At 72.5% G+C, this 101,683-nt stretch carries 99 protein-coding genes, 1 pseudogene and 1 riboswitch (1 of these 101 only partly in view); of the genes and pseudogenes, 39 read left to right on the top strand and 61 right to left on the bottom strand.

The genetic code is table 11. The annotated features are described in order from the left end of the window. The first annotated feature begins 370 nt into the window (after positions 1 to 370). The gene (locus LPA41_RS11920; RefSeq protein WP_229070173.1) at positions 371 to 1,078 is read left to right on the top strand and encodes a GNAT family N-acetyltransferase; all 708 of its coding nucleotides are present in this window, start codon (positions 371 to 373) and stop codon (positions 1,076 to 1,078) included. A 51-nt stretch (positions 1,079 to 1,129) separates the two neighbouring features. Here LPA41_RS11920 and LPA41_RS11915 read toward each other — a convergent pair whose 3' ends face one another. Next, positions 1,130 to 1,582, bottom strand: a complete 453-nt coding sequence (locus LPA41_RS11915) for a hypothetical protein (protein WP_229070172.1) — start codon at positions 1,580 to 1,582, stop codon at positions 1,130 to 1,132. A 10-nt stretch (positions 1,583 to 1,592) separates the two neighbouring features. Continuing rightward, positions 1,593 to 2,024: a MarR family winged helix-turn-helix transcriptional regulator gene (locus tag LPA41_RS11910; protein WP_229070171.1), complete on the bottom strand. Its 432-nt coding sequence runs from the start codon at positions 2,022 to 2,024 to the stop codon at positions 1,593 to 1,595. A gap of 45 nt (positions 2,025 to 2,069) precedes the next feature. Here LPA41_RS11910 and LPA41_RS11905 point away from each other — a divergent pair, with 45 nt between their 5' ends. Next, complete coding sequence (locus tag LPA41_RS11905; RefSeq protein ID WP_229070170.1) at positions 2,070 to 2,417, top strand: hypothetical protein; 348 nt, start codon at positions 2,070 to 2,072, stop codon at positions 2,415 to 2,417. Between the two features lie 95 nt (positions 2,418 to 2,512). Here the strand turns inward: LPA41_RS11905 and LPA41_RS11900 are convergent, their stop codons facing one another. Together LPA41_RS11900 and LPA41_RS11895 are read right to left on the bottom strand one after the other, a co-directional pair. Continuing rightward, positions 2,513 to 3,505 carry an AraC family transcriptional regulator gene (locus tag LPA41_RS11900; protein WP_229070169.1) on the bottom strand — a complete coding sequence of 331 codons (993 nt, stop codon included), beginning with the start codon at positions 3,503 to 3,505 and terminating at the stop codon, positions 2,513 to 2,515. A gap of 113 nt (positions 3,506 to 3,618) precedes the next feature. Further along, entirely contained in the window at positions 3,619 to 4,116 is a 498-nt protein-coding gene (locus LPA41_RS11895) for an Lrp/AsnC family transcriptional regulator (protein ID WP_229070168.1), read from the bottom strand. Positions 4,117 to 4,230: 114 nt separating this feature from the next. On the opposite strand from LPA41_RS11895, the gene LPA41_RS11890 reads away from it, so the two are divergent. Next, the gene (locus LPA41_RS11890; RefSeq protein WP_229070167.1) at positions 4,231 to 5,436 is read left to right on the top strand and encodes a PLP-dependent aspartate aminotransferase family protein; all 1,206 of its coding nucleotides are present in this window, start codon (positions 4,231 to 4,233) and stop codon (positions 5,434 to 5,436) included. Further along, positions 5,417 to 7,747 carry a transketolase C-terminal domain-containing protein gene (locus LPA41_RS11885; RefSeq protein ID WP_229070166.1) on the top strand — a complete coding sequence of 777 codons (2,331 nt, stop codon included), beginning with the start codon at positions 5,417 to 5,419 and terminating at the stop codon, positions 7,745 to 7,747. The genes LPA41_RS11890 and LPA41_RS11885 overlap by 20 nt, the downstream gene beginning before the upstream one ends. 58 nt (positions 7,748 to 7,805) lie before the next feature. On the opposite strand, the gene LPA41_RS11880 is transcribed toward LPA41_RS11885, so the two are convergent. Then, positions 7,806 to 8,849 carry an FAD-dependent oxidoreductase gene (locus LPA41_RS11880; RefSeq protein WP_308036546.1) on the bottom strand — a complete coding sequence of 348 codons (1,044 nt, stop codon included), beginning with the start codon at positions 8,847 to 8,849 and terminating at the stop codon, positions 7,806 to 7,808. 152 nt (positions 8,850 to 9,001) lie between these two features. Between LPA41_RS11880 and LPA41_RS11875 the strand changes: the two genes are divergently transcribed. Continuing rightward, the gene (locus LPA41_RS11875; RefSeq protein ID WP_229070165.1) at positions 9,002 to 9,661 is read left to right on the top strand and encodes a hypothetical protein; all 660 of its coding nucleotides are present in this window, start codon (positions 9,002 to 9,004) and stop codon (positions 9,659 to 9,661) included. Between the two features lie 10 nt (positions 9,662 to 9,671). Here the strand turns inward: LPA41_RS11875 and LPA41_RS11870 are convergent, their stop codons facing one another. Beyond that, positions 9,672 to 10,448 (bottom strand): serine aminopeptidase domain-containing protein, encoded by a 777-nt coding sequence (locus LPA41_RS11870; protein WP_229070164.1) that lies wholly within the window; start codon positions 10,446 to 10,448, stop codon positions 9,672 to 9,674. 109 nt (positions 10,449 to 10,557) lie between these two features. Between LPA41_RS11870 and LPA41_RS11865 the strand changes: the two genes are divergently transcribed. Beyond that, a complete protein-coding gene (locus tag LPA41_RS11865) occupies positions 10,558 to 10,917 on the top strand; it encodes a YciI family protein (RefSeq protein ID WP_229070163.1) in 360 nt (119 codons plus the stop codon). A gap of 172 nt (positions 10,918 to 11,089) precedes the next feature. After that, complete coding sequence (locus tag LPA41_RS11860; RefSeq protein WP_374238152.1) at positions 11,090 to 11,761, top strand: DNA alkylation repair protein; 672 nt, start codon at positions 11,090 to 11,092, stop codon at positions 11,759 to 11,761. Between the two features lie 198 nt (positions 11,762 to 11,959). Here the strand turns inward: LPA41_RS11860 and LPA41_RS11855 are convergent, their stop codons facing one another. From LPA41_RS11855 to LPA41_RS11845, 3 genes are all read right to left on the bottom strand, one after another. After that, positions 11,960 to 12,265 carry a hypothetical protein gene (locus LPA41_RS11855; RefSeq protein WP_229070161.1) on the bottom strand — a complete coding sequence of 102 codons (306 nt, stop codon included), beginning with the start codon at positions 12,263 to 12,265 and terminating at the stop codon, positions 11,960 to 11,962. A gap of 72 nt (positions 12,266 to 12,337) precedes the next feature. After that, positions 12,338 to 12,880: a DUF3618 domain-containing protein gene (locus tag LPA41_RS11850; RefSeq protein WP_229070160.1), complete on the bottom strand. Its 543-nt coding sequence runs from the start codon at positions 12,878 to 12,880 to the stop codon at positions 12,338 to 12,340. After that, complete coding sequence (locus LPA41_RS11845) at positions 12,877 to 13,305, bottom strand: phage holin family protein (protein WP_229070159.1); 429 nt, start codon at positions 13,303 to 13,305, stop codon at positions 12,877 to 12,879. The genes LPA41_RS11850 and LPA41_RS11845 overlap by 4 nt, the downstream gene beginning before the upstream one ends. Before the next feature lie 157 nt (positions 13,306 to 13,462). Between LPA41_RS11845 and LPA41_RS11840 the strand changes: the two genes are divergently transcribed. After that, positions 13,463 to 13,678 carry a hypothetical protein gene (locus tag LPA41_RS11840; RefSeq protein ID WP_229070158.1) on the top strand — a complete coding sequence of 72 codons (216 nt, stop codon included), beginning with the start codon at positions 13,463 to 13,465 and terminating at the stop codon, positions 13,676 to 13,678. Positions 13,679 to 13,688: 10 nt separating this feature from the next. Here the strand turns inward: LPA41_RS11840 and LPA41_RS11835 are convergent, their stop codons facing one another. After that, a complete protein-coding gene (locus LPA41_RS11835; protein WP_374238151.1) occupies positions 13,689 to 14,288 on the bottom strand; it encodes a cadmium resistance transporter in 600 nt (199 codons plus the stop codon). Next, the gene (locus LPA41_RS11830; protein WP_229070156.1) at positions 14,288 to 15,463 is read right to left on the bottom strand and encodes a PP2C family protein-serine/threonine phosphatase; all 1,176 of its coding nucleotides are present in this window, start codon (positions 15,461 to 15,463) and stop codon (positions 14,288 to 14,290) included. Before LPA41_RS11830 ends, LPA41_RS11835 begins: the two co-directional genes overlap by 1 nt. A 126-nt stretch (positions 15,464 to 15,589) precedes the next feature. On the opposite strand from LPA41_RS11830, the gene LPA41_RS11825 reads away from it, so the two are divergent. Further along, positions 15,590 to 16,162, top strand: a complete 573-nt coding sequence (locus tag LPA41_RS11825) for a helix-turn-helix transcriptional regulator (RefSeq protein WP_229070155.1) — start codon at positions 15,590 to 15,592, stop codon at positions 16,160 to 16,162. A 16-nt stretch (positions 16,163 to 16,178) separates the two neighbouring features. Further along, positions 16,179 to 17,552, top strand: coding sequence for an MFS transporter (locus tag LPA41_RS11820; protein ID WP_229070154.1), 1,374 nt, complete (start codon positions 16,179 to 16,181; stop codon positions 17,550 to 17,552). A 195-nt stretch (positions 17,553 to 17,747) separates the two neighbouring features. On the opposite strand, the gene LPA41_RS11815 is transcribed toward LPA41_RS11820, so the two are convergent. The 5 genes from LPA41_RS11815 to LPA41_RS11795 all read right to left on the bottom strand — a co-directional run bounded on the left by LPA41_RS11815 (position 17,748) and on the right by LPA41_RS11795 (position 22,124). After that, on the bottom strand, positions 17,748 to 18,344 hold the full coding sequence (locus LPA41_RS11815; RefSeq protein ID WP_229070153.1) for an NUDIX hydrolase: 597 nt from the start codon (positions 18,342 to 18,344) through the stop codon (positions 17,748 to 17,750). Between the two features lie 72 nt (positions 18,345 to 18,416). Then, a complete protein-coding gene (locus LPA41_RS11810) occupies positions 18,417 to 18,737 on the bottom strand; it encodes a hypothetical protein (protein WP_229070152.1) in 321 nt (106 codons plus the stop codon). Positions 18,738 to 18,766: 29 nt separating this feature from the next. Then, positions 18,767 to 19,258: a flavin reductase family protein gene (locus LPA41_RS11805; protein WP_229070151.1), complete on the bottom strand. Its 492-nt coding sequence runs from the start codon at positions 19,256 to 19,258 to the stop codon at positions 18,767 to 18,769. A gap of 1 nt (position 19,259) precedes the next feature. Continuing rightward, positions 19,260 to 20,732, bottom strand: coding sequence for a DHA2 family efflux MFS transporter permease subunit (locus LPA41_RS11800; protein WP_229070150.1), 1,473 nt, complete (start codon positions 20,730 to 20,732; stop codon positions 19,260 to 19,262). Between the two features lie 45 nt (positions 20,733 to 20,777). Further along, a complete protein-coding gene (locus LPA41_RS11795) occupies positions 20,778 to 22,124 on the bottom strand; it encodes an NtaA/DmoA family FMN-dependent monooxygenase (protein WP_229070149.1) in 1,347 nt (448 codons plus the stop codon). Positions 22,125 to 22,282: 158 nt separating this feature from the next. Here LPA41_RS11795 and LPA41_RS11790 point away from each other — a divergent pair, with 158 nt between their 5' ends. The 4 genes from LPA41_RS11790 (at position 22,283) to LPA41_RS11775 (ending at position 25,731) form a co-directional block, all read left to right on the top strand. After that, the gene (locus LPA41_RS11790) at positions 22,283 to 22,888 is read left to right on the top strand and encodes a TetR/AcrR family transcriptional regulator (RefSeq protein WP_229070148.1); all 606 of its coding nucleotides are present in this window, start codon (positions 22,283 to 22,285) and stop codon (positions 22,886 to 22,888) included. Positions 22,889 to 22,998: 110 nt separating this feature from the next. Continuing rightward, a complete protein-coding gene (locus tag LPA41_RS11785) occupies positions 22,999 to 23,715 on the top strand; it encodes an NADPH-dependent F420 reductase (RefSeq protein WP_229070147.1) in 717 nt (238 codons plus the stop codon). Positions 23,716 to 23,801: 86 nt separating this feature from the next. Next, positions 23,802 to 24,356 carry a putative immunity protein gene (locus LPA41_RS11780; protein WP_229070146.1) on the top strand — a complete coding sequence of 185 codons (555 nt, stop codon included), beginning with the start codon at positions 23,802 to 23,804 and terminating at the stop codon, positions 24,354 to 24,356. 115 nt (positions 24,357 to 24,471) lie between these two features. Then, positions 24,472 to 25,731, top strand: coding sequence for an erythromycin esterase family protein (locus LPA41_RS11775; protein WP_229070145.1), 1,260 nt, complete (start codon positions 24,472 to 24,474; stop codon positions 25,729 to 25,731). Positions 25,732 to 26,006: 275 nt separating this feature from the next. On the opposite strand, the gene LPA41_RS11770 is transcribed toward LPA41_RS11775, so the two are convergent. The 3 genes from LPA41_RS11770 to LPA41_RS11760 all read right to left on the bottom strand — a co-directional run bounded on the left by LPA41_RS11770 (position 26,007) and on the right by LPA41_RS11760 (position 28,415). Further along, on the bottom strand, positions 26,007 to 26,546 hold the full coding sequence (locus tag LPA41_RS11770) for an EAL domain-containing protein (protein WP_308036545.1): 540 nt from the start codon (positions 26,544 to 26,546) through the stop codon (positions 26,007 to 26,009). Between the two features lie 6 nt (positions 26,547 to 26,552). After that, positions 26,553 to 27,836, bottom strand: coding sequence for a serine hydrolase (locus LPA41_RS11765; protein ID WP_229070143.1), 1,284 nt, complete (start codon positions 27,834 to 27,836; stop codon positions 26,553 to 26,555). 93 nt (positions 27,837 to 27,929) lie between these two features. Then, positions 27,930 to 28,415 (bottom strand): hypothetical protein, encoded by a 486-nt coding sequence (locus LPA41_RS11760; protein ID WP_229070142.1) that lies wholly within the window; start codon positions 28,413 to 28,415, stop codon positions 27,930 to 27,932. A 167-nt stretch (positions 28,416 to 28,582) separates the two neighbouring features. Between LPA41_RS11760 and LPA41_RS11755 the strand changes: the two genes are divergently transcribed. Further along, complete coding sequence (locus tag LPA41_RS11755; protein WP_229070141.1) at positions 28,583 to 29,686, top strand: glycoside hydrolase family 19 protein; 1,104 nt, start codon at positions 28,583 to 28,585, stop codon at positions 29,684 to 29,686. A 79-nt stretch (positions 29,687 to 29,765) separates the two neighbouring features. On the opposite strand, the gene LPA41_RS11750 is transcribed toward LPA41_RS11755, so the two are convergent. Together LPA41_RS11750 and LPA41_RS11745 are read right to left on the bottom strand one after the other, a co-directional pair. Further along, complete coding sequence (locus LPA41_RS11750) at positions 29,766 to 30,230, bottom strand: hypothetical protein (RefSeq protein ID WP_229070140.1); 465 nt, start codon at positions 30,228 to 30,230, stop codon at positions 29,766 to 29,768. Then, positions 30,227 to 30,763, bottom strand: coding sequence for a nuclear transport factor 2 family protein (locus tag LPA41_RS11745; RefSeq protein ID WP_229070139.1), 537 nt, complete (start codon positions 30,761 to 30,763; stop codon positions 30,227 to 30,229). The genes LPA41_RS11750 and LPA41_RS11745 overlap by 4 nt, the downstream gene beginning before the upstream one ends. A 606-nt stretch (positions 30,764 to 31,369) precedes the next feature. Between LPA41_RS11745 and LPA41_RS11740 the strand changes: the two genes are divergently transcribed. Further along, on the top strand, positions 31,370 to 32,263 hold the full coding sequence (locus LPA41_RS11740; RefSeq protein ID WP_229070138.1) for a VOC family protein: 894 nt from the start codon (positions 31,370 to 31,372) through the stop codon (positions 32,261 to 32,263). Positions 32,264 to 32,467: 204 nt separating this feature from the next. Here the strand turns inward: LPA41_RS11740 and LPA41_RS11735 are convergent, their stop codons facing one another. The 3 genes from LPA41_RS11735 to LPA41_RS11725 all read right to left on the bottom strand — a co-directional run bounded on the left by LPA41_RS11735 (position 32,468) and on the right by LPA41_RS11725 (position 33,927). Next, positions 32,468 to 32,824 (bottom strand): nuclear transport factor 2 family protein, encoded by a 357-nt coding sequence (locus LPA41_RS11735; protein WP_229070137.1) that lies wholly within the window; start codon positions 32,822 to 32,824, stop codon positions 32,468 to 32,470. A gap of 17 nt (positions 32,825 to 32,841) precedes the next feature. After that, on the bottom strand, positions 32,842 to 33,276 hold the full coding sequence (locus tag LPA41_RS11730) for an SRPBCC domain-containing protein (protein ID WP_229070136.1): 435 nt from the start codon (positions 33,274 to 33,276) through the stop codon (positions 32,842 to 32,844). Between the two features lie 321 nt (positions 33,277 to 33,597). Then, positions 33,598 to 33,927, bottom strand: a complete 330-nt coding sequence (locus LPA41_RS11725; protein ID WP_229070135.1) for a helix-turn-helix transcriptional regulator — start codon at positions 33,925 to 33,927, stop codon at positions 33,598 to 33,600. A 314-nt stretch (positions 33,928 to 34,241) separates the two neighbouring features. Here LPA41_RS11725 and LPA41_RS11720 point away from each other — a divergent pair, with 314 nt between their 5' ends. After that, a complete protein-coding gene (locus tag LPA41_RS11720; RefSeq protein WP_229070134.1) occupies positions 34,242 to 37,289 on the top strand; it encodes a glycosyl hydrolase in 3,048 nt (1,015 codons plus the stop codon). Between the two features lie 214 nt (positions 37,290 to 37,503). Here the strand turns inward: LPA41_RS11720 and LPA41_RS11715 are convergent, their stop codons facing one another. From LPA41_RS11715 to LPA41_RS11690, 6 genes are all read right to left on the bottom strand, one after another. Then, on the bottom strand, positions 37,504 to 38,856 hold the full coding sequence (locus LPA41_RS11715; RefSeq protein WP_229070187.1) for a M1 family metallopeptidase: 1,353 nt from the start codon (positions 38,854 to 38,856) through the stop codon (positions 37,504 to 37,506). Next, entirely contained in the window at positions 38,853 to 42,746 is a 3,894-nt protein-coding gene (locus LPA41_RS11710) for a Pls/PosA family non-ribosomal peptide synthetase (protein ID WP_374238149.1), read from the bottom strand. Before LPA41_RS11710 ends, LPA41_RS11715 begins: the two co-directional genes overlap by 4 nt. Positions 42,747 to 42,875: 129 nt before the next feature. Continuing rightward, complete coding sequence (locus tag LPA41_RS11705) at positions 42,876 to 43,718, bottom strand: cytochrome c oxidase assembly protein (RefSeq protein ID WP_229070185.1); 843 nt, start codon at positions 43,716 to 43,718, stop codon at positions 42,876 to 42,878. A gap of 14 nt (positions 43,719 to 43,732) precedes the next feature. Next, entirely contained in the window at positions 43,733 to 44,212 is a 480-nt protein-coding gene (locus LPA41_RS11700) for a DUF2243 domain-containing protein (RefSeq protein WP_229070133.1), read from the bottom strand. 85 nt (positions 44,213 to 44,297) lie between these two features. Then, complete coding sequence (locus LPA41_RS11695; RefSeq protein WP_229070132.1) at positions 44,298 to 44,828, bottom strand: GNAT family N-acetyltransferase; 531 nt, start codon at positions 44,826 to 44,828, stop codon at positions 44,298 to 44,300. A 153-nt stretch (positions 44,829 to 44,981) separates the two neighbouring features. Beyond that, entirely contained in the window at positions 44,982 to 47,717 is a 2,736-nt protein-coding gene (locus LPA41_RS11690; protein ID WP_229070131.1) for a DUF6493 family protein, read from the bottom strand. 154 nt (positions 47,718 to 47,871) lie between these two features. On the opposite strand from LPA41_RS11690, the gene LPA41_RS11685 reads away from it, so the two are divergent. Further along, positions 47,872 to 48,774, top strand: coding sequence for a phosphatase PAP2 family protein (locus tag LPA41_RS11685; RefSeq protein WP_229070130.1), 903 nt, complete (start codon positions 47,872 to 47,874; stop codon positions 48,772 to 48,774). Between the two features lie 7 nt (positions 48,775 to 48,781). Here the strand turns inward: LPA41_RS11685 and LPA41_RS11680 are convergent, their stop codons facing one another. From LPA41_RS11680 to LPA41_RS11650, 7 genes are all read right to left on the bottom strand, one after another. Further along, on the bottom strand, positions 48,782 to 50,089 hold the full coding sequence (locus tag LPA41_RS11680; RefSeq protein WP_229070129.1) for a hypothetical protein: 1,308 nt from the start codon (positions 50,087 to 50,089) through the stop codon (positions 48,782 to 48,784). Between the two features lie 32 nt (positions 50,090 to 50,121). Beyond that, a complete protein-coding gene (locus tag LPA41_RS11675) occupies positions 50,122 to 51,597 on the bottom strand; it encodes a sigma-70 family RNA polymerase sigma factor (RefSeq protein WP_229070128.1) in 1,476 nt (491 codons plus the stop codon). 221 nt (positions 51,598 to 51,818) lie between these two features. Next, positions 51,819 to 53,177: an endo-1,4-beta-xylanase gene (locus LPA41_RS11670; RefSeq protein WP_229070127.1), complete on the bottom strand. Its 1,359-nt coding sequence runs from the start codon at positions 53,175 to 53,177 to the stop codon at positions 51,819 to 51,821. A gap of 172 nt (positions 53,178 to 53,349) precedes the next feature. Beyond that, positions 53,350 to 53,982 (bottom strand): response regulator transcription factor, encoded by a 633-nt coding sequence (locus tag LPA41_RS11665; protein WP_308036544.1) that lies wholly within the window; start codon positions 53,980 to 53,982, stop codon positions 53,350 to 53,352. Further along, a complete protein-coding gene (locus tag LPA41_RS42945) occupies positions 53,979 to 55,166 on the bottom strand; it encodes a sensor histidine kinase (protein WP_229070126.1) in 1,188 nt (395 codons plus the stop codon). Before LPA41_RS42945 ends, LPA41_RS11665 begins: the two co-directional genes overlap by 4 nt. Beyond that, positions 55,163 to 56,350 (bottom strand): DUF418 domain-containing protein, encoded by a 1,188-nt coding sequence (locus LPA41_RS11655; RefSeq protein WP_229070125.1) that lies wholly within the window; start codon positions 56,348 to 56,350, stop codon positions 55,163 to 55,165. The genes LPA41_RS42945 and LPA41_RS11655 overlap by 4 nt, the downstream gene beginning before the upstream one ends. Positions 56,351 to 56,497: 147 nt before the next feature. Then, positions 56,498 to 57,508, bottom strand: coding sequence for a S9 family peptidase (locus LPA41_RS11650; protein ID WP_229070124.1), 1,011 nt, complete (start codon positions 57,506 to 57,508; stop codon positions 56,498 to 56,500). A 29-nt stretch (positions 57,509 to 57,537) separates the two neighbouring features. Between LPA41_RS11650 and LPA41_RS11645 the strand changes: the two genes are divergently transcribed. Together LPA41_RS11645 and LPA41_RS11640 are read left to right on the top strand one after the other, a co-directional pair. Then, complete coding sequence (locus tag LPA41_RS11645; RefSeq protein ID WP_229070123.1) at positions 57,538 to 58,101, top strand: GNAT family N-acetyltransferase; 564 nt, start codon at positions 57,538 to 57,540, stop codon at positions 58,099 to 58,101. Positions 58,102 to 58,103: 2 nt separating this feature from the next. Next, the gene (locus LPA41_RS11640; RefSeq protein WP_229070122.1) at positions 58,104 to 58,976 is read left to right on the top strand and encodes a PaaX family transcriptional regulator; all 873 of its coding nucleotides are present in this window, start codon (positions 58,104 to 58,106) and stop codon (positions 58,974 to 58,976) included. Here LPA41_RS11640 and LPA41_RS11635 read toward each other — a convergent pair. Both LPA41_RS11635 and LPA41_RS11630 read right to left on the bottom strand, forming a co-directional pair. Then, complete coding sequence (locus LPA41_RS11635; RefSeq protein WP_229070121.1) at positions 58,925 to 59,596, bottom strand: pyridoxamine 5'-phosphate oxidase family protein; 672 nt, start codon at positions 59,594 to 59,596, stop codon at positions 58,925 to 58,927. The genes LPA41_RS11640 and LPA41_RS11635 overlap by 52 nt on opposite strands. Positions 59,597 to 59,773: 177 nt before the next feature. Further along, positions 59,774 to 60,796, bottom strand: a complete 1,023-nt coding sequence (locus LPA41_RS11630; RefSeq protein WP_229070120.1) for a DUF418 domain-containing protein — start codon at positions 60,794 to 60,796, stop codon at positions 59,774 to 59,776. Positions 60,797 to 60,933: 137 nt separating this feature from the next. Here LPA41_RS11630 and LPA41_RS11625 point away from each other — a divergent pair, with 137 nt between their 5' ends. Both LPA41_RS11625 and LPA41_RS11620 read left to right on the top strand, forming a co-directional pair. Further along, positions 60,934 to 62,163 carry a sensor histidine kinase gene (locus LPA41_RS11625; RefSeq protein ID WP_229070119.1) on the top strand — a complete coding sequence of 410 codons (1,230 nt, stop codon included), beginning with the start codon at positions 60,934 to 60,936 and terminating at the stop codon, positions 62,161 to 62,163. Then, on the top strand, positions 62,160 to 62,801 hold the full coding sequence (locus tag LPA41_RS11620) for a response regulator transcription factor (RefSeq protein WP_229070118.1): 642 nt from the start codon (positions 62,160 to 62,162) through the stop codon (positions 62,799 to 62,801). The genes LPA41_RS11625 and LPA41_RS11620 overlap by 4 nt, the downstream gene beginning before the upstream one ends. Here the strand turns inward: LPA41_RS11620 and LPA41_RS11615 are convergent. The 3 genes from LPA41_RS11615 to LPA41_RS11605 all read right to left on the bottom strand — a co-directional run bounded on the left by LPA41_RS11615 (position 62,798) and on the right by LPA41_RS11605 (position 66,155). Beyond that, positions 62,798 to 64,456: a hypothetical protein gene (locus LPA41_RS11615; protein ID WP_229070117.1), complete on the bottom strand. Its 1,659-nt coding sequence runs from the start codon at positions 64,454 to 64,456 to the stop codon at positions 62,798 to 62,800. The two genes, LPA41_RS11620 and LPA41_RS11615, sit on opposite strands and share 4 nt — an antisense overlap. A gap of 19 nt (positions 64,457 to 64,475) precedes the next feature. Further along, positions 64,476 to 65,654: an MFS transporter gene (locus LPA41_RS11610; protein ID WP_229070116.1), complete on the bottom strand. Its 1,179-nt coding sequence runs from the start codon at positions 65,652 to 65,654 to the stop codon at positions 64,476 to 64,478. Positions 65,655 to 65,732: 78 nt separating this feature from the next. Then, on the bottom strand, positions 65,733 to 66,155 hold the full coding sequence (locus LPA41_RS11605) for a VOC family protein (RefSeq protein ID WP_229070115.1): 423 nt from the start codon (positions 66,153 to 66,155) through the stop codon (positions 65,733 to 65,735). Between the two features lie 104 nt (positions 66,156 to 66,259). Here LPA41_RS11605 and LPA41_RS11600 point away from each other — a divergent pair, with 104 nt between their 5' ends. Next, positions 66,260 to 67,240, top strand: a complete 981-nt coding sequence (locus LPA41_RS11600; RefSeq protein WP_229070114.1) for a YafY family protein — start codon at positions 66,260 to 66,262, stop codon at positions 67,238 to 67,240. A 71-nt stretch (positions 67,241 to 67,311) separates the two neighbouring features. Here LPA41_RS11600 and LPA41_RS11595 read toward each other — a convergent pair whose 3' ends face one another. The 3 genes and pseudogenes from LPA41_RS11595 to LPA41_RS11585 form a co-directional block, all read right to left on the bottom strand. Further along, entirely contained in the window at positions 67,312 to 68,235 is a 924-nt protein-coding gene (locus tag LPA41_RS11595) for a hypothetical protein (RefSeq protein ID WP_229070113.1), read from the bottom strand. Positions 68,236 to 68,290: 55 nt separating this feature from the next. Further along, positions 68,291 to 68,494, bottom strand: a pseudogene (locus LPA41_RS11590) (VOC family protein); the annotation flags it as partial. 43 nt (positions 68,495 to 68,537) lie between these two features. Then, positions 68,538 to 69,860 carry a lipase family protein gene (locus LPA41_RS11585; RefSeq protein ID WP_229070111.1) on the bottom strand — a complete coding sequence of 441 codons (1,323 nt, stop codon included), beginning with the start codon at positions 69,858 to 69,860 and terminating at the stop codon, positions 68,538 to 68,540. Between the two features lie 151 nt (positions 69,861 to 70,011). Here LPA41_RS11585 and LPA41_RS11580 point away from each other — a divergent pair, with 151 nt between their 5' ends. Continuing rightward, positions 70,012 to 71,196, top strand: coding sequence for a spore photoproduct lyase family protein (locus LPA41_RS11580; protein WP_229070110.1), 1,185 nt, complete (start codon positions 70,012 to 70,014; stop codon positions 71,194 to 71,196). A 17-nt stretch (positions 71,197 to 71,213) separates the two neighbouring features. Here the strand turns inward: LPA41_RS11580 and LPA41_RS11575 are convergent, their stop codons facing one another. Then, positions 71,214 to 71,594, bottom strand: coding sequence for a VOC family protein (locus tag LPA41_RS11575; protein WP_229070109.1), 381 nt, complete (start codon positions 71,592 to 71,594; stop codon positions 71,214 to 71,216). Between the two features lie 98 nt (positions 71,595 to 71,692). Between LPA41_RS11575 and LPA41_RS11570 the strand changes: the two genes are divergently transcribed. Both LPA41_RS11570 and LPA41_RS11565 read left to right on the top strand, forming a co-directional pair. Beyond that, the gene (locus tag LPA41_RS11570) at positions 71,693 to 72,691 is read left to right on the top strand and encodes a GNAT family N-acetyltransferase (protein WP_229070108.1); all 999 of its coding nucleotides are present in this window, start codon (positions 71,693 to 71,695) and stop codon (positions 72,689 to 72,691) included. A 64-nt stretch (positions 72,692 to 72,755) separates the two neighbouring features. Then, positions 72,756 to 73,172 carry a hypothetical protein gene (locus LPA41_RS11565; protein WP_229070107.1) on the top strand — a complete coding sequence of 139 codons (417 nt, stop codon included), beginning with the start codon at positions 72,756 to 72,758 and terminating at the stop codon, positions 73,170 to 73,172. 22 nt (positions 73,173 to 73,194) lie between these two features. Here LPA41_RS11565 and LPA41_RS11560 read toward each other — a convergent pair whose 3' ends face one another. Beyond that, on the bottom strand, positions 73,195 to 74,433 hold the full coding sequence (locus LPA41_RS11560) for a zinc-binding dehydrogenase (protein ID WP_229070106.1): 1,239 nt from the start codon (positions 74,431 to 74,433) through the stop codon (positions 73,195 to 73,197). A 280-nt stretch (positions 74,434 to 74,713) separates the two neighbouring features. Between LPA41_RS11560 and LPA41_RS11555 the strand changes: the two genes are divergently transcribed. The 3 genes from LPA41_RS11555 to LPA41_RS11545 all read left to right on the top strand — a co-directional run bounded on the left by LPA41_RS11555 (position 74,714) and on the right by LPA41_RS11545 (position 77,751). After that, positions 74,714 to 75,139: an MmcQ/YjbR family DNA-binding protein gene (locus LPA41_RS11555; RefSeq protein WP_229070105.1), complete on the top strand. Its 426-nt coding sequence runs from the start codon at positions 74,714 to 74,716 to the stop codon at positions 75,137 to 75,139. A gap of 84 nt (positions 75,140 to 75,223) precedes the next feature. Beyond that, the gene (locus LPA41_RS11550; RefSeq protein ID WP_229070104.1) at positions 75,224 to 75,859 is read left to right on the top strand and encodes a TetR/AcrR family transcriptional regulator; all 636 of its coding nucleotides are present in this window, start codon (positions 75,224 to 75,226) and stop codon (positions 75,857 to 75,859) included. A gap of 98 nt (positions 75,860 to 75,957) precedes the next feature. Then, the gene (locus LPA41_RS11545; protein ID WP_229070103.1) at positions 75,958 to 77,751 is read left to right on the top strand and encodes an NAD(P)/FAD-dependent oxidoreductase; all 1,794 of its coding nucleotides are present in this window, start codon (positions 75,958 to 75,960) and stop codon (positions 77,749 to 77,751) included. Between the two features lies 1 nt (position 77,752). Here LPA41_RS11545 and LPA41_RS11540 read toward each other — a convergent pair whose 3' ends face one another. The 9 genes from LPA41_RS11540 to LPA41_RS11505 all read right to left on the bottom strand — a co-directional run bounded on the left by LPA41_RS11540 (position 77,753) and on the right by LPA41_RS11505 (position 84,309). After that, on the bottom strand, positions 77,753 to 78,226 hold the full coding sequence (locus LPA41_RS11540) for a MarR family winged helix-turn-helix transcriptional regulator (RefSeq protein ID WP_229070102.1): 474 nt from the start codon (positions 78,224 to 78,226) through the stop codon (positions 77,753 to 77,755). Between the two features lie 73 nt (positions 78,227 to 78,299). Continuing rightward, a complete protein-coding gene (locus LPA41_RS11535; RefSeq protein ID WP_229070101.1) occupies positions 78,300 to 78,479 on the bottom strand; it encodes an antitoxin in 180 nt (59 codons plus the stop codon). Positions 78,480 to 78,541: 62 nt separating this feature from the next. Next, the gene (gene add / locus LPA41_RS11530; protein ID WP_229070100.1) at positions 78,542 to 79,486 is read right to left on the bottom strand and encodes an adenosine deaminase; all 945 of its coding nucleotides are present in this window, start codon (positions 79,484 to 79,486) and stop codon (positions 78,542 to 78,544) included. Between the two features lie 10 nt (positions 79,487 to 79,496). Next, positions 79,497 to 79,868, bottom strand: coding sequence for a hypothetical protein (locus LPA41_RS41820; RefSeq protein ID WP_308036542.1), 372 nt, complete (start codon positions 79,866 to 79,868; stop codon positions 79,497 to 79,499). After that, positions 79,823 to 80,614 (bottom strand): adenosylhomocysteinase, encoded by a 792-nt coding sequence (locus LPA41_RS41815; RefSeq protein ID WP_255689529.1) that lies wholly within the window; start codon positions 80,612 to 80,614, stop codon positions 79,823 to 79,825. The genes LPA41_RS41820 and LPA41_RS41815 overlap by 46 nt, the downstream gene beginning before the upstream one ends. Before the next feature lie 174 nt (positions 80,615 to 80,788). Beyond that, complete coding sequence (locus tag LPA41_RS11520; protein WP_229070099.1) at positions 80,789 to 81,700, bottom strand: DUF1295 domain-containing protein; 912 nt, start codon at positions 81,698 to 81,700, stop codon at positions 80,789 to 80,791. Between the two features lie 57 nt (positions 81,701 to 81,757). Then, a complete protein-coding gene (locus tag LPA41_RS11515) occupies positions 81,758 to 82,516 on the bottom strand; it encodes a group II truncated hemoglobin (RefSeq protein WP_229070098.1) in 759 nt (252 codons plus the stop codon). Positions 82,517 to 82,638: 122 nt separating this feature from the next. Beyond that, positions 82,639 to 83,814 (bottom strand): pyruvate dehydrogenase (acetyl-transferring) E1 component subunit alpha, encoded by a 1,176-nt coding sequence (gene pdhA, locus LPA41_RS11510; RefSeq protein ID WP_374238148.1) that lies wholly within the window; start codon positions 83,812 to 83,814, stop codon positions 82,639 to 82,641. Between the two features lie 240 nt (positions 83,815 to 84,054). Beyond that, a complete protein-coding gene (locus tag LPA41_RS11505) occupies positions 84,055 to 84,309 on the bottom strand; it encodes a hypothetical protein (protein ID WP_229070096.1) in 255 nt (84 codons plus the stop codon). Positions 84,310 to 84,433: 124 nt separating this feature from the next. Between LPA41_RS11505 and LPA41_RS11500 the strand changes: the two genes are divergently transcribed. After that, positions 84,434 to 84,760 (top strand): hypothetical protein, encoded by a 327-nt coding sequence (locus LPA41_RS11500; protein WP_229070095.1) that lies wholly within the window; start codon positions 84,434 to 84,436, stop codon positions 84,758 to 84,760. A 283-nt stretch (positions 84,761 to 85,043) separates the two neighbouring features. Here the strand turns inward: LPA41_RS11500 and LPA41_RS11495 are convergent, their stop codons facing one another. The 3 genes from LPA41_RS11495 to LPA41_RS11485 all read right to left on the bottom strand — a co-directional run bounded on the left by LPA41_RS11495 (position 85,044) and on the right by LPA41_RS11485 (position 87,526). Continuing rightward, positions 85,044 to 86,573, bottom strand: a complete 1,530-nt coding sequence (locus LPA41_RS11495) for a PP2C family protein-serine/threonine phosphatase (protein WP_229070094.1) — start codon at positions 86,571 to 86,573, stop codon at positions 85,044 to 85,046. Between the two features lie 133 nt (positions 86,574 to 86,706). Next, positions 86,707 to 87,030, bottom strand: a complete 324-nt coding sequence (locus LPA41_RS11490) for an STAS domain-containing protein (protein ID WP_229070093.1) — start codon at positions 87,028 to 87,030, stop codon at positions 86,707 to 86,709. A 49-nt stretch (positions 87,031 to 87,079) separates the two neighbouring features. After that, positions 87,080 to 87,526, bottom strand: a complete 447-nt coding sequence (locus LPA41_RS11485) for an ATP-binding protein (RefSeq protein WP_229070092.1) — start codon at positions 87,524 to 87,526, stop codon at positions 87,080 to 87,082. 135 nt (positions 87,527 to 87,661) lie between these two features. Here LPA41_RS11485 and LPA41_RS11480 point away from each other — a divergent pair, with 135 nt between their 5' ends. Beyond that, on the top strand, positions 87,662 to 88,690 hold the full coding sequence (locus tag LPA41_RS11480) for a LacI family DNA-binding transcriptional regulator (protein ID WP_229070091.1): 1,029 nt from the start codon (positions 87,662 to 87,664) through the stop codon (positions 88,688 to 88,690). A gap of 19 nt (positions 88,691 to 88,709) precedes the next feature. Here LPA41_RS11480 and LPA41_RS11475 read toward each other — a convergent pair whose 3' ends face one another. Continuing rightward, the gene (locus LPA41_RS11475) at positions 88,710 to 90,611 is read right to left on the bottom strand and encodes an amylo-alpha-1,6-glucosidase (protein ID WP_229070090.1); all 1,902 of its coding nucleotides are present in this window, start codon (positions 90,609 to 90,611) and stop codon (positions 88,710 to 88,712) included. A 666-nt stretch (positions 90,612 to 91,277) separates the two neighbouring features. Here LPA41_RS11475 and LPA41_RS11470 point away from each other — a divergent pair. The 4 genes from LPA41_RS11470 to LPA41_RS11455 all read left to right on the top strand — a co-directional run bounded on the left by LPA41_RS11470 (position 91,278) and on the right by LPA41_RS11455 (position 96,678). Beyond that, entirely contained in the window at positions 91,278 to 92,783 is a 1,506-nt protein-coding gene (locus LPA41_RS11470) for a family 43 glycosylhydrolase (protein WP_306469497.1), read from the top strand. A gap of 210 nt (positions 92,784 to 92,993) precedes the next feature. Further along, complete coding sequence (locus tag LPA41_RS11465; protein WP_229070089.1) at positions 92,994 to 93,593, top strand: SMP-30/gluconolactonase/LRE family protein; 600 nt, start codon at positions 92,994 to 92,996, stop codon at positions 93,591 to 93,593. Between the two features lie 274 nt (positions 93,594 to 93,867). Beyond that, complete coding sequence (locus tag LPA41_RS11460; protein ID WP_229070088.1) at positions 93,868 to 95,280, top strand: family 43 glycosylhydrolase; 1,413 nt, start codon at positions 93,868 to 93,870, stop codon at positions 95,278 to 95,280. A 12-nt stretch (positions 95,281 to 95,292) separates the two neighbouring features. Next, positions 95,293 to 96,678, top strand: coding sequence for a glycoside hydrolase family 43 protein (locus tag LPA41_RS11455; RefSeq protein WP_229070087.1), 1,386 nt, complete (start codon positions 95,293 to 95,295; stop codon positions 96,676 to 96,678). 552 nt (positions 96,679 to 97,230) lie between these two features. On the opposite strand, the gene ligD is transcribed toward LPA41_RS11455, so the two are convergent. Then, complete coding sequence (gene ligD, locus LPA41_RS11450) at positions 97,231 to 98,205, bottom strand: non-homologous end-joining DNA ligase (RefSeq protein ID WP_229070086.1); 975 nt, start codon at positions 98,203 to 98,205, stop codon at positions 97,231 to 97,233. A gap of 113 nt (positions 98,206 to 98,318) precedes the next feature. Continuing rightward, positions 98,319 to 98,508, top strand: a riboswitch (cobalamin riboswitch). 28 nt (positions 98,509 to 98,536) lie between these two features. On the opposite strand from ligD, the gene LPA41_RS11445 reads away from it, so the two are divergent. The 4 genes in view from LPA41_RS11445 to LPA41_RS11430 are tightly spaced (each overlapping or abutting the next) and all read left to right on the top strand, a layout consistent with a single transcriptional unit that may run on beyond the window. Then, on the top strand, positions 98,537 to 99,589 hold the full coding sequence (locus LPA41_RS11445; RefSeq protein ID WP_229070085.1) for an ABC transporter substrate-binding protein: 1,053 nt from the start codon (positions 98,537 to 98,539) through the stop codon (positions 99,587 to 99,589). Continuing rightward, positions 99,586 to 100,578 carry an iron ABC transporter permease gene (locus tag LPA41_RS11440; RefSeq protein WP_255689576.1) on the top strand — a complete coding sequence of 331 codons (993 nt, stop codon included), beginning with the start codon at positions 99,586 to 99,588 and terminating at the stop codon, positions 100,576 to 100,578. The genes LPA41_RS11445 and LPA41_RS11440 overlap by 4 nt, the downstream gene beginning before the upstream one ends. Continuing rightward, on the top strand, positions 100,575 to 101,609 hold the full coding sequence (locus LPA41_RS11435) for an iron chelate uptake ABC transporter family permease subunit (RefSeq protein WP_229070083.1): 1,035 nt from the start codon (positions 100,575 to 100,577) through the stop codon (positions 101,607 to 101,609). Before LPA41_RS11440 ends, LPA41_RS11435 begins: the two co-directional genes overlap by 4 nt. Then, on the top strand, positions 101,606 to 101,683 hold the 5' portion of the coding sequence (locus LPA41_RS11430) for an ABC transporter ATP-binding protein (protein WP_229070082.1). It continues 732 nt past the right edge of the window; 78 of the gene's 810 nt are visible here — the first part of the coding sequence; the start codon lies at positions 101,606 to 101,608; the stop codon falls past the right edge of the window. Before LPA41_RS11435 ends, LPA41_RS11430 begins: the two co-directional genes overlap by 4 nt.

The following is a 101,683-nucleotide window of genomic DNA, read 5'->3' as shown; positions in this document are numbered from 1 at the left end:
GGGCCCAGCGCAGCAACGTCGCGCGTTCCTCGTCTGACAGCGTCAACGGTGCGACAGGGCGCCCAGTCCTTGGCATCTCACCACGCTACACCACTTATCAGGCGAATTTGTGGCGCAGGACACTAGCGCTACGAAATCGCTGTGATCAAGGGGTCAAAACCGCGATTTCGCACCGCTAGCAGATCAACATCGCCGCGCGGACCCACCGCAGCACCTGCTCGCGGCGGCCCATGACCCGCAGGCGATCGTGGTGCTGGAGCCGGACGCCCCCGATCCTTCACCAGCACAAACTGACGGAAGGGCCTCGCACTTGCTGCTCGACGACAGCACAGGGGCAGCCGCCGGATCGGCGCGCCCCCAGAATGATCCGGTGACTACTTTGACGACCGAGCGGCTGGTGCTGCGCGGGTGGCGGGACGACGACCTGGACGTGCTGGCGGCCATCAACGCGGATCCGGAGGTGATGCGGTACATCGCGGACGGCTCGGTGCGGGACCGCCGGCAGAGCGCGGAGGGCCTGCGCCGGATGACGGCGACGTGGGCGGAGCACGGGTTCGGGCTGTTCGCCGTCGAGGTCCGGGCGACCGGCACGCTCGTCGGGTGGGCGGGTTTGTCGGTGCCGGACTTCCTGCCGCAGGTCCTGCCCGCGGTGGAGATCGGCTGGCGGCTGGACCGGGCGGTGTGGGGGCAGGGCTACGCGACCGAGGCGGCCCGGGCGGCGCTGCGGTTCGGCTTCGTCGATCGCGGCCTGGACCGGATCATCAGCATCCGGCACCTCGACAACGAACGGTCGGCACGGGTGATGGCGAAGCTGGGGCTGACGCACGCGTTCGACACGACGATGCCGGGCGTCGCACAACCGGTGGCGGTGCACGAGATCACCCGCGACCGCTTCGCCGACCTGACCGGAATCGCCCACGCCCGCACAGCCGACCTGACCGGAATCGCCCACGCCCGCACAGCCGACCTGACCGGAATCGCCCACGCCCGCACAGCCGACCTGACCGGAATCGCCCACGCCCGCACAGCCGACCAGCACGACACTCACGACCGGGCAGTGGACCGGCACGACGCGTGACGGCAAGCCGGGGCATCCGGCCCCACGTCCGAGGCGGACCGGCAGGGACGATCAGGTGTCGTACTCACCGTCCCACGGCGGGTCGAAGCCCAACTCGTCCGGCAGGAACTCGGCGTGGTCGGCGTCGTAGTCGGCCGACTGGTCGACCAGTCCGAACACCTCGCCGTCCGCCTCGACCTGGAACAACCGGATCGCGATGTCGCCGAACTCGCGCCCCGGCAACTCGGCGAGCCAGGCGTCGAGACGTTTGCGGGCGCTGTCGATCGACGCCTGTTCCTGCTCGCTGGTGCCGGCGAACCAGATCTCCGAGCCGGTGTGCCCGCCGTCCCGGTCGAAGCGGTGGAGAACCGCATACCACCGCTTGTGCCGCGCCCAGTCGTCGCCGGCGCCCATCGCCAGGGTGGCCGTCACGGAGCCGAAGAACTGGCCCTGGTCGTAGGACCCGATGGTGTCGGTGCGGTAATCGGGCTCGTGCACGATGGGCACGCGTTCGGGAATCGCCATGGCCGGGACCCTAGGGCAGGGGTACGACATCCGACTGTTCCCGCACGAGCCGGTCCATCAGCGTGACCAGGGTGCGCACGTCCCGCTCCGGCCAGCCCGCCGTCAGCCGCGCCAGCACGTCGTCCTGCCAGGACCAGGCGTGGCGCAGCAGGTCCTCGCCGGCCGCCGTGAGGGTGATCGCGGCGGCCGCGCCGATCCGGCCGGCGCCGTGGCGTTCGACGAGGCCCTGCTGCCGGGCGTGCGCGACCATCCGGCTGGCGCCCGACTGGTCCATGCCCAGTTCCCGGGCCACGTCGTTGATCGAGGTGGGACGCCCGGCGGCGGCCAGGTCGTGCACGGCTTCGAGGACCATGACGTCGCGGCCCCGCTGCGGGTCGGTGCCGGTCCAGCGCCGCGACCAGAAACGTACGAATGCGAAAAGTGACCGCCCGCTCGCTGCCATCGTTGCTCCCCCTATCGTATGCGTATCGCATATGAGGAGGATGCCATGCTCGACCCGGCCATCGTCGCCTGGCACGACGCCGTCAACACCCAGGACCTGGATGCCGCCCGCGCCACCGTGACCGACCCGGTCGAGGTGGCCGGCCCGCGTGGCACGCAGGACCTGTCCGCGGACGCGTTCACCGGGTGGATCGTGCGGTCCGGAATCCGGCTGCGCCCGCTGGCCGGCCACCCGATCGACGCGACGACGACCGTGGTGGAGCAGGAGGCGACCTGGCCGGAGACGCCGGAACCGGTGACGGTGGCGACCCTCTTCCGGGTGCGCGACGGCGTGGTCAGCGCGGTGCACCGGTTCGACTCGCTGCCGGAGGCACTGCGGGCGGCCGGCCGCTGACCTACGCCGGCCAGCGGCGCGAAGGCGACCAGCGGCGCGAAGTCGGCCGGCGGCGCGAAGTCGGCCGGCGGCGCGAAACTGGGCGCGCCGCCGCGTCAGGCGTCCCGGCCCAGGGTCGCGGCCGGCGCCTCGTGGAACAGCGTCAGATATTCGGCGGCGAACCGCTTCGCACCGAAGCCCCACCGGCGGCCGACGGCGGCCACCGTGGTGCTGCCCGCCTCGGCCGCGCGTAGTTCAGCCTGGGCGGCCAGTAACCGGACCCGACGCACGTACCCCATCGGGGTCGTCCCGTGCTGCCGCCGGAACTCGGCGCTGAGGCCTCGGCTGCTCATCCCCGCGAGTTCGGCGAGCCGGGCCACCGTGTGCGCCCGCCGCGGCTCGGCGTGGACGGTGTCGACGGCGGCCGCGATGCTGCGGGGCGCGTACCGGATCGGCGGCGAACCCTCCTGCAGAGAGTCCTGGTATTGGTGGTCGGCGGCGAGCAGCAGAGCCGTCAGCACCGCCTCCTCCAACGGTTCCGCCACCATCGGCTCGTGGATCAGGCTGTCGGGGTCGGCCACCTCGGCGGCCAGGAACCGGATCAGGCCCGCGCAGCTGTTCCCGGCGGGCCCGGTCAGGTCCAGCTGGGAGGCGAACCGGATGGTGCCGCCGACCGGTACGTCGTGCGCCGTCTCCAGGTGCTCCTCCAGCGCCACCCGGTCCACTTTGACGGCGAGCAGCCGGCAGTCCGGGCTGGCGTAGTGCAACTCGGTGCGGCCGTCCGGCCGGTAGACCGCCGCCCGCCGGGTGTCACCGCTGATCGGCCGGCCGCCCTGGCTGGCGTGGAAGCGGCCGGCCTGCGGGATGTTGAGGTGGTAGGTGCCGAGGGACTCCGTGACACCGGCGACCGCGGCACCGTACCGGACGTCGGCCACCGCCAGCACCCCCAGGCGCAGGAAGGAGAACTGGGCGTCGATCTCGGCGTCGCGTTCCAGCAGCCGCATGGATCGCGGGTACAGGTGCTCGCCGCAGACGGCACGGGCTTCGTCGAGATCGCGGGTGCGGACGGCGACCACGGCGGGCGGGGTGGGGCGGAGGCTGGGTTCCATCGGCACACTCCTTCGGGGGACCGCCCTGGATGCCCGGGAACGGAGGAGTAACGCACCTGATACTGCCTTTTCTGCCGACCCGCCACCAGATACCGTCGCATCGGCCGACCGCCTCAGGACCGCGACGGCAACACCCCCGCGCCGCTGCGGACCTCGAAGACCAGGTGGGTCTCGGTCTGGCGGACCACCCGGTGCGTGGTCACGTGCTGGAGCACGAAGTCGCGCAGCGCTTCCGCGTTCTCGACGGCCACGTGCAGGTAGAAGTCGTCGGCGCCGGCGACGTGGAAGGCCTGCAGCACGCCCGGGGTGGCGGCGAGGGCGTCGTACAGCTGATTGACGTTGGCCATCGTGTGACTGCCGAGCCGCACCATGACGATCGCCTGCAGCGGATAGCCGAGCAGCGCCAGATCGAGTTGCGCCCGGGTGCCGGTGATGACGCCCGCCTCGCGCAGCGCCCGGACCCGGTAGGCGCAGGTGGACTCGGCCAGGCCGAGCCGGCCGGCGAGCGCCTTGTTCGTCACGCCGGCGTCCTCGGCCAGCGCCCCCAGCAGCCGCAGGTCGACGGAGTCCAGGGCGGCCGGAGCATGCCGCGGTGGTTGCGCATTCCGCAATGCGAACGCCTCCCGACGGCCGACGCGTCACCGGAAAATTCGAATCCGCACCGCGCCGGTGCTGATTCGGCAGCAACTCTATGCATCCGTTGGGCTTTCCGGAAGCGTACGGGCATGCACAGCGACTCGGTTGCCGTGCACGCGGGCCGTGAGGACCTCACCGCGCTCGGCGTGCACGCCCTGCCCCTGGACCTGTCGTCGACCCACCCGCTGCCGGACCTGGTCCGCGGTGGCGAGTCCTACGAGGCCATGGCCGCCGGCGGTTACCCGCTGCCGGACGGTGGCGCCGTCTACGCCCGGCTGTGGAACTCGACGGTGGCCCGGTTCGAGGCCGCCCTGGCGCAGCTGGAACACACCAGCACGGCGGTGGCGTACGGCTCCGGCATGGCGGCGATGACCGCGGCGATCCTGGCGCACACCACGATGGTCGGCCGGCGGCACGTGGTGGCGGTCCGGCCGCTCTACGGCGGCACCGACCACCTGCTCGCCACCGGCCTGCTCGGCGCCGAGGTGACGTTCTGCGCCGAGGACGAGGTCGCCGGCGCGGTCCGCGCCGACACCGGCCTGGTGATCCTGGAGACCCCGGCGAACCCGACGCTGGACCTGGTCGACATCGCGGCCGTCGTCGCGCAGGCCGGGACGGTGCCGGTGCTGGTGGACAACACCTTCGCGACGCCGGTGCTGCAGAACCCGGTTACTCTCGGGGCCACCATGGCTCTGCACAGCGCTACCAAGTACCTCGGCGGGCACGGCGACGTCGTCGCCGGCGTCATCGCCTGCGGTGAGGAGACCGCCGCCCGGCTGCGGCAGGTCCGGGCCGTCACCGGCGGGCTGCTGCACCCGTGGGGCGCCTACCTGCTGCACCGCGGCCTGACCACGCTGCCGGTGCGGGTGCGCGCCCAGCAGGCCAGCGCGGGCCGGATCGCCGCGTGGCTGACGCAGCACCCGGCCGTCGCCCGCGTCCATCACCCCGGCCTCGACGGCGACCCGCGCGGGCTGCTGCGCCGGCAGATGCGCGGCCCCGGCGCGATGGTCTCGGTCGCGCTGCGCGGCGGGTTCGCGGCCGCCGCCCGGATGACCTCGGCCACCCGGCTGTTCACCCACGCCGTCTCGCTCGGCGGCGTGGACTCGCTGATCCAGCACCCGGCCGCGCTCACCCACCGGCCGGTCGCGCCGCACGCCCGCCCGTCCGCCGACGTGGTCCGGCTGTCGATCGGCCTGGAACACGTCGACGACCTGGTCGACGACCTCGACCGGGCACTCACCGCCACCGCCCTCGCACCCACCCGGAGACCCTCCAGTGACCAGCTCGTCCCCTGATGTCGCAGTGCTGCGGGAGATCGCCCGCCGGGTGCTGTGGCTGTCGGCGTCGATCGTCGACGCCGCCAACGCCGGCCGGCCGAACGACTCCGGCGTGAAGGTCGGCGGCCACCAGGCCTCCAGCGCCTCGATGGTCGACATCATGGTCGCCCTGTGGTTCGCCGAGCTCACGGCACAGGACCGGGTGTCGGTCAAGCCGCACGCCTCGCCGGTGCTGCACGCGGTGAACTACCTGCTCGGCGACCTCGACGAGGACTATCTGCCGAGGTTGCGGGCCAAGGGCGGTCTCCAGTCGTACCCCTCCCGGTTGAAGGACCCGGACACCGTCGACTTCTCCACCGGCTCGGTCGGGATCGGGGCGACGGCCGCGGTGTGGGCCGCGATGGCCCACCGCTACCTGACCTCCCGGTTCGACGGCACGCCGGCCGGTGGCCGCTTCGTCAGCCTGCTCGGCGACGCCGAACTGGACGAGGGCGCCATCTGGGAGGCGGTGATGGACCCGGCCGTGGCGAAACTGGGCGAGCTGCTGTGGGTGGTCGACCTGAACCGGCAGTCCCTGGACCGGGTCGTGCCGGACATCCAGATCGCCAAGCTCCAGGGCATGTTCGCGGCCGCCGGCTGGCAGGTCGTCGTGCTCAAGTGGGGGCGGATCGTCTCGGAGCTGTTCGAACGGCCCGGCGGGCAGGTGCTGCGGGCCCGGCTGGAGGCGATGCCCAACGAGGAGTACCAGCGGATGCTCCGGGCCGGCGCGGCGCAGACCGCCGACCGGATCCTGGCCGGCAGCGAGGCGTTCCCCGGCGCCGCCGAACTGAAGGCGCTGCTCGCCGAGATCGACCCCGAAGAGCTGGCTGCCGCCGTACGCGACCTGGGCGGCCACGACCTGGGCCTGCTCGTCGACACGTTCCGGGGGGTCGACCCGGACCGGCCCACCGTGGTCTTCGCGTACACCGTCAAGGGTCGCGGCCTGCCCACCGAGGGGCACCCGAACAACCACTCCGCCCTGCTGTCGGCCGCCCAGATGGAGGCCCTCGCCGCCTCCTCCGGGATGGACCGGGCGGCGCCGTGGCAGCGGTTCGCGCCCGGCACCGCGGCCGGCCGGTTGTGCGCCGGCCGCGGTGCCGCGCTGCGCCGGGAACCGGTCACCCCGACGGCGCCGATCCCGGTGCCGGTGGGGCTGGGTCACCCGTACCGCAAGCCGATCAGCACCCAGGCCGCCCTCGGCCGTCTGCTCGCCGACCTGCCGCGCGACGCACCGGCAGCGGCGGCGCGGGTGGTCACCTGCTCCCCCGACGTCGCCTCCTCCACCAACCTGGGCGGCTGGATCAACAAGACCGGCGTCTGGTCGGCGCAGGACCGGCGTGACTGGTTCGCCGACGACGCCGAACGGGTGCTGCGCTGGCAGGAACACAGCGCCGGCCAGCACATCGAACTCGGTATCGCCGAGGTCAACCTGGTGTCGCTGCTCGGCGAGCTCGGCGCCACCTGGTCCCGCTGGGGCGAGCGGCTGATCCCGATCGCCACCCTGTACGACCCGTTCGTCTCGCGCGCGCTGGAGCCCTGGTCGTACGGCATCTACGCCGGCGGCCAGTCGATCCTGGTCGGCACCCCGTCCGGGGTGACCCTGGCACCGGAGGGCGGCGCCCACCAGTCGATCACCACCCCGTCGATCGGCCTGGAACAGCCCGGCTGCGTGGCCTGGGAACCGGCATTCCCGCAGGACCTGGAGTGGTGCTTCCTGCACGCCATGAGCCGGGTCGGGGTGGAGGGCGGCACGTCCGCCTACTTCCGGCTCTCCACCCGGCCGATGGACCCGCGGCTGGCCGCCGTCCCCGACGACCCGGCCCTGACCGAACGCCGGCGCCGGCAGGCGGTGGCCGGCGGCTACCGCCTCCCCGCCGCGCACTCCCCGGCCGGCGAGGACGTCACACTGGTCGGCGTCGGCGCGATCATGCCGGAGGTGATCGCGGCCGCGGAGGCGCTCACGGCACAGGGCGTCACCGCCGGCGTGGTCTGCCTGACCAGCCCCGACCTGGTGTTCCGCTCGTTCCAGCAGCGCGGCAGCCGCGACGCCGGGCTCGGCGGCGGCATCCTGGACGAACTGTTCCCGCCCGCTCAGCGGTCACCGCTGGTCACCGTCCTCGACGGGCACCCGCACACCCTGGCCTTCCTCGCCGCCGCCCGCGGCGACCGGATCCGCTGCCTCGGCGTCACCGAGTTCGGCCAGTCGTCAAGCCTGGATGACGCCTACCGCCTGCACGGCATCGACACCGCGTCGATCGTGGACGCGGCCCTGACCCTGACCGGCCGCTGAGCCACCGGCCGGCCGCCGCCTCGCACCGCGGCGGCGGCTCCGGGCATGCGGCAGCCCGTCAGTGACGGTTCGGGCCGGCGTCGGCCGGGGTGGAACCGTCGATGCAGGCCTGCGCCAGGATCTCGCCGAGCAGCGGGGCGAACTTGAACAGGTTCTCGCCGTGCACGACCAGGACCCGGCCGCGGCGCAGGAACTGGAGGCCGTCGCTGAGGTCCGGGTTGTGGGTGCAGTAGAGGCGGTCGACGGCGCGCGGCTCCACGCCGGGCAGCTCGCGGGCGACGTAGTCGGTGACCACCGCCAGGGACGCCCGCTCGGCGGCCTCGCGGCCGAGGTCCCAGGCCACGGCGGCCGGGGCCACGTCGGCGCCGACCGCCCACGTGCCGGGCGCGGCCCGGTGCTGGTAGGTGCCCGGGTCGCCAGGACCGCCCAGGGTGATCAGGCATTGCGGGGACGGCGGGGCCTGCGGGCGCAGCGGGAAACTGAACCGGACGTGGTGTTCCAGCGCCGGCGGCACGTCCACACCGACCGCGGCGGCCAGGTCAGGGGTGCCGGCGCCGGCACAGATCAGGGCCGCGTCGAAGTCGTCGGTGGCGGTGCCGGCGACCACCCGTACGCCCGTGGGGGTCTCCTCGATCGTCTCCGCGGTGACCTGCCGCACCGCGCCGGCGGCGGCCACCAGGAAAGCACGCACCCGGTCCACCCGGATCACGCCGCCGGACGGGTCGAGCAGGGCCGGCCCGGTGACGGGTCCGGGCAGCCGGAGCAGCGGCGACCCCGGTTCGACGATCTCGTGGGCGGCGCCCGCGGCGGCCATCGCGTCCGCCCAGCCGCCGGCCGCTTCGCCGCCGACCACGGTGCCGACGTCGTCGATGAGCGGCACCCCGGCGCGTTCACCCCAGCCGGCGTAGAGGCGGCGGGACCGCGCGGCCAGCTCGACCATGTCGGGGTACGCGTGGGCCAGCCGGAAGACGCGGCTGTCACCGGCCGAACGCTCGGCCATCGGTGTGTCTCGCTCGTAGCAGACGGCCTCGGTGCCGCGCCGCAACAGTTCCACCGTCGCCGACAGCCCGACGACGCCGCCCCCGATCACCGCGATCCGCACAGCCGCCGACGCTATCAGCGCCGGTCGGCGGCAGCGAGCCCGTGACTGAAGCACAGCGAGGCAGCCCGGTGGAGCGAGCGCCCGGTGGAATCCGGCGGGCGCGCGTGCGAGCATGCCTGAGGAATCGACAGCGGGGAATGGATGGAGGCGTCATGGGTGGGAGCGCGGCGGAGTTGCTGGCGGTCATCCGGGTGGAGGCGGACGTGCTCGCCGAGGCCAACCCGTTCGTGGCGGCGGTCCGCGAGGGCCGGGCACCCCTCGTCGCCGTCGCCGCCCTCGCCGCCGAGGAACGGGTGATCATCCCCAGCGACCGGCGCGCCTTCCTGCTGCTCGCGGCGCGCTCCGAGGAACCGGCGGCGGTGGCGTTCTTCACCGGGCTGGCGCAGGGTGAGAGCCTGGTGCAGCCGCTTGTGGAGCCACTGGCTGCGGCGGCCGGGATGGGGCCTGACGCGTTGGCCTCCTACGAGCCCCGGGCGGGCTGTCAGGCGTACGCCTCGCATGTCTCCTGGCTGGCCCAGAACGCCGACCCGGCGGCGGTGGCCCTGGCCCTGGTCTCGAATTTCGCCGCCTGGGGCGAATATTGCGCGGGCGTCGCGGCGGGTCTGCGGGAGCGGTACGGGTTCGACGACAGCGCCTGCGCCTTCCTGGACTTCTTCGCCACGCCGGTGACCGAGCCGCAGGAGCTCGCGGTCGCCGCCGCGCAGGCCGCGCTGGACGAGGGCCGCCCGCTCGCCGGGGCCGGTCGGCATGCCCGGCTGCTGCACGACTACGAGACGATGTTCTGGCACACCCTCGCCGCAATCCCCGCCTGACTGTTAACGCCTACTGCGCCGACGCGGTCGCGTGCGACGCTGCCCACCAGGTGAGCACCCGGTCGACCACCGGACCGGGTTTGCGGACCCATTGGATGTGGTCGTTGCTCGCCCCGTCCGGCACGTCCGCGTCCCGGTAGAGCCAGCCGCTGCGGCTGCCACCGGCGATCAGGCGGTCGCCGAACCGGTCCACCGCGGACGGCGGGGCCAGCCGGTCACCCTCCAGCGCGACCAGCAGGGTGGGCGTCGTGACCGGCCCGGGGACGGGGAAAGGGGTGCGCCCGGTGACGGCCATCCGGCCCCACTGCCGCATCAGGGTGCGCGCGCCGGGACCGCCGAAGGCCGGCTTGGGCAGGTGGCCGAGCAGGGTGGTCAGCACGGGCACGATCACCCCGCCCATCAGGATCAGGTGCGGAGCGGCGTACGGGTAGTCGCGGTGGTACGGCAGGCAGGTCCCGACCGTGACGATCCCGTCCGCCGGCGCCCCGCCGAGCTGGTTCCCGACCGCGAGCTGACCACCCAGGCTGTGACCGAGAAGGATCACTGGGCGACCGGGTGCTTCGGTCCGCGCGGCAGCGACCTCGGCGGCGATGTCGTCGATCTCGTCGCCGTAGGACCAGTCGTGCCGCCGCGACGCCCGCGGCCCACCGGGCTCGAACCCGCGACGCGGCAGGGCCCGGGCCGCCCAGCCGCGCGCCGTGAACGCCTCGGCGAGGGGCCGGTAATACCGGGAGCCGATCGCCATGGCGGGCGAGATCAGCACGAGCGGAGCGGGGTGGGGCGTCACTGCTTCGGTCCTTCAATTCCGGTGATCAACCTGCGGGGACCGTCACGGTAATCGGTCCCGCGGACGTGGCATCAACCGGGCGGAGCGTGGTCGTTGCTACGCTCCCGCCGTGGTCGTGCCGGAGGATCAGTCGCCGTTGCCGGAATTCATCATTCTCGTGTACGAGCGGCAGGTGCCGGCCAGCGCCGCAGCGGTCTCGCCGACCGTCCTCGAAGCCCATCTGCGGTTACCGCAGAAAGTCGCCGAGACCGGCGGCCGGATCGTTACGGGACACGCGGTGCGGCCCCCGTCCGCCGGGGTGTCGATCCGCGACAACGTGGTGAGCGGCGGGTCCCTCCTCGAGGGCGAGCAGATGTTCGCCGGCTATTTCGTCGTGCAGGCCTCGGACTTCGATCACGCCGTCTGGATCGGGCGCATGATCCCCGTCAGCGACGGGTGGGTCGAGGTCCGGCCGCTGATCGCGGCCTAGCCGGCCGGCGTGATCGGTTCCGGGCGGCCATCGGCGTCGCCGGCGCGTTGCTGCTGTTCACCCCGCTGCTGTTGCGGCGGGGCCACCATTTGTCACACCCGGCTCGTAGGCTGGTCGCCTCACAGGACAACCGGGGGTACAGGTGGCGGAGACGACTGTGGCCGAGACGACTGTGGCCGAGACGACCGTGGCCGAGGTGATGGCCGAGCTGGCCGCCCTGGCCGACCCGAAGATCCGCGCGGTGAACGAGAAGCACGGCGACGACCACGCCGTGAACCTCACCAAGCTGCGCGCGCTGGCGAAACGGCTGAAGACGCAGCAGGATCTGGCCCGCGAGCTGTGGCAGACCGGCGACAGCGCCGCCCGGCTGCTGGCGCTGCTGATCTGCCGCCCCAAGGCGTTCGAGCGCGCCGAGCTCGACGCGATGCTGCGCGACGCGCGGGCGCCGAAGGTGCACGACTGGCTGGTCAACTACGTGGTCAAGAAGAGCCCGCACGCCGAGGAGCTGCGGGTGTCCTGGTTCGCCGACCCCGACCCGGTGGTGGCGAGCGCCGGCTGGGCGCTCACCACCGACCGGGTCGCGCGCGAACCCGGCGGCCTCGACCTGCCGGGGCTGCTCGACATCATCGACGAACAGATGCGCGAAGCCCCGGAGCGGCTCCAGTGGGCGATGAACCACTGCCTCGCCCAGATCGGCATCGAACACGCCGGCCACCGGGCCCGGGCCATCGAAATCGGCGAACGCCTGGAGGTGCTCAAGGACTACCCCACTCCCCCCGGCTGTACGTCGCCGTTCGCCCCGATCTGGATCGGCGAGATGGTGAGCCGTCAGGAAGCGAGCTGACTCGTTCCGGTCTACCGGCTGCGGCAGCGGCCACGGACCGGCCTGGTGACAGCGTGACACGGCCCCCGCGCGCCGGCGCGGGGTGGCGCCGGCCCAGCGCGCACCAGCGCGGGCCGAGGCAGCTGCCTCGGCCCGCGCTACGACGTCCCACCCGGTCCGCAGGGGGGTCGTCCCGCCGCACGGGCCTTCCCGGGTGGGTCAGGGCAGCGGCGTGCCGGTGTAGGTCACCGGGCCGGACGGGGTCTCGGTCTCCCGGAGCGTGGACGGCTTGGTGCCGGCGACCGGCTGGTCGGCGGGCTCGACCCCGGCGGCCCGGGGCCGGGTGTCGGCCTTGTCCATGCCGGCGTTGATCAGCGCCTTCGCGGTGGACTGCGCCTGCGTGGCGGCGGGGCTGCCGGCGGCCTTGCGGGCGGCGGCCGCGATCTGCTCGTACCGTTCACGTCCCGCCCGGGTGCCCAGCACGTAGCCGGTGGCGAGTCCGGCAGCCAGGGTCAACAGTCGCATCAGAGATTCTCCCTATCGATTCGGATGGTCACGCCTGCGGCGTGCGATTCACGTCTGTCCTGGCGCACCCGGTCAGGAGCGGCGGCGGCGGGCGGCGACGATGACGCCGGCGGCCACGGCCACCGCGGCGGCGCCGATCAGGGCCGGCGGGATCGCGCGGCGCGGGTTCTCGCGGACCTCGGCCACTGTCTGCCGGCTGCGCTCCTGGGCGCCGGCCGTGACCTCCTTGGTCCGGTCCTTGGCGTCGGTGGCTGCCACCACGGCGCGTTCCTTCGCGCCGGCGGTCGCCGCGACCACCGCCTCCTTCGCCCCGGTCGTCGCCTCGGCCGCGCGCTCCTTGGCGCTGGTGGCCGCGCCCGCCGCGGCGCCCTTGGCGCCGGCGACCGCCTCCTTCGCCCGGTCCTTCGCGTCCACCGCAGCCTCTTTCGCGCGGTCCTTCGCGTCCACCACGGCATCCTTGGCGCGGTCCTTCGCGTCGGCTGCGGCGTCCTTCGCCCGGGCCTTCACGTCGGTCTTGGCGGCCAGCGCCTCGACGGTGTTGCCCAGGTCGGCGCGGGTCTGCTCGATCTCGGCGCGCAACTGCTGCGGGTCGGACGGGGTCTTCGGGTTGCTCATGAGCGGCGTCCCTCCCGGGCGGCGGTCTTGATGGTCTGCACGTCGGCCTCCACGCCGGCGATCGCGTCCTTCGGCACCGGCGGCGCGGCCGCCTGCAGCTTCGACTTGCCGATCAGGGCGGCGATCCCGGCTGCGGCGAACACGACGACCATCACGACGAGGACGGCCAGCCACAACGGCCAAGCCATGTCCAGCAGCACCACGGCGAGGGTCAGGAACAGGCCCAGGCCGTAGAGCCCGAGCACGGCCGCCCCGCCGAACAGGCCGCCGCCGACACCGGCACGCTTGCCCTTCTCGGTCAGCTCCAGCTTAGCCAGGGTCAACTCGTCCCGGACCAGCGTCGAAATCTGGGCGGCAGCCTGGCTCACCAGGTCCGCCGTCGACGCGCCGGTGGAACCGCCACCGCCTGATGCGTTTGTGGTCATCGCGTTCACCTCCTTGGTTATGCGCTGGTGTGCCCAGGGCTGCCCCGCCGAAAACGCCCCGGCCGAAGGAACGGCACACGCCCAGGCCGGCCGGGCGCCACTGGCAGGCTCCGGCAAGCCCGGCATGCCGCCCCGGGCGCCCATCGGAAACCGCCCGATGGCCGTACTCGTGCTCGGAGCCACCTATGACCCTGACCGGACCCGCCGGCGCCGCCCGCACCGGCCTGCGCGCCGCCGCTGCCTGCTCGGTTCGGACCGGGCCACGATGATGGCCGGCTGGGATCCGACGCCGCACGCCGGCGGCGCCGGCCACCACGGTTTCGTGCTGCCGGACGGGGACATCGCGACGAGCCCGCCGGCCGGGTTCGAGTGACGGCAGCGGTTCAGAGACCGGACGCGCCTCCCTCGACGAGGATCAGCAGTCCGATACCGATCAGGACGACGGGCAGCAAGACGTGTCCCCACCTGCTGAGCGCCTTCGCGATCACGGGCCGGGTGGCGAAGAACCGGCCGGCCGCGACCCAGACGGCGACCAGGATGAGGAAGACCGTCACGTAGACGGCCGTGCCCGCACCGCCGGCGGTGGCCAGGACGGGCACGTACACCCCGATGTTGTCGCCGCCGTTGGCGAAGGTCACCGCGGCGACCTCGAGGGCCCGGGGTCCGCCCGCGCCGGACTCGTCCGGATCGTCCCCGGCCTCGTGGCGGTGCCGCCACGCCTGCACGGCGGCCTTCAGGCCGAGCGCGAGGGGGAGCAGACCCAGATAGGGTACGGCCTGTTCCGGCAGGAATGTCGCACCGAAGGCGGCCGCCAGCGCGACGACCAGGATCGCGGTGAACCCGAGGTACTGGCCGGCGGCGATGTCGCGGGTGGTGTGGCGCCGACCGGCACCCCGGGCGAAGAAGAGCGCCAGGATCAGGATGTCGTCGACGTTGGTGACGGCGAACAGGCCGGTGGCCTGACCGATCGTGCCCAGGTTCATCAGTGGCGACGCCATTGGACGAGCGCGGCCGTGGCGTCGTCGCGCAGCTCGTTCTCCTCGTACGAGACGATGGCCTGGACCAGGCGGCGCATCGCCTCGGGCGCGGGGATGCCCTCGGCGAGGGCGTCGAGCACGAAACCGCCGAGCCGCTCCACGCCGAACAGGGCACCGGCGGCGTCGCGGGCCTCGGTGATGCCGTCGGTGTAGAGCACGAGGGTGTCGCCGGGCTCCAGCTGCACCTCGATGACCTGCGGCGGCCGCCTGATCATGTGGCCGAGCCCGAGGGGAAGCGCGTTGGGCGTACGCAGGAAAGGCAGTGCCCGCCCGTCGCGCAGGAAAAGCTCCGGAGGGTGACCGGCGGAGATGCGCCGGTAAGCGCCGGTCGCCATGTCCAGCTCAGCCAGCAGCGCGGTGACGAAGGCGCCCGGGTACTGCGAGCGGATCCACTTGTCGATCGAGCGGCAGGTGTCCACCAGGGAAAGACCGGAACGGCGGGCATTGCGGTACGTGTTGAGCGTGAGCGTGGCCAGCGCGCTCGCACTCATCCCGTGCCCGACGGTGTCGAAGAGCGCGACGTGCAGCACGTCGCCGTTCGCGGCGTAGTCGAAGGCGTCGCCCCCGACGTCGTAGCAGGGTTCGAGCACCGCCGTCACCATGGTTCCGTCGACGGCGAAGGTGAGCGGTGGCAGCTGGTTCCAGATGATCTCGGCGGCCAGTTGCATCGGCATCCGGCGGCGGGTGTGCTCGACCGCGTCGCCGTAGAAGCGGCGGCTCGCGATCAGCTCAGCGAGCAGGGCGGCGATGACTTCGAGGTCGTGCCGGAGGGGCGTAGCCGGGTAGTCCTTGACCCGCAGCTGCAGGACGCCGAGACGTTCCGCGCCGTGCAGCAGCGGCAGCCACAGCATCCCGCCGTCGCCGTCGTCGAGCCACTGCTGCCGGGCCGAGGTGAAGGCCCGGCCGGCGAGGGTGTCCTCCACGGTCAGTGGCACTGCCGCGCCCGGGTCGGTGCCGCGCAGCGGGTGCAGCTCGAGCTGTCCGTAATCGATCAGCAGCACGGTAGCCGTCTCGGCGTCGAGCAGCGGCGCCGCCTCGGCCAGCACCGTCGGCAGGTCCTCGGCCCGGCCGCGGTGCCGCAGATCCATCAGGCGGCGTACCGCCTCCATCGGCGCAGGCATGGACCCACCTTCCAGTTGCCAGGCATGGTATCCGCTCGGCGTCCCCGATAAACGGCCACTGTAGACCTCCCTCCATCGCACAAGGGTTCTTGTGCAACGACTGTTGTGCATGGCACGGTGGGAACCATGACAGCTGATGAGGTCCGCCAGGTCACCGACTCCCGGGTGCTCGCCGCACTCGCCCACCCACTGCGGCGGCGCCTCATGGACGTCCTCAAGGTGCACGGGCCGGCCACCGCGAGTTCGCTCGCGAGCGTGACCGATCAGGCCATCGGCAACGTCAGCCACCACCTGCGGGTGCTCGGCGAGTGCGGCCTCATCGAACAGGCCCCCGAACTGGCTCGCGACCGGCGGGAACGATGGTGGCGGCTGGTCTCGCGCGGGCTGCGCTGGTCGCCCGCCGACTTCCGGCACGACCCGGCCGCCGCCGCGATCGCCGACGCCGCCGACTCGCTCAACCTGGACCACCACACCTCTCAGGTACGGGCCTGGTTCGCGGCCGGTGACGACGAGAAGGAGTCCTGGCAGGACGCCGAGTTCTCCACGGACAAATGGCTGCACCTGACCCCGGACGAGCTCCGCGAGGTCGGTGCGGAGATCAGCGAGCTGCTCGAACGATGGCGCCGCAGGCCGCCGGCCGGTGACGGGGAACGACGGCCGGTGTTCGTGTTCGCCTACGGCGTGCCGGGAAAGCCGTGACCGCCCCGGGAAAGCCGTGACCGCCCCGGCCACCGAGGCCGGCCAGGACGGCCGGGGCGGCCGCCGGACCGGGCTGCTGCGGCACCGCGACTTCCGGCTGTTCTGGCTGGGCCAGACGACCAGCCAGTTCGGCAGTGCGATCACCACGGTCGCCCTGCCACTTGTCGCGGTCGGCGTGCTGAACGCCTCCACCCTGCACGTCGCGCTGCTCCACGCCGCCGCATGGCTGCCGTGGCTGCTGCTCGGCCTGCCGGCGGGTGTCTGGGTCGACCGGCTGCCACGCCGGCCACTGATGATCGCCTGCAACGTGACGGCACTGGTCCTGTTCGTCAGCGTGCCGGTCGCCGCCGGCGCGGGCGCGCTCACCCTCGGGCACCTGCTCACCGTGGCGCTGCTGGCCGGCGCGACGGCGGTCTTCTTCGACACCGCGTACCAGGTCTACCTGCCGTCCCTGCTGCGCCCCGACGAGCTGCCCGAGGGAAACGCCAAGCTGCACGGCAGCGAGGCGGCCGCGCAGGTCGCCGGGCCCGGCGTGGGCGGGCTCCTCGCCCAGCTGTTCGGCGCCGTGTCCGGGCTGTTCGCCGACGCGGTCACCTTCCTGATCTCGGCGGTGTGCCTGATCGCCGTGCGGCACCGGGAACCGGCCGTGGCCCGGCAATACCCGGCCTCGGGCGCGACCGGCTCAGGCGCCACCGGCTCGGGCCCGACCGGCTCGGCTTCCGGCGCACCGGGCTCGGGCTCGGGCGCGGCGGGCTCGCGGCGGGCGTTGCGCGCCGAGATCGGTGACGGGCTGCGGTTCCTGGCCGGTGACCCGTACCTGCGCTCGCTGGCCGCCTTCGGAGCCGCCGCCAATCTCGCCCTGACCGGGTACCAATCCCTGCTGATCGTCTTCCTGGTCCGGGAGAACGGTGTCGCCGCCGGCGCGGTCGGTGGCATCGTCGCCTTGATGAGCTGCGGCGGCCTGCTCGGCGCGTTCCTTGCCACACCCGTCGCCCGGCGCTTCGGCACCGCCCGAGGCCTGCTGCTGTGCCAGCTGTGCGCGGCGCCGTTCGCGCTGCTCATCCCGCTCGCCGCACCCGGGCCCCGGCTGGCGCTCGTGGTGCTGGCCGGGGTGGCGGTCGGCACCGGCGTGGTCGCCGCGAACATCATCAAGGACAGCTTCCGGCAGACCTACACGCCCCGGCCCCTGCTCGGGCGGGTGATCGCCGGCATGCAGCTGGTCAACTACGGCGCGATCCCGCTGGGTGCGCTGCTCGCCGGGCTGCTGGGGACGGCCCTGGGGCTGCGGCCCACCCTCTGGATCATGACGGGCGGGCTGGTGCTGTCCACCGGCATCCTGCTGACCGGCCCGATCAGCCGCCACCGGGACCTGCCGGCACATCCGGCCTGACCCCCTACCGGCGCGGCCCGGCCTCCCCTACCGGCGCGGCCCGGCCGACCGCTCACCCACCGGCCACGGCCCGGCCGGCCGCTCACCCGTCGTCGCCCGCGCGGCGGTGTTGATCTGCTGGCGCTACGAAATCGCGGTTTCGACCCCATGATCACAGCGATTTCGCATCGCTAGCAGATCAACATCTGGGGCGGGTCACGACGGCGTGCTGTCGCGGTGGCCGGCGTCCGGCTCGGGGAGGGCGGTGCCGGGCGCGCTGCGGATGCTCGGCGACGCCAGGTGGTAGAGGGTGAGTGCGGCAAGTGACGGGGCGTCCACCATGGCGCCGGAGCGGATCATGGCGGTGATCTCGGCGTCGGTGAAGGCGCGGTGGATCATGTCCTGTTCGGTCGGCTCGCGGTCCGGTTCGCCCTCGGCGAGGCCGGTGGCCAGGTAGACGTCGAAACCCTGGGTGGAGTACCCGTACGCCTCATAGAGGTGACCGAGATGGGTCAGGTCCGCCGCTCGCAGCCCGGTCTCCTCGGCGAGTTCCCGCCGGGCCAGCTCGGTCTGCTCGCCGGCGGCTCCCGCGCCCCAGCTGCCCTGCGGGAACTCCCAGGCGCGCCGGCCCACCGGGTAACGGAACTGCTCGACCAGCCAGAACCCCTTCTCCCAGCGCGGCAGCACCAGCGCGAAGTCGGGTTTCTCCACGACACCGTAGATGCCGTCGCTGCCGTCCGGCCGCCTGATCTCGTCCTCCCGGACGGTCATCCACGGGTTGCTGTACACGACGCGAGTGCTGAGCTGTTCCACGCCGGAGATCCTAGGAGCCCGCACCGTACGGCCGGACGGCGCACACCGGCCACCCAGCCGCCGGAGGGCAGCTCAGGCCACGTCGTAGGTGAGCTGCACCATGCCGTTGCCGAACCGGCGTTCCCGCCGCAGCGACAGCGACGTGCGCCACCCGCCGGGCAGCACCCTGGTCCCGCCGCCCACGACGACCGGGCAGAGCAGCAGCTCGACCACGTCGACGACACCGAGCCGCAGGGACATCTTGCGTCCATAGAGATAGGTGCTCACCCCGGCCGCGTCGGCGTTGAGCGCGGCGATGACCTCCTCGTCGGGCACCGCCCAGGAGAAGTCGCCCTGGGCGTCGGTGTGGTAGCCGTCCACCGACGACGCGACGGAGTAGATGACGCGACCCATGCACGCACCGTACCGAAAGTGATCGCTGATCAGAGTCCCGTGAGCCGGTGCAGGCCGTTGCCGTGGAAGACCAGCGGCGCGGCGTCGGCGGAGCGGTGCAGGGCGTGGACGCGCAGCAGGGTGAGCACGTGGTCCCCGGCGTCGACCTCGGTCTCGACGGTGACCCGGAAGGCCGCGGCGGGCCGGTCGGCGAAGACGGCCCCGTGGTCCGTGGCGTTCCAGGTGACCCCGTCGAACCGCACACCGGCGGGCCGGGAGAGGGCCGCCAGGTCGGCGCGGTGGTGTTCGCCGAGCACGCTGATCCCCCACTGTGGAGCGCGGCGCAGGGCCGGCCACGTCGTCGAGCTGCGCGCGAAGCTCAGCGCGGCCAGCGGCGGATCGAGCGAGACGGAGGTGAAGGAGTTCGCCAGCATGCCGGTCGGACGTCCGTCGACGAGCGCGGCGACCAGGGTGACGCCGGTGGCGAAGCCCGCGAACGCGTACCGCAGCTCGTCCGGGGGCAGTGGTGCGAAGCCGGTCATGTCACTCCTCGGCGGCGGCCGGGGTCCGGCCGACGAACAGGGTGCCGAGGACGGCGGCGAAGGCGATGACCCCGGCGGTGGTGAAGGCGGCCCGGCCGGCGGCGATCGACTGGGCTGTGGTGAGTGCGCCGGCGGCGGCCGCGTCCGCCCCGATCGTGTACGCGGAGACGAGCACCGCCCCACCCGCGGCACCGGCCAGCTGCTGGACGGTGCCGAAGGCGGCACTGCCGTGCGGCTGCAGTTCCGCGCGCAGCGACGCCAGCGCGGCAGTGGTCATCGGCCCCCACATCAGGGCCTGCGCGCCCGACATGACCAGGTAGATCGCCAGGACGGTCCACACGCCGGTGCCCTCGTCCATCCGGGTGAGCAACCAGAAGGTGGCCGTCCAGATGATCGCGCCGGGGATCGCCAGGGGCCGTGGCCCGAAACGGTCGTAGACCCGGCCGCCGAGGGCGGAGACGAGCGCGATGATCGCGCCGCTGGGCACCAGGAACAGTCCGAGCTCGAAGGTGCTCAGACCGGTCACGTCCGTCAGGATCAGGGGCAGCACGATCAGGACGCCGAAGCCGTTGAGCGCGATGACCAGCATCACCAGCAGCGGCGCCGTGAACGCCCGGTTGCCGAGGATGCGCATGTCGAGGAAGGCGCCGGGGCCGCGTCGCAGCACGATCTGGCGGCGGACGAAGGCCGCGACGCCGGCCACGCCGATCGTGATCGGGATCCAGAGCGGGATCGGCGCGTGCCCGGACACCGCCTCCCCGATGGAGGCCAGCCCGTAGACGAGTCCGCCGAACCCGATCGCGGACAGCAGCAGGGAGAGCACGTCGAGGGTCACCGGCTCCGGGGTGGTGATGTTGCGCAGCTTCACCGCTCCGAGTGCCAGCGCGGCACCGGCGACGGGCAGCATCAGGAGGAACAGCCACCGCCAGCTCAGACCGGACAGCACCAGCCCGGACAGCGCGGGACCGACCGCGGGGGCCACCGCCGGCACCGCCGTGGCCAGGGCCATCAACCGGCCACGGCGGGCGGCCGGGGCCAGGCGCATGGTGGTGGTCATCAGCAGGGGTACGAAGACGGCGGTCCCGGCAGCCTGGATGATGCGGCCGGTCAGCAGCACGCCGATGCCCGGCGCGACCGCGGCGATCACCGTGCCGAGGGTGAAGAGCGAGAGCGCGCCGAGGAAGATGGTGCGCAGGTGGTAGCGGCGCATCACGAACCCGGTGGCCGGGATCAGCACCGCCAGGGTCAGCAGGTACCCGGTGGTGACCCACTGCCCGGTGCCCGGGGTGATGCCGAAGTCGATGATCAGGGTGGGCAGTGCCACCCCCAGCATCATCTCGTTGAGCAGGACGACGAATGCCGAGAGCATCAGCAGTCCGATGATCAGGCCGTCGCCCGGTGCGAGCCGGTCGCCGGGCCGGGCCTCGACGGCCGGGGGCGCGGCGTCCGGCGTGGTGGTGTCCGCAGATGTCATGAGGGCTTCCTGTTGGTGGTTCCGGTCGTGGGCGCAGCGGGACGATCAGCCGGCGGCGGTTGCCGTCGCGGCCAGGCGGGGGTCGAGGCCGTACTGGGCGGGCGCACCGAGGTGGTCGCGCAGGGTGGCGCCCTCGTAGTCGGGGTGGAACACGCCGCGTTCCTGGAGCAGCGGGATCACCTGGTCGACGAAGGCGTCGATGCCGTCGTGGTAGACGTCGATCGCCAGCGAGAACCCGTCGCAGGCGCCGGCCTCGAACCACTGCTGCATGTGGTCGGCGACGTCGGCGGCGGTGCCGGGCACGACCGGGTGGTAGTCGATGACCCCGTGGGCCAGCACGTCCCGCAGCGACCAGCCCGTACGGGCGACCTCCAGCGCGCGGGCCGAGCGCGGGTCGCCCGGGTTGGCGCGGGCCTCGGCGAGTTGCCGGGTGGTCAGCGGCTCGTCGAGCTTGCCGGGGTCCAGGCGCAGACCGATCATCATGCCGAGGTACGCCGCGCGCTGCTCCAGGTCGATCGCCTCGTCGAGCCGGCGGCGCCGGTCCAGCGCCGCCCGCCGGCTGGGCGCGACGCTGGGCATGAAGCCGGCGAACAGCTTGATCTCGTCGGGGTCGCGGCCGACGCGTTCGGCGGCCTGCCGCAGCGCCGTGCGGTACGCCCGGCCCTCCTCGATGGTGAACGGGTTGGCGTAGACGCCGCTGGCGTACCGGGCCGCCAGCTCCAGGCCGTGTGCCCCGCCGCCGGCCTGGAACACGACCGGCTGGCCCTGTTCCGACGGCGGGATGGGCAGGGGGCCGCGGGAGGCCACGTACCGGCCCTGCAGATTGACCGCCTGGATCTTGCTCATGTCGGCGAACCGGTTGCCGGCGACGTCACGGACCCACGCGTCGCTTCCCCAGCTGCCCCACAGCGCCTGGACCACCTGGACGACCTCGTGGGCCCGCTCGTACTTCTCCGCGCGGGGCGGCACCGGGCTGCCGAAGTTCGCGGCGGCGGCGGGTGTCGAGGTGGTGACCGCGTTCCAGCCGGCCCGGCCGTGACTCATCACGTCCAGGGCCTTGAACTGCCGCGCGATCGTGTAGGGCTCGTTGAACGTGGTCGAGCCGGTCGCGACCAGGCCGATCCGTTCAGTGCCGCGCGCCATCGAGGTGAGCACCACCAGGGGATCGATGGCGTGCTGCGGGGTCTCCCTTTCCAGGTCGACGGTGAGCGCGGGGGTGTCGGCCAGGAAGACGAGCTGGATCTTGCCACGTTCGGCTGCCTGCGCGTACCGCACGATGGCGTCCATGTCGGTGTAGCTCGACGGGTCCACACCCGGCATCCGCCAGGCGCCGGGTTGCGCCCCGTAGCCGTTGGCGATCTGGATGGCCAGGAGCATCTGCGGTGTGGTCACGGCATGTCCTTCGACTGAGGTACGGGTCCGGGGCGGTTCCGCGGCCACGAGGCGGGCGGGCGGAACTCGTCGTCCCGGACAATGAGGAGGTAGTCTCCGTTTTGCTCACACCAACATACGGAGAAGGTCTCCGCTTTTTCCAGGAAAGGACGTGCGGAGTGACCGGGAGCACAGGGACGAACGAGCGGCGGACGCGCACCGACAAGCAGCGCAACCGGACGCACATCCTGCACATCGCCGAGCAGTACTTCGCCGAGCACGGCGTCACCGGCTCGATGGACGCCATCGCCAAACTCGCCGGCATCGGGGCGGGCACCCTCTACCGGCACTTCCCCAACCGGGAGGCACTGCTGGCCGCGCTGCTGCAGGCCCGCGCGGACGCGCTCGTGGCCCGGCGCGACGCCATCCGGGAGCAGGAGCGGGACACCACCACCGCGCTCGACCTCTGGCTCGACGCGCTCGGCGAGTGGGCCACCGCCTTCGACGGCCTGCCCGAGCCACTGCGGGCAGCGATCACCGAGGAGAGCTCACCGCTCGCCCTGACGTGCCACGGCTTCATCACCACCACCGACGAGTTCCTGCACGCGGCCCAGCGGGACGGCGGCGCGCGGCCGGGGGTACGAGGCCGGGAGCTGTTCCTGGCAGTGCTGGCGACGAGCTGGGTCAGCAGCGCCGCGATGGCCGACGAGTCCTCGCCCCGGGCGCTGTCCGCCCTGATGCGCACCGGCTGGGCGACGCCGGCGGCACCCGGGCAGCCGGCGTAGGGCCTGGCTCACAGCCCGTTCCCCTGGCGAAGCGGAGACGCGCTCCGTATCGTTTCGAGTGAAGCGGAGACTGTCTCCGCACGTTTTCCGACGCGGAAGCAGGAACAGCCATGGGCACCCTCGGCATCATCGGCAGCGGAAACATCGGCGCGGCCGTCGCACGCCTCGCGGCAGCGGCGGGCATCCCGGTCGTGGTGGCGAACTCCCGCGGACCGGAAAGCCTCGCCGGCCTCGTCGCCGAATTGGGCCCGCAGGCCACCGCGGGCACCGTCGAACAGGCCGCCCACGCCGGCGATCTCGTCCTGCTGTCCGTGCCGCTGACCGCGCACACGGCCATCCCGGCCGGTCTGCTCGACGACCGGATCGTGCTGGACACCAGCAACTACTACCCGTACCGCGACGGCCGGATCGCCGAACTGGACGCCGACAAGGTCACGACCAGCGAGCTCGTCCACCGCCACTTCGCGGGAGCCCGGCTGGTGAAGGCGTTCAACAACATCCTGGCCCACCACATCCCCCAGCTGGCCCGCCCCGCCGGCGCACCCGACCGCACCGCGCTGCCCATCGCCGGGGACGACGCCGACGCGAAGACCGCCGCGGCGGCCCTGATCCACCGGCTCGGCTACGACACGGTCGACGCCGGCACGCTGGCGCAGAGCTGGCGCTTCGAGCCGGAGGCGGCGGCGTACACCCGCCTCTACCTGGCCGACCAGGACACCCCCGGCGGCCGGATGATGCAGGCCCCCGCCGCTCCCGTCCCGGCCGCCGAGCTCAAGGCCGCCCTCGACCGGGCCGAGCGCGTGGATGTCGCCGGCCGCGCCTTCTGAACCTCGCCTGTTGAGGGTCACGCGCCGCTGACCTGCGGCTGCGCCGCCGAAGTCTCCACCGGCGTTTCAGCGATAGCGTCGACGGGGTGGCCGACGACAACGCACCCATCGACCTGAGCACGGCTGACCTGCGCGCCGTGGCCGGCTACGCGGCCGACTGCGCCGAGCCCGCCTTGAAGATCTTCGAGAGGGTACGGGCTGACGACCGGCGCCCGAACGACGCGGTGCGGGCGGCGCGCGCGTTCGCCGCCGGCGCACCCCGGACCAAGGTGATCCGGGACTGCGCGTGGGCGGCGCAGCGCGCGTACCAGGAAACCCGCGACGCCGGTCAGGCCGCGGCGAGCGAGGCCGCCCGGGCCGCCGTCGCGGCGGCGAGCGCGGCGTTCCTGCATCCGCTGGCCAAGTCCACCCAGGTGTTGCACATCCTGGGGGCGGCAGCCCACACGGCCGCGGCGTTCGAACTCGACGCGGGCGGCGACCGCGCGGCAGGTGCCGCCTGGATCGTGCGGGCGCGCGACCTCGCCGGCCCGGTGCTGGTGGACGTGCTGAAGCGGTACCCGGAGCCGCCGGGCGGGCGCGGTCGCGCCGGCGAACTGCTCCGCGACCTCGACGCGGCCCTGCGGCGACCGGACGCAGGCTGATCAGCGGTTCGCGTACCGCAGCAGACGATGCGGGGGCGTTTGAGGGTTTCGCCTCGCCCACCTGCGCTGATGGCGCCCAGGTTTGCATCGCCGTTTCAACGATACGGTCAACAGGATGACTCCTGAGATCCTGGACATCACCCGTCCCGCCGACGCCGACCCGGTCCTGCGGCTGTTCCCGGAGCCGCCACGCCTGCTCACGCTCGGTGAACCCGCCCACGGCGAGGACTCGCTGCTCGCGGTGCGCAACACGCTGTTCCGGCAGTTGGTCGAGCGGGCCGGTTACCGGACGATCGCGCTGGAGAGTGACTGCCTGCGCGGGCTGATCGTAGACGACTACGTCACGTCGGGTGCCGGGACGCTCGACGACGTCATGGCGCGCGGGTTCAGCCACGGGTTCGGTGCGTCGCCGGCCAACCGGGACCTGGTGCGCTGGATGCGCGCACACAACCAGAACCGGCCGGCCGCCGAGCGGGTCCGGTTCGCCGGGTTCGACGGTCCACTGGAGACGATGAGCGCGGCGAGCCCGCGGCAGGCCCTGACGGCGCTGCACGACTACCTCGCCGGGCGGATCGACGCCGGCCTGCTGCCCTGTTCCGCGGAAATCCTGGACGGACTGCTCGGCGACGACGAACGGTGGACCGACCCGGAGGCGATGAGAAATCCGGGTCGGTCGGTCGGCCGTACGCCGGAAGCTCTGCGCCTTCGCCTGATCACCGACGACCTCGTCGCTCTGCTCGCCTCGCAGCGACCGGGCCTGACCGGCAACGCCTCGCCGGCGGAGACCTCTGACCCGGCGGAGAACGCCGAGCTGACCGGCAGCGCCGAACTGGCGCGGCTGCACGGGCGCACCGCCGCCGGGCTGCTGCGCTACCACCACTGGATGGCCGACACGTCGCCGTCGCGGCTGGCCGGGGTGCTGGGCACCCGGGCCGCGATGATGGCGGCGAACCTGCTGGCGCTCACCGGACGCGGGCTCGTCCTGGCGCACGCGAACAACGCCCATCTGCAACGGCGGCGCAGTTCGATGCGACTGGGTGGCGACCCGGTGCCGTGGTGGAGTGCCGGCGCGATCGTGGCGGCCCGGCCGGGCGTGACCTACGGGTTCCTCGCCGGCGCCGTGGGCACGCTGCACCATCGCGGCGTGCCGGAGCCGGAACCGGGGACCATCGAGAGCCTGCTGTACGGGCTGCCGGACGACACCTGCGTCGTACCCGCCCGGTCGCTGCCCGCCGCCGATCTCACCACCCGGGTGTCGCCGTGGTTCGGGTACACCCCGCTGGACCCGGCCGAGTTGTCCGGCATCGACGCGGTCGTGTTCGTCAAGGACGCCGCCGAGGGACCGCAGTGGTGGCCGCCGGTGTCCCGGCCCTGACCCTTCTCGGTGTCTCGGCCCGCGCGGGCCGAATAGACCACGCCGGACCGGGAATGCGGCACCTCCCGACGGGAGGCGGACCTGGGATGCGAGCACCGATGGAACACCGGGAGGTGTTGGCGACCTCGAGCCGGCTGTGCGCGAACGCCCGCCGGCTGCGGCGGCGGGCCGCACGGGCGTGTGCGTCCGCGCGGCAGCTGGTGGCGGCACGGCAGGCCCTGGCGAAACGGCGCACCGGATCGGCGGGCGGCGGACCCGGCACCGGCTGCGGCGGGTCAGGGCAGGTCGGCGGGCCGGGCGAGGTGAAAACCCTGGCCGTACGCGACACCGATCTCGGCCAGGCAGGCGAGTTCGGCGCCGGTCTCGATGCCCTCGGCCGCCAGCCGGGCGTCGACCTGGCGGGCGAAGTCCTCGATGGAACGCGCCAGGGCCGCCTTCACCGGGTCGGTGCCGATGGCGCGGACCAGGCCGATGTCGAGTTTGATGATGCCCGGCCGCAGACGCAGGATGTGCCGGAAGCTGGCGTAACCCGCGCCGGCGTCGTCGACGCTGAGCCGGATGCCGGCCCGGCGCAGCGGCCGCAGGACCTCGGTCGGCCGCGCGTAGTCCTCGACCTGGGTGTGTTCGGTGATCTCCACCGCGAGCCGGTCGGTCGCGTGTGACCGGAACGCTCGACCTCGGCCAGGTCCGCGTCGCCCGGCTGCCAGGGCGGCGTCCCGGTGCCCCGGTCCGAGGTCACTACTGACATCGTCGCTCTCCCCACTCGAACCGCCGGGACGAGCACTTGGCTCGTCCCGGCGGTGGTAGAGGTGCACTGCCGGCTACGACGACGCGGAGCTGAGGTTTTTCGCCGGGGCGGTGGCGGCGGTGCCGCGCAGGGCCTCGGTCACGGCGGCCGGGACCGGCTTGCCGAGCATCTCGCAGACCGTCACGTCCTCGGCGGCGACGGCGACCTGGTAGTAGCGGTTCGCCCCCGCGCTGAGCTCGGTGTCGCTGGGCTCCAGGTTGGTGTCGCTGACCGCGGTCCGCCGGCCGTCCCCGGTCGTCAGGGCGGTGCTGTGGTGCCCGAGGGTGTCACCGCCGTGGCCCCACACCGTGCCGCAGGGCGAGTCCTTGCGGAACAGGCCCAGCCCGTAGCCACCTTTGATCCCGAACTCCGCCGGCACCTCCACGGTGGTCCGCATCTCGGTGAGCTGTTGCCGGGAGAACAGCTTCGCGCTCAGGACGGCGGAGAAGAACCGGGACAGGTCACTCTGCGTGGAGATGACGGCTCCGGCGGCGCCCGCCCAGCCACCCAGCGGCCGGTCCGAGACGTCGGTGTAGGTCAAGGGCTGCTGACCGAAGTTGGTCGCGTACCCGTGTGCGTAGCCGGGGCCCGTGTTCGTCGCCCGCGGGTCGGCGTAGTAGGTGCGCGACAGTCCGAGCGGACGGGCGATGCGTTCCCGTACGAGTGTCGCCATGCCCTTGCCGGTCAGCTTCTCCAGGATCATCCCGGCCAGGATGTAGTTGGTGTTCGAGTAGTTCCAGCCCTGGCCGGGGGCGAAGTCCGGGTCGTGCCGGAACGCCACGTCGAGCAGTTCCTGATTGGTGTGAACGTGCTGCGGGTCCTTCTCCATCGCGGTGAAGAAGTCCGGGTCACTGGTGTAGCTGAACAGCCCGCTGGTGTGGTTCAGCAGCATCCGCACGGTGATGGCCCGGCCGTTCGGCACGACACCGGACAGGTACGCCGACACGGGTGCGTCGAGCCGGATCCGGCCCGCGTCCACCAGTTGCAGGACCAGCACCGCCGTCATCGTCTTCGTGTTGCTGCCGATCTCGAACTGCTCGCGCCCGGTGTAGCGGCGGCCGGTGGCGGTGTCCGCGTACCCGGCGACGGTCGTGCTCACCCGATGTCCGTTGTCGATCCGCGCGATGTATCCCGGTGCACCGCTCTGCATCACGTGCCGGGCGACCTCACGCATGGTGACGTCGTGCGGGGTGGCGTGGTGCGGGGTGGTCGTGGCGTAGGCGGCACCGGGCACGGCCACGGCCGCCGCCGTGGCCAGCGCGACGGCTGCCATCCCGAGCGAGCGGGTCTTGTCCTTGGCGTCAGCTTTCGTCGTCATGCATCGATCATGTCCAGGATTTCCGGCGCGGTCGCTGACGCTGCCTACCCGATCCACCGGCGGACCGCCCTACCCGCGATGGTGGTGCTGCCCCTACCGCTCCTGCTCCGGGCCGTCGTCGCCGGGCCGTGCGGAGTTCGCCTGGCGCAGGCTTTCCAGGCGGGACTGCGCGCGCTCGACGGCCTCGCGGGACCGTTTCAGGAACGCGTCGCTGCGCTCCAGCCGCGACACCTCGCGGGCGAAGGCCTCGGTGATCCGGGCGGCCGGGTCCGGCCGCTCCGGGGAGCCCGCGAGCGCCCGTTCGTCGAGGCTGCGCTCCCGGGCCAGGGCGTGTTGCTCGCGGCTGTCGGCGATCGCCTCGCGTTCGTCGGCCAGGTGCTCGCGTTCCTCGGCGGCGACCTCGCGGGCGGCCAGGAGTCGTTCCCGTTCGTCGAGCGCGTGCGTGCGGGCGGCCAACTCGGCCTCCACGCTCACCAGCCGCCGCTCCCGGGCCTCCAACAGCCGTTCGCGCACGTCGAGTTCCCGCTCACGCTCGTGGAGGTGGCGGTCGCGAGCATTCCAGCGATCATCGGGAAACACCCTTCGAGGATAGGCAACCGCCAGCGGGCGCGCTTGATCGCGTGACCCCGCTTATCCCTGAAGTTTCTTTACAGATATCTTGACTCCGGCCATCGGCATCTAGTTGAGTCGATGTACCTCTGATCCCCCTCGCACCAGTACGTCCCCCGACGTACGGAAGGTGAATCATGCCCAGAAAACGGCTCCTCTCGATCCTGGCCGCAGTGAGCGTCGCCGTGGCCGGTGCCGCCGCGGCGATCCTGCCCATGACCGCCTCGAACGCCGCCGAGGCCTGCGTCGCCGCGTACAACAACTCGGCTGTCTACACGGGCAACCAGCGCGCGTCGTACAACGGCCGCAACTGGACCGCCAAGTGGTGGACCCAGGGTGAGGCGCCCAGCACCGCCGGCACCGGCGTCTGGGCCGACAACGGCGCCTGCGGTGGCGGCACCACGAACCCGCCGCCGGCCGGCGGCACCACCTGCGACCACCCGAACTGGGTGGCCGGGAAGTTCTACGCGGCCGGCTCGATCGTGCGCTACACCAACGGGCAGTACTACCGGGCGACGAACGAGAACCCGGGCTACGACCCGGTCGTCAGCACCTGGTACTGGTCGCCGCACACCTGCACCGGCGGCGGTGGCACCACCACTCCCCCGCCCGGCAACACGACCGGCTTCCCGGTCAGTGAGGCCCAGTTCAACCAGATGTTCCCGAACCGGATCGGCTTCTACTCGTACAGCGGCCTGATCGACGCGATCAAGAAGTTCCCGGCGTTCACCAGCACCGGCAGCGACACGGTCCGCAAGCAGGAGGCCGCGGCCTTCCTCGCGAACATCAACCACGAGTCCGGCGGTCTGGTCTACGTCGAGGAGATCAACCAGGCGAACTGGCCGCTCTACTGCGACCGCAACCAGCCGTACGGCTGCCCGGCCGGCCAGAGCGCCTACCACGGCCGCGGGCCGATCCAGCTGAGCTGGAACTTCAACTACAAGGCGGCCGGCGACGCGCTCGGCATCGACCTGCTGAACAACCCGGACCGGGTCAAGAACGAGGCGTCGGTCGCCTACCAGACCGCCGTCTGGTACTGGATGACCCAGCGCGGCCCGGGCACGATGACCCCGCACGACGCCATGGTCAACAGCCGCGGCTTCGGCGAGACGATCCGCAGCATCAACGGCTCGCTCGAGTGCAACGGCGGCAACCCCGCCCAGGTGCAGAGCCGGATCAACGCCTACAACCGGTTCGCCGGCATCCTGGGTGTCAGCCCTGGCGGCAACCTGTCCTGCTGACAGTCTGAAACGATGGGGGTACGGCCGTCGGCCGTACCCCCATCGTCCTTTGCCGGCCATCGTCCTTTGCCGGCCGTTGTCATCCGCCGGCCAGTTCCCGCGCGATGTGTTCCAGGCCGTTTCTGATCAGCCGCCCGTACTCGTCGTCGCCGAGCGCGCCCATCCCCGCCTCCGCCAGCCGCAGATGCTCGCGTGCCCGGTCCAGGTCGCCCAGCTTGCGGTAGCAATCGCATAGGTTCAGGTGCAGCGACGGGAAAAGGGCACGCACCGGCATCGCCGTCCCGGCCGCCGCCAGCCGCTCGTCCGTGAGCGACCCGGCGGCCGTCAACGCCCGCAGATCCCAGACCAGCTCCTCGCGCGGGTCGTCCTGCACGTCGGCCATCGCGTGCGCGAGGACGCTGACGTGCAGCGGATCGCCCTGATCGCCGCCGATCTCGTCCCAGATCTCCGCGAAGAGCAGGCGGGCCGGTTCCCGCTCACCCCGGCGGTGGTGCAGGTCGACACCCTCAGCGATACGCGTGAGGATCGGGTCGGCGGCCGTCATCGGTCGCCCGGCGGCGGGCCCGGCTGGCCGGCTTCCCGGGGGCGTGGTGCGGCTCGCGGCATCATGGTGCGGTCGCCGCTGTCTGCCATGGCGTGCAACATGCCGCCGGCGACCGGGATGAGCCGGGCGAGAGCCGGTTGCCCGTTGCGTCGGGCCAGCTCCGGACCGAGCCGGGTCATCAGCCGGGTCAACGCCGGCAGCGGCCGGATGTAGAGCGTGATCTCGGTGATCAGGCCGTCCGCGTCCAGCCGCAGCCGCTGCGCCTCATGGAGCGGGGTGCCGCCGACGCGGGCCCGATAGAACAACGCAACCGTACGCCCCTCGGCGACCTGATCCGTGTAAGTGATCTCGTCGATCGCGGCCAGCGCCACCTCCAGCAGGTCGCGCACCTGCTCCCGGCCCCGGAAGGCGAACTGCTCGGTGATCGGCGAGAACAGCACCACGTCCGCACTGAGCGCCGCCACCGCACCGGCCGCGTCCCGCGCCTCCCCGGCGGCACGCCACCTGTCCACCGCCGGCAACAGCTCCTCCACGGGCACTCCTCACCATGATCGGCCGCACCGTCACCCCGGCGGCCACCCACCGGGAGCGCCAAGTGTATCGACGATCGTGCCGCCCCGAAGGCCGCCGACATCCACACCCCTCGACCGCCACACCCCCTCGACCGCCACACCCCCTCGACCGCCACACCCCCTCGACCGCCACACCCCCTCGACCGCCACACCCCCTCGACCACCGCACCCCCTCGACATCCACACTCCGTCTACCGCCGCACGCGCGGCGCGCCACCCGCCGATCGCGCCCGCTGATCACCCGTCTCGCCCTTTCCGGCTACGCCGGCGCCGTACGCGTCGTCCGTGTCGGATGTTGATCTGCTAGCGCTACGAAATCGCGGTGATCATGGGGTCATCACCGCGATTTCGCATCGCTTGCAGATCAACAACGCCGCGCCAGGCTCCGCACGGCGACTCACCTACCGGTACAAAACGGCAGAAAAACCCCACGCTCACTGCTCGACGGAACCACCGGGACGCGCCCTGAGACCCCGGATCCGAGCTGGATGACCGAACGGTCTGCCGACGGCGCCGTTCGGTCATTTCCATGTGCGACGTCACCCCTGCGGCGCCTAGGAAGAACGCATGTCCAACGAGGTGACCATCCCGCTCCTCCCCTGCGCGTCCATCGACGACATCATCGCCTTCTACGAGGTGCTCGGTTTCCGGACCACCTATCAGCAGCGCAAACCGAACCCGTCCGCAGCACTGCAGCGTGAGGATCTCAACCTGCACTTCTTCGAGATGCCGGAGTTCCGGCCGGAGCAGTCCTACGGTTCCTGTCTGGTGCTGACCACCGACATCAAGGGCCTGCACGAGGCGTTCGCGGCGGGAATGCGTAGCGCGTACGGCAAGGTGCTGGTCGCCGGGATCCCGCGCATGACGCGCCCGCGCGCCCGCAAGAACTACGACGGTCTGGGCGGTTTCACCGTCGTCGACCCGGGTGGCAACTGGATCCGAGTCGTGCAGAACCCGGCCGCCGGACCCACTGCCGAGCCAGATGGTGAGCCGGTCGCCCAGCCGTCCGCCGAACCAGTCGCCCAGCCGCCCGCCGAACCAGTCGCCCAGCCGCCCGCCGAACCAGTCGCCCAGCCGCCCGCCGAACCGGTCGCCCGGCCGCATGACGGACCCGCTGCCGAGCCGGCCGGTGAGCCGGTTGACGGGCGGCTGGCCAAGGCCATGGGCAATGCGGTAGTGCAGGCGGACTCGCGCGGCGACCTGTCGCAAGCTGTCCGGATCCTCGACAGCGCGCTGCGCCGCCCGGACGCCGCCGACGACCCGGTGGAACTGGTGGAGGCGCTCGTCTACCGGGCCGAGCTGGCGCTGGGACTGCACGACCCGGTGACGGCGGCGGCCATGTTGGACCGGGCCGGGCAGGTGGCACTCACCGAGGATCAGCGCCGGCGCGCGGCGGCCGCACTGGATAACGCGGCCGATCTGGCGGCGGCGCAGGAGTCGGAGTCCAGCCAGGATCGATGATCCCGGGCGGCGCGAACCAGCCGCGCCGGCTTCACCGGCCGGCGGAACCACTCGCGCCGGCGACATCAGCCACCCGAGCCGCCGGGCCGCTCGCGGTGGATGATCAGGAGAGCCGGCCGCTCAGGAGAGCCGGCCACTCAGGGCTGCCGGACCGCTCGCGGCGGGCAATCAACAAAGCCGAACCGGACCAGTGGCGGCGGGCAGTCAGCGCAGCGGGACCACGTAGGAGTCGACGCGGGCGATGAGTCCGGCGCGGAACGTGAAGATGTCGCTGAAGACGAACCGGAACGGGCCGTGCTCGACCGTCGCGCCGCGCCCCTCGCCGGTGGTGACGACGACCGGGCCGTCCTCGAAGACGCGTTGGACGTCGAGTTCGGGATGCCCGGTGAACGCCGGGTTCTCGATCTCGCCGTCGAACTCGTCCCGGCCGCGAGTGGTCCGGTGGCCGTGGATGATCCAGGCGACATCGTCGGTAAGGGTCGCCAGAATGCGGGCGTGATCGCCGGTTCGGAAGCCTTCGAAGTACTCCGCGACCAGGTCGCGCTGATCAATTTTTGCCATGGTGGCGTTCCATCCGATCATTCGAGGTGTACGGCCAGAGCGTCCAGAATCGACGCCAGCCCATCTGCGGCCTGCCGCGTGCGAAGCTCGACCGGCAGCCGACACTGATGGATCATGACGTCGGCGCCCCCACCGGCCGCCGCCCCGATGGTCACGGTGGTGCGGATCCCGGTGGCCGGTTCGTCGAAGACCAACTCGTGCGGTTCCGCGATGCTGACGTAGACGAACCGCAGCCGCCGCGTCACCCCACTCGCCGCCCGCGTGTCGAGCGCGAACTCCCCGCCCGGCCGCAACTCCACCACGACCGACCCGGCCGGGACTGTCGCGTGCGAACCGCCCCAGAACGCGGCGATCCCTGCCGGCGACACGAACGCGGCCCAGACCCGGCCCGGCCCGGTAGCCACATGCCGCCTGGCGATCAGCACATCGCCGTGCATTTCAGCCCCGCTCACCGCGCCACCGCCCATCAGCAAGAACCCACCCGGCCCGGCTCACCGCGCCGCCCGGCCCATTGGCAAGAGTGTCGTGAAGCGGTTGGGACGACCGTGGGTGACAGCCGAGTGGGGCGGCTGTCGCTGAGGGCTGTCGTGAAGCGGTTGGGACGACCATGGGTGACAGCCGAGTGGGGCAGCTGTCGCTGAGGGCTGTCGTGAAGCGGTTGGGACGACCATGGGTGACAGCCGAGTGGGGCGGCTGTCGCTGAGGGCTGCCGTGAAGCGGTTGGGACGACCATGGGTGACAGCTGGATTTGGGTAGTACCCGCCCGGCCCGGCTCATGGCGCCGCCGGTCCGTCGGCCAAGTGCTGCTCGAGGGCGTCGAGCCGGTCGTCCCAGGTCCGGCGTTGCTCATCGATCCAGCCGGCCAGCAGGCCGAGCCGGTCGGTGCGCAGCCGGCACGGCCGCCGGGTGCCGTCGCGGCGCTGCTCGACCAGGCCGCACCGGCGCAGCACCCCGACGTGATGCGAGATCGCCTGCTGGGTGAGGTCGAACGGCGCCGCCAGCTCCCCCACCGTGGCGTCACCACGGGCGAGGCGGCTCACCAGCGCGCGGCGAACGGGGTCGCCGAGGGCCGCGAACGCAGCGTCGAGATCAGTAGCGGACACCTCGTCAACATATCACAAACAGGTACTTGTACAAGCAAGTCTTTGCCAACTGTCACTACGCAGAGAAGCGGCAGACCACGCGGGGTGGAGGGGTGCACGGGGCGAAAGGGGTGCGCGGGGCGGAAGGGAACGGAGGACGGAAGGGCGCGCGGAGCCAAGGCAGACACGACGGCGTCACGGAGGGGCCGCGCGGAACCGGCGGTGACACATTGTCAATCAGTTGGAAACATTGACCGTCCTGCCTGGCTACGGCTACCGTCTCGAACGAGAGAGCGCTCTCACAATCCCCGAAAGATCCCCCGGAGGCGTTGTCCATGGATGCACCGACACCTGTCCCCCGCCGGCGCACCCGGCTGGCCGGCCTGGCCGCCGCCACCGCGGTCGCGGTCGGCTCGGGCATTCTCGCCGTCGCGTTCGCCGGCAGTGCCAGCGCTGCCCCGGTCGGCGCCGGCAGCTACACCGAGACCCTTCCGGCCGGCGCCAAACTGCCGTCGGGCTGCGGGTCGGTGTCGACGAACCCCCGTGAGAACGTCACCGCCAACGCGCCCAAGGGTGCCGTGCCGACGAACGACTGGTGGTCGTCGCTGCTGTTCAAGAAGGGCGACGAATGCAACTTCTCGCAGCCGCTGTACGCGCATCCGGTCGCGTACAAGCCGGTGGCGAGCGGTCTCGGCCTCTCCTACGAGCAGACGCCCGCGATCAGCGGCAGCCCCACCGGCCTGGGTGAGTACCACTTCCCGTACGCCCAGAAGGTGGTTGCCGGTGTCGCCGGCCTGAACGCGCCCAAGGCGCTCGTCGACAACTGGACCGACTGGACCGTCACGCCCTCGTGGAGCGACGGCGCCCGCACCCTGAAGGCCACCATCGGGCACGGTCTGCCGCTCAGCTACTACCAGGTGACCGGCGGCGACGCGCTGCTCACGGTGACCGGCCCGCCGACCGTCTGGTCGAACACCGGCAACCGGGTCGGCTTCTCGATCGCCGGCCAGGACTACGTGGCGTGGGCGCCGGCCGGTGCGACGTGGAGTGCGAGCGGCACCACGTTCCGGTCGAACCTGGCGGGCAAGGGTTACTTCACCGTCGCCGTGCTGCCGACCACGTCGGCCACCAGCACCGCCGACAAGATGGCGCTCGCCGACTCGTGGAACCAGTACGCCCACAACCACGTCACCGGCACCCGGGTCTCGTACTCGTATCAGCAGGCCACCGGCACGGTCAGCACCACGTACGGCTTCACCACCACGGCCCGCGAGGGCACCGGCACGGGTACGGTCATCGGCCTCTACCCGCACCAGTGGCGCTACCTGACCGGCTCCACCCCGTCGCCGCAGACCTACATCTCGCCGCGCGGCCGGATGCGGATCGTGACCGGGACGCAGTTCCAGACGACGATGAAGTACACCGGCGTGCTGCCGGAGATCCCGGCGGTCGCGGACAGCAGCGGCGGCGACCTCACCACGATCACCAACTACCTCAACGCCGAACTGAACAACCCGGCCGACTTCCGCGGTGACGACACGTACTGGACGGGCAAGGGCCTCGGCCGGGCCGCCCGGATCGCGGAGATCGCCGACCAGCTGAACCTGACCGCGGTCCGGGACCGGGCGCTGAGCGTCATCAAGACCCGGATCACCGACTGGTTCACCGCGTCCGCCGGCAAGACGGCGCGGGTCTTCTACTACGACAAGAACTGGGGAACCCTGATCGGCTACCCGGCGTCGTACGCGTCCGACGAGGACCTCAACGACCACCACTTCCACTACGGCTACTACGTGGCGGCGGCCGCGACGCTCGCCAAGTTCGACCCGAACTGGGCGTCGACCGGCCAGTACGGCGGCATGGTGGACCTGCTGATCCGGGACGCCAACAACTACGACCGCAACGACACCCGGTTCCCGTACCTGCGCGACTTCGACATCTACGCCGGCCACGACTGGGCGTCCGGGCACGGCGCGTTCGGCGCGGGCAACAACCAGGAGTCGTCGTCGGAGGGGCAGAACTTCTCCAACGCGCTCATCCAGTGGGGTCAGGCCACCGGCAACACCACCGTCCGCGACGCCGGCATCTGGCTGCACACCACGCAGTCCGCGGCGATCAACGAGTACTGGTTCGACGTCACCGGCGAGAACTTCCCGTCGCAGTGGGGCCACAACTACGCCGCCATCGTGTGGGGTTCCGGTGGCGCGTACGCCACCTGGTTCTCCGGCGAGCACGCGCTGATCGTCGGCATCAACATGCTGCCGATGACGGGCGGCCAGCTCTACCTGGGCGATTACCCGGAGTCGGTGCGGAACACGTACGCCGAACTGGTCCGCAACAACGGCGGCGAACCACAGCAGTGGCGCGACATGCACTGGCAGTTCCTGGCCCTCGGCGACCCGGACGCGGCGCTGGCGAAGTTCCGCGCCAGTGGCGGCAACTACACCGCCGAGGAGGGTGAGAGCAAGGCGCACACCTTCCACTGGATCCGCAACCTCGCGGCCCTGGGCCTGGTCGACAGGACGGTCACGGCGAACCACCCGCTGGCCAAGGTGTTCACCAAGAACGGCGTCCGGACGTACGTCGCCTCGAACATCACCAACAGCACCCTGACCGTGGCGTTCTCCGACGGCCGGACGATGAGCGTGGCCCCCGGCAAGACGGCCACCGTCGGCGGTCTGACCTGGAGCGGCGGCAACGCGAACGGTGGCGGGGTCGTCAGTCCGCCGCCCACCACCACACCGCCGCCGTCGACCTGCACGACCGGGCCGCTGCTGTCGCAGGGCCGGACCGCCACGGCGTCGTCGGTGGAGGCCGGCTACCCGGCGAACCTCGCCGTCGACGGCAACGCCACCACCCGCTGGTCGAGTGCCTTCGCCGACCCGCAGTGGCTGCAGGTCGACCTCGGTTCCAACCAGGCCCTGACCCGGGCGGAACTGGTCTGGGAGGCGGCGTTCGGGCAGGCGTACACGATCCAGACCTCGGCGAACGGCACCACCTGGACCACCGCCGCGACGGTGACCGGTGGCGACGGCGGCACCGACACGGTGACGCTGTCCGGCAACGCCCGCTACGTCCGGATGAACGGCACGACGCGGGGCACGGCCTACGGTTACTCGCTCTTCGAGTTCAAGGTGTACGGCGCCTGCGGCACCACCACGTCGCCGCCGGCCACGACCGCACCGCCGACCACCACGGCACCGCCGACCGCCACGCCGTCGGCCACCACACCGCCGGCCGGGAGCACGTGGGCGGCGGGCACGAGCTACGCGGCCGGGGCGATCGTCACCTACGACGGCAAGCGGTACCAGTGCCGCCAGGCGCACACGTCGCTCGCCGGGTGGGAGCCGCCGAACGTCCTGTCGCTGTGGTTGCCGCTCTGATCAACGCGCAACGTTGTTGATCTGCTGGCGATACGAAATCGCTGTGATCATGGGGCTATGACCGCGATTTTGCATCGCTAGCAGATCAACATCTCGCCCGCCTGGGACGGCGCGGCCGGCGCCACCCGGGGCAGAATCCGCAGGCGGCCATGCTGCTGGGTCAGCATGACCTGGCGTACGCCGTCGCCCTGATCGACTGCCAGATGGCGCGCCGCTACCCCGGCGAACCGATCCGGGGCAGCGGGGGCAAGGTCGGGTGGTCGAGCCAGGCGTCGAACAGGTCGTCCAGAGGGCGCGCGGAGAAGCGGGCGGCGTGCTCGCGGAACTGGGCGGTCGTCACGGTGGCGTGCCGGTGCTCGGCCACCCAGGAGCGCAGCAGCGCGAAGAACGCCGCCTCGCCGATCCGGGCGCGCAGGGCGTGCAGGGTCAGCGCGCCGCGCTTGTAGACCACCGGGTCGAACATCGCGTCCACGCCCGGGTCGGCGACGGTGATGCGGGCCGGATGGGCCGCGACCCAGGCGTGCCACCGGGCGGCGTGGGCGTCCGCGGGCGCGTCGCCGGAGACGGCGGACCAGAGCCATTCGGCGTACGTGGCGAAGCCCTCGTTGAGCCAGATGTGACTCCAGTCGGCGACCGTGAGGCTGTTGCCGAACCACTGGTGGGCGAGTTCGTGCACGGCCAGCCGTTCGTGGGTGCGCCGCCCGTCGACGTGATTGCGCCCGAAGACGGCCATCCCCTGCGCCTCGATCGGGTCGTCCAGGTCGTCGTCCGCGACGACCACGACATACTCCCGGAACGGGTACGGGCCCAGCATCCGCTCCAGAGCGATCATGATGTCGCCGTGCCGCCCGAAGTCGTGCCGGAACGTGGTGCGCAGCCGGGGCGGCACCGCGGCCCGCTGGACGACCCGGCCGGTGGCCAGCGGGATCAGGTCGTACCGTCCGACCTGGACACTCATCAGGTAGGGCGAGGTCGGTTCGGTCCGCTCGTACACCCAGGTGGTGACGCCGGCACCCCGGCGCCGGCCGACGAGGTCGCCGGTGACCACCGCCGTGTACTGGGCGGCGGCCGTCAGCGACACCAGGAAGGTGGCCTTGTCGTCGGGGCGGTCGTTGCACGGGAACCAGGACGGCGCGCCGTTGGGCTGGCTCGCCACCAGGGCGCCGTCGGTCAGCTCGTCCCAGCCGATGTCACCCCAACGGCCGGGGATCGGCATCGGCTTGCCGCCGTACCGGATCTCGACGGTGAAGATGGCGCCGTACCCGATCGGTCTCTCCGGCCTGATCCGCAGCTTGTGCGGCCGGTGGTCGAACTTCGCGGGCCGGCCGTCGACCCGGACGTCCTGCACCCGGAACCGGCCGAGGTCGAGGGTGAACCGGGACAGCGGCTGCACCGCCCGCGCCGTGATCACCGCCTTGCCGGCGAGCCGGTTGGATGCCACCCGGTAGTCGAGCTCCAGGTCGTAGTGCACGACCCGGTACCCGCCGTTGCCGTGCGCGGGCAGGTACGGGTCGGCCGAGCGCTCGGCGCCGGGTGTGGCGCCGAGCGGCGAGGCGGCCGGGGTCACGGCCGCCGTGCAGCCGTCGCCGGCCAGGTCGCGATCGGGTTGCCCAGCCACCGGCTGTCGGCGGGCACGGCGTCACCGCGGGTGACGAGCGAACCGGGTCCGACCGTGGTGCGCGCGCCGATGCTCGCGCCGGGCAGCACAATCCCGTGCGGGCCGAGTGTGGCGCCCGCGCCCAGAGTCACCTCATCCATGGCCATGATCCGATCATGGAAGAGGTGGGTCTGCACCACGCACCCCCGGTTGACCGTCGCACCGGGGCCGAGCCGCACCAGGTCGTACTCGGGCAGCCAGTACGTCTCCAGCCAGACGCCGCGGCCGATCCGCGCGCCGAGCGTGCGCAGCCACAGGGTCAGCGCCGGCGTGCCGGTGACGAACCGGAACAGCCACGGCACGGCGAACGCCTCGACGAACGTGTCGGCGAGCTCGTTGCGCCACACGAACGACGTCCAGAGGGCGTGCTCGGTGGCCCGGAACCGGCCGACCAGCAGCCACTTCGCTGCGGTCGCGGTCAGCGCGGCGACGACCGCCGCAGTGAGCAGGACCGGCCCGGCGGCCAGCGCCGCCACCACGTCGCCGGCGCTCTCCCGGATGGACGCCAGCGCGGCCAGGACCAGGACGACGAGCGCGGCGGCGCACATCACCGGGATGATCCGGCACAGTTCGATCGCGGCTCGGGCCAGCTTCAGCCGGAGCGGCGGGTCGTAGGTGCGGCCGGCGTCGGCCGCCTCGACCGTGCGGCGCAGCGGCATCGGCGGCGCGCCCAGCCACGACGAGCCCTTCTTGGCCTTGTGCGGTGCCGACGACAGCACCCCGACGAGGCCGCGTTTCGGCACCGACCGGCCGGGGGCCGCCATCCCGGAGTTGCCGAGGAACGCCTGCTTGCCGATCCGGGCCGGGGCGACCCGCAACCAGCCGTGGCTGAGCTCGTACGTGGCGACCATCGTGTCGTCGGCCAGGAAGGCGCCGTCGTCCACGGTCGTCATGGCCGGCAGCGCCAGCACCGTGGACGCCTCCACGTTGCGGCCCACCCGGGCGCCGAGCAGCCGCAGCCACACCGGCGTGAACAGGCTGGCGTACATCGGGAACAGCGCGACCCGGGCCATCCCCATCAGCCGCTCGGTCGTCCACACCTGCCAGGCCACCCGGCCCTGCACCGGGTGGAAGCCGGCGCGCAGCCCGACACTGAGCAGCCGGACCGCGACCAGCACGAACAGCGCGTAGCCGAGCAGGTAGGTGACGGCGGCGAGCGGTGCGGCAAGCAGCGCGGCGCCGACGTCCGGGCCACCGGCGACGGCCCGGCCGAGCAGGGCCAGCGCCGGCAGCGCGGCCAGCACCGGGACCAGGCCGAGCAGCTGGGCGGTCAGGCTGTAGGCCGCCACCCAGAACTGCCGGCCCAGCCGGGAGCGCTCCGGGCGCTGCGCCGGCCAGCCCTCGGCGTCCTTGGCGGCGACCGGGACGGCCGGGGACCCGGCCCAGCGGCGGCCCGCCGGCACCGCACCGGTCACGGTGGACCCGGCGGCGATCTTCGCGTTCTTGCCGACGCGCGCGCCCGGCATCAGCGTGCTGCGGGAACCGACCCGGGCGCCGGCGCCGACCCGGACCATGCCGATCCGGACGACGTCACCGTCGACCCAGTAGCCGGACAGGTCGACCTCCGGCTCGATCGCCGCGCCGCGGCCCAGTTTGAGCAGGCCGGTGACCGGCGGCGCGGAGTGCAGGTCGACGTCGCGGCCGATGCGCGCGCCGAGCGCCTTCGCGTACGTGATCATCCAGCCGGCGCCGGCGACACCGTTCGCGCCGGTCAGGTCGGCGAGCCGTTCGGCAGCCCACAGCCGCACGTGCACGCCGCCGCCGCGCGGGTACTCGCCGGGGCGGACCCCGCGCAGCAGCAGCCGGGCCCCGGCGGCCGCCACGGCGATCCGGCCGGCCGGGCTGAACAGCGCCGCCCAGCCCGCGGCGATCCACCACCAGGAGACGTGCGGCGCCCAGCCGGCCAGGTTGCTCAGCGCGGCGAGCACCACGAACCAGCGCAACCCGACGAGCACCAGCATCGGCAGCATCAGCAGGGTCTGCAGCAGCCCGGCCCGGCGCGGCGTGGGCCGGACGTCGCGGCGGACCGTCGCCTCCGCGCCCAGCGCCTCGACCACCGCGACCATCTGCGACAGCCGCGGGTTCTGGTAGACGTCCGCCACCGACACCCGCGGGTACGTCCGCCGGATCCAGCCGACCAGCTGCGCCGCGTTCAGGCTGCTGCCGCCGCTGCTGAAGAAGTCGGCGTCCCGGTCGGCGGGCCGCACCCCGAGGATCTCCTCCCAGCCGCCGGCGAGCCACTCCTCGGCCGCGGAGAGCTCGGCCCCGGTGCCGGCGGTGGCCAGCGGCCAGGGCAGGGCCGCCCGGTCCACCTTGCCCGAGGTCCGGGTCGGCAGCGCGTCCACCACGGCCAGCAGCGGGACGAGCGCGGCCGGCAGCTGCTCGCGGATCCGCGCCGTCGCGGCCGGCAGGTCGAATTCGGCGTCGTGCGGCACCAGGTAGCCGACCAGTAGCTGGTTGCCCGCGGCCGTCCGCTTCACCGCGGCGGCGGCGCCGGCGACACCGGGCAGCGCCTGCAGCGCGGCGTCCACCTCGCCCAGCTCGATCCGGCGGCCGCCGAGTTTCACCTGCTCGTCGCCGCGGCCGAGGAACAGCAGACCCTCGGGTTCGGCGCGGACGATGTCACCGCTGCGGTACGCCCGCCGCCAGTCCAGCGACGGCAGCGGCGCGAACTTCTCGGCGTCCTTGCCGGCGTCGAGGTACCGGGCCAGGCCCACTCCCCCGATGACCAGTTCACCGGTCCCGCCCATCGCGACCGGCTCGCCGGCCGGGTCGACGACGGCCAGCTCCCAGCCGGCCAGTGGCAGCCCGATCCGCACCGGGCCCTCGCCGGTCAGCCGGGCCGCGCAGGCGACGACCGTCGCCTCGGTCGGCCCGTACGTGTTCCACACCTCACGACCCTCGACCGCGAGCCGTTCCGCCAGCTCCGGCGGGCACGCCTCCCCGCCGAAGATCAGCAGCCGGACGTCCTCGAGCGCCTCCACCGGCCAGAGCGCGGCAAGTGTCGGCACCGTGGAGACGACCGTGATGCGCTGCTCGGCCAGCCACGGGCCCAGGTCGACGCCGCTGCGCACCAGCGAGCGCGCGGCCGGCACCAGGCAGGCGCCGTGCCGCCAGGCCAGCCACATCTCCTCGCAGGACGCGTCGAAGGCCACCGACAGGCCGGCGAGGACGCGGTCGTCCGGCCCGAGGGCCTCGGTGCCGTCGTCGACCAGGAAGAGCTGTGCCTCGGCGTCCACGAACGCGGCGGCGGCGCCGTGCGACACCGCCACCCCCTTCGGGGTGCCGGTGGAGCCGGACGTGAAGATGATCCAGGCGTCGTCGGCCGGTCCGGGCCGTCCGGGGCTGCCCTGCGGGGTACGGCGTGCCGCCACGCGCAGGCCGTCACCGAGCACGGCACAGACCCCGGCCTCGTCGAAGACCAGCTCGGCCCGCTCGTCGGGGTCGTCCGCGTCCACCGGCACATAGGCGGCGCCGGCCGCCAGCACGCCCAGGATCGCCAGGTAGAGCTCCGCCGACCCGGACGAGATGCGTACGCCCACCCGGTCGCCGACGCCGACGCCGTGCCCGCTCAGCGTCACCCGCAGCGACTCGACCCGCTCGGCCAGCTCGCGGTAGGTCAGCACGGTGCCGCCGGCGTCCAGGGCGCGCGCCGCCGGATGCTCCCGCACGGTGGCGTCGAGGACGTCGAGAAGGGTGCGGCGCACCGGCGCGGACCGGGACCGGAACACGGCCGGCGCCTCCGGGGGAAGGGTGTCCTCGGCGAGCTCGATCAGTCGCAGGTCAGTGGTCACGGTCACCGGGCGCACTCCATCTCCACCCCGGGTTCCGACTCCGGCCAGGGCAGCGTTCAAAACTACGGGTACGCGCGGGTGAAACGCGGCTCAACGAGGATTATCGTGTCCACCGACACATCCGTGGTCGCCGCGTCAGCCCAGGTCAGGCGTGCCCGTCCGGATCTCCTCGGGCAGCCGCCACGGCGCCCGCGGCGGCCGGGTGCTGGGGATGCGCGGCCCGGCGGCCCGCTCCCGCCGCCGGGGGTCGGTCGCCTGGTACCACTGCCGGCAGAAGATGACGATCAGGACGAGGTCGACCAGGTCACCGCCGTAGTACATCAGTTCCGCGCCGGTCCGGCCCGCCCCGTCCGGCACGCCCGCCGGCGGATACCCGTACAGGTGCTTGGCGAGGATCGCGTGTGCGGCCAGGAAGGCGACAAGCGCGGCCGCCCTGATCCACCGGTTCGGCCGGTGCGGCGCGGGGTCGACGCCGATCACGGCTGCGGTGAAGACGTAGCCGGCGGCGAGGATGTGGGCGTGCACTGCCACATGCACCCACGGGTGCTCGCCCATCGCCCGGTAGAGATCCGTGGTGTAGAGCAGCCACAGTCCGCCGCCGTTGAGCACGGCCGCAGCGACCGGATGCGTGACCACCCGGACCGGACCGCTGCCGAGCAGCCGGGACAGGGCCCGGGCGGACCCGGTCGGCAACGCCCGCAGCGCCAGGGTGACCGGCGCGGCGAGCACCAGCAGCATCGGCGCCGCCATGCCGAGCAGCAGGTGCCCGGCCATGTGCGCGGTGAAGTCGTGGTGCGCGGCGGCGGCCAGCGGGCCGACCAGGGCGGCGCCCGCCGCGACCAGCCCGGCCAGCCAGCACGCGGTGCGTTCGGGCGGCCACCAGCCGCCGCGGCGGCGCACCGCGCCGGCGCCGGCCAGGTAGGCGACGGCCGCCACCAGCAGTGCCGCGGTGAACAGCGGGACGCTGCCCTGATGCATGGTCGCCACCGGTGTCAGGCGGGCCGCCGCCGGGCCCGGAGCAGCAGCACCGCACCGGCGACGACGAGCAGGGCGGCGATGATGTTCCAGGTCCAGTCGTACGGTGCGATGTCGACGTCGTACCGGATCTGGTGCAGGCGCAGGACCTTGTGCTGCAGCGTGCCGTCGTAGAGCTGGAAGCCGCCGGCACCGATCAGCAGGCCGCCCCACCAGTGAAGGCGGTGGTAGGCGGCGCGGCGGCGCAGGTCGGCGAGCAGGAACAGCGACGCGACGGTGCTGAACCAGCTGAACGCGTGGAACAGGCCGTCGGAGACCAGGCCGGCCGCGGGCGTCGACTTGTCGTAGAAGTGGTGCCAGTGCAGCAGCTGGTGAAAGATCGCCTCGTCGACGAAGGCGGCGACACCGAGACCGAGCAGCACCCCGGACAGCACGTTGCGGCCGGTGGCCGTGGCCGGACGGGCCTCCGGAAGGCTCGTGGGGGTGGCAGCGGACATCGAAGAAACCTCCTGGAGCACGGGTTGGCGGGCATGCCCGATTCACCGCCGCCGAAACCCGGCTACGCCGCCGCGTGCGGCCGCCTCACGTCAGCTCGCCCGCCAGCAGGCCCATCACGAACTTGTCGCCCCAGCGGCCGTCGCGGCGGAAGGTGTGCCGCAGCCGGCCCTCCTCGACGAAACCCACCTTGCGGTAGAGGTGCACGGCCGGCGCGTTCTCCGTGGCGACCGTCAGCTGGATGCGGTGCAGCCGCATCTTGTCGAACCCGAACCGGCAGGCCGTCCGGACCGCGTCCGTGCCGTGCCCCTTGCCCCAGTACTCCTTCTCGCCCAAATAGATGTCCAGGTCGGCGCAGCCCGTCTCCGGCTCGGCGCCGTGCAGCCGGACCAGGCCGATCAGGGTGCCGTCGGCGATCACCTCGACCCCGAGGAGCACGTCACCGAAGTCGTTGCGCGGCCGCTCCTCGGCCAGCCACCGGTGCACCCGGGCCGGTGACTGCGGATAGCCCTCGCCCATCCAGCGCATCACGTCCGGATCGTGGTTCCACCGCCACAACGCCTCCGCGTCCGGCGTCCCCATGGCCCGCAGCTCGACCGTCTCGCCCCGCGCGTTCATGACCACAGTGTGCCGTCGCACCCACGGGCGGCCTCCGGCGGGCCCGGCCGGTTCTGCGCCTTTGCGTCACACGGGCGACTGCGGACCATCCACTTGGTACGGTGCGGAAGTCCCCAGCCATCGGCAAAGGGCATCAATGAGATCGGTTGGCTCTCAGGCGGTGAGCACTGATCGCAGGCGGCGGGCCTCCTTCGTCAGCCGGCCGCTGCCCGGTTTCGCCGCCGCCTCGGTCAGCCCGGGGATGTCGTCGCGGGCGCCCACCTCACCCGCGACCCGGGTGGCGAGCTCCAGCAGGTCCGGCAGACCGCGGGTGCCGTGCGGCAGCAGGGCCGGCAAGGCGGTGACCAGCAGATCCCACAGCTGGGCGCCGGCGCCACCCCGGTGGATCTCGGTCAGGGCGGGCACCACCCGGGTCAGCTTCACCGTGCCGTCGGCACACAGGGAGCCGACTTCCGCACCGACACGGGCACCCAGCGACAACCCGGCAAGATCTCGGCCGCCGGCCTCCGAGCCGGCCACGTCATCCCGGCTGCCCGGGGGCGATCCGGCCAGGGCCGGGTCGGCGGCCAGCAGCAGGAAGGCGTCGACCGCGGCGAGGCGGTCGGTGTCGTGCCGGGCGCCCAGCACGTAGGCCAGGGCCAGAGTCATGGCCGGTCCGATGGGGCCGGAACACTCGGCGAGCAGCGGCAGCGCCTCGGAGCCGCCGCGCTCGTCCACGTCGGCGAGCGAGGCCAAGACCGGCAGCACCCAGGCGGCCGTCACCTCCCGGTGCTGCGGCAGCACCGCGACGGTGATGTCGGCCGGTGCGGAGAAGTCGTCGGGGTAGTAGACCGGTGCGTCGCTGCGGGACAGGTTGACGAGCAGGTCCTCCACCAGGGTGCCCTCGCCGCCGCCCCGGGCCTGGTCGAGGTTGACGACGACGCGCCGGAGCAGGCGCGGCCACCCACCGTACGCCTGCCTTCCGCTCCTGCCGATCTGCTCGAACCGGGTGCTCACCGGGTCGGGCAGCCCACCGTCCGTCAGCCAGGCGGCGAACTGCCGGCCGGCCGGCGACGTCAGCTCCGCGGCCCGGGTCACCACGTCGGTGCCGGTGTGGCGCGGGACGCGCAGCAGGGCCTGCTCCAGGTCGATCGGCCACGGGTGCCATCCCTCGCGTTCGGCGCGGGCCAGCCGGTCCAGCAGGACCTCGGCGTCCAGGGTGCCGTTGACCCGGGTCGGTGTCGCCAGCAACGCGATGACCGGTCGTGCCGCGAACCGGTCGCCCACCTCGCGGATGCGCAGGTCGAGGACCTTGCCGGGACCGCCACGCAAGGATTTCCGCTTGCCGCTGCCGAAGAGCCAGGTGTCGCGCAGCGTCTCCGGCAGCGACTGCTCGCCGGCACCGGCGGGCTTGGTGGTGGCCCGGATCGCCGCGCGCATCGCGTTGCCCAGCAGGGTCGACCGTAGCCACCGGCCGTGCGAGCCGGCCTCGGGCCGCAACTCGTTGTGCCGGTCCAGGACCGGCCGCAGGGTGCCGGCGACCGGCACCCCGGCGGCGGGCAGGGCCACCAGGGCGGCGAGCACCCGCTCCCAGCCGACGGCCGTCTCCTCGTGCAGCAGCGCGACGATCTCGGCGGCCAGCTCGGTGGCGTCGGTGATCGGCGGCGGCATCGCGGCGGAGGGTGCCGGCGGGGCGAGCGTCGCCACGGCGGGCGCGCCGGGCACCGGCGCGTCAGGCGCCGGCACGGCCACGCCGAACAGCCCGGCGGCGCGGGCCGGCAGGTCGCCGGAGAGCGTGGCGGCGACGTCGGCCAGCCGCGCGGCGGTGTCGTCGTCGAGCCGGGCACGGTGCCGCTCGATCAGGGTGAGCGCCCGCTCCTGCACGTCGAGCGTGGGGTGCCCGAACGCCACCGCCACCGTCTCCAGGACCTCACCGGCCCGGTCCGGCTGGCGGCGGACCACCCGGTCGAGCCAGGACAGCTGCGCCTTGACCAGGATCTTCTCGCTGCGCAGCAGGGTGGCGGCGCTGACGTCGAGAAGCGTCTCCAGCTCCAGCCGGCCGGCGTCGTCGACGCTGCGCAGGGCGCGCTGGGCGATCCCCGCGAGGGCGGACGGTGCCTCGGCCAGCAACCGGGCGTAGTCGCCGGCGTGCTCGGCCATCTCGTCGGCGGTCGGCGCGAGAACGTCGTGCAGCTGCGTGAACGGCCGCAGCATGGCCGGCCGGTCGCCGCGGATCAGCCGGTCGAGGGTGGCGGCGTAGATCTGCGCGCGGTCGAAGCGGCCCTCGGCGACGAGTTGCCCGACCAGCGCGGGAAAGCCGTCGAGCAGCCCACCGCCCAGGCCGCCGACCTCGAACACCGCAGGGAACAGCACGTCAAGGAACGGGCTGGACCGCACGGCGTCGGCGAGCGGCCGGCGGCGGCCCTCGCGGAACTGCAGGTGGCTGAGCCAGCCCCGGACGAAGCTCTCCGACCTCGGTGCCAGGTGGGGCGTCCCCTCGAGCATCGCGGCGACGAACCGCCACGGGTCGGACCAGCTGTCCCGGGCAGGCAGCCGGCCGGCGAGCCGCACGCCCAGGTCGGGCAGCCACGAAATCCCCCGCGCCTCGACGATCCTGCGCACGCAGGGCAGCGGCACCTCGTCCCACGCGTCGCGCATGCCACGCCGGGTGAGCACGGCCGCCGCCCGCGCGGCCGACGGCATGCAGGCGAGCGCGGCCAGGGCGTAACCGGCGTCCCGCTGCGAGCCGCCCGACCACCAGTCCTCGGAGCGGGTGCGCTTGACGGCCGCCTCCAGCTCGGCGGCGAGCGCCTGCCGCTCATCGTCGCCCAGGGCGATGAGATGCCCGGTGAGCTGCCCATATGCCGGCTTGCGGGCCAGCTCGTCCAGGGTGGTCCAGGTAAGGCTCATGGGCCGACCGTCACTGCGCGGTGATCGATGAGGTTGTGCACCGGAAGCGAGAACATGCCGGAGAATGTAGAGCGCGGGTACGACAATCCCCGGCTTGACCGCGAACCTTACGCTCAGTCACGCGCCAACGCTTGGAGGCCGGCCACGTATGACCATGCTGAGGACTGAGGACGTGCGCGACCCCACCGTCCGGCGACCCGGCGCCGGTCACCTGCTGGCACCGTTGCTCGCCGGGGTGCTCGCCGCCCTGGGCACGCTGGCGACCATCCACGTGTTCGTCCGCACCATCTCCGGGCAGTGGCTGGACACCGCCGCCATGCTGGGCACCGACGTCCATCACGCACGGGTGGAGCAGCTGCTCAGCCGTACGCTCGATGCCACCACCCTGACCAGCCTCGTGCTGGTCTGCGTCGTCGCCGCCGCCGTCGGGGTGATCCGCCGGCGACCCGACCTGGCGCTCGCGGCCGCGGTCCTGGTGCTGGCCGCGAACGGCACCACCCAGATCCTCAAGGACCGGTTGCAACGACCGCCGTTCGACGGCCTGGACTACCCGAACTCGCTGCCCAGCGGCCACACCACGGCGGCCGCGTCGGTGGCCTTCGCCCTGGTGCTGGTCCTGCCCGAAGCGGTACGCGGCACGGCCGCCCTGGCCGGTGCCGGCTACACCGCGGTCATCGCGATCGGCACCGTGTGGGCGCGCTGGCACCGGCCCAGCGACGCGATCGCCGCCCTGCTGATCGTGCTGGGCTGGGGCGCGTTCGTGGTACTCGTCGATCGTCTGCTGCGCTGGCGCAGACGGACCCGGCCCGGCCGCCCGAGCCGGCTCACCACGCTGCCGCTGCTGGTCACCGCGGCGGTCACGACGCCCGTCACGGTGCTGGGGCTGCTGCTCGGCAAGACGTCCGAGGCGATGGTGACCACGCCGGAGCCGAGCCGGCTCACCTTCCTGACCGGCGCGGCCGGCATCGCCGCGGTCGTGTCGATCGCGTTCCTGGTCTGGCTCTGGCTGGCCGCCGACAACCGGCCGGCAGCCGGCCCGGACGCCGCCCGGGAGTGAGCCCCCGCTATCCGAGGTTCCAGGCGGCGGGGCGGATCGTGCCGGCGGCGTCCTGCACGTTGGCGATCAGCAGGCCGGCGTCGGTCAGCTCCACCACCGACCGGACGTTCCAGCCCGCGGGTGCGGGCAGCGGCGTCCGCGTACCGTTGCGCCAGAGCGTCATCCGGTTGCCGCCGTCACCGGTCTCGGCAAGGATCACCATCCGGCCGCCGCGGGCCGCTGCCACCCCGCTCGCGGCGCGTTCGCCGTCCGCCAGCGACACGGTCGTGACCTGGTTCGCGGCGTTCCAGTAAGCCGCGGTCCGGTTGCCGCCGGCGTCGGTCAAGAAGCCGGCGACACCGCCGTCGGCGGCGAGGTTGTTGACGGTCTGGCCGTAGGTGCAGATCAGGCCGCCGACCGGCTGGCCCTGCGTGGCCTGGGAGAGAACGACGTCAGTGCCGGGCACACCGCCGACGTGCCGCATCACGATGTATCGGGGCACCCCGGCGGTGAGGCTGTACCCGCTGGCCACCACGCTGCCGTCGGCCTGCACCCGGGAGACGCAGGCGGGCCCGAGGTACGCGGTGCCGAAGACCGGCAGCTGGACCGTGGCGCCGTCGTGCCAGAGCACCGGCTTGGCCGTGGTGCCCTGCCCGACACCCGTGAAGACGGAGACCAGGGCGGTGCCGGACGCGCCGATGGAGACGACGTACCGGCGGTATCCGGCGTCGAGTTCCGGTGTCCCGCTCAGCGGCGTGCGTACGCCGGCCCGGCTCACCAGCTCGGCCTGCCCGGAGATCACCTCGGGGCCGGCCGTCGCCACCCCCCAGGTGCCGCGCGGCCCGACCGCGCCGGCCTCGCTGCGCGCCTCGCCGATCAGCGTGGCGTGCCGGCCGTCGAGTGACCAGCGTGCCGCCCGGGTGACCCCGTCCAGGGTGACCTTGCCGGCCGGCTCGCCGAGGTCGGTGAGGCCGCTGACGCTGCCGGAGGTGGCGCCGGCCGGCAGGGCGAGCCGCTGCCGCTGCCAGCCGGCCCGGGGCAGCCTCGCCCACCGGTAGGGCGTCTCGACCAGGGATTCGATGGTGCCGTCCGGGCCGATCCGGGTGACCCGTGCGGTGCCGGCGACGACACCGAGCGGCGACACGTCGACGGCGCTGACGGCGTGCTGCTCCCCCGGCGCGACCGCGGGAATCGGCAGCAGCTCACCGCGGACCGCCGGACCGGCCGCCGCGGCCGCGGGCGTCGCGGCGCCGGTGGCGGCGAGGGCGCCGACCAGGGCGATGGAGGCGGCGACGCCGCGGGCCAGGCGGGCGGCGGACGCCCCGGTATCGGTCATCGCAAATATCTACCACGGTTCATCCAGCGGCGTCATGCTCCGGCGAGCACGAAGGTGGACTCCGCCACGTACCCGGTTCCGCTCTCCTGCGGATCCAGCCGCAACTGCCCGCCGCGAACCCGCACGAACCGGTCCGGATAGTTCGACGAGGTGAACCGGACGGTGCCGGCGGCCGCGCCGGGCCGGGCACAGAAGGTGGCGTCCTGCCGGAACAGCCGGCCGGTCTCCGGCCTGCTGAGCTGGAGCTGGAAGGAGGCGTGCCGCACGTACCGGCCGTCGGTGGCGCGCATCGAGACGCAGCGGCTGTCGGCGATCCCGGGGACCACCGTCACGGCGACCGCCGGGACACCGGCGGCAACGACCAGGTATTCCGCGTCCAGCGCGACGACCTGCCCGGTGGACGCGGCCGGGCGGAGTGTGGCCGGGCCGAGCGGCACGGACCCCGCCGGGCTCGCCGAGACCGCCGGCTGCGACGCGTGCGGCGCCTCGGGCTGGGCCAGGAACACCCCACCGGAGACGGCGGCGCCGATCGCGACGACCGCTGCGGCCTTGAGACCCGCGGCCTTGCTGATCCATCCCGCGCCGGCGGCCTTGCCGGCGCCGAGCACCTCGGCCGCCGTGCCCGCACCGCCGCCGAGCACCCCGGCGACCTTTCCCGCACCGAGCACCCCGGCCGCCGGCAGCAGCACCAGCGAGCTGCCGAGCACCAGGCGCTCCACGGGGACGAGCCCGGAGCGCAGCGGCCCGCACCGCTCGCAGTCGCGCAGGTGCCGGGCGAACCGCTTGCGCCACCGGGTGTCCGGCATGCCGTTCCAGCCCGCGGTCAGCGCCTCCAGTTCGGGGCACATCGGCTCGGCCTCGAGCGCGGCCACCAGGTGCCGCCCCAGTTCGAGCTGGTGGCGCATCCGCTGGATCCGCACGCGCGCGTGCGCCGAACCGATCCCGAGCGCCGCCACCACCTCGGCCCGGTCGAGCCGGCCGGTCAGCTCCTGCCACCACAACCCGACCAGTTCCTGGTCGTCGGGGTCGAGCCAGCGGGCGGCCTGCGCGACGTGCCGGCGCTGCGCGGACAGCCCCAGCCGCAGGATCGTGACGTCGGCGAACTCGGCGTCCGGGTCCGGGATGTGGGTGGCGTCGTCGAGCGAGGTGGTCCGGTCCCGGTCCAGCTGCCACGACCGCAGCCGGCTGCTGATCTGGCGCATCGCGATGGCGACCAGCCAGGACCGGAAGCTGGCCGGGGTGCGCAGCGCGGGCAGGTCCCGATGCGCCCGGAGCACCGTCTCCTGGACGACGTCGTCCACATCGGCGTGTCCCTCCAGCGCCCGGCCCACGATGCGGTAGAGCATCGGCAGGTGGGCGGCCATCAGCGCCTCCGCGGCACGGCGGTCACCGGCGCGGGCCGCGAGGACCAGATCGGTCAGTTCGCCGCGATTTTCTGTTACGGCGCCGGGCCCGCCGGAGTCTCCCAGACGGGCGTGGCGTCCGGCCCCGCTGCCACCCGTCGACACCCACGCCTCCACACGCCCCGCCCTTCCCTTTCGACGTGCACCGATGCTACCGGCAACAATCGCGAAACAGAGCGGAGAGATTGGCCTTTCATCGGGTACGGAATTCGCGCTCGACAATGATGCGTACGGTCGTTTGTCCGGCGCCCCGGAAATCAATTGCCGAAACGGGTGTGCCCCGGCCCGCGGGGAGCGGGCCGGGGCACCCGGGACCGGCGACGCGCTCAGCCGACGGCGCAGGTCGGTGTGGCGGCCGGTCCGGCACCGGTGCCCTGGAAGCCGAACTCGGTGTACCCGCCGGCCGGGATCTGCCCGTTGTAACCGGCGTTGCGGAAACTCACCGCACCGCTGGTGCCGGTGTTCGCCGCGTTCCAGGTGCTGGTCACCGCGCTGCCGGCGGGCACGGTCACCCCGACGGTCCAGCCGTTGACCGCGGCCGGCCCGGCGGTCACCCGGACGGTCGCGACATAGCCGCCGTTCCACGTGTCGAGCGTGACCCGGGCGCTGCATCCGCCGGTGACCGGCGGGCTGGAACCGGTGACCGGCGGGCTGGAACTGGGTGAGCCCGGCGTGGCCGGGCCGCCCGCGTTCAGGGCGTCGAGGACAGCGGTGTACGCGGGTTTGCGGTTGCCCGACGCGTCGAACAGCAGCGGGTTCTGGCCGGTGCGCCAGGAGTCGGAGTCGCGCAGGCCCCAGACTGTGATGCCGGTGCAGCGCGCGACGGCCAGGCAGGCGCGGGTCACGGCGGCGAAGATGCTCGCCTGGTCGCTGCCCTGCTGGACGTCGAGCTCGGTGATCTGGACGTCGACGCCCAGGCTCGCGAAGCGCTGGATGTTCTGCTGATAGGTGGGGTCGAGGCTGGTGCCCAGGTGGGACTGCAGGCCGACGCAGTCGATCGGGACGCCGCGGGCCTTGAAGTCACGGACCATGGCGTAGATGCCGGTGGACTTCGCGTTGATGCCGTCGGTGTTGTAGTCGTTGTAGCAGAGCTTGGCGCCGGGGTCAGCGGCGCGGGCGGCACGGAAGGCCGCCTCGATCCAGTCGTTGCCGGTGCGCTGCAGGTTGGAGTCACGACGGCCGCCGCTGCCCCCGTCGGCGAAGGCCTCGTTCACCACATCCCACGAGTGGATCTTGCCGCGGTAGTGCGTGGCGACCTGGGTGACGTGATTGATCGCGGCGGTGCGCAACGCGGTGCCGGAGAGCCCCTGCGCCCAGCCCGGCTGCTGTGCGTGCCAGAGCAGCGTGTGACCGCGTACGGTCATGCCGTTGGCCTGGGCGTGGCTGACGAGCCGGTCGCCGTTGGTGAAGGTGAACCGGCCCTGCTGGGGTTCGGTGGCGTCCCATTTCATGTCGTTCTCGGCCACCAGCGACGTGAACTCGCGGTTGACGATGCTCATGTAGGGCGCGTCGGTGAGCCGGAAGGCCGAGGTCGCGACGCCGAAGTAGCGGCCGGTCTGTGCGGCCGAGGCGCCGAGCGTGGTGGCCGCCTCGGCGGTGCCGATCACGGAGATGCTCGCCGCGACGACCGCGCCGGCGACGGTCGCCGAGAGCAGCGCGAAGCGACCCTTCCTGGGGATGTGCATGACGATGGAAGCCTTTCCTCCGATGGCGGCAGGCCCATTCTCGGGGGAATTCATGGGCGCCAATACCGCTGGAAAGCACGCTACGGGAGCGCTCCCACGTGCTCAAGAGCGGCGTTTGTCGACAGCCTCCCGTTACGGTTTTCCCGCACCGGGAAACAGCGAGCCGGACAGGTCAGAGAATTCCGCGCCGATGCGCTGCCGACACCGCCGAGGCCCGGTCCGGAACCTCCAGCTTGGCGTAGATGTGCAGCAGGTGCGTCTTCACCGTGGCCTCGCTGATGTGCAACGCCGCCGCCGTCTCCCGATTGGTGCGGCCCTGCGCGACGAGGGACAGCACCTCCCGCTCGCGCCCGCTCAGCGGCGACGCCGTGGTGGGCCCGGCCGGGCGCACCCGGGACAGCAGCAGCGCCGCCACCGACGGCGACAGCACCGACTCACCGCGCGCCGCCGCCCGCACCGCCCGGAACAACTCGTCGCGTGGCGCGTCCTTGAGCAGGTAACCGATCGCGCCCGCCTCGATCGCCGGCAGCACGTCGGCATCGGTGTCGTGCGTGGTCAGCACCAGGATGCGGGTCGCCGGGACACGTTCCAGCAGCAGCCGGATCAGGGCGCCACCGCTGGGTCCGGGCATCCGCAGGTCGGTCAGCACCACATCCGGGCGCAGCGCGTCCACGACGGTCAGCGCCTCCACGCCACCGGCCGCCTCACCCACCACGGTGAAGTCGGACTGGGTGCCGAGCATGCCGCGCAGCCCGTCGCGCACCACCGGATGGTCGTCCACGACGACGAGCCGCAACGCCGTCACCGGTCCGCCCCGATCACCGGCACGGTCACGCTGAGGACGGTGCCGGCGCCCGGCGCCGACTCGACGTCGACCGAGCCGTTCAGCGCGGCGGCCCGCTGGCGCAGCGCGGTCAGCCCGAACCCGCCGGTGTCCGCCCCCGCCACGAACCCGGTCCCGTCGTCACGCACGTCGAGCACCAGCACATCCTCCATGTACGACAGGGTGAGGTGCACGTGCCGGGCGTGCGCGTGCCGGCCGGCGTTCGACAACGCCTCCTGGGCCGCCCGCAGCAGCGTCACCTCGACCTCCGAGTGCAGCGGCACCGGCGTCCCGGTCACCGTGACCTGCGCCGGCACCCCGTACTGTGCCGTCCAGCCCGCCGCGGCCTGCCGCACCGCGTCGCCGAGCCGCGCACCCTGCAACGGACCCGGTCGCAGCGCGTCGATCGAGCGGCGCACCTCGTCCAGGCTGGTACGAGCCAGCGTACGGGCGGTGTCGAGCCGCATCCGGGCGTCCGGTGCGGGCAGTTCCCCGACGGCCTCGAGTTGCGTGACGATGCCTGTCAATCCCTGCGCCACGGTGTCGTGGATCTCCCGGGCCATCCGCGCCCGCTCCTCGGCGACACCGGCCTCCCTGGCCCGCACCAGCAGCAACTCCTGCAGCCGGGCGTTCTCCGCGGCCATCGCGACGAGCTCACTGTTGGTCTCGCGCCGCCGGATCGCCTCCCGCTCCATCGCCCGGACCATCGTGCCGAACAGGGCCGCGAGCGGCGCCACCACCCCGAAGGCGGTGAGCACCTCCCTGAGGTCGGCGCCGTCGGCGAGCAGCGGCGGCACGGTCGCCGCGACCACACCGAGGTAGGCCCGCCAGCCCGGCAGCGCCACGAACGCCAGGACGAAGCAGGCCGGGCTGAACAGCAGGAACGCGTCGCTGCGGGTGAGCAGCAGGGTGGTGAGGGCGAGCACGCCGGCGAAGTAGACACCGTTGACCCAGCTCCATCGATCCCACCGATGCGGGTGTGCCAGGACGAACCACCAGTGCCACACCCCGAGCACCGCGGCGCCGGCCAGGGCGACCGGATCCGGGCCGTCGGTGGCGACCGACACCCCACAGACGACGATCAGCAGACCCAGGGGGGCGAGCGCCCACGCCAGGTTCCAGCGGTGTTCGCGCTCGCGCCCCAGCTGCTCCTCCACCGACGTCACTCCCCCATCTTCCCCGGCCCGCTTCCCGCCGGGCGGTAGGTCAGCCGCCGCAGCAGCACCTCCGCCGGGCCACGCCGGCCGCGCCGCCGCATCACCTCGGCGAGCAGCACCGACACCAGCCACGTCCCGAGAGCCAGCAGGGCCACCTCGGCGGTGCCGAGCCAGGCGCCCAGACCGAGGGTGTACGGCATCAGCAGCGCCACGAACACCACCGACTGCACCAGGTAGAAGGTGAGCGACCGCTGCCCGAGGGCCGCCAGCGCCCGCACGACCGGACCCGGCCGGTCGCCGGCCCGGAGCGCGACCAGGCCGATCAGCGCCGCGTACCCCAGCCCGCCCGCGACACCCGTCACCGCGTGCAGCGCGGAGATTCCCCACGCCGATCCGGGTGTCCAGAAGTGACCGGCCGCCAGTCCCGACGGCAGCCCACCGGCCACCGCGACGACCAGGCCGACGACCGCGGTCCGGGCCAGCAGCGGCCGGTGCGCGCCGGGGTCGGTAAGGATGCCGCGGCGCGCCGCCCAGACGCCGACCAGCACGGCGGTGCCGACCCCGAGCACCCCGAACGGCGTCATCAGCCATTCCAGCGGGTGCAACAGCAGGGCCCGGAACGGATCAGCGGTCTCGAACGACCAGAAGAAGGTGCGCTCCCCCGTCGACGGCATCGCGTATGCCGCGCCCTGCACGACCGCGACGAGCACCAGCCACAGGCCGGCGGCGGTCAGGAGCTTGCGGTCCGAGGCGCCGAGCACGCCGGCCAGGATCAGGCCGACCAGGCCGTACAGCCCGAGGATGTCGCCGGGGAACAGCAGCAGCGCGTGCACGAGACCGAACACGATCAGCCAGCGGCTGCGCCGCCTCAGCAGCCGCCTGGCCTGGTCCGCGGGCAGGCCGGCGGTGGTCTGCCGACGGAAGATCTGGACCATGCCGTACGCGAAGAGGGCGGCGAACAACGGGTACGCCCGCGCGTCCACCAGGGTCACGGTGAGCACACTGACGATCCGGTCGGTGAGGCCGCTCTCGACGATGTGCTGGCGGAAGCCGTACGGCCGGCCGTAGAGGTAGATGACGGAGTTGGCGAGCGCGATCAGGGCCAGCATGAGGCCTCGCGCGAGGTCGGGGGCGAGGGCCCGCTGTCCGGTGTGCACCGGCCCGGCCGGTGCGTGTGCGGCGATGGGTGTCATGACTACAGCCTGTTGTCGCGCCGCCGGCACCGAATCAACCGTTGCACCGGCCACCCGCATCCACCGCCACCACGCCCCGATCCACCGATCGGTCGATGTGCCGGCGTCGCCGAGCCCGGACGCATCGTCCGCCACCGGTGCGATGGATCACGGCCGGGCCTCCAGGTAGGCCCGATAGGTGCCGAGGACGCCGTCCGCCAGCAGGGCGCGTGGCCGGAAGAGCGCCGTGACGAAGCCGGCCACCCGGGAGTCCTCCATCACCGGCGCCGCCATCGAGTGGGCCGCGTCGAAGTGCTCGACGCGCACCGCCGGGCCCAGCGCCTGCCGGTACGCGGCCTCGGTCTCGGCGATGTCGACGTTGCGGTCGTGCTCGCCCAGCATCAGCAGCACCGGGACGCCCCGCCGGCCCATCGCCCGCAGGCCCGCCGTGGCGTCGGCGGTGTGGTTGCGCAGCACGAAGGCCCACCGCCCGGCACTCATCGGCTGCGGGTCCCCGGCGGTGTCCACGTAGGTCCGGTAGCTCGCCCCCTCGGCCAGCAGCCGCCGGGTCCGGTCGCTGACGGCGACGGCCCGGTCCCGTTCGGCGGCGCCGGCGCCGGCGTGGTCGAGTTCGGCCAGCAGGTTGAACCGGCCCTGCCGCAGCCAGTTGACGGCCGGGCTCACCGCGACGACCGCGGCGATGTCGTCCCGGCGGGCGGCGACCTCGGGCAGCACCCAGCCGGCCTGGCTGGCGCCCCACAGCACCACCGGGCCGGTGGGCACGTCCGGCCGGCCGCGGGCCCAGTCGATGACGGCCGACGCCTCGGCGGCGCGGTCCGCCATGCTCTGTGCCAGCCAGTCGCCGGTGGACGCGCCGACGCCGGGTTTGCTCCAGGACAGCGTGACGAACCCCGCGTCGGCGGCGGCCTCGAACCACGGCCGGTAGAGCCCGTCGTGGGTGGCCTCGACCGGGCCGTCTCCGTGGATCATCACGACCAGGCCGCGAGCGGTGCCGCCGGCGGGCCCGGCGAGCACCGCGTCGAGGCTGCCGCCGGGCACCGGGACGGTCGTTCTCGTCTCCGTCAGCCGGTAGTCGTTGCCTGCCAGAACCGCCACCACACCGGCAGCGAGCAGCACCAGTACGGCTGCCACGATCCGCATACCTATCTTCTTTCGCACGTTCGTAGCCTACAAGATAGGATCTGGGCATGTCCTTCACCGAGTCCGAGCGACACCGCGTGGGTGCGCTCTACTGGGCGGCGTTCGGCCGCAAGCTCCGGCCGGCCTTCGGCAGCGACGAGGTCGGCGCGGCACTTGTCACGGCCACGCTGCGACCCGACCGGATGCTCGTCGCGCGTGACGGCGGCGAGGTGACCGGCGTGTGCGGCTTCCACCAGGACGGCCACGGCGCCGCCGACCTGACGTGGCGGCGGTTGCGCGACGAACTCGGCCGCGCCGCCGCGGCCCGCGCCTGGCTGACACTGGCCCCGCTCGACCGCCGCGAACACGACGGGGTCCTCACCCTCGACGGCATCTGCGTCAGCGCCGACCGCCGGGGCCGGGGCATCGGGTCGGCGTTGCTGGACCGGGTGGCCGAGCACGCCGCCCGGCACGGCCGGCGGTGGGTGCAGCTCTCGGTCGTCGACACCAACCCGCGCGCGGAGGCGCTGTACCGGCGCCACGGCTTCCGCGTCGTCGAGGAGGGCTCCGTCGGGGCGCTGCGCCGGCTGTACGGTTTCGAGCGCTACCGGACGATGCGAAAGAAGATCTGACCGTGCCGAACACGTGGACACCCGCACCCCGCACGGTGATCGAGGCCTTCCTGCCCGCCGACGGCGAGGCGCCGCTGCGCCTGATCTACGACACCGCCAACGCCGCCGGCATCGAGGACCAGCCGCTACGCCTGGCGATCCGGCGGATGCTGACCGCCGGCGAGGTCACCCGGACCGGCCGGGGCCGATCCGGCGGCCTCGGGCTGACCCCGGCCGGCCGGGCGCGGCTGGACCGCGACCGGCTCGGGCTGCACCTGGCCCTCGACCAGGACCGCGGCCGGGCGCGCTGGGACGGGAGATGGCACCTGCTGGCCGTCAGCGCCCCCGAGTCCGAGCGTGCCCTCCGGGACGCGCTGCGGCGTGACCTCGCCGAGGCCGGCGCGGCCGCCGTCTCGACCGGCCTCTACGTCAGCCCGCACGACCTGGGCCCGCTGCTGCCGCCGGGCGGCGCTGCCAACCTGGTCCGCGCGACGGCCACCGGCCTGGACGTGCGCGGGACCACCGACGACCGGGCCGTCGCCGAGTTGCTCTGGCCGGCCGCGCCGATCGTCGCCGGCTACGCGGCGCTCGAGCAGGCCCTGGCCGAGGACGACCCGCCGGCCAGCAACAACCCGCCGGCTGCGGACGGTCCACCGGCCGGGAGTGACGTGACGGCGGTGCTGGTCCGGCAGATCCGCCTGGCCGATGCCCTGGACCGGGCCATGCGCCACGACCCACTGATCCCACCGGAGCTGCGCGCGGCACCCTGGCCGCCGAGCCTGGTCCGCCGCGCCTGGCTGGACGCCTGGACCGCGCTGACCGCCCGGCTCCCCGCGGAGACGCTCTACCGCGGCTGGCTGACGGCCGGGAGCAGGGGCGGCGCCGGTACAAAGTAGTCGCTCTTCTTGATCTGCGCCTCCGACCGCGGCACCTGCGCCTCCGACCGCGGCACCTGACCCTCCGGACGCGGCATCCGACCCGCCGCGACCGGCACCCGCGACCCCGAGCCCGGCCCGCCGCCGGCCCGGCCGCGTGGCATCCGTTCCATCCGCGGGATGTGCTTCGCGCAGTGGATGTAGGCCTGCCGCACCCGGGCGACCACCCGCAGCCGCGTGCGCTGCCCCGGCGGCGTGCCCGGCCGGTCGTCCGGGTCCTCGACGATCTCGGCGGTGCCGTTGACGTGCAGCCCGATGACGTCGTGGAAGTCGATGAACAGCAGGCCGACCTGTGGGTTCTCGGTGATGTTGCCGAGGCTGGCCAGGACGCCGTTGCCCCGGTACTCCGGCCAGCTGACATGCTCGGCGTCGAGCACCCGGACGAATCCGGGCGGCCCGGCCCGGAACGTGCTGTCGCAGTCACCGCTCGCGTCGGCCGTGGCCAGGAACATCATCTCCTGCCGGCCGATGAAGTGACGCATGGTCTCGTTGAGGTGGTCAAGGGTCTGCCGGGCCTCGAAGGCGTCGGCGCGTTCCCGGGTGCCGAGCCGGTCCTGCAGACGTCGCTCACCGTGGTTCATGCTGGCCCTCCTGCTGCCGCCGGATAACCTGCGCCACAGTTTCGTACCGTAGTCATTCAGTTGCACAGAGTTGCAACTTGCAGCGAGCCAGGATCCGGGCCCTGATCCTTCTGACATCGGCGCAGCATCCAGGCGGTCCGCCAGGCACCGACCACTCCGGACGGTGGTAAACGCATGTCACCCGATCGAGGGAACAGGTTGGCGCATCGGGGCCAGCTGCCACCACGTCAGGCAGCGCCACACCCACTCCGCAGGACCGTATCGGAACACCCGCAACCACCACGCGCTCCACCCCGCCTGCACCACGATGACGCCCACGGTGAGACCGATGACCGCGGACCGGTCCGCCGTGCTGCCGATACCCAGCAACGAGCCGAAGACCAGGAACAACACGGTCGCGCTGAGATAGTTGGTGAGCGCCATCCGGCCCATCGGCGACAGCACCGCCGACAGCGCCGGCCCCAGCCGCGTGCGGAGCAGGAGCAGGAGACCGCAGCAGTACGCGAGACCGGTAACGATCCCAGCGAGCGGTGCCAGCAGACCCACCCCGCCGCCCGGCCCGCCGAGCACGTTGACGACCGGCACGTCCGCACCCCGCACGGCCGCCACGGTCCAGGCCACGCTCAGCGCCGTGCACACGGCGAACGTGACCGCGACCCGGCCGGTGCGGCGCTCCAGGGCGGCCGGGACATCGAGCATCGCCAGCGCGTAACCGAGGGCCAGCAACCCGGGGATCGGACCGTACCCGACGACCAGCTGGGCCCCCGCCAGGAGCAGCACCAGCGAGATCACCAGGGCCACGCGGCCGCCGAGAAAGCTGAGCGGCAGGAGAACGAGCAGACCACCGACGGCGTACGCGGTGAGCACCTCCCCCGGATGCACGACGAAGTGGAGCGCCCCGATCAGCAGCAGCACCACGAGACGGCGGGCCAGCACCAGCCGTGGCCGGTCGGTGCGCAGTGCGGCGCGGCGCAGGAAGATGCCGAACCCGACACCGAACAGGATCGAGAAGATCGGGTAGAACCGCTCGTAGAACAGCAGCTGCACCGCCGTCGGCATCTGCCCGGCCGTCCCGGCGGCGGCACCCCGGAACACCACCTGCTGATAGATGTTGATGATCATGATGCCGCACAGGGCGAACCCGCGCAGCGTGTCGAGCGCGTGGATGCGCGGCCCGGCGGTGGACACGTCGTCGCTCATGCCGTCCAGTCCACCGTGGGCGCCGAGCACCGGGACAGCCGGTGAAGGTCGGAACCGGCACCTACTTTGGTCGCATGCCGCACGTCGGTTCGTCGGCACGGCGGGCCGCGCGCCGGCGGCTCGGTTACCCTCCAGCCATGAGTCGCAGCCGGGTCCTCCCGGCCGCCGTGGACGTGCTGGTGGCCGGCGTCGCGGCCGTGATCGGCAGCGGGCTCGAGCTCGCCGATCCGGACCACGCGACGAAACACCTCACCGCGCCCGTCGGCGTCTACGTGGCCGCCCAGGTCGTCGCGGCGGCGTTCCTGCTGGCGCGACGGCGGTACCCGTACACCGTGGCTCTGTCCATCGCGGCGATCAGCCTGTTCGTGCCCGCGTGGGCCGCGCTGCTCGCGCCCTACGCCGTCACCGCCCACGGCACCGGCAGCCGTCGGCGCCAGTGGGGGGTGATCGCCGCGCTGACCGCGTCGTTCCTGTTCGGAGCGCACGCCTGGGCGATCGACGACCCGGTCACCGCCCCCGCGGTGATTATCTGCTCGGCGCTGCTCGGCCTCTACGTGCGCGCCCGGGGCAGCCTGATCGCCGAACTCACCGACCGCGCCGAACGCGCCGAACGGGAACGGCTGCTGCTGGCCGAGCAGGCCCGCGCCGAGGAACGACTCCGGCTCGCCGGCGAGATGCACGACGTGGTCACCCACCGGATCAACCTGCTGGTGCTGCAGGCCGGCGCGCTGCGGGTCAGCACCACCGACCCGGCCGTCCGCGCCACCGCCGAGGAGATGCGGACCGCCGGCTGCCACGCCCTCGCCGAGCTGCGCGACCTGGTCGGCGTGCTGCGTGACGGCTCAGCCCCGGCCGGCCGGTCTGCCCCCGCCGCCGCCGCTTCCGCCTCCTCCGCCGGCCTCGCCACTCCGGCCTACCTCGCCTCCCCTGCGGGCCCCGCCGACCTTGCCGACCTTGCCGACCTTGCCGGCCTTGTCGACGAGTCGCGGGCGGTGGGCTTGGCGGTGCGGCTGGACGAGCAGGGTGACCCCGCCGCGGTCGCTCCCGCGGTGCGGCGCACCCTGTTCCGCGTGGTGCAGGAATCCCTGACCAACGTGCACAAACACGCGCCCGGCGCAGGCGCCGTCGTGACGGTCCGCTACGGCGCGGGCGGCGTACGGGCCACGATCGCCAACACCAGCCCCGACCGGCAGCCGGACGCCGACGTCACGGCCACCGGCGGCGGCAGCGGGCTCGACGGGTTGCGGCACCGGGTCGAAGTGGTCGGCGGAACGCTCGCGGCGGGCGCCGATCCGGACGGCGGTTTCCTGGTCGACGCGGCGCTGCCGGCGTACGTGCCCACGACCGTTCCCCCGGCGGGCCGATGATCCGGGTGTTGCTCGTCGACGACGAGCGGCTGGTCTGCGCCCATCTGCGCACCATCCTGGCGGCCGCGCCAGGGCTGGAGGTCGCCGGCGAGGCCTACGACGGCGCGGAAGCGGTCGAGGCAGCGGTCCGCCTGCACCCCGACGTGGTGCTGATGGACCTGCGGATGCCCGGGGTGGACGGACTCGCCGCGATGGAACGCATGGCGACCCTGCCGGCGCCACCACGAGTGATCGCGCTGACCACGTTCGACCTCGACGAGTACGTGGTGCGCGCCCTGCGGGCCGGCGCAGCCGGTTTCCTGCTCAAGTCGACCGCACCGGAAGACCTGGTCGACCTGGTCCGGGTCGCCGCGGCCGGCCACACCGTCCTGTCCCCGGCGGCGGCCCAGCGACTGGCCGGCAGCATCGGCGACCGGCAGCAGGCCCGCGACCTGATCGCCGCACTCACCGACCGCGAGGTGGAGGTGCTGGCCGGCCTCGGCGCGGGCCGGTCCAACCAGCAGATCGCCCGGAGCCTGCACCTGTCCGAGGCAACGGTGAAGGGCTACGTCTCGCGGCTGCTGGTCAAGCTGAGGTGCGACAACCGCACCGAGGCCGCCCTGATCGGCCACCGGGCCGGCCTGCTCCCACGCGCCTAGCGCACCTCGCTGCTGAGCCCGCAGAGTTCCGCGACCTCGACCGCACCGGCCTGCTCGCCCGCGCGGGCCAGGACCACCGCGACGTCGCGGCTGACCTGCTGCAGCGCTTCCAGGTCCGGCGCCGACGCCACCGCGACGGCGAGCAGCCGCCGGTCGCCGGTGTCGGCGGCGAACGCCGAGACCTGGATGCCCGACCACCGGGGGTACCCGTGCGGCGCCCCGGGGAGTACGCCGGACATCAGCTTCACCTCGTCCGCGCCGAACCCGCCGAGCGGGAACCGCACCACGATGCTGAACGCGGGCGTCAGCAGGCGGGTGAACAGCTCCGGGTCCCTGCTCGCGAGGCGGGCCTCGGGCGCCATCGTGAGCAGGATCCGCATCAGGTGGTGATGGCGGTTGTCGTCGGCGACCAGCGTGAACAGGGGATCGGCGGCCGCGTGGTCGCCGTTGTCCACCCGCGCCCAGGCGAGCGCGACGTCGGCGACCCTTCCCGCGATGCGCCGCAGGCGGTCCGCCATCCACGGCACGTCGGTCGCGGCGAGTTCCGCACGCACCGTGGCGTCACCGAGGCGGTTGACCAGCCGCACCACCTCGATGACGACGCTTTCCAGTTCCTGCGGGATGACGTGGTCACCGGCGAGCACGTCGAGCAGGGCTCGCAGCCGCGCCGGGGTGGCCTCCGCCGGGCGGTCCGCGAACCGGCGCAGGATGTCCAGGGTCAGCGGCGCCGGGCCGTACCCGGCGTAGCGGCAGTCGGGCAGCCCGGCCAGCGCGGCCAGCGCGTCGTCGACCCGGTCCAGTGCCAGCAGCAGCCGGATCCAGCGGCTGCGATAGAAAACTTGGTCCTCCCGCCGCCGGCTGGCCCGGGGGCACTTGCGATAGGCGGCGACGAGCGCCTTGGCCCGGGCCGGCGGCAGATCCGGCGAGGCCAGCGACAGCAGAGTTCGCTGCCGGGTGTCGGCGCCGAGCGTGCCGGCCAGGTCGATGGCCTCGGCGAACCGGCCGGCCTCGGCGAACGCGGCGGCCAGGGCCTCGCCGGCCTCGTCGGGGACCGTGCCGCAGAGCCGGCGGGTCTCGTCGAGACCGAGCGGGCCGAGGAGCGCGGCGGCGAAGGCGAGGTGCCGCCGGTCGGCGCCGGTGAGCAGGCCGGCCAGGTGGTCGAGGTACGCCGGTTCGTCGCGGTGCGCCTCCGCGAGAGCCGCGACGACCACGCCGACCCGGTACGGGGCCTCCCGCTCCTCAGCCGGCGCGGACTCCAGCACCTTGCACAGCGCGGCGTCCTCCAGCCCCCGGTCGCCGTCCGCGAGCCGGACTGCCGTCGCCGCGACACCCCGGTACGGCCATGACCAGCGGGATCCGTACGGTCCGGACACGTACGCGCTGTCCAGCACGGCGTGGGCGAGCACCCGGCGCCGCCCGTCATCCTGGATCCGCGCCGCCAGCTCGTCGATCCCGGCCGGCGGTTCCGGGCGGCGCAGCAGTCCGCGCAACTCCGCGACCGCCCGTTCCTCGTACCCGCCGTCGAGCAGCGCGCCGATCCATCGGACGGCATCCTCGCCGTTCAAGGGCAGGCCGGGACCGGGCCCGCCAAGTCTGACGAAGGCGGCGCGGACCGCCGCAACGAGATCGACGTCGGTGACGGATTCCGTGAGCACGCGCCGACTATAGGGGCGGTCAGCGTCCGGGCAGGACAGCGGGCTGCCGGGTACGGGCCCGGCGCAGGATGAGGACGCCGGTCAGCGCGGCCAGCAGCTGACCGGAAGCGATCACCGTCAGCAGCAGCGCCGACCCGGAACCCGCCAGCAGGCCACCCACCGCCGCGCCCGCCGCACCCGACGTGACCTTGATGCCGGCGCCGAGCGCGAAGACCTGGGTGCGGACCTCGGGCGGTGACTCCCGGTCACGCACCGAGAAGAGCGCGACGGTGACCGGGCCCATCAGCAGACCGGCCACCGCGAACAACGGCCAGGTCAGGGGAAACAGGGCGGGCGGCAGGAAGGGTACGGCCATGGCCGCCGTGCACAGCAGCAGCGTCCGCTCCGGGTGCCGGTGCACCAGCCGGATCCGGGTGGTCAGCAGGGACCCGATCAGGCCGCCGACGGCCGTCACCGCCATGATCAGGCCGGTCAGCGGCGGATCGTGCCGGGCCGTCGCGATCGCGGCCGCCGCCAGGGGCAGGGCCCCGATGCCGAACTGGCTGATCCCGGTCGCGGCGGTGACCGCGCCCAGGCGGGGACGGCCGAGGAACACCGCGAACGCGGCCAGGGGCTTGGCGGTGCGCTCCGCCCGTACCCCCGCTGGTCGTGCCCCCAGCGGCAAGGTCGCGAAGGCCAGCGCGCCCAGCAGGGCGAACGCGCCGAGGGTGACAAGTGACCAGGTCGCGCCGGCGAAGCCGGCAACCAGCGCGGCGAGCGCGGGACCGGCGATGCCCGCCACCGAGTACGTGGTGGCGTCGAACCCGAACGCACGGCCCACATCACCGGGTACGAGCTCGCGCAACAGACTGCTCAGGCCGCCGAACAGCAGCGGCGCTAGACAGCCGCCGGCGAACAGCAGGACGGCGGCGGCCCCGTTCGCGCGCCCGATCAGCAGCGCCGAACCGGTCAGCGCCAGCGCATACGCCACGAACGCCACCAGGTAGAGCGGTTTGCGCCGGCGTGCCCGGTCGGCGGCGGCACCGGCCAGCGGCGCGGCGGCCACGTGCGGCACCATCAGCGCCGCGACCAGCAGGCCGCCGACGCCCGCGCTGCCGGTCTGCTCGATGGCGAGCAGCACGATCGACACGCGGGCGCCCTCGTCGGCGAGGCGGGCCCCGATCGCGGCCGCCAGGTAACGCGTCAGGACCGGAATCACGTGGGCACGTTACCCAACCAGGTCCGTCCCACGCCGCCTCGGCGGCCCGGCACCCCTCCCTCGCCAGGCGTCGCCCGGTCAGCCGGCCTGGTGGTCGACGGCGACGTCCAGGACCCAGGTCACGCCGAACCGGTCGGTCAGCATGCCGTACAGCGGCGCCCACCCGGACGGCCCGAGGTCCTGGACGACCGTCGCGCCCTCGGACAGTCCCTTCCAGAAGGCGCTGATCTCGTCCTCGCCGGTGCCGCGCACGGAGACGAAGACCGGCTTGTCACCGGGGTGGTAGGACAGGTGGCCGGGCACGTCGTACGCCATCACGTGAAAACCGTTGCCGGCCTGTACCTGGCCCCACATGATCTGGTCCGCCCCGTCGCCGGCGCCGATGCCGGCGTCGGCGTAGGTGACGAGGGCGATGTCGCCGCCGAACACGGACCGGTAGAACTCCAGCGCCTCCCGGGCGTCGCCGCGGAAGTTGAGATGCGTGGTGGTGGTGATGCTCATTCGTGAACTCCTGTCGGAGGGCTCGGACCGGCGTCCGGCTCTGCCCGGAACTCTGTCAGCGGTAGGTGCCAGGTTGTGTCACCTACTTCGGCGAGAATGACGACATGCAGAAGACGTCCGCCCGGCTGCTGGCCCTGCTGTCCCTGCTCCAGGCCCGGCGGGACTGGCCCGGCACCCTCCTGGCCGAACGCCTCGACATCAGCCTGCGCACCGTGCGCCGCGACGTGGACCGGCTCCGGGAGCTGGGCTACCCCATCGCGGCGAGCAAGGGGCCGGACGGCGGTTACCGCCTCGGCGCCGGCGCCGAACTGCCGCCGCTGCTCTTCGACGACGAGCAGGCGGTCGCGCTCACCGTCGCCCTGCAGGTGGCCGCCGGTGACACCGGCAGCGGCCTCGCCGACGCCTCCGCGCAAGCCCTGAACACGGTCCGGCAGGTGCTGCCGTCCCGGCTGCGGCACCGCGTCGATGCCCTCCGGATCACCGCGGTGCGGCCCCCCGCCGCGCGGCCGGACGAGCCGGTCGGCGGTGACGTGCTGCTCACGGTCGGCGCCGCCGCCCGGGCCCGCGAGGTGCTGCGCTTCGACTACGGCCCGACCGGCACCGACCGGCCGCCGCGCCGCGCCGAACCGCACCACGTCGTCACCTGGGGCGGCCGCTGGTACCTGGTGGCCTGGGACCTCGACCGCGCGGACTGGCGCGTCTTCCGCGCCGACCGGATCACGCCGCGCACACCCAACGGTCCCCGCTTCACCCCCCGCGACCTGCCCGGCGGCGACGTCGCCACGTTCGTCACCGCACGCTTCCGGGGCTCCGCCGACGCGTCCGGCGACTGGCCGTGCCAGGGCGTGGTCATCCTGGACGTGCCGGCGGCCACGGTCGCCCGCCACAGCCGCGACGGCATCGTGGAGGAACTCGGCCCCGACCGCTGCCGGGTCACCCTCGGATCCTGGTCCTGGGTGAGCCTGGCCGCCGCCGTCGCGCGCTTCGACGCCGGCATCGAGGTCGTCGGCCCACCCGAGCTCACCGCCGCCTTCACCCGCCTGGCCCGCCGCTTCAGCGCCGCCGGCGGCACCCCGGCGCCGTGAATCCGCTACCCGCCCGCGCCGCGGCACGGTGATCGCGCACCACCCGGCGGCGCCCCGGCGCCGTGACCGCGCTACCCGGCGGCGCGGGGTGCCCGGCTGCTGCCCGCCGGGACCGCGTCCATCGGGTAGTCGACGTAGGCGAACCGGCGCGAGTCGGGCGCCCAGCTGTTCACGTTGACGGTGCCCTGCCCGCCGGGCAGCGCCACCACCGTCCGCGGCGTACCCCAGGCGTCGCCCTCCACCAGGCGCAACTCGACCGGCAGGTCCGCCGGGTGCCCGCGGGTGCCCGCCGGGTAGCTCAGGTAGACGGCCCGGCTGCCGTCCGGTGACAGGTGCGGGAACCAGTTGACCCGCTCGTCGGCGGTGAGCTGCGCCAACCCGGTGCCGTCCGGCCGGATCCGGGCGATCTGCGCGTGCCCCGGCACGGCGGCGAACCGCTCGGTGTTGAAGTAGATCCACGCGCCGTCCGGCGAGTACTCCGGGCCGTCGTCGGGGCCGCCCGCCCCGGTGAGCGGCGTCGACGTCCCGCCGTCGCGGCCGATCACCCACAGGGTGCCCGCATCCCAGCGCTGCTGCTCGATGCCCACGTAGGCCAGGGTGCCGCCGTCCGGGCTCACCCCGTGCAGGAAGTGCATCCGGTCCTCGTGCGTGACGCGCCGGGCCGTACCGCCGCGCAGGGGTGCGTGATAGATGTGCCCGTCGTTCGCCGACACGAAGACGCTCGCGCCGCGCGGATCCAGCACGTGATCGTTGTTCAGCTCCGGGACACCGTCCAGCGGGATCGGCTGCGGCGGCGCCGACGCGTCGGCCGGCAGCCGCCACAGCACGCCTTCGCCGTTGAGGATCAGGTCACCGGCGGCGGTCCAGTTGGGCGCCTCGAACAGCACGGTCCGGCTGGTGTGCACCTCGGTCGTGACACCGGTCGTCACGTCATGGATGTGCACGCGGCACAGCTGACCGGCGGCAAGGGTACGGGCAGCACTCCCAGTGATCATCGAAGGCGATGATACCGACCCCGGCCGGCTGCGCGCGGTGGCGGAGTCGGAACGGTCAGAGTGGCGCCCCGCCGAAGCCGATCTCGTTGCCGTCCGGGTCACGGAAGATCGCCTTCCGTACGCCGTTCTCGTAGGTCTCGCGCTCGGCCGGTTCCAGGCCCCGCGCCGCGATCGCGGGGATCCGGGTGTCGAAGTCGCCCACGAAGATCGTCTGCATGGCGTGGCCGGCACCGGGACGCGCCGCGCCGAGCGCCCGCCCCGAGCGGGCGGTGGTCTCGGCGCGGGCAGCGACCGGTGTGGGGTTACGGCTGGATCGGCATCGTCACGCAGTTCGAGACGGACGGCAGGCCGGCCAGCCGGGCGCTGAGCCAGTCCACCGCGGTGTCCTGGTCGGTCAGCAGCGGCCCGAAGTGGTTGAGCAGGGCGCTGGAACCCTTCGGCAGCATGATCGGGTCGTAGACGACGTTGCCGCCGCGCCGGCACCAGTCGGCGGCCATCGTGCGTGCCTGGCGGTGCGGCACCAGGTTGTCGTTGACGCCGGTGGCGACCCGGACGACGCCGGTCGGCTTGCGGGTGCCGATCCGCTGGTCGGCGAGGTAGTCGCGCAACCGGGGCTCGGCGGCGACGATCTCGCTCACCGACTCGCCGCCGGTGGTCCAGGCCGTGCTGCGCTTGCCGGCGTAGGCGAAGATCGCATCGCCGACGCACATCGTGGACATGTCCTTCAGGATGGCGCGGCCGACGTCGCTGAGGTACCCGTCGAGCAGTGACCGCAGCTCCGGTTCGCTCTGCACGAAACCGTTGACCGACCAGCCCAGGGCGCCGAGCAGCTCACTGCCGTCGATGGCCGCGGTCACGTCGGCCAGGTTCGCGGGCGGCGCCCCGGAGTAGGTGGCCTTCAGTGTGACGTCCGGCGCGTACCCCGCCTGAAGCTCTGCCGCGGCGGCGACCGCCCCGCCGCCCTGGCTGTACCCGTAGAGCCCGACCAGCGACTTCGCCGTGATCGAGGTGTTCGGCAGCGCCTTGGCCGCCCGTGCCGCGTCGAGCACGGCGTGCGCCTGGTCGACCCGGTTGACGTAGGTGTGCAGCCGGTCGGTCGTGCCCAGCCCCACGTAGTCGGTCTGCACCACCGCGACACCCTTGGCCAGCAGCCGGTACATCGCCAGGATCTCGTAGCCGACCGACACCGTGCTCTCCTCGGTGCCGATGCCCAGCACCAGCCCCTTCTGCAGGGCCAGCGAGGTGGAGCACTGGTCGCCCTGGCCCATCGTGCCCGGCGCCAGGACCACCAGCGGCCGCGGTCCCGCGCCCCGCCAGCTCGCCGCCGGTTCGAGGTAGGCGCCGGTCACGGCCACCGGCTCGCCACTGGCATCGGTGGACTTGTACATCAGCCGGGTGGCCCGGCCCGGCAGGCTCGAGTTGATCCCCGGCAGGGAGAGCGCGAGCGGCAGGGGTTCGGTGCGGATCAGCGCGCCGTCGGCCGCCGGCAGCGTGTCCGGCGGGGTGTAGAAGGCCGGGATCGTGACGCCGCGCGACGTGGCGGCCTCGGCGGGGAGCGCCGCCACGCCCGGGCCGGCGATCATTCCGGCGATCAGCATGGCGGAAATTCGAGTGCGCAGGGACACGTCGGCCTCCTCGGCTCGCCTGTGGTTACCGGAAAGTAACCAGACGTACCGAGACATTCCAGAGCCTCTATTTCTCACTCCGGCCACGCCGGCCGCTGCGGGCCCGGGACCCGTGGCGGTAGAACGGCCCAGCTCAGGGTAGGTACCGGGGATGTCGTCCCACTCCGTCGACCTGACCCGGCCACTGGCGGCCGACGCGTCGGCCGCACCGCACAGCGCCAGCGGCGAGGCCGTCGTCACCCACGACCTCGACGCGGTGGCGCCACCACCGCGCCCGGCCCGGCGGTGGACGCCGAAGCGGGTGGTGGCCACGCCCGCCGCGTACGACCACGCGCACGGCCGGCGGATCATCGAGCTGGTCGAGGCGCAGGGCATCGAGGTGGAGCGGCTGCGCGGGAACCGGCTGACCGGGCTGCGCGGCGAGAACGACCGGGAAACGTACGCCCGGGCGAAGTCGACCATGGCCATCGTGGTGAGCCCGCCGTCCCGCCGCGCCCTGCAGCCGATCGCACCGAGCGCGGACTGGCGGTTCGACCTGGCCGAGGGCTGCCCGGCGCACTGCCAGTACTGCTACCTCGCCGGCTCCCTGTCCGGGCCGCCGGTGACCCGGGTCTACGCCGACCTGGACGACATCCTGGCCGGGCTCGCCGACTACGCGGGCCGGGGCACCGTGACCAGCCGCCGCGTGGCCCGGCGCGACGAGGGAACCACCTTCGAGGCGTCCTGCTACACCGACCCGCTCGCGCTGGAACACCTGACCGGCAGCTGGCGCCGGGCCGTCGAGCACTTCGGCGGCTGGGACGCACCCGTGCAGCTGCGCTTCACCACGAAGTTCGACGACGTGGACGGCTTTCTCGACCTGGCACACCACGGGCGTACGCGGGTCCGGCTGAGCGTCAACTGCCGGCCCGTCACCACCCGGGTGGAGGGTGGCACCAGCCGCCTCGAGGACCGGCTCGCCGCCCTGCGCCGGCTCGCCCTCGCCGGGTACCCGGTCGGTGTCACGATCGCGCCGATCATCGCGGTGCCGGACTGGCGGACGCACTACGGCGCGTTGCTGGACGGCATCGCGGGTGCGGTCGGCGGCGTACCCGGCCTGGATCTGACCGCCGAGCTGATCACGCACCGGTTCACGCCGGGCAGCAAGGAGGTGCTGCTGGGGTGGTACCCGCGCACCCGGCTCGAGATGGACGAGGAGTCCCGCAGCCGCAAGCACGGCAAGTTCGGGGCGGTGAAGTACGTCTACCCCGCGGACACCATGGCCGAGCTGCGCACCTGGTTCCACGAGGAGATCGCCGCCCGGCTGCCGTCCTGCCGGGTCCTCTACTGGACGTGACAGCGCCGGGCGGGCCGTCAGCGGGCTCCCTCGACGTCCTGCACCGATCGGGCGAGCACGCAGAACTCGTTGCCCTCCGGGTCGGCCAGGACCGTCCACGACGAATCCGGGTCCTGCCCCACGTCGGCGTGCCGGGCGCCCAGCCCGATCAGCCGCTCCACCTCGGCGGCCGCCGTGCTGCCGTCGGCCCGCAGGTCCAGGTGCAGCCGGTTCTTCACGGTCTTGCGTTCCGGCACCGGGCACACGTCGATGGTCGGCCCCGGCCGGTCGGCGGGCCCGATGGTGATGAAGTCGGGATCCTCCTCGAGGATCTGCCACCCCAGCACGGCCGCCCAGAACTCGGCGATCGGCCGCGGCCGCAGGGCATCGATGGATATCACGGCGATACGGCTCGTCATACCGGTTGCCTTACCCGGTCCCGGCGTCGGCGCACCGGCCCGGCGGACGTTAGGATTCGCGTCATGGCTGTCGCCGGCACCGCGTACCCGTCGTCCGCGTGAGCGACCTGACCGCCCGCCTGGCGTGCGTGGGGCGGACCTGGACACCGCAGCAGCGGCTGCACCCCGGCAACGTCGCGTGGTCCCACGCCCGCGGCGACGGCAGCACCACCCCGGACGCGGTCCTGACCTGGGGTGATCCCCTGTTCGGTTTCGCCGACATCTGGCGCCCGCCGACCGCGTCCCCGCACCCGGCACCGTCGACCGCGTCGGTGCATCCGGCACCGTCGACCGCGTCGTTGCATCCGGCACCGTCGACTGTGTCGTTGCATCTGGCGCCGGAGAGCGCCACCGCGCGGCGGATGCACGAGGCCGTCGACGAACTCCTCCAGGTCGCGCCGCACGCCACCGTCGAGGTGTCCCTGCAACAACCCGCGCTGCTGGCGGTGCTGACCGCGAAGGGTTTCCGGCGCGACCCCGGCCCCTGGTTCACGCACCTGTGGCGGGAACTGACCGGCCCGCTGCCGCGCCGCGAGGCGGCCGGTTACCGGATCCGGCCGGTCCGGGACGGCGAACTGGCCGACCGGGTCGAGGTGCACCGCCACTGCTGGGCACCGGCCCGCATCCGGCACCTGCTGGGCCTGCCGGTGACCGGCGGCGAACCCGCGTCGGGCTACTCGGCCGCCAAGCACACGGCGGTGACGGCCTCCCCGCTCTACCGCGCCGAGCTGGACCTGGTCGCCGAGGCACCGGACGGCAGCCTCGCCGGGTACGCCCTCGGCTGGCTCGACCCGCAGTCCCGGTCGGTGCTGTTCGAACCGGTCGGCACCGTGCCCGCCCACGCCCGCCGGGGCCTGGCGACGGCCCTGTGCACCGAGTTGCTGCGCGTGGCCCACGACCTCGGGGCCACGCAGGCGACGGTCGGCCCGCGCGGCGACGCCGACTACCCGGTCGCCCGGCGGCTCTACCAGGGCCTGCATATGCGCGAGACCACCCAGGTGGTCCCGTTCAGCAGGGTGCCGGCAGCGCATCCTGATCCGGCGCCGCGCCATCCTTGACCCTCGACCTGGTCGAGCCCGCACGATCGTCGTCGTCAGCGAACAGCGGTCGACAGGAGTGACGATGGACCTCGGTAATCCGGTGCTCAAGCTTTGCCAGGACGGGATGCGGGCAGAGGCCGAGGGCCGGCCGGCGGCAGCCCGTGCCCTGTTCCAGCAGGCGTGGGCGGCGCGCGGCGACGACTACGACGCCTGCGTGGCGGCGCACTACCTGGCCCGGCAGCAGGACGACCCCGCAGAGGTTCTGCGGTGGAACGAGGAGGCGCTGCGGCACGCCGACGGTGTCGGTGACGACCGGGTGGCCGCCTTCTACCCCTCGCTGTACGTGGGGGTGGCGATGGCCCACGAGCGGCTGGGGAACCGGGCCGCCGCGCGTGCCGCCTACGAGAACGCGGCCGGGCGTGGGTCGGCGCTGCCCGCGGACTCCTACGGCGAGCAGCTGCGCGTCGCGGTCGCCGAAGGTCTGCGCAGGCTCTCCTGACGGTAAGGCTGGTGGCGTCGGCTCATTGACGGTGGCCTGGCGGCTCCGCGTCGTTCCCGGCCGGCTCCGCGTCGTTCCCGGCCGGCTCCGCGTCGTGCCCGGCCGGCTCGGCGGCGCGCCACGGGTCGACGAGGATCTTCGCGTCGGTGTCGGCGCGGCCGAGCCGTTCGAAGGCGTCCGCGACCCCGTCCAGCCCCACCAGGCCGGTGAGCAGCGGGCGCGGGTCGATCCGCCGGCGGGCGACCATCCGGAGCGTCTCCCGGAACTCGACCGGGTCGTAGCAGAACGAGAACCGCAGGTCGATCTCCTTGTTGCTGGCCATCGTGGGCCGGAACGTGTCCGGTTGCATGCAGACGCCGACGACCACGACGCGGGACCGGAACGGCGCCTTCGTGACGATGTCCTCGATGACGCCGGGCAGGCCGACACACTCGAAGACGACGGCGCCGCGCGGACCGGCCCCGAGCCGTTCACCGGCCCGCATCGCGGTCCACCACGGCACGCCGGGCACGCGTTGCAGGGCGTGCAGGGCGTCGAGGCCGGTGCCGTACAGGTCGGTGGCCGACCGGACCAGCCCGTTGCGGTCACCGAGGGCGTCCCACGGTGACCGCACGGCCGGGTCGACGACGACGTCGGCGCCGCATCGGCGGGCCAGGTCACGGCGGGCGGCGGAGTAGTCACTGGCGACGACCCGGCGTACCCCCGCCGCCTTGAGCATCAGGACGACCGCCAGGCCGATCGGGCCGCAGCCGACGACCACCGCCGCGTCACCCTTGCCGACGCCACCGCGGCGCACGGCGTGGTGCGCCACCGCGAGCGGCTCGGTGAGCGCCGCGAGATCAGGATCGACCCCCTCGGGTACGGGCATCGTCGCGTCCTCCGCCACCAGGAGGTACTCGGCGTACGCCCCCGGCGCGTGCTCGGACAGCCCGGTCATGTGGATGCCGTCGTCGTGCCGGATCAGCGGCAGCGACACGACCGCCTGCCCGCGTCTCCACCGGCGCCGGCAGCCCGGCCCGTAGGCGTCGACGACCCCGGTGAACTCGTGTCCCATCACCACGCGGTGCGCGTCGCGCATGAAATGCTGGTACCCGACCTCGGCCGCCACCTCGGCACTGGCGTCGGCGGCGAACCGCACGTGCAGGTCGGACCCGCAGATCCCGGCCCTGGTCACCCGGACCCGCACCTGCCGCCGGCCCGGTTCCGGCAGCGGCAGCTCGGCGACGGACAGCTTCCCGCCCTGCACGACCACAGCCCTCATCCGGATCCTTCCGCCGAAATCCCGCTCCTGCGATTCATATCCATCAGTGTGTCATCGGGCGTGACCAACGGGGATGTCCGGTAGAGGGGTGCGGCGTGGTGTTGCTTGCCCTCGGCTTTGTTGCGGTCCCTGGACAAGGGCTGTTGTCGGCAGCGTCGGGTCCACGCGGCGATGTTGATCTGCTGGCGGTGCAAAATCGCGGTTTTGACCCCATGATCACAGCGATTTCGTACCGCCAGCAGATCAACATCTACCGCGGTCGCACCACTAGGGTGGGCACATGGCCGACGACCAGGATCGGCCCGCCCGGGTCGAGGACGTGCACGAGATCGCCGTGGCGATGCCGCATGTCACCGTCGAGGGCGCGGCCGGCGGCAACCCGGTCTATCAGGTGGGCCGCAAGTCGTTCGTGTTCTTCCGCAACCCGCGGCCGGACGCGGTGGATCCGGTCACCGGCGACCGCTACGCCGACGTCATCGTTCTCTGGGTGCCCACCGAGGCAGACAAGCAAGCCCTGGTCCAGGACGAGTCGGCACCGTTCTTCACCACGCCGCACTTCGACGGTCACCTCTCCGTCCTGCTGCGGGCCGCCCGGATCGGCGAGCTGACCCGCCGCGAACTGGCCGAGATCATCCAGGACGCCTGGCTCTCCCGCGCCTCGGCCCGCCGCGCCGCGGACTGGCTGCGCGCCAACCCGCAGCCCTGAGCCCGACCCGCGGCGGCTGGTGACGGCGGCGGGTTGCGGCGTGCCCTACCCTGTGACCGCAGGCACACCACGTCCAGGAGTCCCGTGAGCCCCTCCCCCGTCCGCAGGGCGCGCACCGAGCAGGTGGCGATCACCCGGGCGAGCATCCTCGACACCGCGGAGCGGCTCTTCGCCGAGCACGGTGTCGCGGCGGTCTCCAGCCGGCAGATCAGCGAGGCCGCCGGGCAGGGCAACAACGCCGCCGTGGGCTACCACTTCGGCAGCAAGTCCGATCTGGTCCGGGCCATCATCCGGCGGCATGCGACGCCGATGGAGGAGATCCGCCGGCGGTTGTTCACACGGCTGGACGGGCGGGCCGGGGTCCGGGAGCTCGTCACGTGCGTCGTCCACCCGTACACCTTGCATCTGGCCGCTCTCGGCGCACCCAGCTGGTATGCGCGTTTCGCCGCGCAAGTGATCACCGAGCCGAGTCTGCGGCAGCTGGCCGCGGAGGAGATGCACGCCGCGCCGACACTGTTCGCGGTCGGTGACGCGCTGCGGCGGTGCCTGCCGGAGGTGGGCGCGGAGGTGCTGCGGGAGCGGGAGGACATGGCGCATACGCTCATCGCGCATTTCTGTGCGCTGCGGGAGCGGGGCGGCAACGCGGACTGGCCGGGGACGGCGCTCAGCCTGGTCGACGCGGTGCAGGGTTTGTACCAAGCCCCGGTGTCCCTACGGTGACAAATCGGAAACCTGGGCACGGGGGTTCACTTTTCGTCATGCAAGTGCTTTAAATTGTTGCCCTGGCTCGCATGATCCCCAGCGAAAGGGCCTGACCCATGTCCCCGAACTTCGTCCCGCACCGCATCAGCCCCGCGGAGGTCGACGCCCTGCGCGCGAAGTACCAGGCGGAGCGTGATCGTCGGGTCCGGCCGGAGGGCGCCGCGCAGTACCGCCGGGCCGCCGGCGAGTGGGGTTACTACGCCGCCGATCCCTACACCGAGCGGGTGGACCGCGAACCGGTGACCAGCCGCGTCGAGGCCGTCGTGGTCGGCGGGGGCTTCGGTGGCCTGCTCGCCGGCGCGAAGCTGCGCGAGGCGGGGGTCCGCGACCTCCGGATGGTCGACGAGGGCGGCGACTTCGGCGGCACGTGGTACTGGAACCGCTACCCCGGCATCCACTGCGACATCGAGTCCACGGTCTACATGCCGCTGCTCGAGGAGGTCGGCTACGTGCCGCGGTGGCGGTACGCGCCCGGCGAGGAGATCCGCCAGCACGCCATGGCGATCGCGAAGCGCTTCGAGCTCTACTCCGACGCGCTGTTCCACACCCGCGTCGTCGACCTGCGCTGGGACGACGACGCCGGCGAGTGGACCGTCACCACCGACCGCGGCGACGTGTTCGCCACGCGCTGGGTGGTGCTCGGCAGCGGCACCCTCTCCCAGCCGAAGCTGCCCGGCATCGAGGGCATCGAGAACTTCGGCGGGCACACCTTCCACAGCAGCCGGTGGGATTACGGCTACACCGGCGGCGACCAGAGCGGCGGGCTGCACAAGCTCGCCGACAAGCGGGTGGCCGTGGTCGGCACCGGTGCCAGCGCGATCCAGATCGTCCCGCACCTGGCCCGCGACGCCCAGCACCTCTACGTCTTCCAGCGCACCCCGTCCACCGTCGACGTCCGTGACAACCGGGCGATCGACCCCGAGTGGGCGGCGACGCTGCGACCGGGCTGGCAGCGGGAGCGGATGGAGAACTTCCTGACCATCGTGACCGGCGGGCACGCCGACCGCGACCTGATCGACGACGGCTGGACGGCAACGGCCCGGTTGCAGCGGCAGATGCTGACCGGTTCGGTCGACAGCAACCTGCCGCCCGAGGAACGCGAGTACCTGGACGAGCTCGCCGACTTCCGCAAGATGAACGAGGTCCGCGCCCGGGTCGAGGCGATCGTCGAGGACCCGGCCACCGCCGAGCTGCTCAAGCCCTGGTACCGCTACATGTGCAAGCGGCCCACGTTCAGCGACCACTACCTGCAGGCCTTCAACCGGGACAACGTGACCCTGGTCGACACGGCCGACACCGGCGGCATCAGCCGGATGACACCGTCCGCCGTGGTGGTCGGGACGCAGGAGTACGAGGTGGACTGCGTCATCTTCGCCACCGGTTTCGAGGTCGGCATCTCCGGCGTCGTCTCCGGCACCCTGCCGGTGCACGGGCGCGGCGGGATGCCGCTGCTCGGCCACTGGCGCAACGGCCCGCGCAGCCTGCACGGCTTCTACAGCCACGGCTTCCCGAACCTGTTCCACCTGGGTTCGCTGCAGAACGCCGCGGCGGTCAACTTCGTGCACGTGCTGCAGGAGCAGGCCACGCACATCGGCGCGCTGGTCGCCGAGGCGGGCCGGCGCGGGGTACGCCGGATCGAGCCCAGCTTGGATGCGGAGGAGGCGTGGATCGCCACGATCCGCGCGACCGCGCCGGACAACTACGCCTTCCAGGCCGAGTGCACCCCGGGCTACTACAACGCGGAGGGCAAGCCGCGACCGGTGAACAACTCGTACGGCCCGGGGCCCGTCGCGTTCCACGACCTGCTGCGCCGGTGGCGTGCCGAGGGCGGGTTCGACGAGGTGATGTGAGTCAGTCGCCCGGCGTGCGGCCGGCCAGGTGCGCCTTCAACGCGGCCGTGATTTCCGTCGCGGCCGCGAGCTGGTCCGGCGTCAGCGCGTCCACGAAGAGTTCGCGCACGGCCCGCAGGTGCGGCACGGTCGCGGCCCGGAAGGCATCGGCCCCGGGTTCGGCGAGCACGACCTCGGCGCCGCGGCTGTCGGTGACGCAGTTCTCCCGCCGGATCAGCTGCCGGCGTTCCATCCGGGCCAGGTGGTGGGAGAGCCGGCTGCGTTCCCAGCCGACGTGGGCGGCCAGTTCGGAGGAGCGCATCCGGTTCTGGTCGGCCTCGCTGAGCGCGAGCAGCACCACGTAGTCGCCGGGTGAGAGCCCGGTGTCGTGGTGCAGCCGGGCGGTCAGGGCGCTGCGCAGCGCCTCAGTGGTCTCGATGAACTCGCGCCAGGTGTGCAGCTCGTCGCGGTTGGGTAGCTGGCGTTCGCCGGGCATGCCGACCATCTCCTTGATTGACGTGTCAACTGCATGGTGCCACAGTTGACACGTCAATCACAGGAGTCGCTGCTCACTGCTGGGTGTCGCCGCCACCGGTGCGCTGCTGCGCCGCGTCCACACCCTTGTCGACCTGGCCCGAGTACTTCTGGCCGGTACGCTCGTCAACCTGGTCACCGGCCTTCTCGATGCCCTGGTCGACCTGCTTGTCGTGATCGTCTGCGAAGTCCTTCGCCTTGTCCACAAAACTCATGACAGGACAGTTCCCAGGGACCACCGGGGTAAACGGCGCGCCCCCGGTCGTGTTCGGACCCGCTACGACGCCGGCCAGGCGAAGGCGGCGCTCCGGGCGTCCGACCGGATCCGGTCCAGGTCCGGCGCCGTCAGCCCGGCCTGCGGGGCCGCCCGCGCGTACTCCCCGGACAGGGTGATCGCCGACGTCCGCGGATCGTCCGTGCACAACGCCACCGGCACCCCCGCCGCGAGCAGCCGGCGCACCGGGTGCTCGGCGTAACTCGGCGCGGTGCTGGTGTGCAGATTGCTGGTGAGGCTCACCTCCAGCGTGATCCGCCGCTCGGCGAGATGGTCGAGCAGCGCCGGATCCGCCACCGACCGGACGCCGTGCCCGATCCGCTCCGCGCCCAGATGCCGGACGGCCGCCCACACACTGGCCGGGCCGGCGGCCTCACCGGCGTGCGCGGTGACACGCAGCCCGGCGTCGCGGGCCCGGCGGAACGCGCCGGCGAACTCGGCCGCCGGCACCCCCGCCTCGTTGCCCGCGATGTCGACGCCACAGAACACGTCGCGGCGGCTCAGCAGGGTGCCGATCTGGGCGTACCCCTGCTCCGGTCCGAGATCGCGCAGGACGATGCCGATCAGGCCGACCCGCATCGGGGTGGCGCGGGCCGCGGCGAGCGCGCCGTCGGCGACCGCGTCGATCACCGCCTCCGGCGCGAGCCCGGTCTCCTGGTTGATGAACCACGGGCTGAACCGGATCTCCAGGTAGTCCAGTCCGTCGCCGGCGGCGTCCTGCACGCATTCGCGGGCCGCACGCACCCAGTCGTCGAGGCGGGAGAAGGCCGACGGCGCGGCGTCGACCTTGGCGAGGTACGGCAGCAGCCCACCGAGCGGGCCGCGCGCCACGAGCAGGTCCTCCGGGTCGGCCGCGGTGGCGAGCGGGTGGCCGTCGCGGTGGGCGAGCTCCAGCGTGGTCGCCACCCGCAGCGTCCCCTCGAGGTGCCGATGCAGATCGATGAGCATGGGCATCCTCTCAGGAGAGCCGGTCGGCGAAACGTCCGGCGACATCGCGGTCGATCGCGTCGGGCACCGGCTGCACGCCGGGCGCGGCGGTACCGGTCGCCACCGCGGCCAGCGACGCCGCCTGCAGGGTCAGGCCCAGATCCATCGCCTCGATCGGATTGCCGCCGGCCGCCACCAGATTGATCATGCGGCCGCCGGCCAGCACGATCACCCGCCGGCCGTCCGGCCGCAGGTAGGTCTCGGTACCCGGGACCGGTTCCCCGAGCAACGCCGGATCGACCTCGTCGCCACGGTGCCCGACACCGGCCAGCACCACGCCGTCACGCAGCCGGCTGATCAGTTCCGGACCCAGGACCCCGGGGCGCCCGGTCGCCAGGAACACCAGGTCCGCGCCGGGCAGCAGGTCCGCCGCCGAGCGGTGGCGTGCCCCTCCAGGGCGGCCTCGAGCCTGCGGTACGGGTCCGGTTCCACCACCGCGACCCGCGCACCGAGCAGCCGCAGCGTCTGCGCGACGCCGCGCCCGCACGGCCCGTGCCCGAACACCACCGCGGTCGCGCCCGGCAGCATCCGGTTGGTGGCGTTCATGAAGCCCTGCACGACACTCTGCCCGACCCCGAAACGGTTCTCCACCAGCTGCTTCAACGGGCTGTCGTTGATCACCAGCACCGGGAACGGCAGGTGCTCGTACCCTCCCTCGCGCAGCCGCAGCGCACCCGTCGTGGTCTCCTCCGTGCCGCCCCAGAAGTGCGCCGGCACCCCGCGCTCCAGCAGGCCCAGCGTCAGGTCGGCGCCGTTGTCGAGCAGCAGGTGCGGTTCGAGGTCGAGCACCTCGGCCACCCGTGGCGCGTCCGGCTCCGCGGTCACCTCCACCCCGGCGGCGCGCAGGGCGGCGGCCACGTCCGGCTTGGTGGTGCCGGGAGAACCGGTCAGGCGTACGCGGGCGCCCGCACCCACCAGCAGCGACGCCAGCACCGCCGTCTTCGGCTCGATGTGCAGGCACATGCCGATGCGCAGGCCGTCGAAGGCGGAGCCGACCCGCTCCATGGTCTCGTGCAGCAGCGGCATGTGTGCCGCGGCCCAGCGGACGCCGGGGTGGTCATATGCGGACAGCAAGGACTCAGGGATCATGATTCCCTCTTTCGTTCCAGTAGCTTCGGTTGTCGGCGGGGAGGTGCCGATCGGCTACTGGTAGAAGTCCTTGCGGAACGAGTGATCGCCGAAGACGGCGGCACGGCGCACCGGGCGCAGGCAGCTCGTCGCGATCACGACGTCACGATAACACCGGCCCGCCGGGCGGCCACCTCACCGGGGCCGGGGCAGCAGGGCCGGGACGCGGCGCATGTGGTCGGCGTAGTCCGGGCGGCGTTCCAGGGACCGCTTGTCCATCATCGGCACGCTGACGAACGCGAAGAGCAGCACCATCGCGACCGGCCCGATCACCGTCCACCACCAGCCCGGCGCGGCGGCCAGGCCGAACAGCCACATCCCCCACCAGAAGGTGATCTCGCCCAGGTAGTTCGGGTGCCGGGAGTGCCGCCAGAGCCCGGTGTCGATGATCCGGCCGCGGTTGGCGGGGTCGCCCGCGAACCGGTGCAGTTGCCGGTCCGCAGTCGCCTCGATCAGCACCGCGCCGCCGGTCACCAGGACGGCGGCGACGTCCAGCGGGCCCCAGCCCCGGCCGGTCGCGGTCACCGCGGGCCAGACCGCGAGCAGCCCGGCGAAGACCACGAGCGTCGGCATCAGCTGGACGCCGACGAGGTTGACCAGCCACCACGGCAACCGGCCGGCGCCCTGCTCGCGCAACCGCACGTACCGCCAGTCCTCGTGGCTCAGGCCGCGCCACGAGATCGCCCAGTTCGCGGTCAGCCGGATCGCCCAGGCCAGCACCAGCGCGAGCACCGCTGCCCGCCGGGCCGCGACGCCGTCGTACGCCAGCACCCAGACGACCACGATCACCGCCGGCGCGACACTCCAGTAGGCGTCGTAGACGCTGGCGTTCGCGACCGCCACGCTCGCCGCGAACACCACCAGGGTGGCGGCGAGGTCGGCGTAGCAGGTGATGAGCAACGGGTGCGGCCCGCGCACGACGGCGGCGACCGCCCAGGCGGCCAGCCCGGCGGCGAGGTAGGCGACGGTGACGACGGCGAACCCGGCCGGGCGCGAGGTGGTCGCCAGGGCACCACCCACCCGGTACGCACCACGCTCCGCCGCCATGGGAGGAGACTATGCCCCTCCATCGACGACGGCTGATGACCGAATTCGCAGAACGGCTCAGCCCTGGTAGGGCGGGGCCACCCCCCAGCCCCAGTGCGGCACCGGTGCCGACCGCGGCGGGGTCGCGCCGGGCTGCGAGTTCGCGACCGCGAGACGCGTACCCCATTCGAGGTATCCCAGGAACGCGGCCCGGAACTCCGGGTCGTCCGGCAGCCCCACGTCGTCGGCGGCGTCGGCGAGCAGGCTCACCCAGCGGCGGCGCTGCGGCTCGGTGATCGCCCGGCCCAGGTGGTGGGCGAGCATGCCCGGGTAGCCGGCACGCTCCCCGGTGTACCGCGCGGGCCCGCCGAACACCTCGGCCAGCCACATCGCGACGTACCGCGGATGGGCCGGGTCCATGTGCGCGAACAGCGGCCCGATCAGGTCGTCGGCTGTCACTTTCGCGTAGAAGCTCCCGGTGAGCCGCTCGAGGGCTTCGGTGCCGCCGGCCCAGTCGTACAGTGTGGGCACCGCGCCGCCCGCACCACGCACCGCGGTCGGCTCGTAATGGCGCATCTCGTCGATCGCCTCGACCCAGGGCCGGATCTCGGCGAGGAACCCGGGGAAGAGGTCACCACCCCGGAAACCCTTGAGGTGATCCTCCGGGGAGGTCCAGGTGATCCGCAGGATGTAGGTGCCGGGTTCGTCGGCACAGCGGCTCAGCTCGTAGTCCACGCATTGCGGCGCCCGCGCCAGGAACCGGGCCGCGCGAGCATAGGCCTGCTCGAAGGCGTCGGTGTCGCCGGGGATCCGGTACCGGATGTACTCGAGCGTCATCCGCCCACCGTAGACGCATGCAACGCTGTAATGCAGTAATCAATCGACGTGAGCCGCTGGTTGCGTCGGCAATCGGACTGATAGCGGCGCCGCCCGCGGGGTGTCACGCCACGCGCCGGGTGTCACGCGCCGGGGTGGAAGGAGGCGTGGTAGGCGGCGAACTCGGCCCGTTCCGCGTCCAGCAGGGGCGAACCCTGCGGGTAGACGTGGTCGAACATCTCCCCCGGCTGCGGGTCGGGCATCGCCAGGACCTGCTCGCGCAGATCCAGGGCGAGCCGCCGGGCGCCCTCGTCGACCTCGCCGAAGAACGCGTCGTCGGCGAGCTGCTGCTTGAGCAGGAACGTCTTGACGCGGCTGATCGGGTCCTTCGCCTTCCAGGACTCGACCTCACCGGCGATCCGGTAGCGGGTCGGGTCGTCGGAGCTGGTGTGCGCGCCCATCCGGTAGGTGTACGCCTCGATCAGGGTCGGGCCCTGTCCGGTGCGGGCGGCGTCCAGGGCGGCCCGGGTCACCGCGTAGGTGGCGAGCACGTCGTTGCCGTCGACCCGGATGCCGGGGAACCCGTAGCCGCCGGCACGCTGATAGAGCGGGGCGCGCGCCTGACGTTCCAGGGGCTGCGAAATCGCGTACTGGTTGTTCTGGCAGAAGAAGACGATCGGCGCGTGGAAGACACCGGACCAGACGAACGACTCGTTGACCTCGCCCTGGCTGGTGGCGCCGTCACCGAAGTACGCGATCACGGCCTCGCCGTCCGCGCTGCCGGTCCGGCCGTCCATGGCGACACCCATGGCGTAGCCGGTGGCGTGCAGCGTCTGCGACCCGATGACCAGCGTGTAGAGGTGGAAGCGGTGCTCGTTGGGGTCCCAGCCGCCCTGGTCTACGCCGCGGAACAGGCCGAACGGCATGATCGGGTCGATGCCACGGCAGTAGAGGACGCCGTGCTCGCGGTAGGTCGGGAACGCCATGTCCTGCGGCCGCAGCGCCCGGCCGGAGCCGACCTGTGCCGCTTCCTGCCCGAGCAGGCTCGCCCACAGTCCCAGCTCACCCTGGCGTTGCAGGGCGAGACCTTCGGCGTCGAGACGCCGGACGGTGACCAGGTCGCGGTAGAGCTCCCGGTACTCCTCGTCGGTGAAGTCGACGGCGTACGTCGTACCGTCCGCCGTGGTGACGCTCTCGACATGCTCACCGTCCGGGGTCAGCAGCTGCACGTAACCGCCGGCCGGGTCACCCCCGTGTTGATCCACAACTCGGACGCTAAACCGTGTGCCCGCACCCCGGTCAAGCCGTATGGCCCGCATCGCATCCTTCCCCGGGCAGAACCGGTGCCGGTTCCGCAGGTGGGTTGCGGTCCCCGGACGAGTTGCCGCGATGGGTCCGCGCGGCGGTGTTGATCTGCTGGCGCTGCGAAATCGCGGTTCAAAGTCCATGATCACAGCGATTTCGTAGCGCCAGCAGATCAACATCTCGCCAAGGGCGGTGCGACCGGGGCCGGAACCGGCGAGTCCGGGGTTGATGCCTGGCGTCTGAGGCCGGCCCGGTCAGCGCAGGCCGAGGCCGAGGCAGAGACCGCCGGCGGCGGCCATGATCAGCAGGACGGTGAGCCCGGCGGCGCGGCGCAGGCGGTGCCGGTGCATCCGGCGGCGGGCGGCGTCGACGGCGGCGACGACGACGCGCGCCGGGCTCCAGTCACCGGACAGCGGCTCCAGCGCGTCGAAGTGCATACGCAGCTCGAACAGCAGCCAGAACTGCTCCGGGTCGGCTTCCGGCGGGACCGGCCGGCGATCGTCGTCCATGCGCTGTAGACGCGTGCGGCGGGCCGCCGGGTTGCACGGGCACCCGAGGACGAGACGCAGATCAACGGCAGATCGAGGGCGTACGGGTCAGCGCCGACCCACCTGAATGGACCATGATGACGCCATGCGTGGTCGTCGCAACGTTCTGTCGTACCGGTCGAGCGGTTCGATCCTGAGCTTCTACTCCACAAACTCGATCCTGTCCGTCGGCTCGGCCGGGTCCATCCTCTCCGTCGGTTCGTTCGGCTCGGTCCTGTCGATCGGCTCGGCGGGTTCCTTCGGCTCGGTCTTCTCGATCGGCTCGTTCGGCTCCATCCTGTCGGTCGGCGCCTTCGGCTCGGCCGTCACGGTGGACTCCCTGCCGGTCGCCGCCGCCGTCCTGGTCGCCGCGTGCCTGGGCATGGTCGTGATCGGCCGCGCCACCCGGCTCGTCACGGACGCCGAGAGCTGACCGGTCCGCCCGCTCGGGTCACGAGCGGAGGCCGACGTCGTATGGGACTTCTCTGGACAGCGATAACCGTCACCGTGACCGCGGCCGCCGTGGCGCCGGCGGTCCTGCTGCCCCTCACCCGCCGCCGCGGGCGCCGCCCCTCCTGCATCCGCCCCACCCGCGCGGCCGGTTCCCGCCCTTCCCGGCCGCCCCGGACCCGACGCCCACCGACCCGCCGGGCCCGCCTCCGTGGCTGACCGACCGGGCCGGCGCGAGCAGCCGGGCCGGACATGTACGGCCGGCCCTATCCCGCGGCGTCGCGCCTGATCACGGCGAGCACCACGTCGTCCTCGGCGTCCCCGGCGAACGTGGCCAGGAGCCTGTCGCACAGCTGCTCCACGGTCAGCCCGCCGCTGCCGGCGACGGCGTCGCGCAGCGCGGCCAGCCCCGCGTCCAGGTCGTGACCGCGCCGTTCCACCAGTCCGTCGGTGTAGAAGACCACGGTCGTGCCCGGCTCCAGCACCATCTGATGCGTGGAGCGGATGCCCCGGGCCCGGGTGCCCAGGAGCGGCTCGGGCGCGGTGGCGAGGAACCGTGCCGACCCGTCCGGCGCGAGCAGCAGCGGCGGCGGGTGGCCGGCGTTCGACCAGCGCATCTCGTAGGTGTCGAGGTTCACCTGGGCCAGCACCACCGTGGCGAAGGCGTCCACGGCCAGCCGGGTGATCGCGTCGTCGAGTGCCGACAGCACGGGCGCCGGCGCTTCGGGCAGCGCGTACGAGATCCCGCGCAGCAGGTTGCGCACCTGGCTCATCGCCGCCGCCGCGTCCCGGTCGTGACCGGTGACGTCACCGACCGCCACCGCGAGCCGGCCGTCCCGCGGTTCGAAGGCGTCGTACCAGTCGCCGCCGACCTGCGCGCCCTCCGACGCCGGGTGGTACCGCACCGCCACCTGCAGACCGGCCGGCTGTGCGGGGTGGCTGAGCAGGCTGCGCTGCAACGCCTCGGCCAGCTGCCGTTCGGTCGCGGCCAGTTCCCGCACCGCGACCCGGTCGAGGCCCTGCACCAGCGCCGCGGCGATCAGGCGCAGGAAGTTCTCGTACTCCTCGTCCACCGGCAGGTGCGGGCTGAGCCCGGTGTCCAGGTGCAGACCCGCGGCGAGCGGAATCCGCCGCCGGCCACCGGCAGGCAGGCCGGCGTCGTCCGCCGAGTCCGTGCCGGGCAGGCCGGCGGCGTCCGTCAGGTTCGCGCCGGGCAGGTCGTCCACCGCCGTCCGCAGGACCGGCAGCGCCCGGTCGACGAACGCGGAGACCGTCTCGGCGTCGGCGACCGCGTCGGTGAGCCGCCCGAGCAGCACCAGCCGACGCCGGCCGATCACCTGGCGGGTGGTCTCGGAGGCGATGTCGATGACACCCTCGATGTCGCCGCCGGCGCCGCGCACCGCCGAATAGGAGAAGGTGAAGTACGTCTCCTCCGGGAAGCCGTGCCGGTTCATCATGAGCCGCATGTCCTCGGTCCACGTGGCGTCCCGGCCGTCGAGCACGTCCTCGAGCATCGGACCGATGTCGTCCCAGATCTCCGCGAACACCTCGCGAGCTGATGCGCCGAGCGCGGCCGGGTGCTTGTCGCCGATCATCTTGACGTAGGCGGCGTTGTAGACCAGCACGAACTCCGGCCCCCACATCAGGGTCACCGCGTTGCGGCTGTGCAGCATCACGTCGACCGCACCGAGCAGTGCCGGGCTCCACGAGGAGACCGGACCGAGCGGCCCGGCCGCCCAGTCGACGTCGCGGTACGCCAGGCCCAGGGGGCCTGCGGCGTCGAACGGCGTGATCACCCTCGGACTGTAGAGCAAGCGAACGGAGGCATCGGGGTCACCCGACGGCCGGGGCCTGCTTCATCCGGGTACGCAGCCATGACGTCGCGCCGCGGTCCCCCGGCGCACATCCCGCGCGGCACCGCCGGAACACTTACGCGGGGTCCAGCAGATACTCGAGGCCGACCACCTCGATGACCCGGCCGACGACCCCGTTCGCGGCGGCGAGCCGGAAGGTGATCCCGGCGCTCTGGGCGGCGAGGTAACCCTCCAGCAACGCGCTGAGCGCCTCCGAGTCCAGGAAACGCACCTGGTCCAGGTCGACGACGATCCGGGTGCAGCCGCCCTCGGCGACGATGCCACGCAGCACCTCGGCCAGCACGTCGCGGCTGTTCAGGTCGAATTCGCCGGCCAGGCGTACGCGGGCGGTCGTCCCGTCCCGGTCAGGCTTCTCAATGGTGAAGTAATCCGCATTCACAGTAACTGTCTAACAGTCGGTTCTGACAACCAGGCAAGGGATACGACGGTCACGATCCGGCAGTGCCCGACCGGATCGAAAAGGTTGCCCAGATGTGCTTGGCGTCATCGGTGGCGTACCAGCCCACGTCCAGGGAGAACGTGATCGCCAGCAGCAGGCCGCGCCCACCGGCGTGCGGCGGCCGGGTGTGCGCCAGTTCCGGGACACTGGTCAGGTCGTGGTCCGCCACGTCCAGGATGACATTCTCGTGGTTGCGCATCAGCCGCACCTCGGTCGGCGGCAACCCATGCCGGAACGCGTTGGTGGCCAGTTCCGTCGCGACCAGGACGATCCGGTCCAGGATGTCGTCGTGGTCCACGTCCGGCAGCAGCGGATGCGCGATCAGTTCCCGTTGCAAGGCCGCCCGCAGCTGCTTCAACTCGGTGGGACTGACGAGCGTCCACACCTTGACGAGTTCGGCGTACGGTGGCGGCGGCGAGGTTCGGATCGTTTCCACCGCGTGCCAGTTCCCACCGGGAGGCCGGCCTAAGCAGTGCTCGATCGCGATCCTGGCGAAATCAGCCGGTGGTGACGGGGGCGTTACGCTGTCGGAATCGATTCGACAGGCCGTCTCGTTCGGCAGTCTGGGGCTGTGGTGAGCGACATCGGGGAGATCGCCCGGCGTGCGGGAGTCTCGCGCAGCACGGTGTCCTACGTGCTGACCGGCAAACGGCCGGTCTCCGAGGGGACCCGCCGGCGCATCCAGGCCGTCATCGACGAGGTCGGTTACCGGCCCAACGCCAGCGCCCGGGCCCTGCGCGAGGGCCGCACCCACACCGTGGGCCTGGTGATCCCGCCGGCCACCGGGCACCTCACCGGCGTCCAGCTCGGATTCGTCGCCGGCGTCGTCGAGGCCGCCGCCCGCGCCGACCTCGACGTGCTGCTGTCCCCCTCCGGCGGCGAACACGAGCGCTCCTTCGAACGCATCGTCGACGGCCGCCGCGTCGACGGCGTGATCCTGATGGAGATCCGGCTCGAGGACGACCGGGTCACCCGGCTGCGGCGGAGCGGGCTGCCGTTCGTCACGATCGGGCGCACCGCGCAGCCGCACGGCATGAGCTGGGTGGACGTCGACTACGCCGGCCTCATCGCCCGGTGCGTCGGCCACCTCGCCGACCTGGGCCATGAACACATCGCCCTGGTGAACCGTTCCGCCGAACTGGTCGCCGCCGGTTACGGCCCCGGCAACCGCGCCCGCAGCGGCTTCGTCCGCGCCGTCGCCGAACGCGGCGTCACCGGCGTCGACGTCTGCTGCGGCGACACCGCCGCCGACGGCGAGGCCTGCGTCGACCAGTTGCTGGCCGCCCACCCCCGGGTCACCGCGATCGCCACCCTGAACGAGGCGGCCCTGCCCGGCATCCACCGCGCCCTGCAACGAGCCGGCCGCACCGTCCCCCACGACTTCTCCGTCACCGGCGTCGCCGCACCACACTGGGCCGAGGACTTCCACCCACCGCTGACCGCGGCCGACATACCGATCGAGGAAATCGGCGCCCAGGCCGTGACACTGCTGCTGGAACGCATCAGCACACCCACGGCCGAGCCGAGCCACCGCCTTTACAGCCCTCCGATCTCACTGCGCGCCAGCACCGGCCCGGCCACCCGGCCACGCACTCTCTGAGCAGGGGCGCGGCCCCGCATCAGTCGTCGCCGGCGGCACGGTCCGGAGGCGCTGTGGTGCGGCGGTGTTCGTGGGCGGCCGCGAGGATCAGGTAGCAGCTCGCTGTCCAGGTGTAAGCCCGGTCGCGCAGCCCGGCACCCGTTTCGGCGTCGAAGTTCTCGGCGAAGCCGGATTGTTCGCAGAGGGCCCGGAACCGGCGGCTGACCTCGTCGGCGAGAGCGGTGTGCCCGGCTCGGCGCAGGCCGTCCTCGATCAGAACTGTTGACGGTGCCCAGATGGGGCCACGCCAGTAACCGTCGGCCGCGTACTCCGGTGAGTCGACCGGTTCTGTGGCGAGACCGAAACTGGTCAGGTGCTGCTCGATCCGGGCGGCCAGCCGGGTGGCGATCGGCTCCGGCAACTCGTCGCCCAGCACGATCGGCATCAGGTCGAGCAGGCTCGCACTGGCCCGGCGGGCGCCGGTCAGCGGGTCACGGGCCTCGAACCGGTCACCGGTCCAGAGGTCGCGGATCATCGCCTCCTGGATCCGGTCGGCCGCCCGCGCCCACTCGGCTGCCGCTTCCGCCCACGCCTCCGCCGTCCGCTCCCCTGCCGCCCCCGCACACTCCTCCCCGCTCCGCGCCGACCCGGTGTGCGCCGGAACGCTCACCGCCGACTCGGTGCGTGCCGACTCCGTGCGTGCCAGCTCGGGCGGTGCCAGCTCGGGCGGTCCCGGCTCGGGCGGTGCCGGCTCGGGCGGTGCCGGCTCAGGCAGCGCCGGGCCCCGCGCAGCGCGGTGTGCCAGGTCGGCCAGGCAGCGGAGCTGGAGGACGAGGAACGCGGCCAAGTCGGCGGTCTGGACGACCCGGCCGCCGTCGAAGGTGGTGGCGTTGTCCCAGCCGCTGTCGTTGCCGTGCGTGTAGTGCGGCAGGTCCTCGCCGGGCGCCCGGCGCGCGTCCAGCCAGAAGCGGGTCCAGCGGGCCAGCCGATCGTAGGTGCCGGCCAGGTCGTCGAGACCCGCCGGCATGAGTTGCCGCAGTGCCCAGCCGTGGATCGGCGGTTTGACGAAGTTGTGGAGGACCTCGGAGTGGGTGATGGAGTCCGGCAGCGCACCGCTCGGGTCCTGATGGTCGAAGGGCAGCTGGAACTGGGCCCGGGCCAGCGCCGGGTCACCGGCGGCGAGGGCGATCGCGTTGAAGCAGTGGTCCCAGCTCCACACCTTGTCCATCCAGTGCTTGCTCATCAGCACGGCGGGGCGGGTGACGAAACCGGCCGGGTCGACGGTGGCCGACCACAGGACGTAGGCGGCCAGCTCGGCGGCGGGTGTCGACGCGCTGCGCCACGGTGCGAGGGCGTCGGCGAACGCGGCGAACCGCGCCTGCGCCGCGTCGTGCACGGCCGCGAAGGGCAGGAGGCGGCGGTACGCGGGACGCGCCGTCCCGTACTCCTCGATCGCCACCTCCCACGCCGGCCCGGCCGGCAGCCTCAGCCCGCGCTCCCCGGCGCCGAGCAGCTCGGCGCCGGTCACCTCAGCCGGGCCTCCGGCGAGCAGCGTGACCCGGTAGCGCCGGCCGGTCTCGTAGGACGTGAGGATGTGCGAGCCGTCGACCGGGTCCTGGTAGAGGTAGCTGCCCCGGAACGGGGTGAGCGTGCCGGCGGCCGCCGTGATCCTCAGGCCGGGCCCGTTGCCGCGGATCCGGATCGTGTCCGGGCTCTCGTAGGCCAGCTCAATCGGACCGGCGTCGGTCTGCCAGGTCAGCAGGGCGGGGGTGGCCCGCACGACGGACGGCTCGGACGGGTTGAACCGCAGAACCGGGTGCATGCCGGTCTGATGCGACACCAGGTGCAGATCGTCGGCGACGGTGTTCTCGGCGAGCACCGGCGAGATGCCGAACCAGGACCCACGGTGGCTGAACGGAATGTCCCGGATGGAGAACATCATCGGCAGCTCCGTTCGAATCGATTCGAACCGACCTTAGGCGGGCCGCGACATGGCGGTCAAGGTCTGGCTCGAATCGGTTCGCGTCAGGGCACGTTGTCGGGCAGATGTACTGGCAGAGCGGCAGTATTCGAGCCGCCGCATTCGTCCCGGACCACTTGCCCAGGTGCCCTTCCTTGACGTTGATGTTGATCGGCTCTGGGCGTACGGCCGTACCGCCTGCTATCAGGGGGAAGCAACACAATTCGTCATAAGCCAAGCAAGAGGGGCGGCGTCGGGCGGGCCGAACAGGGCGGCGAGCTACGCGCTGGGCGGCCGAGCCCGGCAGGCGTGCTGGCGGTGTCGACGTGTGCTCGGGGCACGGCGGGAGCCGCAGTGATGGCATGCTCAGAGCGCTCGATGCGGCACCGATGTTTGCGTTAACACTGTGGATCCTACGCCTCCGCCTCGATTGCAGCGCTGCAAAAGTTTAAGGATCTGCAAAGACTTACAAAGGCTCGCACCCTTGACGAGGGAAAGTGTTAGCGCAAACATTGATTCGCGCCTGTTTCGCGGAGATGATCGCCGGGCTTCCCCACTCTCATAGCCCTGGGTGGTTCCTTCTCTGCGGTCACGCTCCCGCGGCGGTCATTCCCCATCTGTCGCGGTTCCCCCAACCGAAGGACCACTATGTCTTCCTCCGCTCCCCCAGCGGGACGGGCACGCTCCTGGCGACGCATCGCCCTGATCTCCCTCACCGGCGCCGTGGCTGCCGGCGGCGTTGCGGTGGCCACCCGTTCCGCGTCAGCGGCCGTCGTCGACCCGGCCGCCTCGTACGTGCTGGTCAACCGCAACAGCGGCAAGGCCCTGGACGTCTACAACCTGGCTACCACCGACGGTGCCCCGATCAACCAGTACACCCGTAACGACGGTGCCTGGCAGCAGTGGAAGTTCCTCGACTCCGGCTCCGGCTGGTACCGGCTGCAGTCGGTGCACAGCGGCAAGGTCCTCGACCTGCCCACCACCGCCGACGGCGTCCAGCTGGTGCAGAACACCGACCGCAACGACTCCCGCCAGCAGTTCCGCCTCGCCGACTCCGCCGGTGGCCAGGTCCGGCTGATCAACCGCAACAGCGGCAAAGCCCTCGAAACCTGGGAATGGTCCACCGCCGACGGCGCCAAGATCTCGCAGTACCAGGACCTCGACGGCGCCAACCAGCAGTGGCAACTGGCCCGGGTGGGCAGCGGTCCGTCGCCCACGACATCGGTGCCCGGCAACCCCGGGCCGACCGGCACCCCGACCACACCGCCGTCGTCGTACCCCGGACCGGGCGCGGTCTCGGGTGCCACGGGCACGCACGACCCGACGATCGTCAAAACGCCCTCGGGTTCGTACATCGTGGCGCAGACCGGTGACAACATTCGGTTGACCACGTCCACCGATCGCACCACGTTCCGGGAGGCGGGCGCGGCGTTCCCGAACGGGGCGCCGTGGACGACCGCGTACACCGGCGGCAGCCGCAACTTGTGGGCACCGGACATCTCGTACCGCAACGGCCAGTACTACCTGTACTACTCCGCCTCGACCTTCGGCTCCAACCGCTCGGCGATCTTCCTGGCGACCAGCCCGACCGGGGCCTCGGGATCGTGGACCAACCGGGGCCTGGTCATCGAGTCCAGCACGTCGAACAACTACAACGCCATCGACCCGAACCTGATCGTGGACGACGCCGGCCGGTGGTGGCTGAACTTCGGCTCGTTCTGGTCCGGCATGCAGCAGATCGCCATCAACCCCTCGACCGGGCTGCGCGCCGACTCGTCGATCCGCCTGATCGCCGGCCGCAACGGCGGGGACATCGAAGCGCCGCACATGGTCAAGCACGGCTCCTTCTACTACCTGTGGGTGTCGTTCGACCGCTGCTGCCAGGGTGCGGCCAGCACGTACCGGATCATGGTGGGCCGGTCGACGAGCCCGAACGGGCCGTTCGTGGACCGCAACGGCACCGCGATGAACTCCGGCGGCGGCACTGAGGTGCTGGCCGGGCGCGGCAGCATTCACGGTCCCGGCCACCAGGCTGTCCTGCAGGACACCGACGGCGACGTGCTGGTCTATCACTACTACGCCGACAACGGCGCCTCGCGGCTCGGGATCAACCGACTCGGGTACGACGCCGCCGGCTGGCCGTTCGCCTACTGATTCCGGGCCGGAGAAGTCTGATGCGCAGCACTGATTCGCTCTGCGCTCCGGCCGGCGAGTAACTACGTGACGGCTACCCGGCGCGCCGGGTAGCCGGTCACCTCGCTGCTCGGATCGCTGAGCAGGTCGATCCACTCGCCGGGGCATCTCACGATCGGTGGTCGGCCGCCCCGGAGGCTTCTTGCTGTGCTCGAACGCCATGGAGGACCAATGATCAGCCTGTTGTCGCGCGGCGCGGCGGTACTCGTGCTACCCACGGCCGGGACTGTTCCCGCTGAGCCGGTGAACGTTCCCGAACACGCCCCGCCCAGCAGGTTCGAGCGGCTCGTCACGCAAGCGGGCAGCAACGGACTCGCGGTCACGCCGGACGGAACGCGGGTGGTCGCGGCCACTCACGATCAGCGCAGCGTGTCCACGTACACCCTGGACGGCCGCACCCACGGCGTGCTGGCAGCCGACCATCTTGGGCGGCGCTTCAACTCACCGAACGACGTGACGATCGCCGCGGACGGCACCGTCTATTTCACCGACCCCAACTTCCAGCGCGGCAACCGCGCCGACCAACTGAAGGGAGTCACCGGCGTCTACCGCGTCCGCGGTGGTGTGGTGGAACTCGCCTGTGGCTCACCACCAGCAATCTCGGTGAGAAGGACAGCGTGCCCAACAACAGCGACGAGCGCATCTTCAAGGTCACCCTCAGTCAATGAGGTGGCGAGGCAGGCCCATCGAAATCGGCAGCAGCCTCACGGGACCCTTAATTTCATTGTGGCCGCTGTACACGGGCAGGAATTTAGAGCCGTGAATCATTAGGCGAGTCATTAACCAAGTCGTGATCTGTGAAAACGGGGGGCACGACTGTCATATCGCATTTCCGGCGACCGATACCCATCCTTGTTGAACAACGATTTACCGGTTTCTCAGCAAATTCTGCAGCGCTGCAAGCTCCCGAATTTCCAGCCGCCATGGTTTCCCCAACCGAAGGACCGTCATGTCTTCCTCCGCTCCTCCAGTCGAACGAGCTCGCCCACTTCGTCGTGTCGTCCTGTCCGCTCTCACTCTCACTGTCGCTGCCGGCGGCGTTGCGGTGGCCACGCGTTCCGCTTCGGCGGCCGTCGTCGATCCTGCCGCCTCCTATGTGCTGGTCAACCGCAACAGCGGCAAGGCCCTGGACGTCTACAACCTGGCCACCACCGACGGTGCCCCGATCAACCAGTACACCCGTAACGACGGTGCCTGGCAGCAGTGGAAGTTCCTCGACTCCGGCTCCGGCTGGTACCGGCTGCAGTCGGTGCACAGCGGCAAGGTCCTCGACCTGCCCACCACCGCCGACGGCGTCCAGCTGGTGCAGAACACCGACCGCAACGACTCCCGCCAGCAGTTCCGCCTCGCCGACTCCGCCGGTGGCCAGGTCCGGCTGATCAACCGCAACAGCGGCAAAGCCCTCGAAACGTGGGAATGGTCCACCGCCGACGGCGCCAAGGTGTCGCAGTACCAGGACCTCGACGGCGCCAATCAACAATGGCAACTGGCCCGGGTGGGCGCTGGTACGGCAAAGACCTTCACCAACCCGATCAAACGCAACGGCCCGGACCCGTGGCTGCAGCACCACAACGGCTACTACTACCTGGCCACCACCACCTGGAACTCCACCATCACGATGCGCCGCTCGACCACCCTGGCCGGGCTGGCGACCGCCACCGATCAGGTGATCTTCAATCTGGCGGGCCGGCCGAACGGCTGCTGCAACATGTGGGCGCCGGAGTTCCACCTCCTCGACGGCCCGAGCGGACCGCGCTGGTACTTCTACTACACCGCCGGGCAGAACGTCACCGACTTCAACCCCACCCAGCGGCTGCACGTGCTCGAATCGGCCGGCACCGACCCGATGGGCCCCTACACCTTCAAGGCGACCCTCGGCAGTGACTGGCAACTCGACGCCAGCGTGCTCAAGGTCGGCAGCAGCCTGTACCTGATGGGTACCTACAACGGCGGCACCAACGGGCAGAGCAACTTCATCCAGCGTATGACCAACCCGTGGACCCTCACCGGATCACGGGCCCGGCTCAGCTCGCCCACGCTTTCCTGGGAACGCCAGACCCACCCGGTCAACGAAGGCCCCGAACCGCTCTACCGCAACGGCAAGGTGATGGTCGTCTACTCGGCGTCGGCCTGCTGGGGACCGGACTACAAACTCGGCATGCTCACCCTCACCGGCACCGACCCGATGAACATCAACCACTGGACCAAGAGCCCGAACCCGGTCTTCCAGCGCAACGACGCCAACAGCGTCTTCGCCCCCGGCCACCACGGATTCTTCAAGAGCCCGGACGGCACCGAGGACTGGATCGTCTACCACGCCAACGACTCCGCAGGCGGTGGCTGCGACATGAACCGGTCCACCCGGGCCCAGAAGTTCACCTGGAACGCGGACGGCACACCCAATCTCGGCACCCCGGTCCGTCTCGGCACCACCCTCACCGCGCCGTCCGCGGAATGAGGGATCAGAATCGTGAACCTCTCCCGACGTACCCTCCTCGCCTCCGGCGCTGCCGCGGCCGGTGCGACTCTGCTCGGACCGGCCGGACCTGCTCACGCCGCCACCTACGGCGGCTATGTGATGGGCTACTTCACCGAGTCCCCGTCGAAGCTGGCCGACAACTACGGCCTGCACCTGGCCGTCAGCGCCAACGGCCTGGACTGGACGCCCCTCAACCAGAACAACCCGGTGGTCACCCCGACCGCGGGCACCCGCGGGCTACGTGACCCCTTCATCATGCGCAAGCAGGACGGCACCTTCGTCGTGCTGGCCACCGACCTGACCGGCACCGACTTCACCCAGCCGAACCAGTACATCCACTGCTGGGACTCGCCCGACCTGCGCAGCTTCACCGGCTACCGCCGGCTGCGGATGCACACCATGAACACCCACACCTGGGCGCCCGAGGCGTTCTGGGACGCCGCCCGCGGCCAGTACGGCATCATCTACTCCGCCAACAGCGGCGGACGGGACGCCTTCTATGTCAACTACACCGGCGATTTCCGTACGGTCGGGCCGGCGCAGTTGTTCTTCGACCCGGGCTTCAACGTCCTGGACGCCACCATGCACCTCCACAACGGCGTCAACTACCTGTACTACAAGAGCTTCAGTGACGGCAGGCTCTACGGCGCCCGCTCCAGCACGCTGAATCCGCGCAGCTTCGACCGGGGCACCTACACCAGCGGTGTGGTCAACGGCGGCATCGAGGCACCGATCGTCGTCAAGGCCAACGACCGCAACGAGTGGTATCTGTACGGCGACTCGTTCTTTCCGAACAACGGCGAACTGTACGTGTGGCGCTCCGGCGACATCGGCGCCACCAACTGGAGCCCGCTGACCAAGGCGCAGTACCACCAGCCGCTGAACGCCAAGCACCCGACCATCTGCCCCATCACCGCCACCGAGCACGCGAACCTGCTGTCCCGGTGGGGAGCACCCGCCTGGAACCGGATCACGTCCTACAACTACCCCGACAACCTGATCCGGCACGCGAACTACACCGCCCGCATCGACCCGTACCCGTTCGACCCGTACCCCGACGCGCAGTGGCGGCTCGTTCCAGGGCTCGCCGCCTCCAGCGGCGTGTCCTTCCAATCGGTCAACGTCGCCAACCACTACCTCCGGCATTCCGGCTACAACCTGGTGCTCGCCGCTAACGACGGAACCGGCACCTTCGCCGGCGACGCGACGTTCCACCGCACCGCCGGCCTCGCCGACAGCGGATGGACCTCGTTCCGGTCACACAACCTGCCGACCTACTACATCCGCCATTCCGGCTACGTTCTGCGGATCGATCCCCTCAGCGGCAGCTCCGCCGCCGCGGACCGGCAGGACGCCACCTTCCGTATCGGCTTCTGATCCTGTACCGCCTGCCCTGGCGCGCCGCGCGCCGCATGATCGCGCCGCGCGGCGCGCCAGGCCGCCACGGCACCCCCAGGTCCACAGGCCACATCGGTGACGCGTCATCCCCGCGCGTCAGAAAGGTCACCTGACCATGGCACATCCCCGCAAAGTACTACTGATCGCGGCGACCAGCGCCGCGGTCGTCGCCGCATCCGGCCTCGTCACCCTCAAGGCCTTCGCCGCGACGGCGGCCCCCGGCGCGTCAGATGACCTCTTCTCAATGAGTCGGTGACCATTGCGAGTCGGCCTGGAATACGGTGTCCGCGTTGCCCGCGGGTCCGTGTCTCCAGGCCGATCCGGGCGGCGACGTAGCCGCCCCGGATAGAGCTCTGTCCACTCTGTCCACCATGACTGTGCCAGCCATTTCTCGTTGCCCGTGTACACCATCAGCTGCTGCACCCGGGCTCGTCGCGTCCCGGGTCATCGCGATACCTGGTCACGTGTGGAAGATCGTCTGAGACGGTGCTGCTTGCTGGCGCTCGTTTATAGACCGAGCGTACGTTGCAGCTACTGCAACTCGGGCAGATGCGCGGACGACGCGTCCCGGTCGTCCAGCACCCCCCGGTACACGGGATGTCTCAGCTGGGTCCCGCCCGTCCACGACCGGTAGGCGATCCGCGCCACCACCTGCGGGTCCACCCACGTCGCCTCGGCCATGGCGGCAGCTTCGGCGTGCCCGGCGGGCGGGTTCGCGCGCCGCAACGGGGCGAGCCGCCGCTGCAGTTGCTCCCGCGCGGCGCCGGACAGGCCGCTGCCCACCCGGCCGACCAGGTGCAGCCGCCCGGCCCGGTCGTAGGCGCCGACCACGAGCGCGCCGATGGTGTCGCGCAACCGGCCCTGCCCGGGCAGCCAGCCGCACACCACCACGTCCGCCAGGTGCGGGATGACGCTCTTGATCCAGGCCCGGCTGCGCTCCCCCGGCGTGTACGGCGAGGCCAGCCGCTTACACACGACACCTTCCAGGCCGTGCTCCCGGGCCGCGGCGTACAGCTCGGCGGCGGCGTCCGGGAAGGACGGCGGCGTCTCCACCGCCGGGCCGCGCAGTTCCAGCGCGTCAAGCAGCGCGCGGCGGTCGGCGTACGGCCACGCCGTCAGGTCCCGGTCGCCGTCGACGAGCAGGTCGAACACGTACAGCGTGACCGGCGCGGACGCCAGCAGCCGCGCCCCCGGATCCCGCACACCGATGCGTTGCTGAAGCCGCGCGAAGTCGGGCGCGCCGGCCGCGTCCAGGACCACCAGTTCCCCGTCCAGCGCGACCCGCCGCCCGCCGAGCAGCTCGGGCAGCACGGCCAGTTCGGGGAAGACGCCGGTGATGTCGCGCCCGGTGCGGCTGCGCGCCCGCCACCGGTCGCCGGCCACCACGACACCGGCCCGCATCCCGTCGTGCTTGATCTCCGCCGCCCAGCCCGCACCGACCGGCACCGGCCCGGGCGTGGCCAGCATCGGCTCGATCGCGGGCGGCAGTCCCCCGGCCGCACCCACCCGATGATCGTCGGACGGGCGCCCGCCGGCGCGCAGGCGAACCGGTGAAGTGCCGGCAGATCGACGGGTCTGGCTGGAGCGACGGGTGATCACGGGAGCGGTACCGGCTGCGGCTACAGTGTGTGCGCCGTGGTGCTCGGGAAGCCGGTGGGAAGCCGGCGCGGCCCTCGCCACTGTGAACGGGAAAGCCGTCGGCCCTCGTCGTCACACGAGGTCACTGGGTGTCAGCAAAGCACCCGGGAAGGCCGGCCACCGGCGCACCGCCCGTCAGCCAGGAGACCGGCCACGGCACGTACCGACCCGTCCACGAGGTGCTGGAAGGTGGTCTGCGATGCGCGTGCGCGCTGTGCGGTCCCCGCTGTCCTGGCGTGCTGTCGCGCCGCTGTCCGTGCTGCTCCTCGCCCTGTCCGGCTGCGCCGACGGCGACCCGCGCCCTGCACCGGCCGCCGCGGGTGGCGCGGCCTCCGTCGACAACTGCGGCACGGCGGTGCCGACCGACACCCCGCCGACCCGGATCTTCGCGGCTTTCCACAACGGCATCGAGGCGGTGTACGCCCTCGGCGGCGGAGCCAAACTCGTCGGCGCCGCGTACCTGGACAACCCGCTGCTGCCCGAGTTCACCGCCCGGTTCCAGCCGGGCCGGCAGGAACCCGCCTACTACCCGGAGGAGTACCCGAGCCGCGAGGAGGTGCTGCGCCTGGACCCGGACTTCGTGGTCAGCGGGTTCACCGGCGCGTTCACCACCGAGGGCCTGGGCACCCGCGCCGAACTGGGCCGGATCGGCATCGGCTCGTACCTGTTCTCGCAGTACTGCCCGACCGCCGACGGCCAGGGGCAGAAGTCGCTCGCCGACAACGACGTCTCGCTCGACAGCGTCTACCGCGACCTCACCGACCTGGGCCGCGTGCTCGGCACCACACCGCAGGCCGACGCGCTCGTCGCGCGGATGCGCCGGACCGTCGCCGAGACCGAGGGCAAGGTCGCCGGCACGTCCCGGCCCACGGTCGCCATGCTGAACCGGCCGGGCGACGGTGAGCTACGCGTCTTCGGCACCGGGGACGTCGCGACCACGATCATCGAGAAGGCCGGCGGCACCCAGGTCTTCGACGACGTCCCGGGCCGGCTCGCCCGGATCGGCACCGAGGAACTGATCAAGCGCCGGCCGGATGTCATCGTGGTGCCGGCCTGCTGCGGCGCCGACGTCGGTCCGGACGGCGCCCAGCGGGTGATCGACGGCCTGCGGTCCGACCCGGCGCTCGCGAACGTGCCCGCGGTGCGCGACGGCCGGCTCTACGCGGTCACGTTCGCCGAGATCACACCCGGGGTGCGCAACGCCGACGCGGTGGCGAACCTGGCGGGGCTGCTGCACCCGGAGAAGTTCTGAACGCTCGGGCTGCCGGGCTGGTCGCGGCCGTCGCGCTGCTGGCGGCGGCCGTCTGCGGCTCCCTGCTGATCGGGAACGAGACGATCGGCATGGGTACGGTCCTCGGCACCCTGCTGCACCCGGACGGTTCGGACGCCCAGCGGATCGTCGAGTACCTGCGTGTTCCCCGTACCCTCGTGGGGGTCCTCGCCGGGGCCGCCCTCGGCGTGGCCGGCGCCCTGTTGCAGGGCCTGACCCGCAACGCCCTCGCCGGCCCGGAGGTGCTCGGCGTGAACGCGGGCGCGGCCCTGAGCGTGGTCCTCGGCATCGCGGTGTTCGGCGTGCACACCTTCGGCGGCTGGCTGTGGTTCTCCTTCGCCGGCGCCGCGCTGGCCGGCGCCGGGGTGTACGCGCTGGCCTCGCTCGGACGCGGCGGGGCCACCCCGGTGAAGCTGGCGCTGTCCGGCGCCGCCGCGACCGCGCTGCTCGGCGGGCTGACCACGGCGCTGACGCTGCTGGACATCAACACGTTCAACGCGTACCGCTACTGGTCGGTGGGCGCGCTGACCGCCGCCGACGCCCCGGTGATCCGGTCCGCGCTGCCGTTCCTGGCGGCCGGGGCGGTGCTCGCCGTGATGTCGGCGCGGGCCCTGGACGCCATCGCGCTCGGCGACGACATGGCCCGTTCGCTCGGGCAGGCGCTGGTCACCGGCCGGGTGACCGCGGCGTGCGCGGTGGTGCTGCTGGCCGGTACGGCGGTCGCGCTGGCCGGCCCGATCGCGTTCGTCGGGCTGACCGTGCCGCACATGGCGCGGGCGCTTGTCGGCCCGGCGCACCGATGGCTGCTGCCCTACGCGGCGGTGCTGGCCCCGGTGGTGCTGCTCGCCGCCGACGTGCTGGGGCGGGTGGTGGCGCGGCCGCAGGAACTCCAGGCCGGGATCGTCACGGCGATCGCCGGCGCGCCCTTCTTCGTCGCGCTGGTGCGCCGGCGCCGGCCGGCGGAACTGTGACGGTCCTGCGGCTGGCGGGCCGCTCGGTGCGGTTCGACAGGCGAGCCTCGCTGGTCACCGCCGGCGCGCTGCTCGTCGCCTTGGCCGCCACGGTTGCCGCGCTGACCGTCGGCGATTACCCGATGCCGCTCGCCGACGTGCTCGGCGTGCTCACCGGCGGCGCCGGGGCGACGCGGCGCAGCGCGTACGTGATCCTGGACCTGCGCCTGCCGCGCGCGCTCGGCGCGGTCGCCGTCGGTGCCGCGTTCGGGCTGTCCGGCGCGATCGTGCAGCGGGTGGTGCGTAACCCGCTGGCCAGCCCCGACGTCATCGGGATCAACGCGGGCGCGGGCGCGGTGGCGGTGTTCCTGGTCGTGGTCGTCGGGGCCGGCCCGGCCGCCGTCGCGTCGGGGGCCCTGGCCGGGGCGCTGGCGACCGCGGTCACGATCTACCTGCTGTCGCGCCGCCACGGTGTCACCGGGTACCGCCTCGTGCTGGTCGGCATCGGCATCGCCGCGATGCTGACGTCGGTGACCGCGTACGTGCTCAACACCGCGAACGTCTACACCGCCGAACAGGCCGCCGTCTGGCTCTCCGGCAGCCTCGCCGGCCGCGGCTGGGGGCACGTCGTCCCGGTGCTCGTCGCGGTGGCGGTGCTGCTGCCGGTGGCGCTGCGGCTGGCCGCGTCGCTGCGCACCCTGGAACTCGGCGACGACCTCGCCCTCGCGCTGGGCACCCGCGCCGAACCGGCCCGCGCCGGGCTGCTGGCCACCGCTGTCGCGCTGGCCGCGGTGGCGACGGCCGCGGCCGGGCCGATCGCGTTCGTCGCTCTGGCCGCGCCGCAACTCGCCCGCCGCCTGGTGCGCGGCCGAGGGCTCGCCCTGGTCACCTCGGCCGCGGTCGGCGCCGCCCTGCTGTCCTGCGCGGACCTGGCGGCCCGCCGGCTGCTCGCGCCCGCCGAACTGCCCGTCGGGGTGCTCACCACCGTGCTCGGCGCACCCCTGCTCATCTGGCTGCTGGCCAGGGCCAACCGCATCGGGAGGACCGGATGACCGACCTGCGCACGACCGGGCTCGGCCTCGGCTACGACGGCCGTACCGTGGTCACCGGCCTTGACCTGCGGGTG

Origin of the sequence: Actinoplanes sp. DH11 (assembly GCF_020873875.1) — a bacterium.
Classification (GTDB): domain Bacteria; phylum Actinomycetota; class Actinomycetes; order Mycobacteriales; family Micromonosporaceae; genus Actinoplanes.
The sequence above is the reverse complement of the archived record's forward strand: the minus strand, read 5'-3'. Positions and strand labels throughout refer to the sequence as shown.

Bases quoted from the DNA above. Each gene is read 5' to 3' on its own strand.
- pdhA (WP_374238148.1), bottom strand. From the start codon at position 83,814: ATGCGGGCCATACGGCTTGACCGGGGTGCGGGCACACGGTTTAGCGTC.
- LPA41_RS11750 (WP_229070140.1), bottom strand. From the start codon at position 30,230: ATGACGGCCGCCGACCCGATCCTCACGCGTATCGCTGAGGGTGTCGAC.
- LPA41_RS11520 (WP_229070099.1), bottom strand. From the start codon at position 81,700: ATGGCGGCGGAGCGTGGTGCGTACCGGGTGGGTGGTGCCCTGGCGACC.
- LPA41_RS11515 (WP_229070098.1), bottom strand. From the start codon at position 82,516: ATGACGCTCGAGTACATCCGGTACCGGATCCCCGGCGACACCGACGCC.
- LPA41_RS11630 (WP_229070120.1), bottom strand. From the start codon at position 60,796: ATGAGCGACGACGTGTCCACCGCCGGGCCGCGCATCCACGCGCTCGAC.
- LPA41_RS11575 (WP_229070109.1), bottom strand. From the start codon at position 71,594: ATGACGAGCCGTATCGCCGTGATATCCATCGATGCCCTGCGGCCGCGG.
- LPA41_RS11830 (WP_229070156.1), bottom strand. From the start codon at position 15,463: ATGCCTGCGCCGATGGAGGCGGTACGCCGCCTGATGGATCTGCGGCAC.
- LPA41_RS11580 (WP_229070110.1), top strand. From the start codon at position 70,012: ATGTCGTCCCACTCCGTCGACCTGACCCGGCCACTGGCGGCCGACGCG.
- LPA41_RS11785 (WP_229070147.1), top strand. From the start codon at position 22,999: ATGGGCACCCTCGGCATCATCGGCAGCGGAAACATCGGCGCGGCCGTC.
- LPA41_RS11470 (WP_306469497.1), top strand. From the start codon at position 91,278: ATGTCTTCCTCCGCTCCCCCAGCGGGACGGGCACGCTCCTGGCGACGC.
- LPA41_RS11690 (WP_229070131.1), bottom strand. From the start codon at position 47,717: ATGAGCCTTACCTGGACCACCCTGGACGAGCTGGCCCGCAAGCCGGCA.
- LPA41_RS11500 (WP_229070095.1), top strand. From the start codon at position 84,434: ATGCGTGGTCGTCGCAACGTTCTGTCGTACCGGTCGAGCGGTTCGATC.
- LPA41_RS41815 (WP_255689529.1), bottom strand. From the start codon at position 80,614: ATGATCCCTGAGTCCTTGCTGTCCGCATATGACCACCCCGGCGTCCGC.
- LPA41_RS11620 (WP_229070118.1), top strand. From the start codon at position 62,160: ATGATCCGGGTGTTGCTCGTCGACGACGAGCGGCTGGTCTGCGCCCAT.
- LPA41_RS11810 (WP_229070152.1), bottom strand. From the start codon at position 18,737: ATGGGTCGCGTCATCTACTCCGTCGCGTCGTCGGTGGACGGCTACCAC.
- LPA41_RS11850 (WP_229070160.1), bottom strand. From the start codon at position 12,880: ATGAGCAACCCGAAGACCCCGTCCGACCCGCAGCAGTTGCGCGCCGAG.
- LPA41_RS11680 (WP_229070129.1), bottom strand. From the start codon at position 50,089: ATGACCGATACCGGGGCGTCCGCCGCCCGCCTGGCCCGCGGCGTCGCC.
- LPA41_RS11695 (WP_229070132.1), bottom strand. From the start codon at position 44,828: ATGAACGCGCGGGGCGAGACGGTCGAGCTGCGGGCCATGGGGACGCCG.
- LPA41_RS11805 (WP_229070151.1), bottom strand. From the start codon at position 19,258: ATGACCGGCTTCGCACCACTGCCCCCGGACGAGCTGCGGTACGCGTTC.
- LPA41_RS11535 (WP_229070101.1), bottom strand. From the start codon at position 78,479: ATGAGTTTTGTGGACAAGGCGAAGGACTTCGCAGACGATCACGACAAG.
- LPA41_RS11700 (WP_229070133.1), bottom strand. From the start codon at position 44,212: ATGTCCGCTGCCACCCCCACGAGCCTTCCGGAGGCCCGTCCGGCCACG.
- LPA41_RS11475 (WP_229070090.1), bottom strand. From the start codon at position 90,611: ATGATGTTCTCCATCCGGGACATTCCGTTCAGCCACCGTGGGTCCTGG.
- LPA41_RS11705 (WP_229070185.1), bottom strand. From the start codon at position 43,718: ATGCATCAGGGCAGCGTCCCGCTGTTCACCGCGGCACTGCTGGTGGCG.
- LPA41_RS11625 (WP_229070119.1), top strand. From the start codon at position 60,934: ATGAGTCGCAGCCGGGTCCTCCCGGCCGCCGTGGACGTGCTGGTGGCC.
- LPA41_RS11465 (WP_229070089.1), top strand. From the start codon at position 92,994: ATGATCAGCCTGTTGTCGCGCGGCGCGGCGGTACTCGTGCTACCCACG.
- LPA41_RS11735 (WP_229070137.1), bottom strand. From the start codon at position 32,824: ATGGCAAAAATTGATCAGCGCGACCTGGTCGCGGAGTACTTCGAAGGC.
- LPA41_RS11505 (WP_229070096.1), bottom strand. From the start codon at position 84,309: ATGGACGACGATCGCCGGCCGGTCCCGCCGGAAGCCGACCCGGAGCAG.
- LPA41_RS11555 (WP_229070105.1), top strand. From the start codon at position 74,714: ATGGCCGACGACCAGGATCGGCCCGCCCGGGTCGAGGACGTGCACGAG.
- LPA41_RS11835 (WP_374238151.1), bottom strand. From the start codon at position 14,288: ATGAACCTGGGCACGATCGGTCAGGCCACCGGCCTGTTCGCCGTCACC.
- LPA41_RS11800 (WP_229070150.1), bottom strand. From the start codon at position 20,732: ATGACATCTGCGGACACCACCACGCCGGACGCCGCGCCCCCGGCCGTC.
- LPA41_RS11900 (WP_229070169.1), bottom strand. From the start codon at position 3,505: ATGGAACCCAGCCTCCGCCCCACCCCGCCCGCCGTGGTCGCCGTCCGC.
- LPA41_RS11635 (WP_229070121.1), bottom strand. From the start codon at position 59,596: ATGAACCACGGTGAGCGACGTCTGCAGGACCGGCTCGGCACCCGGGAA.
- LPA41_RS11875 (WP_229070165.1), top strand. From the start codon at position 9,002: ATGGGTGGGAGCGCGGCGGAGTTGCTGGCGGTCATCCGGGTGGAGGCG.
- LPA41_RS11720 (WP_229070134.1), top strand. From the start codon at position 34,242: ATGGATGCACCGACACCTGTCCCCCGCCGGCGCACCCGGCTGGCCGGC.
- LPA41_RS11755 (WP_229070141.1), top strand. From the start codon at position 28,583: ATGCCCAGAAAACGGCTCCTCTCGATCCTGGCCGCAGTGAGCGTCGCC.
- LPA41_RS11905 (WP_229070170.1), top strand. From the start codon at position 2,070: ATGCTCGACCCGGCCATCGTCGCCTGGCACGACGCCGTCAACACCCAG.
- LPA41_RS11545 (WP_229070103.1), top strand. From the start codon at position 75,958: ATGTCCCCGAACTTCGTCCCGCACCGCATCAGCCCCGCGGAGGTCGAC.
- LPA41_RS11540 (WP_229070102.1), bottom strand. From the start codon at position 78,226: ATGCCCGGCGAACGCCAGCTACCCAACCGCGACGAGCTGCACACCTGG.
- LPA41_RS11740 (WP_229070138.1), top strand. From the start codon at position 31,370: ATGTCCAACGAGGTGACCATCCCGCTCCTCCCCTGCGCGTCCATCGAC.
- LPA41_RS11645 (WP_229070123.1), top strand. From the start codon at position 57,538: ATGTCCTTCACCGAGTCCGAGCGACACCGCGTGGGTGCGCTCTACTGG.
- LPA41_RS11445 (WP_229070085.1), top strand. From the start codon at position 98,537: ATGCGCGTGCGCGCTGTGCGGTCCCCGCTGTCCTGGCGTGCTGTCGCG.
- LPA41_RS11565 (WP_229070107.1), top strand. From the start codon at position 72,756: ATGGACCTCGGTAATCCGGTGCTCAAGCTTTGCCAGGACGGGATGCGG.
- LPA41_RS11600 (WP_229070114.1), top strand. From the start codon at position 66,260: ATGCAGAAGACGTCCGCCCGGCTGCTGGCCCTGCTGTCCCTGCTCCAG.
- LPA41_RS11655 (WP_229070125.1), bottom strand. From the start codon at position 56,350: ATGACACCCATCGCCGCACACGCACCGGCCGGGCCGGTGCACACCGGA.
- LPA41_RS11595 (WP_229070113.1), bottom strand. From the start codon at position 68,235: ATGATCACTGGGAGTGCTGCCCGTACCCTTGCCGCCGGTCAGCTGTGC.
- LPA41_RS11775 (WP_229070145.1), top strand. From the start codon at position 24,472: ATGACTCCTGAGATCCTGGACATCACCCGTCCCGCCGACGCCGACCCG.
- LPA41_RS11560 (WP_229070106.1), bottom strand. From the start codon at position 74,433: ATGAGGGCTGTGGTCGTGCAGGGCGGGAAGCTGTCCGTCGCCGAGCTG.
- LPA41_RS11825 (WP_229070155.1), top strand. From the start codon at position 15,590: ATGACAGCTGATGAGGTCCGCCAGGTCACCGACTCCCGGGTGCTCGCC.
- LPA41_RS11605 (WP_229070115.1), bottom strand. From the start codon at position 66,155: ATGAGCATCACCACCACCACGCATCTCAACTTCCGCGGCGACGCCCGG.
- LPA41_RS11915 (WP_229070172.1), bottom strand. From the start codon at position 1,582: ATGGCGATTCCCGAACGCGTGCCCATCGTGCACGAGCCCGATTACCGC.
- add (WP_229070100.1), bottom strand. From the start codon at position 79,486: ATGCTCATCGATCTGCATCGGCACCTCGAGGGGACGCTGCGGGTGGCG.
- LPA41_RS11910 (WP_229070171.1), bottom strand. From the start codon at position 2,024: ATGGCAGCGAGCGGGCGGTCACTTTTCGCATTCGTACGTTTCTGGTCG.
- LPA41_RS11670 (WP_229070127.1), bottom strand. From the start codon at position 53,177: ATGCACATCCCCAGGAAGGGTCGCTTCGCGCTGCTCTCGGCGACCGTC.
- LPA41_RS11840 (WP_229070158.1), top strand. From the start codon at position 13,463: ATGGCCGTACTCGTGCTCGGAGCCACCTATGACCCTGACCGGACCCGC.
- LPA41_RS11855 (WP_229070161.1), bottom strand. From the start codon at position 12,265: ATGCGACTGTTGACCCTGGCTGCCGGACTCGCCACCGGCTACGTGCTG.
- LPA41_RS11845 (WP_229070159.1), bottom strand. From the start codon at position 13,305: ATGACCACAAACGCATCAGGCGGTGGCGGTTCCACCGGCGCGTCGACG.
- LPA41_RS11685 (WP_229070130.1), top strand. From the start codon at position 47,872: ATGCTGAGGACTGAGGACGTGCGCGACCCCACCGTCCGGCGACCCGGC.
- LPA41_RS11890 (WP_229070167.1), top strand. From the start codon at position 4,231: ATGCACAGCGACTCGGTTGCCGTGCACGCGGGCCGTGAGGACCTCACC.
- LPA41_RS11765 (WP_229070143.1), bottom strand. From the start codon at position 27,836: ATGACGACGAAAGCTGACGCCAAGGACAAGACCCGCTCGCTCGGGATG.